Below are 114,600 nucleotides of genomic sequence, written 5' to 3'. Positions count from 1 at the left end.
GACTACGACAACTACGTCGAGCACATGCAAACCAAGCACCCGGACAAACCGATGATGGACTACGAGGCGTTCTTTCGTGAACGCCAGGAGGCCCGTTACGGTGGCAAGGGTGGGCCCAAGTGCTGTTGAGCCGCTGATGGCCAGTGGATGATGTAACCCTTGTGGGAGCGAGCTTGCTCGCGATGGCGGAGTGTCAGTTAACGATGATGTCGACTGATCCAACGCCTTCGCGAGCAAGCTCGCTCCCACAGTTGTTTTGGGTTGGTTTCAACATTTGCGTCCACCACAGAATCCCTGTGGGAGCGAGCTTGCTCGCGATGGCGGAGTGTCGGTTAATGATAAGGTCGACTGACCCGACGCCTTCGCGAGCAGGCTCGCTCCCACAAAACCGCTTTCCTTTTTCAGGCATCAAGGAGATTCAGTTTGTCCTCTCCCATCCCGGTCACCATCCTCAGCGGCTTCCTCGGCGCCGGCAAGACCACGTTGTTGCGCCATCTGCTCAAGGCCGAGCACGGCCTGAAAATCGCCGTGATCGAGAACGAATTCAGCGATGCCGGTATCGACACCCAACTGTTGGGCGATGAGCCAGTGCAAGTCATGACCCTGGCCAACGGCTGCGTGTGCTGCACCATTCACACCGACCTGACCAAAGCCCTGTACCTGTTGCTCGAGCGGCTGGACAGCGGCGAGATCGCCTTCGACCGCCTGGTGATCGAATGCACCGGCCTGGCCGACCCGGCCCCGGTGGCGCAGACTTTCTTCATCGATGAGGACCTGCGCGAGCGCTACATCCTCGACGGGATCCTGACCCTGGTGGACGCGGCCCACGCCGACATCCACCTGACCCAGGCCATCGCCCAGGCCCAGGTCGGGTTTGCCGACCGCCTGCTCCTGAGCAAGACCGACCTGGTGGATGCCGCCCAGGTCCAGGCCCTTGGCGAGCGCCTGACGCGCATCAACCGACGGGCACCGATCAGGGTGGTTGAACATGGCCAGATCGACCTGGCCGAGTTGCTCGACATTCGCGGTTTCAATCTCAATGCGGACCTGGGCGCAGGGTTCAGCCTGCGCCCGGTGGGCAAGGCAACCCCGGGCGATCGCATCAGCAGCCTGGTGCTGCGCACCGACAAGGCCCTGGATATCGACAAGCTCAGCGAGTTCATGAACCAGTTGCTGGAAGATCACGGCAAGCAATTGCTGCGCTACAAAGGCGTTCTGAACATCGCCGGCGAACCTCGCCGGCTGGTGTTTCAGGGTGTGCTCAAACTGTACGGTTTCGATTGGGACACTGAATGGGCGCCCGGCGAAGCCCGGGAAAGCGTGATCGTGTTCATTGCCGACGAACTGCCCGAAGAGAAGATCCGCGCTGGCTTCGAAGCCGCGCTACTTTGACGATCCCGCGCCTGCGACCCGCAGCAGTTTTTGCTCCAGATGGTCCAGGTGCTCGTCCATCAGCCGCGCCGCTTCATTGACGTTGCGGCCTTCCACCGCGTCGACGATCGCCAAGTGTTCCTGCCAGGCGCAATGCCTGCGGGACTTGACCTCGTGGCGTGCCAGGGCCAACGAGGTCAAGGGCACCAGGCTGCCGAGGAATTGCATCAACGGCGCGTTGCCGGCCATGGCGGCCAGGTGCAGGTGAAACTCGCCGGACAGGCGTATCGCCGGGCCACGCTCGCCGCGGTCCAGGCACTGGCGCTCGTGCTCCACCAGATCGCGCAGGTGCTGCAAGTCCTTGGGTTGCGGCGCCTTGCAGGCCAGGCGCACCAGGGTCTCTTCTGCCAGGCGGCGAGCATGGAGGATCTGCCGCGTCTGCTCCAGATCCGGCGCGGCGACTTGTGGCCGGTGGTTGGGCCGCAATATCACCACTTGCTGATGGGACAGGCGCGCCAGGACGCGGCGAATGATGCTGCGGCTGACACCGAACACGTCCCCCAGGCTTTCCTCGGTGAAGCGGCTGGCCGGGGCAATGCGTTGTTCGAGGATGGCGTCGAAGATCCGCGGGTAGATATCGTCCACCGACGGTTTGCCGATCTGGCCGGGCAGGGGCAGGGGCAGGGCGGCGAGTACATTGTGGTTGTGTCGATGGGAAATGAGGGTGTCCATGGCGGTCTCCGCAGGCCCAGGCTCAAGTGCCGAGGTTGTCGTCCGGAATATTCAGTTCGATGCCCATGCGCTGGCCTTCCCGGAGAATGTGCCGACGCATTTCGGCGCTGGCCTGGGCGCTGTTCTTGCCACGAATGGCACGGACCACGGCTTCGTTCTCTTCCAGGCGTTCGGCCAGGTGCTCGGGTGAGTTGCGCAACACATCGGCGCTTTGCTTGAGGGCGTTGCTGGTCTGCTGGACCACGTTCTGGAAGATCGGGTTGGACGTCAGGGCAAACAGTTCTTCATGGAAAGCGATGTAGGCGTTGGCGCAGGCGTCGCTGTCATTGGCTTCCAGGGCTTCGCGCATGTCCATGAGGGTCAGGCGCAACTGGCCGACATCCTTGCTGCTGATGGACTGGGCCACCAGGCCGACGATAAAGGGTTCCAGGGTGTAGCGCAGTTGCAGCAGGTCTTCCAGGCTCGCGCCGGCCATGGCACTGCCTTCACCGACGGCATCGCCGGGATTGGCCTCCAGCACCACGACGCCTTTGCCGGGCATCGAGCGCACCAGGCCCAGGGTCTCCAGGACAATCACCGCCTCACGCAGGCTTGGCCGGCTGATGCCCAGTTGCTCGGCCAACTCGCGCTGGCCGGGCAGCATGTCGCCCGAGCGCCACTGGCCCCGGGCGAGGGCGGCGCGGAGTTTCTCCACCACGGAATTGACGACGGTCGATGAGCTGATCACATATGACTCCTTGGAAATCAATCAGGCGATGCCGGCTCTCGGGCCGGCATCGTCGTCTTTCAGAATTGCTGGTGATGGGCACTGCCCACCGGTTTTCTGGGTTGGAAGGTATAGCCTTGTTGGCCGGACAGCACCTTGTGCGCCCGGGGGACATCGATGTCTTTCTCCCAGCGGGCAATCGCTACGGTCGCCACACAGTTGCCGATCAAGTTGGTCAGGGCCCGGCCAATGCCCATGAACCAGTCCACGGCCAACACCAGCACCAGGCCGACCACTGGGATCGCCGGGATCGCGGTCAGCGTCGCCGCCAGGATCACTAGCGCCGAACCGGGAATGCCGTGGGCGCCCTTGGACGTGATCAGGGATACCAGCAGGATGGTCAACAGATCGCTCAGGGCCAAGGGGGTACCGGTGGCGTTGGCAATAAAGACAATCGCCAGGGTCAGGTAGATGGAAAACCCGTCCAGGTTGAATGAATAACCGGTTGGAATCACCAGGCCCACGGTGGAGCTGCCGATCCCCAGGTGTTCGAGCTTGCGCATGATCTGGGGCAGCACGGCATCGGACGAAGCGGTGCCGAGTACGATCAGCAGCTCTTCGCGCAGGTATTTGAGAAACGGCAGCATCGGCAGGCCCGACGCACGCATTACCAGACCAAGGATCAGCGTGACGAAGGCGATGCAGGTCAGGTAGAACAGGCCGACGAGGCTGCCCAGGTGCTGCAGCGAGTCCAGGCCATATTTGCTGGTGGTGAAGGCAATGGCCCCGAACACACCAATAGGGGCCAGGCGCACGATCATGCCCATGATGCGGAAGATCACATGGCTGAGCTCGTTGATCAGCCGCGAGATGCCGGAAGCGGCGTCACCGACGAGGTTCAACGCACTGCCGAACAGCACGGCGAACAGCAGCACTTGCAGGATGTTGTTTTCCGCGAACGCTCCGATCACCGAATTCGGGATCAGGTTCATCAGGAACTGGGTGGTAGTGACCATGTGCTGGCCGCGTTGGGCGATATCGTTCACGTCCGCGCTGGAGAGCTGCTCCAGATGGATGTTCGCGCCGCTGCCAATACCTGTGCTGAAGGCAAGGACCAGACCGATGACCAGGGCGATGGTGGTGAGGACTTCGAAGTAGATGACCGATTTGAGGCCGATGCGCCCGACTTTCTTGAGATCACCGGCGCCAGAGATGCCGCTGACCACCACGCAGAAAACGATCAGGCCGATGAGCATCTTGATCAGCTTGATGAAGCCGTCGCCAAGGGGTTTGAGCTGTGCGGAGTATTCGGGAAGGGTAAGCCCGCAGACGATGCCGAGCACCAGTCCGAGGACAACTTGTAGGAAGATCGACCGCGAGCACCATTTGAGCATGGGAGGGATTCCTGGTTCGGTGTCCTTTTCGCCAGGCTGGCTGGCGTCGGGACTTCATTATTGTGGTCTTACCGGTTTGTCCAGTGCAGGCGCAGTCTAGGCGCTATTTTTACGGGTGCGCAAGCCCGAGAGGGATAATTTGGCTTTACCGGTCTTACCAGTTGCGGTGAAAGCCCTGAGCTTGAGCCTTTTCTCAGCCAAAAAATATCGTCGGCTACCTAAGCGAGTCAGCTAAGGAGAGGACCCAGGATTGTGGCGAGGGAGCTTGCTCCGCTGGGCTGCGCAGCGGCCCCCTCGCCACAGGGGTATAGATGGGGGGGCCTTGTCTTACATTAAATGTTCTATGGGTATTCTTCTCAGAGGACGCTCAGAATGAACGTCGCCTTTGACTGTTCTTTCGTCTCGGCAAGATAGAGATAAGGCGAGCCCCGTAGTCTTAGTCCGCCCACATGTTTTCTATCGGCTGTCATGAGCGAAATACGGCTGTGACCGGGTTTGATGGTTTCCGGCGTGAGGACATTCTGTTGAAAGTCGATAAGGGTAAAAAGTGTCGGCGTTTTAGTATTGGGATTCTGTGCGCCAAGTACTTCAAGCCAACTTTTACTGAGCAGTTTGTTGTAGTGCTCGCCAGCGTTTTTTAGGGTCAGCAGATAGCCACCCGCCGTGTGCCGGAAATGCAGCCGCAAGGGCTCGCTGCGCGTCTTCGGGTCTTCGGCGCGCATGCCAAGCAGGTGTGAGTGGTCCTGGGTCTGGGGTTTGCCGGTATAAAATCCACCGCTGAAAGAACTGATGGTCGCCATCGCGGGTTTGCCATGCAGCCTTTCCAGTAGGTTGACGTGAGCGCTAAACATATCAAGTGTTGCATGGAAGGAATGTTCACTGTCCATGTGAATATTGACTCCTGTAAGAGTTGATTAAGTTTGAGGTGAGGCGAGCTGGATCTTATTGAGTTATTAGTCGCTTGTGGGGCTGCCTGTATTGCAGGACGTTAAATGCTGGCTGGCGTTAGTTGTCTGGTCGTATGTTTTGCATGCCAATAAAAAAGGCCCGCATCTTTCGATGCGGGCCTTCTTGGCTACGCGTTGGCGAGCTGATTAAGCGCCGTATACCGGCAGCTTCTTGCAGATAGCCTTGACCTTCTCACGCACAGCGTCGATGACCGCTTCGTTGTTCAGGTCCGCCAGGATGTCGCAGATCCAGCCGGCCAGTTCCTTGCACTCGGCTTCCTTGAAGCCGCGAGTGGTCACGGCCGGGGTGCCGAAGCGCAGGCCCGAAGTGACGAACGGGGAACGTGGGTCGTTGGGTACCGAGTTCTTGTTCACGGTGATGAACGCCTTGCCCAGCGCCGCGTCAGCGTCTTTGCCGGAGATGTCCTGCTTGATCAGCGAGAGCAGGAACAGGTGGTTTTCAGTACCGCCGGACACCACGTCGAAGCCGCGCTCGATGAACACGCCGGCCATGGCCTTGGCGTTCTTCACCACTTGTTGCTGGTAAGCCTTGAACTCAGGCTGCAGCGCTTCCTTGAAGCAGATCGCCTTGGCTGCGATCACGTGCTCCAGCGGGCCACCCTGGGCGCCCGGGAAGACGGCGGAGTTCAACTTCTTCTCGATGTCGGCATTGGCGCGAGCCAGGATCAGGCCGCCACGTGGACCGCGCAGGGTCTTGTGGGTGGTGGTGGTGACCACATCGGCGAACGGCACCGGGTTCGGGTAGACGCCCGCGGCGACCAGGCCGGCAACGTGGGCCATGTCGACGAACAGGTAGGCACCGACCTTGTCGGCGATTGCACGGAAACGCGGGAAGTCGAGGATCTGCGAGTAGGCGGAGAAACCGGCCACGATCATTTTCGGCTTGTGCTCGAGGGCCAGGCGCTCGACTTCGTCGTAGTCGATCAGGCCGTTGCCGTCGATGCCGTACTGGATGGCGTTGTACAGCTTGCCGGAGGAGGAAACGCTGGCGCCGTGGGTCAGGTGACCGCCGTGGGCCAGGCTCATGCCCAGGATGGTGTCACCAGCCGACAGCAGCGCCAGGTAAACGGCGGCGTTGGCTTGGGAACCGGCGTGCGGCTGGACGTTGGCGTAATCGGCGCCGAACAGTTCCTTGGCGCGGTCGATGGCCAGTTGCTCGACCACGTCGACATACTCGCAACCACCGTAGTAGCGCTTGCCCGGGTAACCTTCGGCGTACTTGTTGGTCAGTACCGAGCCTTGAGCTTCCATCACCGCGGGGCTGGTGTAGTTTTCCGAAGCGATCAGCTCAATGTGCTCTTCCTGGCGCTGAGCTTCTTGCTCCATGGCGGCAAAGAGATCGGCGTCGTACTTGGCAATAGTCAAATCACGGCTGAACATGGCGGTCCTCAAGGATCGGGGCAGAAAAGGGGGGCATTCTACCTCAACCGGTTTTGGAAGGCATATGAAAGGGCGTCATGTCGCGGACGAATGGGATTCACGCGCCATTCCGCGTCGCCTTGGCGGGCCTCATCGCGAGCAAGCTCGCTCCCACATTTGGGCCTGCGTGGCTGTGGGAGCGAGCTTGCTCGCGATGAGGCCACTACAGGCACCGAAGAACCTCAGTCGAGCATGAACAACGCATCATTGCTGAACTGCGCTTCGAACCGATTGGCCGGCATCGGCCGGCCGAACAGGTAGCCCTGGACTTCGTCGCAGCCGTGCTCGCGCAGGAAATCCAGCTGCTCGTGGGTCTCGACGCCCTCGGCGATCACCGCCAGGTTGAGGCTGTGGGCCATGGCGATGATTGCCCGGGCGATCTGCGCATCCTGCTCGCCGGACGGCAGGCCGTCGACGAAGGTACGGTCGATCTTCAGCACGTCGATGGGGAATTGCTTGAGGTAGTTGAGCGATGAATAACCGGTGCCGAAGTCATCGACGGCGATGCTCAGGCCCAGGTTTTTCAACCCGGCGAGGATCTGCATCGCCTCGCTGACTTCGCGCATCAGGATACTTTCCGTCAATTCCAGCTCCAGGCAGGCCGGTGGCAGACCGGTGCTGCGCAGGATATTGGCGATGCGCGTGCCCAGCTGGCCATCGGAGAACTGTCGGGCCGAAATGTTGACCGAGACCTTCGGTACCCGGACCTTGGCCAGGTGCCAGGTCCTGAGTTGCCGGCAGGCTTCGGTGATGACCCAGTCACCGACGTCCACCACCAGCCCGAGCTCTTCGAGTACCGGGATGAAATCCCCTGGCGGCACCAAACCACGTCGCGGATGGCGCCAGCGCAGCAGGGCCTCGGCGCCGGTCAGACGTTTGCCATCGCCGCTGAACTGCGGCTGGTAATACAGCACGAACTCGTTCTGCTCCAAGGCGTGGCGCAGGTCGCTTTCCAGTTCCAGGCGCTCCAGGGCGCTGGCGTTCATGTCGGCCTGGTAGAACTGGAAGTTGTTCTTGCCACGCTCCTTGGCGTGATACATGGCCGTGTCGGCGTTCTTCATCAACTGGCTCAGTTCGTTGCCGTCCTGGGGGCTCAGGGCGATACCGATACTGGCGGTGACGAAAAACTCGCGGCCTTCGAGCACGAATGGCCGGACCAGGCTGGCGAGGATCTGCTCGGCCACAGTGATGGCCCGGTTCAGCGCCATTTCACGGCTGACGCGGGGTTGCAGCAGCAGGGTGAACTCGTCGCCGCCCATGCGTGCCACGGTGTCGTCGTCGGCGACACAGCCGAGCAGGCGCGTGGCCATCTCCTTGAGCATCCGGTCGCCGGCGGCATGGCCCAGGGAGTCGTTGATCGGCTTGAAGCGGTCGAGGTCGAGGAACATGAGCACGACCCAGGTCTTCTGCCGTTCGGCCGATTGCAGCGCGGTGTGCAGGCGATCCTGGAACAGTGTGCGGTTGGGCAGGTGGGTCAGGGCGTCGTAATAGGCCAGGCGATGGATGCGCTGTTCGCTGGCCTTGCGTTCGCTGATGTCGCTGAAGAAGCACACATAGCTGGCCAAGTCGCCTTCGTCGTCCAGCACCGCGGTGATGCCGACCCAGGCCGGGTAGTGTTCGCCATTGCGGCGCTTGAGCCAGACTTCGCCTTCCCAAGTGCTGTGCTGTTGCAACTGCTTGAGCACGTAGCGCAAGTGGGCTTCCTGTTGCTCGTCCACGGTCAGCATGTTGGGCAACTGGTCCAGCACTTGCGACACGGCATAACCGCTGACACGACTGAAGGCTTCGTTGGCCTGGACAATGTAGCCGGCCGGGTCGGTGATCAGGATCGCCGAGGTCGAGTGCTCGAAGACCGTGGCGGCCATGCGCAGGTCTTTTTCGGCGCGACGCTGCTGGCTGATGTCGCGGCCAACGCCCAGCACGCCTTCGAACGCGCCGTGTTCATCCCACACCAGCACCAGCCGCAGCTCGATGGGGATCTTGCGCCCATCGGCGCGCAGGCAGTCGAACAGGAACAGCTGGGTCTGCATCTGGTTGCGCAGCTCGGCCAGTTGCTCGGGCTTGTCGAGGGCCTTGCTGACGCGGTCCATCAGGCTGTAGATGCCGGTCAGCTGTTGCGGATTGGCGATGATCGATTGCCAGCCGTTCTGGAATATCCAGTCGGCGGCGTAGCCCAGCACCGCTTGCACCGACGGGCTGACATAGTTGAGCGAAAGCTTGTTGTCGGTGGAGAAGATCACGTCGCTGATGCTTTCGGCGAGCATTCGATAGCGTTGCTCGCTGTCGCGCAGCGATTCGCTGGCCTCGATCTGCTCGGTGACGTCCTTGGCCACGCCGATGATCCGGGTCACCTGGTCATGCCGGTCTCGGGCCAGGGCCTGTTCGCGAATGTCGAAACAGCGCCATTTGCCATTGCGATGGCGAAAGCGCAATTGGCATTGCAACAGCTGCGTATACCCGCCCCGCCGTTGTTCCTGGCGCAGGTTGTGGTAGTGATCGGCGTCGTCGCTGTGCAGCAGGATTTCCCAGAAGTATTCGCCCATCTGGTGCAGTTCGGTACGGTCGTAGCCCAGGGTCTGACCCAGGTGATGGTTGCTGAAGATCATCCGCTGGCTGATGACATCCTGCACGTAGAGATGATCCGGAACGGTGCGCACCACGTCGGACCAGAAACCTTCGCGTTCGAGCAGCGAGAGCTCGATCAGCTTGCGGCTGGTGATGTCGCTGATGCTCAGGATGACCGCACTATAGTCGGGCTGTTTTTCCGGCAGGCGCAACACCAGCCACAGGTGCTGGTCGCGGCCATGGGCGTCCTGGAGCTTGATTTCCAGTTCCAGTTGCTTGTGTTGGTCGAGCAGCGCTTCGAGCAGTTTCGAACCGATGGGGTTGTTGTCTGGTGTGCCCTTGCCGACCAGCAACTGCCAAGCCTGAGCACAGGAGTCGACGTTGAGCAGCTTCAACGCCATCTGGTTGACTTCGGTGACGTGAACTTCCTGGCGCAATTGCTCGAGTTGGTGAGCGGTTTGCAGCCAGGCGCGCAATTGATCGCCGTTGTGCAGGCCCGCCCGCTCAAAAAAGGCCTTGAGCCCCGACAGGTCCAGCACGCACAGGGCCACGCCGGTGCCTTCGAAAATATCCTGGTAACGCCGTCGACCTTCGTGCAACTGTCGCTGGCGCCGGCGCATGTTCAAGAGGGCGATGACGGGCAACAACGAAAACGCCAGGCCCAGCAGGCACTTGCCGATGAAGGCCGGCAGCAGTTGCTCGATCACCTGGCGACGGTCGAACAACCCCCGCAGTTGCCAGTCGCTGCTGCTCAGGGGCACGGTCAGTACCGTGTTCTCCAGGTCATCCGGCGACAGATGGGTAGGGCTGCTCGAGGGCAGGCTCTCGTCGCGGCTGACGATCTGCTGGTTGAGGCGGTTTTCCACCAGCCACAGCGGGCGCAGCCCCACATCGGCCTGCTTGGTCAGGGTGGCGAAAAAATTCGGGGTCAGGCGCAGGGCCCAATAGCCACGGCTGCTGCCGCTGGCCTGGTGCAACAATAGATGCACCACGGAGCCGTCTTCGGCATTGCTGAAATAATGGGCCTGGGCCCGGCTGCGCCGCACCAGTTCACTCAGGTAGTCCGCGTCATGGCTGTCGGCGGCGCTGTCACTGAGCACCCGGCCAGAAGGGCTCAGCAGTGCCAGGCTGCGCAGTTCGGGTAACGATTGCTGGAGTTTGCGAACCAGGGCCTGCTGTTCGTCGACACTTTGTGGCTGTTCGACGATCGGTAGCAGGTTGAGGGCGATTTGCGCGTTCAGGGCCATGTTCAGGCTGACTTGGGCGGCGAGATCTGCGGTGTAGTCGATGGTGTATTGGCGCTGTTGCTGTTGGGTTTCACGGAGTTGGTCAAGCAGTTGCCAGAACAGCAAGCCGAGCAACAGCAGCACCAGGGTGGCCAGCGCGCCCTTCAGAGTCCCGCGCAGGGGCGAGCCGGGCACGACAGCGGGTGCGCGAGGGGACAGGGGCGGAGTGACGTTGGACAAGCTGTAATCCTGCGGTTTGCTGGACTGGCGCGACGTGCACTATAAGCCGGACGCCCGAAGGGCGGCTAGCATGCCTTGACTTGTGGCAAAGTGCCAGCCCCTGGCGGCTGGACCTTGACCGACGGTTGAGGTAGCTTTGCCGGTCAAACAAGAGCGTTCCAGCTCCAGATTCCCAGGCTCTATCCGCCCGCAGGCATTGATGACCGTCAAGTGCCGGCGCCGCGCATGGCCTGGCTCGTTCTTTTCACCTGTCACTGACGCTAGGTTCACCATGGCTCAATACGTCTTCACCATGCATCGGCTGAGCAAAGTTGTTCCGCCGAAGCGGGAAATCCTGAAAAACATTTCATTGTCGTTCTTCCCCGGGGCCAAGATCGGCGTACTGGGTCTCAACGGCTCGGGTAAGTCCACGCTGCTGAAAATCATGGCTGGCGTCGATAACGAATTCGACGGTGAAGCCCGTCCGATGCCGGACCTGAACATCGGCTACCTGCCCCAGGAGCCTCAGCTGGACCCGAGCAAGACCGTGCGTGAAGTGGTCGAGGAAGCGGTCAGCGTGATCAAGGACGCCCAGGCGCGCCTCGACGAAGTCTATGCCGCCTACGCCGACCCGGATGCCGACTTCGACAAGCTGGCCGCTGAACAGGCCAAGCTCGAAGCGATCCTGCAGGCCAGCGACGGCCACAATCTGGATCGCCAGCTGGAAGTTGCCGCCGATGCACTGCGCCTGCCGGCCTGGGATGCGAAGGTCGAACACCTGTCCGGTGGTGAAAAGCGCCGCGTGGCCTTGTGCCGCCTGTTGCTGTCGGCCCCGGACATGCTGCTGCTCGACGAGCCGACCAACCACTTGGACGCCGATTCCGTCGCCTGGCTCGAACACTTCCTGCATGATTTCCCGGGCACCGTGGTTGCGATCACGCACGACCGTTACTTCCTGGACAACGTCGCCGGCTGGATCCTGGAACTGGACCGCGGCGCAGGCATTCCGTACGAGGGCAACTATTCGGGCTGGCTGGAAGCCAAATCCGATCGTCTGGCCCAGGAGTCCAAGCAGCAGTCGGCCCATGAAAAAGCCATGAAGGAAGAACTGGAGTGGGTGCGCAAAGGCGCCAAGGCCCGCCAGTCCAAATCCAAGGCACGTCTGCAACGCTTCGAGGAAATGCAGTCCCAGGAATTCCAGAAGCGCAGCGAAACCAACGAGATCTACATCCCGGCCGGTCCGCGCCTGGGCGACAAGGTCATCGAGTTCAAGAACGTCACCAAGGGTTATGGCGACCGCGTGCTGATCGACAACCTGTCGTTCTCCATGCCCAAAGGCGCCATCGTTGGTGTGATCGGCGGTAACGGCGCGGGTAAATCCACGCTGTTCCGCATGCTGATGGGCAAGGAAACCCCGGATTCGGGCAGCATCGAAATCGGTGAAACCGTGCAGTTGGCCTGCGTCGACCAGAGCCGCGAAGACCTGGACGGCAGCAAGACCGTGTTCCAGCAGATCTCCGACGGTTCCGACCAGATCCGCATCGGCAACTATGAAATCCCGTCGCGCACTTATGTCGGTCGCTTCAACTTCAAGGGCGGCGACCAGCAGAAGTTCGTCAAGGACCTGTCCGGCGGTGAGCGCGGTCGCTTGCACCTGGCGTTGACCTTGAAGGAGGGCGGCAACGTCCTGCTGCTCGACGAACCGTCCAACGACCTCGACGTCGAAACCTTGCGTTCCCTGGAAGAAGCCTTGCTCGACTTCCCGGGCGCCGCCATTGTGATCTCCCACGATCGGTGGTTCCTCGACCGCGTGGCGACCCACATCCTGGCGTACGAAGACGATTCCCAAGCGGTATTCTTCGAAGGCAACTACACCGAGTACGAAGCCGATCGCAAGAAACGCCTCGGCGAAGCGGCCGCCCAGCCGCATCGTGTACGGCACAAGAAACTGGCCTGATAGGGTCGGTTGCAGATCTGAATTGTGGGAGCGAGCTCGCTCGCGATGGTGGCGGGTCAGCGACATTGAGGTCGACTGATCCACCGCCATCGCGAGCAAGCTCGCTCCCACAGTTTTAGCCTACGTCTGCAGCGCGAAATCGAGCGAGAGTATGTTGGGGATCGTTGGATCGATCTCGTACAGCAAGGCATAACCTGCGCCCGCAATGCCAGTCAGCAGGCTGACATCGGGAGCCCGATCCTGGTCCAGGTAGGGGCCTTCGAAAAACTGCTGGGCGACCTCGCCAAGGGCCTGCCTGACCCTGCTGATTCCCTCGGGGTTATCGGTGTGCCGATACAGGTCATACAGGCAGATCAGATTGCCGAAATCGCCATGGCACAGGTTATAGCCATCGCTCAAGCCGTGCTGCCAGAGATTGTTCTCGCAGCGCTGGATGTCGTCGAGCACCGTCTGCCGGGTGTTTTCGTCCAAGGCCTCTCCCATCGACTGCATGAGTTGTCGCCTGGCGATGAGGATGCCGCCGTCTCCGTGACACCACTTGGTGGCATGGTCGACAGGGCCCAGATCTCTCAGGTCCAGCCAGAAACCTTCCCGGCTCAAGCGATTTTCACCCTCCAGTACCTGAATGGCCAAGGGCACCAGCGCCACATCGCCGGTCACATCATAGGCTTTGCACAAGGCCAGGATGACGCCGGAGAGACCATGGGACAGGCCCGTTAAAATGACGGAGCGATCATCGCGTCGAAGAAACTGGCCTTCTTCGATCAGTATCTGGTCCTTTATGTAATCAACCATGCGCCGAATGGCTGGTCGCACATCCGCCTGCGCGGATAACCCATGGATATTGGCCAGCAATGTCACCGCACCACAACAGCCGCCCAGGAAATCGAAATCGTAGTGTTCAGGGGGGGCATCAATCAGTTGGGTCAGCAGGCTGGCAATTTTCTCATCGTGTTTCGGATCGCCCGTGATTTGGCGACGATTGAGGAGCAAATAGAGATAAGAGCCCAGGCCATGATAGGCACTGACGGTCAGGTCGGCTTTGAAAAAGCCAAAATGTTGCTCCAGTGAGTCCAGTACCTGATCCATGAGCGACAGCACGTTTGGTTTGCCGCTTACCTTGAACAGGCTCAGATAAAACAACCCAATCCCGGCGATACCAGAGTACAGCCCATGATCCATGGGTGAGGGGTATTTTCCATGAGTCGTTGGGTGCGTATGAAAAGCCAACCAACGGATGTCTGTTGCCGTTCCCTTGATCGCAAGCGCTTCGAGGCGGGAACTGATGCCGAGTACTGCGTCGAGTCGATCCGCTTGGGGCGCTTTTTTTAAGGTGACACGTGATGACGGCTGTCCGTTCGATTCTGGATACAAACACATTTCGAGCAGGGTGAGTTGTAATGCCCTGTCGGCTGCGGAAAGATTGGCTATTTTCTGTAAGCAGCTTTTTATCGGGGGTTGTACGTTCGTCATGTCTATTGTTTCACCTTGTGCGCTCATCAACGCGTTGGAATTGAGCGGCATGGTGAAACACGGAATACTGGATCTTTGCAGATCGGCTATTTCATGGCGGGGGATGCCCTTTGCCCGATAGGGCTCTTTCAAGTCTTTCCACAGGGTTGCAAGCAGAAGCTCCCGGTCCAACATGTTTTTCATGAAGCGAGGATGGCGGCTCAGTCCGATAAAGTCCGCATAACGTTGAGAGTTTTTGAGCAATACACGGGTTGATAATACGTCTGCGGATTGCTCAAGCATCTGCATAATCGTGTGCCGATGCACCATCAGCTCGCCATAAGCATATTCAAAGCCGTGGACAAGTTCGGCTTTATACGTTTCATGCCCCTTGCGTTCACCCTGCAAAAGCGGCAAATGCTTTTGCACCAGAAGGTGTTCGTACTCGACTTTACGTAAATGGTAAAAGCCCTCTTCGAAAACCAGGGCGTGGCGGGTGGAAATGAACAGCGCTTGTCGAGTCAGCCCGCTCTGGTCGTTATCGGATTTTTGTGAAAAGGGAACGAAGCCGCTGGAGCACACCGACTGCTGGATCACTTTGAAGGTGTTGGACAGTGCGCTATCGAGCGGCAGTTCGAGCAGCAGGTCGCTGGTGGACGCAGTGAACAAGCACTCAAGATCGATCATGACCGGGCTGCTGCCACACGCAATGATGTTCTCGTAATGGAAGTCGATGCCGTTGAGTGCATGAATGACGGCGATCTGCGCGCCCATCTTTTCATAGAACAGCGCCACGTCAGTTGCGCTGTCACAAGGCGTGTTGTCGACCTTTTCTATCCAGCTGTGGCGCTCACGGCTGAGGATTTTTGGCGCGTGGATGGCAAAACAATCCGCGCCTGTCCATTCATGTAGTTGTCCAAGCAGTTGATTGAAAAAAAGTGCTTCGCGGCTGGCTCTTGGTTTGTAGACCAATGAAATCGCGCGGACCTTCACTTGGCAGACCGTTTCGCCGCGACCATGGGGGTCGCCCAGGCCGAACTCGATGGCGTCGATTTTCCGAGACGGGATCGAGAATTCCGCCTCCAGCGTTTCAACATCGTCGGCGAAATCGAAAATGACCGCATAAAGGTAATTGAGGGTATCTTCCAGCAAATCCAGCAGCAGTGTCGCCAGCACGGGATAGGATTCGAAAAAAACCAGCAACGGCAATGTGCGCAGGTGCTCGTTGAATCCGTCCAGATCAATGTCATCGCCGTCGGCAATCCGCGTATTCAGATAGTGGACCAGGCTTTGTTCCGATGTACGTCCGACACGGGCCAGGACATAGTGCTCAAGGCTTGCCAGCAGGGCGGGTTCATCAATGTGCTGTGACGCTTTGGCGTAGCGCCCATCCGCCTTGAACGTATCGATGAAATAAAGAAAAAAGCGATAGCCAAACCAATAAAAATTGTCTTTGCCGCTCGCGGCCTTTTCCGTGTCGACGGGAAGGCTGTCAAGGCGAGCAAGCTTTTCCTTCAAGGCCCTCAAGACGGTTTCGCCGTCGTCAGGCTGGCGCCGCGGATTACACGGTGCCTTGGCATACGACGCCAGTTCTTCCCGGTTCAACCCGAAATGATCCAGCAAGGCCTGATCATCAGCATGCAGGCGGGTCAGGTTGTTTACAAAAAGGGCGATGTCGCCGTCGGAAGTGAATCTGTACTGACCTCGCTGATTCAACTTCAACGCGTTAACAAGCATGCCGTCGCTCCTGAAATGGATAGAGCAGGCGTTGCCTGCTCTATGGTTATGGGTGTTGCCTGTTTGGACGATCAGTGGAAGGGCTTAGCACCCGAGTGTCGAGCACTCGAGATTGGTGCATGTGCCAAAGGTGTTGCATTCCATTGTCGTTGCCAGTATCGAGCCCATGTTTTCGGTGGGCGCTTGATAAGCGTCGAAGTCGCTATAGAAGTCACCGGACATGTTCAGGATCTGTTCGCTCATGGTGTTTTCCTCATTCGTATCAAACATCAAGTACAGTCAATGGGGTGCGAGCAAGCGCATCCGAACTGTAGGATGTTGCTGAAGTTGTTTTATATATGGATTAGGGGGTATCAAGGACCTGTGGGGCAGGTCCATGTTGTTGCAAAAGGATCTAGCATAAAAGAGCGGTGCAATGTATGGCGGCAATGGTCGGTGCTACGGGTTCGATACCGAGGTCAGCTACCTGTTGATAGTCTTTTAAGACTCTGTCGAAGTTGCCTGGCATTACCAGTACCTGCTCGCTCATTAGTGCATCTCCTGTGTTGTTGCAGTGCACCGGTTGTGGTGCGGAAAAAACAGTAGCATGGTCCTGGTTTAACGCAAACTTGTTGTTATGACCTCGTGTTGCAGTTACATATGGCTACAGGAAAGTAACAAGTTGTTATCGGGTCTTGGTGCTAGAAGCGTTAATCATGTTTAAAGCGGCCGGAAATATCATGGAGTATCTATCGACACGACCTCGATGGCGAGATCTCCCAGTGGTCGCTTCCATGTCACTTCATCCCCTACCTTTGCCCCTAACAACGCCCGCCCCAGCGGCGAGCCCCAGTTGATCAAGCCACTGGCCGCATCGGCCTGGTCTTCACCCACTAACTGCACTCGTTGCTCATGATCCTGTTCATCGACAAAGGTCACCCAATGCCCGATCCGCACTTGATCGGACGGTGTCGGTGCAACGACCTGGGCGCTTTGCAGGCGCTGCTTGAAATAGCGCAGGTCCCGTTCAAGGTCGGCGATCCGTTGTTTGTCCGCCAATTCCCCTCGGGTCGCCTGCTGGCTGTGCAAGATCTGCAACTCGGCGACCCGGGCCTGGAGCTGGGCAAGCCCGGTGGGCGTGACGTAATTGGGTTGCGCACTGACCTGACGTTCGACTGGCTGGTCGGCCTGGGCAGCGGCGTTGTCTTCGTTGACGAAAGCGCGGCTCATGGTGTTCTCCTCTATTGGAGCTTGGGCCATGGTTGCAGGCTTTTGGTTTCGACGGATGTCTGTACGCGACTCACGGCGAGCGATAAGCCCGGGCGGCGTCCCGGTCCTTCTCTTGTTGCCAGGCACGTTCGTGGTCATCCCAATGACGATCGCGGTAGGCATTGCGCTCCTCGCTTTCGCGCATCGCCTGGCACTGCCGGAAACCATCGCTCCAGCCTTCTGCGTAGCGTGCATCCTTGAGATAGCGCGGTACGTCTTTCCTGAACTGGCCGGTGATTACCCCCGCCGCTTGCCGACCACTGCTGCAACCGTCGTCGTAGCCGTCGGCGAACGCCGGTGGATAACCTCGGGCGATCAAGTCTTCATGAGTGGTTTCACAGCCACCGAGCAACATCAACATACCCAGTACCACTGCCGCGCGCCTCATTTGAGCCTTCCTGCCGTATCCACTTACACGAGAAGTCTAGAGGCGAATTCGTCAGGCCGATGTGAAAGCCCTGTGATTAATCCGTTTGTCTCTGTGCGCGTGCTGAGCGGGTCCGGTCAATAGTGATACCACTTCACCTCGAGCATCACCTCGTTCTCCGGCGAAGCCAGGTGGCTGAACTCCCGCTGGGCACTCAGGCGCAGGCCGAGGTTGCGGGACAATTCCCACTGCTGGTTGAGGCTCAGGCTACGACGCACTTCACCGTTGACGAAATAATCGCCCTTGGCTTCCAGGCTCAAGTTGCCCAGCGGGTTTTTCCACAGCACGCCGCTATTGAAACCGGCGGCTGGAGCGATGAACTGGGCGAAATCGTTGTTGTGTTCCACCCGCACTGTACCCAGGGCAAAGCCCAGCACATCTTCGCCCAGCGCCCAAGTGCCACCGGCACCGCCATTGACGTGGCTGACCAAGGTTTCATCGTCGTGTTTGCCCGGCACCCGCTCCAGACCGCCGGTAACCTGCCAGGACAGCGGTTGCAGCAGCTCGTTGCGTGGGGTCAGGGAGCGAATGGTCGCCAGATCCAGTTGCTGCACTTGCCAGTCATTGCCTTCGTACTGGCGCAGTTTCAATTGCAGGATCTCGATCTGTGCCCCCAGCGGGAAGCTTTCGGCGTTGTCGTTGAGGTCGTGATAGGCCATGCGCAAGCCATATTCACCGAACGCCCGGTCGCCCCGGGTGCCGAGGCCGGCCTGCCAGGTGCGTGACTCGTGGCCATCCTCGGGCAGGCCCGGTTGCGGGATGTCGAGTTCCGGCGCGGGGTTCTGGTTGATCGCCCGCAACAGCTCGAAGCTGCGTTGGGCCCGTTGCGGATCGCGTTCCTGGCCGTTGGCGCGATAGCGTTCCAGGCGATACGCCGCGTCGATGATCAGTGCCTGGCGTTCGCGGGGCAACGCCTTGAATGCCGGTGCTTGCAGTTGCTGCTGATCGGCGCTGACGTTCAGTACCCATTGTTGTTCGTCATCGCTGAGCGGTTCGGCGCGGCTGAGCAGTTCCCGTTCCCGAGACGGCCGATACTGGATGCTTTCCACCAGACCGGCTTCTTTCACCGCCTTCACGGTGTCGGTGGGAATCGCCGTCAGCGGGAATTGTTCGGTCAGGCGCAGGCTGGGGCGGGCCACTTGGAGCAATTCGAGCAGGCGATAGGAGCAGTTTTCGTCGAAGAAGAAATAATCGAACTGGATCTGCTTGAGTTCCCACACATGCTCGACCATGCGTTCGGTTTCCACCTGGCTCAGGTTGAGGCGGTATTCCCACAGGTCACGGTTCTCCAGGCTACGGTACTCGGAGAGTTTTTCCTGATACGGCACCAGGGCGAACAGGCCGGGATAGCCGCCCATCAGGCCTTTCCAGGCATAGAGGATGCTGTTGTCCGAGCCTTCGATGTAGGCGCCAAAGTTGATCGCGTAGCTGAGCAGGGCGGTCTTGTCGCTTTGCACATCGGCCTGGTCGATGCGCAACAGGGTGTGGCCGAACATCGAGGACGGGCTGTTGAGGTAGGCGGCGGGGAAAATCATCACTGCGCTGTGGGGCGACACGTCCTTGAACCACTGGGTGAAGTCGCTGCAATTGACCGCCGGCAGGTCTGACAGGTTGAGCTGCGCCTTCAGCCAGCGGGTGCGCGCCGGGTACACGCACTGGGCATGTTGCTGGCCGGCGCTGGCCGGGCCATACAGGGCTTGCAGCGTGGCGGTCAGTTCACGGTCAGGATGTTCATTGCCATCGGGGGCGAGGAAGAATTTTTTGTCGCTGATATAGCTGCGCCAGCCGCCCAGCTTGGCGGTTTCGTAGTGGCCCAGGGAGATCCAGAAGCGGTCATTGGCCAGTTGCTGCAAACGTTGAGGGTCGACATGAGGCGCGGCGGACAGCGGGGCGCACACACAGAGCGCCAGCCAGGCAAGGCGTTTGAGCATAGTTGGCTACTTGGAAAGTCGAAAAAAAAATAAAGACCGAAGGGGCCCCAAAAAGAAAACCCGCTCCCCGAGAGGAGCGAGTGGTGTCGAGCTTAAGCTTGAGTAGCGTACTTGGCCAGGCGAGGGTCGTTTTTCAGCACGGCCAGGGTGTTGGTATGCACATCTTCCGCCGTCACGTCAGCCTTGCTGAAGATCTGTTGGAAGTGCTCGTGGGTAACGGCGGAGAAGTGTGCGCGATCTTCCGGCGCTACGCCCAGTACCACGGCATAGGTGGTCAGCGCTTCGCCCTGACCCTTGGCCATGTCTTCGGACAGCTCGTTCATCATGCCATTCATGGCCAGCCAGGACTTGCCGCCGTAGGTCAGGGCCGCGTTGGTCGAGCAGCCGTTGGTGCCGGAGGTCATGCCGAAGGTGGCGTTGCCGGAAGTGCCGTTGGTGGTGGATGCCAGGAAGTGAGCCGGGGTGCCACGCTGACCTTCGAACAGCATGTTGCCCCAGCCGCAATCCGGGCCGCCCGGCGCCTGAGCCATGGCGTTGAGGGATACAGCGGTGAAGAGAGTACCGAGAAGAATCCGTTTCATAGCTATGTTCTCTTTATGTGCATACCAATGGACAGGGTCTGGCCCCTACAGCTGCCAGTGGGCCGGTTATTGTTCCAGCCGCGCACTTTGGAGTTTAGGCACGATCCGAGGGTTCCGTGACATTTTGCAAAAACATTACTGGGGATCGCCTGTTTACGGGGCCCAGCCCGGGGTTTTCCCATTGACTATGCTTTGGTCTGAGGCGCTCCTTGCCAGTCAGGTGCAGGCAGCGCCAGAATGCCGCTATCTGCCCCGCCTGATGTAAGGAAGCCCGATGCCTGATCCTGTTGCTGCCAGCTTGCGTCTAGCGCCCGAAGCGCTGACCCGTCCGTTTTCCGCTGAACAGTTCAGCTTCTCTACCACCAATGATCTGGAGCCCTTCCGCGGTGTGCTTGGCCAGGAACGTGCGGTCGAAGCCTTGCAGTTCGGCGTGGCCATGCCGCGCCCCGGTTACAACGTATTCGTCATGGGCGAGCCCGGCACCGGCCGGTTCTCCTTCGTCAAACGCTACCTCAAGGCCGAAGGCAAGCGCCTGCAGACCCCGGCGGACTGGGTCTACGTCAACAATTTCGATGAGCCCCGCGAACCCCGTGCCCTGGAGCTGCCGTCCGGCACGGCCGGTGCGTTCATCGGTGACATCAATGGCTTGATCGACAACCTGCTGGCGACCTTCCCGGCGGTGTTCGAGCACCCGTCCTACCAGCAGAAAAAAAGCGCCATCGACCGCGCTTTCAACCAGCGCTACGACCGGGCCCTGGATGTGATCGAGCGCCTGGCACTGGAGAAGGATGTCGCGCTGTACCGTGACAGCAGCAACATCGCCTTCACGCCGATGAGCGAAGGCAAGGCCCTGGACGAGGCGGAATTCGCCCAGTTGCCGGAGGCCGAGCGCGAGCGTTTCCACGAGGACATCTCCGGCCTGGAAGAGCGCTTGAACGAAGAGCTCGCCAGCCTGCCGCAATGGAAGCGCGAGTCCAGTAACCAGTTGCGCCAGCTCAACGAAGAAACCATCACCCTGGCCCTGCAACCGTTGCTGGCGCCGCTGTCGGAAAAGTACGCGGAGAACGCCGCGGTCTGTGGCTACCTGCAAGCCATGCAGGTCTATCTGCTCAAGACCGTGGTCGAGCAACTGGTGGACGACAGCAAGACCGACGCCATCGCCCGCAAGCTGCTGGAAGAGCAGTACGCGCCAAGCCTGGTGGTCGGGCATCCGTCCAGCGGTGGCGCGCCGGTGGTGTTCGAGCCGCATCCGACCTACGACAACCTGTTCGGCCGGATTGAATACAGCACCGACCAGGGCGCGCTCTACACCACGTACCGACAGTTGCGTCCGGGTGCCTTGCACAGGGCCAATGGCGGTTTCCTGATCCTTGAAGCGGAAAAGATGCTTGGCGAGCCGTTCGTGTGGGATGCGCTCAAGCGCGCCCTGCAATCGCGCAAGCTGAAGATGGAGTCGCCCCTGGGTGAGCTGGGACGCTTGGCCACGGTGACCCTGACGCCGCAGCACATCCCGTTGCAGGTCAAAGTCGTGATCATCGGCGCCCGTCAGCTCTATTACGCCTTGCAGGACCTGGATCCGGACTTCCAGGAAATGTTTCGCGTGCTGGTGGATTTCGACGAAGACATCCCGATGGGCGACGAGAGCCTGGAGCAGTTCGCCCAGTTGCTCAAGACCCGCACTTCGGAAGAAGGCATGGCGCCGCTGACCGCCGATGCGGTGGCGCGCCTGGCGACCTACAGCGCCCGGCTGGCCGAGCACCAGGGACGCTTGTCCGCGCGTATCGGCGACCTGTTCCAACTGGTCAGCGAGGCGGATTTCATTCGCCAGCTGGCCGGTGACGAGATGACCGATGCCGGCCATATCGAACGGGCCCTCAAGGCCAAGGCCACCCGCACCGGACGCGTCTCGGCGCGGATCCTCGACGACATGCTGGCGGGGATCATCCTGATCGACACCGCGGGCGCGGCTGTGGGCAAATGCAACGGGCTGACGGTGCTGGAGGTCGGCGATTCGGCGTTCGGCGTGCCGGCGCGGATTTCCGCCACGGTGTACCCGGGCGGCAGTGGCATCGTCGACATCGAGCGGGAGGTCAACCTTGGCCAACCGATTCACTCCAAAGGCGTGATGATCCTCACCGGTTACCTGGGCAGCCGTTATGCCCAGGAATTCCCGCTGGCGATCTCGGCCAGCATCGCCCTGGAGCAATCCTACGGTTATGTGGACGGCGACAGTGCGTCCCTGGGCGAGGCATGTACGCTGATCTCGGCCCTGTCGAAGACGCCGCTGAAGCAGTGCTTCGCCATCACCGGCTCGATCAACCAGTTCGGTGAAGTGCAGGCGGTGGGTGGGGTCAACGAGAAGATCGAAGGCTTCTTCCGCCTCTGCGAAGCCCGGGGGTTGACCGGTGAGCAGGGGGCGATCATTCCCCAGGCCAACGTCGCGACGCTGATGCTCGACGAGAAAGTGCTGGCTGCCGTGCGCGCCGGGCAGTTCCACGTCTATGCGGTGCGTCAGGCCGACGAAGCCCTGAGCCTGCTGGTGGGCGAGCCTGCCGGTGAGCCGGATGAAAACGGCGAGTTCCCGGAGGGCAGCGTCAACGCCCGGGTGGTGGAGCGGCTACGGGTGATCGCGGAAATGATCAGCGAAGACGACATCAAGGAAGCGGAAAAGGAACTGGCGCAGCAGGCCTTGGCGGAGGCCAAGCCGGCCTGATTGCGGCGTTTCCATGTGGGACACTGTGGGAGCGAGCTTGCTCGCGCTAGCGGAGTTTCAGTCACTCATCAGGCGACTGTCACACCGCTATCGCGAGCAAGCTCGCTTCTACAATTTTTTGGGCTGTTTCAAACAAAAACGCCGCCACTTTGGCGTCAATATTCACACTATGACCGCTCGGCGTATTCCGGTCTCGAAATCCCGTGGGACCGGAACTTTTCTTCTATCCTCAGCTCAAGGATAACGAGAGTCATCATTGGATCGAAACAGCCTCTTCCCGAGACTGAATACCGGATCTACCGAGGGGCGCCGCCATGTCGCGCAACCTTTGCCTCACTCGTCAATGCCTGGGCCTTGTCACCCGTATCGAATGCGCCATCCGCCCCCTGGCGGGAGATACCGGTATGTGGACCTTGCTCTTCGCCGCCGGAATGGCTGGCGAACAACCCTCCGCCATCAAGGCCCAGGGGCCATTTCCCGGCCCGACTGCCGCCGAATCCATCCTCGATACCATCGTGCAGAGCCTGACCTTGCACGGCTATGAGCTGGCAGACGACCCGCAGATCTGGTCCTTGCACATGCAGGCCCAACTGCGTGAAATCAATGGAGGCCGTTGTCGCAATGTCGGCGGCTTCGAGTTTCGTCCGCTGCATTGAAGGCCATCGCCGCACGGGTACTCGCAGAAAAATTTTGACACAAGAGCAGGGGCCAGGGATGGCCCCGGCATTTGTGGGGCAGGTCGTGGCTGATATACTCGCCGCGATTTTTCAGCCCAGGTGTGAGACTCAATGGAACGCTTTATCGAAAATGCAATGTACGCCTCCCGCTGGCTGCTGGCGCCGATCTATTTCGGGCTGTCCCTGGGCTTGCTGGCCTTGGCGCTGAAATTCTTCCAGGAAGTGTTTCACATCATCCCCAATGTGTTCGCCATGGCCGAGTCCGAGCTGATCCTGGTGCTGCTGTCGCTGATCGACATGGCGCTGGTGGGCGGCCTGCTGGTGATGGTGATGATTTCCGGCTACGAGAACTTCGTTTCGCAACTGGACATCGACTCCGACAAGGAAAAGCTCAACTGGCTGGGCACCATGGACTCTTCATCGCTGAAGATGAAGGTCGCCGCCTCGATCGTCGCCATTTCCTCCATCCACCTGCTGCGCATTTTCATGGACGCCAAGAACGTCGATCCCGAGCACCTGATGTGGTACGTGATCATCCACATGACCTTCGTGGTCTCGGCCTTCGCCATGGGCTACCTGGACAAACTGACCAAGCACTGAGGCCCGTTCATCGCGCTGGCGCAACGCCCGCCTGGCGAACTGCAGGCGGGCGTTGTCGTTTCTGGCGGTTGCTTTGACGGGGGCTCGTCACCCGCCGTGGCATCTGTGCTAGTCTGCTCGCCCTTTTGGTTCCGGGCGCTCCGGGAGGCGCTGTGTCACGCACGGCAACTCTCGAGCCGTCCGCACAGCGGAGCAGCATCATGTCCGAAGTTAACCTGTCCACCGACGAAACCCGCGTCAGCTACGGCATTGGCCGTCAGCTGGGCGACCAACTGCGCGACAACCCGCCACCGGGTGTCAGCCTGGACGCGATCCTGGCCGGCCTGACCGACGCGTTCGCCGGCAAGCCAAGCCGCGTGGGCCAGGACGAGATGTCCGCCAGCTTCAAGGTCATTCGTGAAATCATGCAAGCCGAAGCAGCCGCCAAGGCTGAAGCCGCTGCAGGTGAAGGCCGTGCGTTCCTGGCGGAAAACGCCAAGCGTGAAGGCATCACCACCCTCGCTTCCGGCCTGCAGTTCGAAGTGCTGACCCAGGGTGAAGGCGCCAAGCCGACTCGTGAGGACCAGGTACGTACCCACTACCACGGCACCCTGATCGACGGCACTGTGTTCGACAGCTCCTACGATCGTGGCCAGCCAGCCGAATTCCCGGTAGGCGGCGTGATCCCGGGCTGGACCGAAGCGCTGCAACTGATGAATGCCGGCAGCAAATGGCGCCTGTACGTGCCGAGCGAACTGGCTTACGGCGCTCAAGGCGTTGGCAGCATCCCACCGCACAGCGTGCTGGTGTTCGACGTCGAGCTGTTGGACGTGCTGTAAGGCATTAATGCTTGAACAAGCTCTTGTGGGAGCGAGCTTGCTCGCGAAAGCGGAGGGTCAGGCGACGTCTTGTCAGCTGATACGCCGCCATCGCGAGCAAGCTCGCTCCCACAGGGTTTGCCTGCTTCATCCGTGAAACCTGCCGCTGAAATCACCCGTCGGGCGCAACGCCCGGGCATAGCAGAACAGGAACAGATTGCGCACCAGCTCCTTGAGCACCAGCGGCTCACTGGAATTGAGGCTGTTGAGGTCCAGGTCTCCTTGGTCCTGCAGCTCGTTCAAGGCTTCTTCTTCAAGCACCGCGCAGACTTCCCCGGTTTCCCGATGCAGGATCCTGAGGTAGGGATGTGGGCGGTCCAGCCAGGCATCGATCAAATAAGTCATGGTTCTCATCTCCTTGATGGGTTCGATGAGAATAATTCTTATTCGCTAAATAGCAAGTCTCTATTGGCGTTGCGATTGTTTTTCTGACGATGGGTTGTGCTAGCTCAAGGCGGCTGGCACCTGGCGAACGCTCGAGAAATGGGGTTGAAGCGGGGGAGGTGAAGCTCCATCCCACACGCAGGGCATGGGATGGAATGCAGCCGAATCAGACTTTTCTGACGAACTCGGATTTGAGTTTCATCGGGCCGATGCCGTCGATCTTGCAATCGATATCGTGGTCGCCATCGCACAGGCGGATGTTCTTGACCTTGGTGCCGACCTTGACCACCAGCGAGGTGCCCTTGACCTTGAGGTCCTTGATCACGGTGATGGTGTCGCCGTCCTGCAAGACATTGCCGACCGAATCTTTCTTCACGGTGTCGTCGGACGCCGCTTCAGCTTCGCCGCTGGCGGACCATTCGTGGGCACACTCCGGGCAGACCAGCTGGGTGCCGTCTTCGTAGGTGTATTCGGAATTGCATTTCGGGCAGGGAGGCAACGTGCTCACTAAGGTTCCTTGGGTATCAGGAGGGCAAAAGGGCGCACATTATATAGGGTTTTAGGCTGCGGAGGGCAGGGCGGCGAAAAACCCTTGTGGGAGCGAGCTTGCTCGCGATAGCGCTGGATCAGCAACATTGGCGCTGATTGACACACCGCTATCGCGAGCAAGCTCGCTCTCACAGGTTTCCCACAGGTTTTCATGCAATCAGTGGGTACGCGCCACCGCAAATTCGCTCAATTCCACCAGCGCATCGCGGTATTCGCTAGGCGGCAGGGCGTCGAGGCATTTGATTGCGCGAGCGACGTAATCCCGGGCCAGTTTCGCGGTGTACTCCAGCGAGCCGGAAGCTTCGACCGCGATACGGATGCTTTCCAGGTCTTCGATCCCGCCTTTCTGGATCGCCTGGCGTACCAGTGCCGCCTGTTCTGGCGTGCCTTCGCGCATGGTGTAGATCAGCGGCAGGGTCGGCTTACCTTCAGCCAGGTCGTCACCGACGTTCTTGCCCAGGGTCTCGGCATCGCCCTTGTAGTCCAGCAGGTCGTCCACCAACTGGAAGGCCACGCCCAGGTGGTCGCCGAACGTGCGCAGCGCTTCGCTCTGCTCGGCGCTGGCGCCGGCCAGTGCAGCGGCGCTGTGGGTCGAGGCTTCGAAGAGCATCGCGGTCTTGCCGCGGATGACTTCCATGTAGGTCTCTTCCGTGGTGCTGGCATCGCGTACCTTGGACAACTGCAGCACTTCGCCTTCGGCGATGATGCGTGTGGCCTGGGACAGAATCTTCATCACCGGCATCGAGCCCAACTCGACCATCATTTCGAACGAGCGCGAATACAGAAAGTCACCCACCAGTACGCTCGGGGCATTGCCCCACATGGCGTTGGCGGTCGAACGGCCACGGCGCATGCCGGACATGTCGACCACGTCGTCGTGCAACAGGGTCGCGGTGTGCAGGAATTCGATGGTAGCGGCCAGCAGGCGCATGTCGTCGCCTTCGCGACCCAGGGCCTTGCCGCACAGCAGCACCAATAAAGGACGCAGGCGTTTACCGCCCGCCGACGTGATGTAGTCGCCGATTTTCGATACCAGAGGCACGCGGGAAGTCAGCTGCTTCTTGATGATGCCGTCGACGGCGCTAAAATCGTCCGCCACCGCGCGGTAGAAAGCTTGGGGTTGCATCAGCGACAGGTGCTCCAGAAGGGTTGCGCGGCATGCTAGGACCCACGTCCGCAGGTGTCAAGGCGCGATAGACGGCTACTTGCAAGGCTCTCGCGGCTTGCGTACAATCGCGCACCCTGAACTTCCTGGGCAGCACCTGCCTTACGCAATTGCATCCGGGCCTTCCAGCCCATGCAGCCATGCCAGCCAATACCTCTTCTTATAAAGCGCTGGGTGAGCAGGATTATCGGAGAAATACCATGTCGTACGCAGTAATTGTTACTGGTGGCAAGCAATACAAGGTCGCCCCAGGTGAATACCTGAAGATCGAAAAACTGGAAATCGCTACCGGCGAATCCGTGACTTTTGATCGCGTTCTGTTGGTCGCCAATGGCGATGACGTGAATATCGGCGCTCCAGTCGTTGCTGGCGCTACCGTTGTGGCTGAAGTGATCTCCCAAGGTCGTCACGATAAAGTCCGCATCATCAAGTTCCGTCGTCGTAAGCACCACATGAAGCGCATGGGCCACCGCCAGTGGTACACCGAGATCAAAATCACCGGTATTCAGGCTTAATTTCAGCCTAATTCCTCACTAGGAGAATTGAACTCATGGCACACAAAAAAGCTGGTGGTAGTACCCGTAACGGTCGCGACTCAGAAGCCAAACGCCTTGGCGTGAAGATGTATGGCGGCCAGGCTATCAAAGCAGGCAACATCATCGTGCGTCAGCGCGGCACCCAATTCCACGCTGGCTACGGCGTGGGCATGGGTAAAGATCACACCCTCTTCGCTAAAGTCGAAGGCGTGATCAAGTTCGAAGTAAAAGGCGCCTTCGGTCGTCGTTACGTAAGCGTTATCGCAGCTTAATTGCGAGACCGCTGGAAAAGCCCTGTCTTGCGACGGGGCTTTTTCGTTTGTGGGGTGAGTCTCTTGCAAAACTGTTTGTATGGGCTGTCGGCGCTGCGGTTGGGGCGTGTCATCAGGTCGCTGCGCTCATTTTTGCAAGAGTCTTATGTCTTGTTTTTTTGGCTCGTCCGTATGGCGAGAGGCGTGTGTCATGAAGTTTGTTGATGAAGTATCGATTCGAGTGAAGGCCGGCGACGGCGGCAATGGTTGCATGAGTTTCCGTCGGGAAAAATTCATTGAAAACGGTGGCCCTAACGGCGGTGATGGGGGTGACGGCGGCTCGATCTACATGCTCGCCGACGAAAACCTCAACACCCTGGTGGACTACCGTTACACCCGGCACTTCGATGCCGAGCGTGGCTCCAACGGCGGCAGCACCGACTGCACCGGCAAGAAGGGCGAAGACCTGATCCTGCGCGTGCCAGTCGGCACCACGGTGATCGATTCGGCCACCCAGGAAGTGATTGGCGACCTGACCAAGGCTGGCCAGCGTCTGCTGGTCGCCCATGGCGGCTGGCACGGCCTGGGCAACACCCGTTTCAAGTCCAGCACCAACCGTGCTCCGCGCCAGACCACGCCAGGCAAGCCCGGCGAGCAGCGTGACCTGAAGCTGGAAATGAAAGTGTTGGCCGACGTGGGCCTGCTGGGCCTGCCGAACGCCGGTAAAAGTACCTTTATTCGCTCGGTGTCGGCGGCCAAGCCGAAAGTGGCCGATTACCCGTTCACCACCCTGGTGCCGAACCTGGGTGTGGTCAGCGTCGACCGCTGGAAGAGTTTCGTGATCGCCGACATTCCAGGGTTGATCGAAGGGGCTTCCGAGGGCGCGGGCCTGGGGATTCGTTTCCTCAAGCACTTGTCCCGTACCCGCCTGTTGCTGCACCTAGTCGACATGGCGCCGCTGGATGAAACCGACGCCGCCGATGCCGCCGAAGTCATCGTCAACGAGCTGACCAAGTTCAGCCCGGCCCTGGCCGAGCGTGATCGTTGGCTGGTGTTGAACAAGTGCGACCAGATCCTCGAAGAGGAACATGAGGAGCGGGTCAAGGAAATCGTCGATCGTCTAGAGTGGGAAGGTCCGGTCTATGTGATCTCGGCCATCGCCAAAGAAGGCACCGAGCGCCTGTGCCACGACATCATGCGTTACCTGGAAGATCGCGCCGACCGCCTGGCCAACGATCCGGCCTACAAGGAAGAACTGGCCGAGCTCGACCAGCGCATCGAAGACGAGGCCCGTGCCCAACTGCAGGCGCTGGACGACCAGCGTGCCCTGCGTCGCAGTGGCGTCAAGTCGGTCCATGACATCGGTGACGACGATTGGGATGAGGAAGATGTGGATGACGAAGACGGTCCGGAAATCATCTACGTTCGCGACTGATCTTGTGCTGGCGTGAAGCCAGGATCTGTGGGAGCGAGCTTGCTCGCGAAAGCGGTCTGTCAGTTGACATAGTCGTTAGCTGACACGCCGCTATCGCGAGCAAGCTCGCTCCCACAGGTTCAAGTGTTTCAGCGCAGTGTTATCATCGCCGGCAAGCCGGTTCCCAAGGCGCCGCTCATTCGAGCGGCGTTTTGGTATCTGTAAAACGCAAATACGAATAATCCCATGGGTGGCGCTGGGTCGCGCCGTTCGCTGGCAAAGGTTGAAGATGATGCGGAGCAAGGTGACGGGGGCGCGGCGCTGGGTCGTGAAGATCGGTAGCGCACTGCTGACGGCGGATGGCAAGGGTCTGGATCGCCAGGCAATGGCGGTGTGGGTCGAGCAGATGGTGGCCTTGCATGAGGCCGGCGTCGAGCTGGTATTGGTCTCTTCAGGGGCTGTGGCGGCCGGTATGAGTCGTTTGGGCTGGACGTCGCGACCCAGCGCGATGCACGAGCTGCAGGCCGCTGCCGCCATCGGTCAGATGGGTCTGGTGCAGGCTTGGGAATCAAGCTTTGCCGAGCATGGTCGCCATACGGCGCAGATTCTGCTGACCCACGACGACCTGTCCGACCGCAAGCGCTACCTCAATGCCCGCAGTACCTTGCGAGCGCTGGTCGAGCTGAAGGTCATCCCGGTGATCAACGAGAACGACACGGTGGTTACCGACGAGATCCGTTTCGGCGATAACGACACCCTGGCCGCGCTTGTGGCAAACCTGGTGGAGGCGGACCTGTTGGTGATCCTCACGGATCGCGACGGCATGTTCGACGCCGATCCGCGCAATAACCCCGATGCCAAGCTGATCTACGAAGCCCGTGCCGACGACCCTGCGCTGGACGCGGTGGCGGGCGGCACGGGCGGTGCGCTGGGGCGCGGCGGCATGCAGACCAAGCTGCGTGCGGCACGTCTGGCTGCGCGCTCCGGGGCTCACACTATCATTGTCGGCGGTCGGTTGGAGCGGGTGCTGGATCGTCTGAAGGCGGGCGAGCGCATCGGCACTTTGCTGTCCCCTGAGCGCGGCATGCTGGCGGCGCGCAAGCAATGGCTGGCCGGGCACCTGCAAACCCGTGGCACGCTGGTGCTGGATGCGGGCGCCGTGGCGGCGTTGTCCCAGGGCAACAAAAGCCTGCTGCCGGTGGGTGTGAAGCTGGTCCAGGGCAGTTTCCGTCGCGGCGAAATGGTCGTATGCGTGGCGCCGGACGGTCGCGAGATCGCCCGTGGCCTGGCCAACTACAGCGCCCTGGAAGCACAGAAAATTATCGGTCAGTCGTCTGATGCGATTGTCGGTCTGTTGGGTTACATGGCGGAGCCTGAACTGGTCCACCGGGACAACCTGATCCTCGTCTAAGGAAAAATCATGGGTTTGGCAAAAGGATTGATCGGTTTGCTGCTGGCAGTACCGCTGCTGGCGTCGGCCGAGGAAATTGGCCAGGTGTCGACGGTGTTCAAGTTTGTCGGGCCGAACGACCGGATCGTGGTCGAGGCATTCGATGATCCCAAGGTCGATGGCGTGACCTGCTACCTGTCGCGGGCCAAGACGGGTGGCGTGAAGGGCGGCCTGGGCCTGGCCGAGGATCGCGCCGAGGCGTCCATCGCCTGTCGCCAGGTGGGGCCCATCAGCTTCAAGGGTGAGCTCAAGGATGGCGAGGAGGTGTTCCGCGAGCGCACTTCGCTGGTGTTCAAGACCATGCAGGTGGTGCGTTTCCTCGACAAGAAGCGCAACACACTGGTGTACCTGGTCTACAGCGACCGTGTGATCGAGGGCAGCCCGCAGAATGCGGTGACGGCGATTCCGATCTTGCCGTGGGCTCGTACTCAATAATCGACACATAGCCCTGTGGGAGCGAGCTTGCTCGCGATGGCGGTGCGTCAGTAACAACGATTTGTCTGATGCTCCGCCATCGCGAGCAAGCTCGCTCTCACAATGTTCTGAATGAAGAGTTGCAGGCAATAAAAAACCGACCCTGAGGTCGGTTTTTTAATGAGCGCGTCGCTTAGGCAGCAGCGGCAACGTTCAGGGCCTTTACGTGGCCATTCAGGCGGCTCTTATGGCGAGCAGCCTTGTTCTTGTGGATGATGCCTTTATCGGCCATGCGGTCGATAACTGGCACAGCCAGAACGTAAGCAGCTTGGGCTTTTTCAGCGTCTTTTGCGTCGATGGCCTTAACTACGTTCTTGATGTAGGTACGGACCATGGAACGCAGGCTGGCGTTGTGGCTGCGACGCTTCTCAGCCTGTTTTGCACGTTTTTTGGCGGAAGGTGTGTTGGCCACCGTCGAGCTCCTCGAAAGACTTTTTAGGAAATAGCAAACAAAATAGGCCGCGAATCATGCCGATGAGTTGACGTGTTGTCAAGGGCGGGTGACGCGTTCCGCTGAATGGCAGGTGCAGCGCACCGAAGGATTTCTTTCCGGCGTGCGACCTGTAAACTCGCGGGCTTTGGCTCTGTGCTGTTTAGCGGCGCGGAGTATCGCATAAGTGGGCGCGTTGTTCGCCTGCTGTTTATCGACAGGCAAAAACTCTTTTCATGAATCTGCTCAAATCGTTGGCCGCCGTCAGCTCTATCACGATGCTTTCCCGGATCCTGGGGTTCGTTCGCGATACGCTGATCGCACGGATATTCGGTGCCGGGATGGCGACGGACGCCTTCTTCATCGCCTTCAAGCTGCCTAACCTGTTGCGGCGGATCTTCGCCGAGGGGGCGTTCTCCCAGGCCTTCGTGCCGATCCTGGCGGAATATAAAAGCCAGAAAGGCGATGAGGCAACCCGCACATTCATTGCTTATGTCACCGGTCTGCTGACCTTGGTGCTGGCGCTGGTCACGGCCGCCGGCATGCTCGCCGCGCCCTGGGTGATCTGGGCCACGGCGCCGGGCTTCACCGACACCCCGGAAAAATTCCAGCTCACCGCGGACCTGTTGCGGGTGACCTTTCCTTATATATTGCTGATCTCCCTGTCGTCCCTGGCCGGGGCGATCCTCAATACCTGGAATCGCTTTTCCGTGCCGGCCTTTGTGCCGACCTTGCTCAACGTCAGCATGATCGTCTTCGCCGTGTTCCTGACACCGTATTTCGACCCACCGGTGATGGCCCTGGGCTGGGCGGTGCTGGTGGGTGGCCTGGCGCAACTGCTCTATCAACTGCCGCATCTGAAAAAGATCGGCATGCTGGTCCTGCCGCGGCTGAACCTGCGCGACAGCGGCGTGTGGCGGGTGATGAAGCAGATGCTGCCGGCGATCCTGGGGGTGTCGGTGAGCCAGATTTCCCTGATTATCAACACTATTTTCGCCTCGTTCCTGGTGGCCGGCTCGGTGTCGTGGATGTACTACGCCGACCGTCTGATGGAGTTGCCGTCCGGCGTATTGGGCGTGGCCTTGGGCACGATCCTGTTGCCGACCCTGGCCAAGACCTACGCCAGCCAGGACCGCCACGAATACTCGCGAATTCTCGATTGGGGCCTGCGCCTGTGCTTTGTGCTAGTGCTGCCGTGCTCCCTGGCGCTGGGGATCCTGGCCGAGCCGTTGACCGTCTCGTTGTTCCAGTACGGCCAGTTCAATGCGTTCGACGCCTTGATGACCCAGCGTGCGCTGATCGCTTACTCGGTGGGCTTGCTCGGGATCATCGTGATCAAGGTGCTGGCGCCAGGGTTCTACGCCCAGCAGAACATTCGCACGCCGGTGAAGATCGCCATCTTCACCCTGGTGATGACCCAGTTGTTCAACCTATTGCTGATCGGTCCGTTGGCTCATGCCGGCCTGGCCCTGGCGATCAGTGCCGGTGCGTGCCTCAACGCCGGGTTGCTGTTTTATCAGTTGCGCAAGCAGAAGATGTATCAACCGCAGCCGGGCTGGGGCAAGTTCGGCCTCAAGCTGCTGGTGGCCGTGGTCGTGATGTCGGCGGTCCTGCTGGGGGCGATGCATTTCATGCCGGCCTGGGGCGAAGGGCAGATGCTCGCGCGCTTCCTGCGCCTGGGTGTGCTGGTGGTTGCCGGTGTGGTGGCGTATTTCGGCATGTTGCTGCTGATGGGGTTCCGTCTGCGCGACTTCAATCGCAAGGCCTTGAGCTGAGGGCGAGCCCTCGATAATCCCGGGCCGGGCAGTGGTTTTGTCGGTTCGATCACTTTGGGGTGCGGTGTTGCCTGTCGTCGGCCGCCGGGTGTGGTTATAATCGGCCACTTTATGAGCAAGAAGCGCGTTATGCAGCTGGTTCGAGGCCTCCACAACCTGCGCCCCCAGCATCGGGGCTGTGTCGCCACTATTGGCAACTTTGACGGTGTTCACCGTGGCCACCAGGCTATCCTGGCGCGACTGCGCGAGCGTGCGCTGGAGTTGGGCGTGCCCAGCTGCGTGGTGATTTTCGAGCCGCAGCCACGGGAGTTTTTCGCCCCGGATACCGCCCCGGCCCGTCTGGCCCGGTTGCGGGACAAACTGCAACTGCTGGCCGCCGAAGGTGTCGACCGGGTCCTGTGCCTGGCCTTCAACCAGCGCCTGAGCAAGCTCAGCGCGGCTGAATTCGTCGATACCATCCTGGTGGACGGTCTCGATGTGAAGCATCTGGAAGTCGGCGATGATTTTCGTTTCGGCTGTGATCGGTCCGGGGATTTCGATTACCTGCAACAGGCCGGTATCGCCCAGGGTTTCACCGTTGAAGCAGCGCAGACCGTCGAGATGGATGGCCTGCGCGTCAGCAGCACCCAGGTCCGCAATGCCCTGGCGGCGGCGGACTTCGAATTGGCCGAGCGCTTGCTCGGCCGGCCGTACCGGATTGCCGGGCGGATCCTGCACGGGCAGAAGTTGGCGCGCCAATTGGGCACGCCGACGGCCAACGTGCAACTCAAGCGTCGTCGTGTGCCGCTGACCGGGGTGTTCCTGGTGAGCGTGGAGATCGACGGCAAGACCTGGCCCGGCGTCGCCAACATCGGCGTGCGCCCCACGGTCCAGGGCGATGGCAAGGCCCACCTTGAAGTACATGTTCTGGATTTTGCCGGCGATCTGTATGACCGGCGTTTGACGGTGGTTTTCCACCATAAGCTGCGTGAAGAGCAGCGTTTTGCCTCTCTGGAGGCGCTCAAGACGGCGATCCATGCAGATATCGCCGCCGCCCGTGCCCTTGTCGCAACCAGCGCCAATCGCTAATGAAGAGCCTTAAATGACCGACTATAAAGCCACGCTAAACCTTCCGGACACCGCCTTCCCAATGAAGGCCGGCCTGCCTCAGCGCGAACCACAGATTCTGCAGCGTTGGGACAGCATTGGCCTGTACGGAAAGTTGCGCGAAATTGGCAAGGATCGTCCGAAGTTCGTCCTGCACGACGGCCCTCCGTATGCCAACGGCACCATCCATATCGGTCACGCGCTGAACAAGATTCTCAAGGACATGATCGTCCGCTCCAAGACTTTGTCGGGCTTTGATGCGCCGTATGTCCCGGGCTGGGACTGCCATGGCCTGCCGATCGAGCACAAGGTCGAAGTGACCCACGGCAAGAACCTGGGCGCGGACAAGACCCGCGAGCTGTGTCGTGCCTACGCCACCGAGCAGATCGAAGGGCAGAAGTCCGAATTCATTCGTCTCGGCGTGCTGGGTGACTTTGCCAACCCGTACAAGACCATGGACTTCAAGAACGAAGCCGGCGAAATCCGTGCCTTGGCGAAAATCGTCGAGGGCGGTTTCGTGTTCAAGGGCCTCAAGCCGGTGAACTGGTGCTTCGATTGCGGTTCGGCCCTGGCCGAGGCGGAAGTCGAGTACGAGAACAAGAAGTCCTCGACCATCGACGTCGCGTTCCCGATCGCCGATGAAGACAAGCTCGCCGCCGCGTTCGGCCTGGGCAAGCTGGGCAAGCCGGCGTCGATCGTGATCTGGACCACCACGCCGTGGACCATCCCGGCCAACCAGGCGCTGAACGTCCACCCGGAATTCACCTACGCCCTGGTCGACGTCGGCGACAAGCTGCTGGTGCTGGCCGAAGAGTTGGTCGAGTCCTGTCTGGCCCGCTACAACCTCGAAGGTTCGGTGGTCGCCACCGCCCCGGGTTCAGCGCTGGAACTGATCAATTTCCGTCATCCGTTCTATGACCGCCTGTCGCCGGTGTACCTGGCCGACTACGTGGAACTGGGCGCAGGCACCGGCGTGGTTCACTCCGCGCCGGCCTATGGCGTCGACGACTTCGTGACCTGCAAGAAATACGGCATGGTCAACGACGACATCCTCAACCCGGTGCAGAGCAATGGCGTGTACGCGCCGTCGCTGGAGTTCTTCGGCGGCCAGTTCATCTGGAAAGCCAACCCGGCCATCGTCGACAAGCTGACCGAAGTCGGCGCGCTGCTGCATACCACCGTCATCGAACACAGCTACATGCACTGCTGGCGCCACAAGACCCCGCTGATCTACCGCGCCACCGCGCAGTGGTTCATCGGCATGGACAAGCAGCCCACCAGCGGCGACACCCTGCGCCAGCGTTCGCTCAAGGCCATCGAAGAGACCCAGTTCGTACCGGCCTGGGGCCAGGCGCGTCTGCACTCGATGATCGCCAATCGTCCGGACTGGTGCATCTCCCGCCAGCGTAACTGGGGCGTGCCAATCCCGTTCTTCCTGAACAAGGAAAGCGGTGAGTTGCACCCGCGCACCGTCGAACTGATGGAAGTCGTGGCCAAGCGCGTCGAAGCCGAAGGCATCGAAGCCTGGTTCAAGCTCGATGCGGCTGAGCTGCTGGGCGACGAAGCACCGCTGTACGACAAGATCAGCGACACCCTGGACGTCTGGTTCGACTCCGGCACCACCCACTGGCACGTGCTGCGCGGTTCGCACCCAATGGGCCACGAGAGCGGCCCGCGCGCCGACCTGTACCTGGAAGGTTCGGACCAGCACCGTGGCTGGTTCCACTCGTCGTTGCTGACCGGTTGCGCCATCGACAACCACGCGCCGTACCGCGAGTTGCTGACCCACGGCTTCACTGTCGACGAGTCCGGCCGCAAGATGTCCAAGTCCCTGGGCAACGTGATCGCGCCGCAGAAGGTCAACGACACCCTGGGCGCCGACATCATGCGCCTGTGGGTGGCCTCCACCGACTACTCCGGCGAGATGGCCGTTTCCGAGCAGATCCTGCAGCGCAGTGCGGACGCCTACCGGCGGATCCGTAACACCGCGCGCTTCCTGCTCTCGAACCTGACCGGCTTCAACCCGGCCACCGACCTGCTGCCGGCCGAAGAAATGCTTGCGCTGGACCGTTGGGCCGTGGACCGTACCCTGTTGCTGCAGCGCGAATTGCAGGAGCACTACGGCGAATACCGCTTCTGGAACGTCTACTCCAAGATCCACAACTTCTGCGTGCAGGAACTCGGTGGTTTCTACCTCGACATCATCAAGGACCGCCAGTACACCACCGGCGCCAACAGCAAGGCGCGCCGTTCGTGCCAGACCGCGCTGTTCCACATCAGCGAGGCCCTGGTGCGCTGGATCGCGCCGATCCTGGCATTCACCGCCGATGAGCTGTGGCAATACCTGCCGGGCGAGCGCAACGAGTCGGTGATGCTCAACACCTGGTACGAAGGCCTGACCGAACTGCCGCAAGGCTTCGAACTGGACCGTGCGTATTGGGATCGCGTCATGGCCGTCAAGGCCGCGGTCAACAAGGAAATGGAGATCCAGCGGGCGGCCAAGGCCGTCGGCGGCAACCTGCAGGCCGAAGTCACCCTTTACGCCGAAGAGGCTCTGGGCGCAGACCTGGCCAAGCTCGGCAACGAGCTGCGCTTCGTGCTGATCACCTCCACTGCCAGCGTTGCACCTTTCGTGCAGGCTCCGGCCGATGCCGTGACCACCGAAGTCAGCGGCTTGAAGCTGAAGATCGTCAAGTCGAACCACACCAAGTGCGCCCGCTGCTGGCACTGCCGCGAAGACGTCGGCGTGAATCCGGAGCATCCGGAAATCTGTGGTCGTTGCGTCGACAACATCAGCGGTGCTGGCGAGGTTCGCCACTATGCCTAACGCAGCGGGCCGTTTCGGACGGCTGGGCTGGCTCTGGTTGAGCGTGCTGGTACTGGTCATCGACCAGGCCAGCAAGTTCTACTTTGAAAGCTCGTTGACCCTGTACCAGCAGATCGTGATCATCCCTGATTACTTCAGCTGGACCCTGGCCTACAACACCGGGGCGGCGTTCAGTTTCCTGGCCGACAGTTCCGGCTGGCAGCGCTGGCTGTTCGCCCTGATTGCCGTCGTGGTCAGTGCCGTGCTGGTGGTCTGGCTCAAGCGCCTGGGACGCAACGAGACCTGGCTGGCCGTGGCCTTGGCCTTGGTGCTTGGTGGTGCGTTGGGCAATCTCTATGACCGTATCGCCCTGGGCCACGTCATCGATTTCATCCTGGTGCATTGGCAGAACCGCTGGTATTTCCCGGCGTTCAACTTTGCCGACAGTGCCATCAGCGTGGGCGCCGTGATGCTCGCCCTGGACATGTTCAAGAGCAAGAAAACCGGAGAAGCCGTCCATGACTGAGCAGCGTATCGCTCAAAACACCGAAGTGAAGCTCCACTTCGCCCTGCATCTGGAAAACGGCGACACCGTCGACAGCACCTTCGACAAGGCCCCGGCGGTGTTCAAGGTCGGTGATGGCAACCTGTTGCCAGGCTTCGAAGCGGCGATCCTCGGTTTCAAGGCCGGCGACAAGCGCACCGTGGTCGTGCCACCGGAAAATGCCTTTGGTCAGCCCAACCCGCAAAACGTGCAGACCATGCCACGCTCCCAGTTCCAGGACATGGAGCTGTCCGAGGGCCTGCTGGTAATCTTCAACGACGCGGCCAATACCGAACTGCCGGGTGTGGTGAAGACGTTCGATGACGCCCAGGTGACCGTGGACTTCAATCATCCGCTGGCGGGCAAGACCTTGAACTTCGAAGTGGAAATCCTTGAGGTCAAGGCGGTTTGAGATTTAACCGGCAGTTCCTGCTGCCACCCGATTCACTGCGGGAGCGAGCTTGCTCGCGATGACACAGTCACTTTCAATACAGGGGTGACAGACTCACCGCCATCGCGAGCAAGCTCGCTCCCACATGGGATCTCCTTGTTTCGGGCCTTTCGCTCGATTAACAGGCAAGCATTCAATTTCTTGCGCGCAAGACACGAGGCACAGCATGCAAATCAAACTCGCCAACCCCCGTGGCTTCTGCGCCGGTGTGGACCGGGCGATCGAAATCGTCAACCGCGCCCTGGAAGTCTTCGGGCCGCCGATCTACGTGCGCCACGAGGTGGTCCACAACAAATTCGTCGTCGAGGACCTGCGCAGCCGCGGGGCCATTTTCGTCGAGGAACTGGACCAGGTGCCGGACGACGTCATCGTGATCTTCAGTGCCCACGGGGTTTCTCAGGCCGTGCGCAGCGAAGCCGCCGGCCGAGGCCTGAAGGTGTTCGACGCGACGTGCCCGTTGGTGACCAAGGTGCACATCGAAGTGGCGCGCTACAGCCGTGACGGTCGCGAGTGCATCCTGATCGGCCATGAAGGCCACCCGGAAGTCGAAGGCACCATGGGCCAATACGATGCCAGCAACGGCGGTGCGATCTACCTGGTCGAAGACGAGGCTGACGTTGCGGCCTTGCAAGTACGCAACCCCGATAGCCTGGCTTTCGTGACCCAGACGACCCTGTCCATGGACGACACCAGCCGTGTGATCGACGCCCTGCGCGCGCGCTTTCCGGCCATCGGCGGTCCGCGCAAGGATGACATCTGCTATGCCACCCAGAACCGTCAGGATGCGGTCAAGCAACTGGCCAACGAATGCGATGTGGTGCTCGTGGTCGGCAGCCCGAACAGTTCCAACTCCAACCGCCTGCGCGAGCTGGCCGAGCGCATGTCCACGCCCGCTTACCTGATCGACGGTGCCGAGGACATGCAACGCAGCTGGTTCGAGGGCATCGAGCGTATCGGCATCACCGCCGGTGCTTCCGCGCCGGAAGTCCTGGTGCGTGGCGTGATCCAGCAATTGCAGGCTTGGGGCGCCACCGGTGCCGATGAACTGGCCGGTCGCGAGGAGAACATCACGTTCTCGATGCCGAAAGAGCTGCGCGTGCGCTCCTTGCTTTAAGTCCTTTTTCGCACAGCGCCTGGTTGGCGTCGACGCTTTCCAGGCGCACGCGGCCGGAAGGCGCCAGTATCACTTGATGATGGCTGACCGGCCCGCGTCTGGCGCAGACATGCAGCGTGCCTGCCTGGAATGCGCCACTGGGGTGCAGGGCCTCCCCTTGGCTGCTGAACCTCACCCGGCGTTTCACCGGCTGGTTGCCGACCACCCGGGCGCTGACGCTGCGCTCCATCAGCACGGTCTTGTCCTTATCGTCCAGGGTGATGCGCCAGCCCCGCCCCCAATCGTTGCCTATCCCCCTGAGCACGACCGTCCGGTTGCGCATGATGGCCTCGCTGCGCGCGCTGCGTAACCCGCTGATGAGCAACTGCGCGGTGTCCTTGCGTTCGATGGAATCGATCAGTTCTTTGTAGCCCGCGTTGGCCCACGGCAGAACAATTGCGGCAATTGCCAGTCCCATGAGCAGTTCGATCAGGCTGAAGCCCTGTTGGTGCATGACATCTCCTCCCTGGAGAATGTGAAGCGGTGCGATAGTGCAAGAACTCAGTGTGGTAGCCAGCATGTTGTGGCGAGGGAGCTTGCTCCCGCTGGGCTGCGCAGCAGCCCCAAAATAGCGGCCGCTACGCGCCCGAGCGGGAGCAAGCTCCCTCGCCACAGGCGGTGGTTTGTTCTAGCGTGTAGAGGCAGGTATAGCCGACGGCAACGGAGGGCACCGATGGATCTTCGTACAAAAGGTTTCACGCTGATCGAGGTGCTGGTGGCCCTTGGCGTGCTGCTGATCCTGATTACCATGGCGGTGCCGTCATTCACCGGCTCGCTGCAGAGCACCAAGGCCGACACCGAGGTTGACGACTTGCGCCGGGCGCTGAACTTTGCCCGGCTGGAGGCGATCGACCGTGGTATCACCACGCGCATCCGCCCCACGGCCGAGGGCAGCGTCTGGAGCGGCGAACTGACGGTGTATGACAGTACTGGCACGCCGGCCAATGTATTGCGGGTTGTTCCAGCGATGAGCAGTGGCGCGACTCTGACGCTAACCTCAGAGGTGAACAACATCGATTTCAACAACCTCGGTGGGTTATCGGCGCCGGCCACGCCGGTGAGCTTCAATTACGTACGAGGGGCGCAGAGCAGGACGCTGAGTGTTTGCCTCAATGGAAGAATCGTATTGGGCGGAAGTTGCGGATGAAGGATTGCAGTAAAAGGGCACAGGAGGGCATGACGCTGATCGAGGTGCTGGTGGCGGTGCTGATTCTCGGCGTCGGCTTGCTGGGGGCGGCGATGATCCAGCTCAATGCGCTCAAGTACACCGACAGTTCGCGCATGACCAGCCAGGCCAGCTTCATCGCCTACGACCTGCTGGACCGCATACGCGCCAACTCCGGCGCCGACTACACCGTCACTCCGCCCAGCTCGCCGAACCTCAACGTGGCCCGGGACCAGGACCTCTACGATTTCAAGACCAACATTATTGCCTTCGGCGGCGCCACGGCCACCGGCACCATTGCCCTGAACCAGCGGGTCTACACCATCACCATTTCCTGGGACGACGCCCGGGCCGCCAACACCACCGACGCGGCCGAGGCGCGGCGCAGTTTCGTACTGACCAGCCGCGTCGCCGTCGATCCGCCGGGGACGCCGCCATGAACAGGCGCTGCCGGGGATTCGGCCTGATTGAATTGATGATTGCCCTGGTGCTCAGCCTGATCGTCATCCTGGGTGTCGTGCAGGTTTTCATCGCCGCCAAGAACACCTACATCAGCCAAAACGCGGCGGCGGTGATGCAGGAGGACGCCCGGTTCGTCCTGAGCAAAATGGTCCAGGAGATTCGCATGGTGGGCATGTTCGGCTGTCTGGGGAACATTACCGATGCTTCCACCGCCAATGACTTCAATGCCAGCCAGATCACCCCGATCCGCTGGGATAACGCCAACCGCCGATTGACCCTGGTGACCGCCGACGTAGGGAGTGGCGGTAGCGCTCCGACCTGGACCGTCGTCTCCGATTGCCGCACCTCGGCGACGGCCTATACCAACGCGCGGCTACCGGCGGCGGGGCAGTTGGCCTTCCCGATCCGCCGACTGGTCTACAGCTTCAACAATAACCAATTGCTGCTGGGCAGCGGCGCCGGCAACCCGACCTTGTCGGTGCTGGTGGACAACGTGCGGGCGTTCGACGTGACGTTTGGCGTGGCCGGCAGCGCGACGGACATCGCGGCGTCGAGCTATACGAGCAATCCGCCTGACCCGGCGCTGATCCGCAGCGTGCGCCTGACCCTGACGCTTTTTGATCCGAGGAACGCAGTGCGCGAGCAGACCTTCAATGTGGTTGCCGCCTTGCGCAACCGATTGCTATGAAGGAGATGACTTCGATGGGGCAGGTGCACCGCCAGCGGGGCATGGCATTGCTGGTCAGCCTGGTTTTCCTGTTGCTGCTGACGCTGATCGGTCTGTCATCGATGCAGAGCGCCACCCTCCAGGAAAAAATGACCAGCAGCGTCATGCAGCGCAACCAGTCGTTCCAGGTGGCCGAGGCGGCGCTAAGGGTGGGGGAAAGCGCGGTGCAGGTCGAAACCTACTCATTGCCGGTGTGTACCACCACGACCCAGTGCGCTCCGCCGGCCGAGTCGGCGACGCTGACGGGGGCTGGGCGCAATTCGTCGTCGGGGGTGCTCTGGGTTGCCGCCGCCGGTGGGTTTTATGGCGTGCAGAACATCGGCACGACGCTCACGGCCGTCAACGTGCCGCTCAATACGTCGGCGACGTTGTACCGGATCACAGCGGTGGCGGTGGTGGGGAATAACCAGCGCAGCGTGGTGGAGAGCATTTATGCGAAGTACTGAGGTGCGCGGTGGTTGGAGGCAGGTGCTGTGGGGGGCGTTGCTCAGCCTTTACCTGGCGGCGCCGGCCTATGCGTTCACGCCTTCGGATTCGCCCTTGCTGAGTGCGGCCGCCGTCACGCCGAATGTGATGCTGCTGATCGATGATTCGGGGAGCATGAACAACATTATCTGGGCGGCGGGGTTTGATCCGGCGGCGACGCAAACACGCACATTTGCATGCAGTTCCAGCAGCAATTGCAATGACAGGTATGAGCTGGACCAGGACGACTCGAATATCCTGTTGTTGAGTCTGTTGCGTGGCGGCTGCTCGTCTGGTTGGTACGGCTTCTATCGAACCAGCATCGGGCGGATCTGTCTGCGGTTGCCGGACCCGGTAGGGAACGGGGATACCCGTTACACCGCTAAATACCTGGCATACCTGGTGACCTTGGCCAACGGCTCGAGTCGGGACTTCACCACCGGCACCATCCCCAATGACTATCGCATCAACGTCGCACGGGACGTCTCTAACGACCTGGTCGCCAATAACCGCGCTCTGCGTATCGGCCTCGCCACGTTCAATCCACCTAATTTCAGCAACTCCGGCCCCGGGGGCTACATCGCCCGCGCCATCAGCGATCTGTCACCGGTCAGCGGCAGCGTGACCCAGACCCAAGCCAACAGCAACTACAGCGCGCTGATCAGCGCCATCAACGGCCTGGGTGCGGTCGCCAATACCCCCTTGGCCGAGAGCTACTACGAGGTCACCCGTTATTTCAGGGGGATGGCGCCTTACTACAATGGAACGCCCGCCACCTACACCAGCCCGATCCAGTACCGTTGCCAGAAAAACTTCGGCGTGGTGATCACCGACGGCTTGCCCACCTATGACCGGACGTTCCCCACCAACGACCCGCAGGGTACCCCAACGGGCGGCGCCCGGCTGCCCAACTGGGATGGCATCAGTAGCAATGATGGCGACAACGCCAGTGGTGACAGTGAGGGCGACACGCTTTACCTGGATGACATCGCCAAGTTCGCCTTCGACATCGACATGCGCTCCACCGGCACTGACGCCACCGGCAAGAGCTGGAACACCACGGATTTTCCCCGGCAGTATCTCAATACCTACACCGTGGGTTTTGCCGTCACCAACCAGATGTTGTCCGATGCTGCCCGTTACGGGGCGGGCAAGTATTATCCGGCGAGCGATAGCGAAGGCTTGAACTCGGCCCTGTCGTCAGCCTTGAGCGACATCACTTCCAAGGCTGGCTCCGGGGGCGGCGGCACCACCAATGCCGCCACATTGTCGAGCACCTCCAGTTATTACCAGACCACGTATGATCCCAAGGACTGGCGCGGCACCATCCGGGCGTTCGGCTTTACCTCGGCGGGCACGGTCAACACGGCAGCGGTGCAGTGGACCACCGATACCGCCATCGTGCCCGGCGCCACGGCACCGATCTATCAGTCCTGGAACACCGCGACCAACGTGCCGGTGACCCTGGCCTACGGCAACTTTTCGCCGGCCCAGCAAACCAGCCTCAGCCAGAGCCTGCCCACGGGGATCACCGGCAATGACCTGGTGGAGTGGAGCAAGGGCGTCAACAAGACCGGCCTGAAGGTGCGCAGCGCGTTGCTGGGGGACATTATCAATTCGCCGCTGGTGCTGGCATCGCCCAATGACCAGACCGCTGCGGACCTGCTCAACGACACCAGCTATAGCACCTACCTGGCGACCAAGGCGACGAACATGAGCGCTAGCCTGGTGGTGAACGGCAACGATGGTTTTTTCAGTGTCATCAACAGTGCAAACGGCACGCGGCGTTACGCCTACATGCCTTCGAACGTGCTGCCCTCGTTGCAGGACATCGCCGACACCAACTACATCAACGGCGTGAGCCACAAATTCCTGGTGGATGGACAGGTCGGTGTATTCGACGTGCAGTCGGGGAGCGCCTGGAAGACCGTGGCCCTGGGCGGCACGGGGGCCGGCGGCAAGACGTTCTTCGCGGTGCAACTGTTCGATGCGGCGGCGGGCAATGCGTTTCGGGCGCTGTGGGAAATCAGCGCGCCAACCGTTGCCAGCACCGCCAACGCCTTCAATGACCTGGGCTATGCCTACGCCCGCCCCGAGGTCGCACGCCTGGCGGACGGTCGCTGGGCGGCGTTCATCGCCAACGGCTATGGCAGCAACAGCGGCGTGGCGGCGTTGTACGTCGTGGATATCCGTGACGGTTCGCTGATCCGCAAAATCGTCATCAACAGCAGTGAGACCGATAACGGCCTGTCGTCGGTCAAGTTGCGGGTCAACTCCCAGAATGTGGTGCAGGCCGCGTACGGTGGCGACTTGAAGGGGCGGATGTGGAAATTCGACCTCAGCGGCACCTCACCCACCGCGTGGGGCCTGGCGTTCGCGGGCCAGCCGTTGTTCACCGCCCCTGGCGGCGCGACCCAACCGATCACCGTTCAACCGTTGCTGGCCGATAATCCCCAGGGTGGCACCCAGGTGTTTTTCGGCACCGGTAAGTTCAACGAGACGGCGGACAAACTCAACAAGGACCTGCAAGGGTTCTACTCGATCTGGGACGCCATCGGCGGTGCGGGGCAAATCACGGTGTCGAGCCTGCAGGCGCAGTCGATCACCGGGGTGTTCTCAGGCACCACGGGGCAGTTCGTGACCACCAGTCAAACCGACGTGGCTTATCCTTCGAAAAAGGGCTGGTACCTGCCCCTGGTGTACAACAACGTGTTGACCGGGGAGCGGGTGATCAACCCGGCCAATCTGGTGAGCGGGCGCGTGGTCTTTACCACGGCCGCCGTGGACACCACCGACCCATGCGCCAGCTTCGGTACCGGAAAACTGATCGAAGTGGATGCGTTCAACGGTAAGATGCTCAACTACGCGGTGCTCGATACCAACGGTGACGGTGCGCTCAATACCCTCGACACGATTTCCAGCGGGGTGGTCTTCACCGGCGGTATCCCGACCTTGAGTGCCGTCGTCAGCGCCAGCGGGGCCACCAACATGATCGTCAACGACTCCAGCGGCAACATCACCGAGTTGCTGGAAAAAACCGTGGGCGGCAGCCGTCGCATCATGTGGCGACAAATTCAGTGAGAGGTAAGGTATGCACAGATCCAACCGGGGTTTCACCTTGATCGAAATCATGATCGTGATCGCGATCATCGGTATTGTGATCACCGTCGGCTATCCGAGCCTGACCGAATACATGAAGAAGGGCCGACGCACTGAAATTGCCGGGCTCTTATCCGAGCAGGCGCAAATTCTCGAGCGCTACTATTCGAAGAACAACGTCTACACCAATGCAACCGGGCTGAGCAGCGGCAACGATTTCTACACCATTACCCAGACGTTGGCAGACCAGAGTTTCACCCTGACCGCCGTACGCAAGAGCGGCTCGTCCATGGCGACGGACAAGTGCGGTGATTTCACCCTCAACAACACCGGTGCACGGGGCATGCTCAACGCCACTGCGGGGCTGACCACCAAGGATTGTTGGGGTCGCTGAGTTTCTTTTATCCGGGCGCGTGTTGGCGCCCTTTGTTTTAGTGAGTCGAATCAGAACATGACCAGGCAACAGCAAGTGGTGATCGTCGGTGGCGGAGTCATCGGCCTGCTGACGGCGTTCAATCTGGCGTCCGAAGGGCAACGTGTGGTGCTGCTGGACCGTTCCAATGTCGGCCAGGAGTCGTCCTGGGCCGGCGGCGGTATCGTTTCGCCGTTGTACCCGTGGCGCTACAGCCCGGCGGTCACGGCGCTGGCCCATTGGTCGCAGGATTTTTATCCACAGTTGGGTGAGCGTTTGTTCGCGGCCACCGGGATCGATCCACAAGTGCACGTGACCGGGCTGTATTGGCTGGACCTGGACGACCAGGACGAAGCGCTGGCCTGGGCCGAGCGGGAAGGGCGCCCGCTGCGGGCCGTGGATATCTCGACGGTCCACGACGCCGTGCCGGTGCTGGGTGCGGGTTTTTCCCGGGCGATCTACATGGCTGGCGTGGCCAACGTGCGTAACCCTCGGCTGGTGAAATCCCTCAAGGCGGCGTTGCAGGCGTTGCCCAATGTCACGCTTCATGAACATTGCGAGGTCAGCGGGTTCATCCGCGATGGCGGGCGTGTCGTGGGGGTGGACAGTTCGGCGGGACCGATGCGTGGCGATCAGGTGGTGCTGGCGGCGGGGGCCTGGAGTGGTGAACTGCTCAAGACGCTGGGGCTGAAGTTGCCGGTCGAGCCGGTCAAGGGCCAGATGATTCTGTACAAATGCGCGTCGGACTTCTTGTCGAGTATGGTTCTGGCCAAGGGGCGTTATGCGATCCCCCGTCGTGATGGGCACATCCTGGTTGGCAGTACGCTGGAGCGCGAAGGTTTCGACAAGACCCCGACCGAGGTTGCGTTGGAGAGCCTGAAGGCGTCTGCACAGCAACTGATTCCGGCGCTGGCGGGTGCCGAGGTGGTGGGGCATTGGGCCGGGTTGCGGCCTGGCTCGCCTGAAGGTGTTCCCTACATCGGCGAGGTGCCGGGGGTTGCTGGGTTGTGGTTGAACTGCGGGCATTATCGTAATGGGCTGGTGTTGGCGCCGGCGTCGTGTCAGTTGTTTACGGATCTGATGTTGGGGCGCGAGCCGGTGATCGATCCTGTGCCGTATGCGCCGGCTGGGCGCTTGTAAGGTTCGGCTTTGATGCTGCACCTGTACCCAGATCCAATTGTGGGAGCGAGCTTGCTCGCGATGGCGGCCTGATAGCCGGTCGGGATTTTGTTGACCGAGTACATATCCATTGCTGCGGTAACGGCCGCTTAAGGTTCCGCCCTGACGGCGGGTCACTTTCGAAAAGCGCGAAAGTAACCAAAGCGCTTTTGCCCCACCACTCGGCACCTCGCCTAGGCTCGGTGTGCCCTCACTCCGGCATTGCTCCGTGGGCCGCCGCGAAGGGCCATCCATGGCCCAGCGCGGCTATCCCGGCATCCATGCCGGGATGCCCACTCCACAATGCCTGCGTTCGGCCAGCGTGGTTAACGGGGCGCCCCAGATCAAGATCAAAAGCGAGGCGGCCTGACAGCCGGCCTGGCTCTCCCGCTCGTACACCTGTCAGATCTGTGGGAGCAAAGCTTGCTCGCGAGGCGGCCTTATAGCCGACCTGGCTCTTCCGGTCCTAGTGCGATCCCATTGTGGGAGCGAGCTTGCTCGCGAAGACGGCGGTACATCCAACGCTGATGCAAGCTGATCCACCGCCATCGCGAGCAAGCTTTGCTCCCAGAGGGATTTGCAGTGGCCGAAAATCTGTAGATCGTCACCGACCCAATGTGTGCGAGCTTGCTCGCGAAGGCGATGGCACAGTCGATGAATATGTTGAATGCTCCGGCCTCTTCGCGAGCAAGCCCGCTCCCACAGGAGAAACGCGATCACCCAGAACCAGGTCGGCTATCAGGCCGCCTCGCGGTGGACGTTGATCTCGGAGCCCCGTTAACCACGATGGCCGAACGCAGGTATTGCGTAGTGGGCATCCCGGCATGGATGCCGGGATAGCCGCGCTGGGCCATGGATGGCCCTTCGCGGCGGGCCCACGGAGCAATGCCGGAGTGAGGGCACACCGAGCCAAAGCGAGGTGCCAAGTGGTGGGGCAGAAGCGTTTTGCTTACTTTTGCGCTTCTCAAAAGTGAGCCGCCGTCAGGGCGGAACCGCCAGCGGCCGCAACCGCAGAAACGGATATACACACCACCCTCACAGTCAACCAGGCTTTTGTGGGAATGGTCGGACAAAAATTTGATTCAAAAAGAATTTTCCGACGAGTTCTGGCGGTTGCCGGGTGGGAAGAACTCTGGCTAACCTTTCCCGGTCGCTGCCAATTCAGCGTCCGGGCGTCGCGGCCCGAAAAACTTGGTAATCCATTCCCTCTTTGGAGTACCGCAATGAGTGACAAACCCCTACCACCTTCAGAAACCAATAACGCTTCTCCTGACTCCAGCCTAAACCCAAAAGGGCTTGATGAAGCCGCCAAACGCGCCCTCGACTATTACCTCGGCCCAAAGCCCGAAGCCAAAAAGAAACCCGCCTCAAACCAGCTATTCACCGTCGTGGACGGTATCGACACCGAATGTCTCCTCACCAACCTCAGCGAAACCCTGGCCTCCGCCAACGCCACGATCAGCGACCTAGCCTTCGAACTTGAAGGCTCGCGACGGCATATTGCCTTGGGGGTACAGCAGTTGATTGAGCTGAGCGAACTATTGGCCAATCGTGTGCTGGACGAGCGGGTACCCGTGCCGGAGGGCTAGAGAGCTGTGGCGAGGGAGCTTGCTCCCGCTGGGCTGCGAAGCGGCCCCGAACCTGACACCCTGGTGTATCAAGTTGATCGAGGCGCTGCTTTTGGGGCTGCTGCGCAGCCCTGCGGGAGCAAGCTCCCTCGCCACAGGTTAAGTAGGGGCTTGAGGACCGCGCTTTAATCCAGCCCCAACTTCTTCAACCGATACCGCATCGACCGAAACGACAACTTCAGCCGTTGCGCCGCGGCCGTGCGGTTCCAGCGGGTTTCCTCCAGGGCTTGGAGGATGAGTTTACGTTCGACGTCTTCGAGGTAGTCTTCCAAGTTGTCGACCTGCATCAAGTCGGGGTTGCCCGCCTCAGAGCTGGCATTGCCCTCGGCCAGGCGCAGGTCGTCGGCTTCGATCAGCTGTTGTTCGCACAGGGTGTAGGCCCGTTCGAGCATGTTCTCCAGTTCCCGCACATTGCCCGGGAAACGGTAGTTTTGCAGGGCTTGCAGAGCTTGTGGATGTAGCTTGGCCGCAGGGCTGGCGGTGTTGCTGGCCAGTCGCTGAAGCATGTGATTGGCCAGTGGTTCGATGTCTTCGCGGCGTTCGCGCAAGGGCGGGACACGCAATTCGATGACATTCAGCCGGTAATACAGATCCTGGCGAAAGCGCCCGGCGGCCACTTCGCCGTCCAGGTCCTTGTGGGTGGCGCAGAGGATTCGCACATCCACCACTTCCTCTTGCTGGCCGCCCACGGCGCGTACGGCCTTTTCCTGGATGGCTCGCAACAGCTTGACCTGCATTGCCAGGGGCAGGTCGGCCACTTCATCGAGGAACAAGGTGCCGCCATGAGCCGCCTGGAACAGTCCGGGCTTGTCTTCGATGGCGCCGCTGAAGCTGCCTTTGCGGTGGCCGAAGAACTCGCTTTCCATCAATTCAGTGGGAATCGCCCCACAGTTGACCGGCACAAAGCTCTGGTTGGCACGGGGGCCTTGTTCGTGGATCAGCCGGGCGACCAGTTCCTTGCCGCAGCCTGATTCCCCACTGATGTACACCGGTGCCTGGCTGCGGGCGAGCTTTTCGATCTGTTTGCGCACGTTGCGCATTGGCGGCGAGTCGCCCAGCAGGCAGCGCTCGATGGTACTGGGTGGTGTGGCGACCGGAGGCAGGCGCAGGGCGCTGGTGACCAGTTCCCGCAGCCGACCCAGGTCGACCGGCTTGGTCAGGAAATCGAAGGCGCCGGCCTTGAGGGCGTCGATGGCGGTTTCCAGGCTGCCATAGGCGGTGATCATCGCCACGGGCAGCTGTGGATAACGCTGCTGGATGTGCTGCACCAGCTCCAGGCCGGTGCCATCGGGCAGGCGCATGTCGGTCAGGCACAGGTCGAAGGCATCCCCCGTCAGCAGGGCTTGGGCCTCGGCAAGGTTCTTGGCGCTGCGGGTGTCGAGTTTCATCCGACCCAGGGTGATGTCCAGGAGTTCGCGGATGTCCGGTTCGTCATCGACGATCAGGATTCGTTGCCGTGAGCGATTATTCAAAGCTGTTTCCGTCCGTGAGCAAAGGTGATGCGAAAGCAACCGCCGCCTTGGCGTGGTTTGAAGTCTAGGCGGGCTTGATTGCTTTCGCACAGCTCCCGGGACAGATAGAGCCCAAGGCCGGTGCCCTGGCTACTGGTGGTAAAGAAGGGTTCGAACAAATGCGCCTGCTGATCGGGTGTTACACCGGGGCCGTTGTCGATGATGTCCAGTGTCGATAGCTGGCTGTGGGGGTCGATGAACAGTTTCAACCAGGCCTCGGCCTGTTCATGGGCCATTGCGCTGTGGCGCCAGGCGTTGCGCAGCAGGTTGTCGAGTACCTGGGTGAGCTGGTCGGGGTCCATCAGCGTGGTGTAGTCCCCCGGGTCGATGCTCAAGTGCAATCGCTGGTGTTCGGCCATGCTTTCGCGGGCCTGCCGGACGAATTGGTCGAGCCAGGTGCGCAGGTCGAGGCGCTGGGGTGTGGTTTGTTGGCGGCGAGACAGCTGCAGAACGTTTTCAATGACGCGATTCATTCGTTGGGAGTGATCTTGAACGATCTGCGTCAGACGCCGATCCGCGTCGTTCAGTTCCTCGGATTCGCGCAGCAATTGCGCCGCGTGACTGATGGCGCCCAAGGGGTTGCGGATTTCATGGGCGATACCGGCAGTGAGGCGCCCGAGGGAAGCGAGTTTCAACTGCTGGGCCTGCTGGGCAACCTGGGCCAGGTCTTCAAGGAACACCAGGATCTGCTGCTGATCGTGATGCCCCAGGGCGATGAAGCTCGGTTGCAGGGTCAGGCCCGTGCCGGTAACGGTCAGGCTGGACGGGCGCAGGCTGGGGTTGTTTCGCCACAATTGCAGGCGTTCGACCAGGGCAGTGGAGTAATCGTCGAGCTGCTGGCCGACCAGATCGTGCATGCCCAGCAGGTTCAGCGCGCTTTCGTTGGCCAATTGCACCCGGCGCTCACGGTCAAGCACCAGGATACCGGTGCGCATGCGTTGCAGGATCAAGGCGTTGAGCGCCTCCAGGCCGATCACTTCGCTGGCTCGTTGTTCAGCCAGGGTTTCGCTGGCTTCCAGGCGTCGGGTCAGGCCTTGCACCAGCAGCGCGGCGGCAAAGCACAGTGCCCCGAGGGTGCCGGCCTGCAAATAACTGCTGGGACGGTTCGAGTCGCTCAAGCCAAGAAAGAAGCTCGATCCGACGATGCCGAGGGTGGCAACGGCCGCGATCAACAGGCCGATCCGGCCTCGCAGCAGCGTGTTGCCGATGGCCACCGAGACAATGAGCAGGTTGCCGATGGCACTGGGCACACCGCCGGCTGCGAAAAACAGCCACGAAAGCAACAGCACGTCGGTGAGGGCCAGGCCGAACAGCCGGGCAGGGCGACGCGTGTTCTCAAGGAACACCACCAGCAGAATGTTCAGCACCAGGTACAACCAGCTGCCGCTGCGCAGCAGGTCGTCGTCGGCGAACTCCAGCAGGCGGTTGTCCATGTTGCTGGAGATCAGCAGCACCAGGGTGATGCCGATACTCAGGCGGTACAGGTGATAGAGGCGCAGCAGGCGCTGCGTCTGTTTGACGCGTGGGCTTGAGGCCTCAGCGCTCACGATTGCCCGGGCCTTGCTCGAGATGAGCCTGGCTGCAATACCATTGTTGTTCGAGGGCCAGCGCCCGGTCACGGGGCAGGTGTACGCCGCATTGGGCGCAGCGCACCATGGGCGGTGCGTCCTGCTCCTGAGTGGAGCGCGATGCCCGAGGGCCGCTTTTCACCCCGCGAAAGATCCATATGGCGGCGGCAACGACAGCGAACAAGATCAATAAACGAAGCATGATAGGCGGCTTTCTGGCGAGTGATCAGGCAGTTTAGCCAAGGACTGGAACGGCGCACAGCGCAATAAAAGCCAGGCACAAAAAAGGGAGACCGCTGGGTCTCCCTGTTTACTGATGCCTTGGCCTCAGTCGAACATGCCGAAGGTCATGTAGCTGAACCAGGAACGGTCGGTGGACTCGTTCTCGGGCTCTTCTTCTTCGATCACGTCGCCATTTTCATCTTTGGGCTTGAGTTCGTTCGGGATGGCTTCCTTGGCATCCTGGAATTGACGTTGTACGTCCTGGTTGGCGCGGGTTTCGCCCGGCGGCAGCGGTGGACGGGATTCGATCAGGCCCAGGGTCGCCTTGCTCAGCCACGAACGGTTGTCCGCTTCGTCGACCCGTGGGGTGAACTGGCCATCGACCAACGACGGGTGATCCGGGTAGTTCAGCTTGAGGGTTTCCAGGCTGGTGGCCGCCAGGTCGTCCAGGTGCAGGCGCTGGTAGGCTTCGGTCATCACCGCCAGGCCATCACCCACCGAAGGGGTTTCCTGGAAGTTTTCCACCACGTAGCGGCCACGGTTGGCGGCGGCGACATAGGCCTGACGGGTCAGGTAGTAGTCGGCCACGTGGATTTCGTAGGAGGCCAGCAGGTTGCGCAGGTAGATCATGCGCTGCTTGGCGTCCGGCGAGTAGCGGCTGTTGGGGAAGCGGCTGGTCAGCTGGGCGAACTCGTTGTAGGAGTCGCGTGCGGCGCCCGGGTCACGCTTGGTCATGTCCAGCGGCAGGAAGCGCGCCAGCAGGCCGACGTCCTGGTCGAAGGAGGTCAGGCCCTTGAGGTAATAGGCGTAATCGACGTTCGGGTGCTGCGGGTGCAGACGAATGAAACGCTCGGCGGCGGACTTGGCGGCTTCCGGCTCGGCGTTCTTGTAGTTGGCGTAGATCAGCTCCAATTGGGCCTGATCGGCGTAGCGACCGAACGGATACCGCGACTCCAGCGCCTTCAGCTTGGCGGTGGCGCTGGTATAGCTGTTGTTATCCAGGTCGTTCTGCGCCTGTTGGTACAGTTCGACTTCGCTCAGGTTTTCGTCTACGACTTCCTTCGACGAGCAAGCAGCAGTCAATGCGAGGATGGCGATCAGCAGCAGGTGTTTCACTTGCATGGCGGCTTGCGTCCCTATGACGGCCGCTGTCTTGGGCGGGGCCGTCCTGTTATGATGAGCGCCCCGTTGAAAGCCTCGGGGCAAAAGACGCCGTATTTAACCACAAGCGCGCAGCCGAAACCAAAGGCTGTGCCGACGCCCAGTCCGAGCATGTCCGATAAAATAGAACTTCGCGCAGAGGTGCCGTCCGAATTGGGCGGCCAACGCCTCGATCAAGTCGCCGCACAACTCTTTGCCGAGCACTCTCGCTCGCGCCTTTCCGCCTGGATCAAGGACGGCCGCCTGACTGTGGATGGGGCGGTGATTCGTCCGCGCGACATCGTCCATGGCGGCGCCATCCTCGAACTGACTGCCGAGCAGGAGGCCCAGGGAGAATGGGTCGCCCAGGACATTGCCCTGGACATCGTCTATGAGGACGATGACATCCTGGTGATCAACAAGCCTGCGGGCCTGGTGGTGCACCCGGCGGCCGGTCATGCCGACGGCACGCTGCTCAACGCCTTGCTGCACCACGTACCGGACATCGTCAATGTGCCCCGTGCCGGCATCGTGCATCGCCTGGACAAGGACACCACCGGCCTGATGGTGGTGGCCAAGACCATCCAGGCGCAGACACAGCTGGTCACACAGCTGCAAAGCCGCAGTGTCAGCCGCATCTATGAATGCATTGTGATCGGGGTCGTCACCGCCGGTGGCAAGATCAACGCCCCGATCGGTCGTCACGGCCAGCAGCGCCAGCGCATGGCGGTGATGGAAGGTGGCAAGCAGGCGGTCAGCCACTATCGTGTGCTGGAGCGTTTCCGTTCCCACACCCACGTGCGGGTCAAGCTGGAAACGGGTCGTACCCACCAGATCCGTGTGCACATGGCCCACATCAACTTCCCGTTGGTGGGCGACCCGGCCTATGGCGGTCGTTTCCGCATTCCGCCAGCCGCCAGCCAGACCATGGTCGAATCGCTGAAGAATTTTCCGCGCCAGGCGCTGCACGCGCGTTTCCTGGAACTTGATCATCCGACGACCGGCAAACGCATGAGCTGGGAATCGCCGTTGCCGGATGATTTCGTCTGGCTGCTGACGTTGCTCAAGCAGGACCGCGAGGCGTTCGTCGGATGAGTGTCTGGCTGACACCCGACTGGCCCGCGCCGGCCCGGGTCAAGGCCTGCGTCACCACCCGCGAGGGCGGCGTCAGCCTGGCGCCGTTCGACAGCCTCAACCTGGGCGACCATGTGGGCGACGACCCCTCCGCCGTCGCCGAAAACCGCCGTCGTCTCATTGATCAATTCGTCATCACCCCGGCCTGGCTGCAGCAGGTCCACGGCATTGCCGTGGCCGAGGCTGACCCGACCCGGGTGGCGACCGCCGATGCCAGTTGGACCGCCACGCCGGGTATTGCTTGCACCGCAATGACCGCCGATTGCCTGCCGGTGCTGTTCTGCAACCTTGCCGGCACCCGCGTCGCGGCGGCCCATGCCGGTTGGCGTGGGCTGGCGAACGGTGTGCTGGAAGCCACCCTCGACAGCCTTGCCGTGCCGGCGAATGAAATCTTGGCCTGGCTCGGCCCGGCCATCGGGCCGCAAGCGTTCGAAGTCGGGCCGGAAGTGCGTGAAGCCTTCACCGCGCAACTGCCTGAAGCGGTAAAAGCCTTTGCCGCGAGCCCCAATACTGGCAAGTTCCTCGCCGACATCTATCAGTTGGCCCGCTTGCGGCTGGCGGCGCGCGGTGTCACTGCGGTGTACGGTGGCGGCCTCTGCACCGTGAACGACCCACGTTTCTTTTCCTACCGGCGCAACCCGCGCACCGGCCGCTTTGCCTCGTTGATCTGGATCGAACGCTAGACTTCCCTGACCTGCATCAAGGCTGCGCTGCTTGAAACTTCCAGAATCGACCACATCTATAAGGGTATCTGGCAGGTTTCTTCATTCAGGATGTGTTTAGGTCCGGCCTGCTCAAAAGGAAGGTGACCCATGCGTATTGATCGTTTAACCAGCAAATTACAATTGGCCCTGTCCGATGCCCAGTCCCTGGCCGTCGGCCTGGACCATCCCGGTATCGAACCGGCGCATTTGATGCAGGCCATGCTCGAACAGCAGGGCGGCTCCATCAAACCCCTGTTGATGCAGGTCGGCTTTGACGTCAACAGCCTGCGCAAAGAACTGGCCAAGGAGCTCGACCAGTTACCCAAGATCCAGAATCCGACCGGTGATGTGAACATGTCCCAGGATCTGGCGCGACTGCTCAACCAGGCCGACCGCCTGGCCCAGCAGAAGGGTGACCAGTTCATTTCCAGCGAATTGGTGCTGCTCGCCGCCATGGACGAGAACAGCAAGCTCGGCAAGTTGCTGCTCGGCCAGGGCGTGAGCAAGAAGGCCCTGGAAAATGCCATCAACAACCTGCGTGGCGGCGAAGCGGTCAACGACGCCAACCACGAGGAATCCCGGCAGGCGCTGGACAAATACACCGTCGACCTGACCAAGCGCGCCGAGGAAGGCAAGCTCGACCCGGTGATCGGTCGCGACGATGAAATCCGCCGCACAATCCAGGTGCTGCAGCGCCGCACCAAGAACAACCCGGTGCTGATCGGTGAGCCAGGCGTGGGTAAAACCGCCATCGCCGAGGGCCTGGCCCAGCGCATCATCAACGGCGAAGTGCCGGACGGCCTCAAGGGCAAGCGCCTGTTGTCCCTGGACATGGGGGCCTTGATCGCCGGTGCCAAGTACCGTGGCGAGTTCGAAGAACGGCTCAAGGCCTTGCTCAATGAACTGTCCAAGCAGGAAGGGCAGATTATCCTGTTCATCGACGAACTGCACACCATGGTCGGTGCGGGCAAGGGCGAGGGCTCGATGGACGCCGGCAACATGCTCAAGCCTGCATTGGCCCGGGGCGAGTTGCACTGCGTCGGCGCGACCACGCTCAACGAGTACCGCCAATATATAGAGAAGGATGCGGCGTTGGAGCGGCGCTTCCAGAAAGTGCTGGTGGAGGAGCCGAGCGAAGAAGACACCATCGCCATCCTGCGCGGCCTTAAAGAACGCTACGAAGTTCACCACAAGGTGGCGATCACCGATGGTGCGATCATCGCCGCGGCCAAGCTCAGCCACCGCTACATCACCGACCGTCAATTGCCGGACAAGGCCATCGACCTGATCGACGAGGCGGCCAGCCGCATCCGCATGGAAATCGACTCCAAGCCCGAAGTGCTGGATCGGTTGGAGCGGCGCCTGATCCAGCTCAAGGTCGAATCCCAGGCACTGAAGAAAGAAAGCGACGAAGCGGCGAAGAAACGTCTGGAAAGGTTGCAGGAAGAAATCGTTCGTCATGAGCGTGAGTATTCCGACCTCGAGGAAATCTGGAACTCGGAGAAAGCCGAAGTCCAGGGCTCGGCGCAGATCCAGCAAAAGATCGAACAGTCCCGCCAGGAACTGGAAGCGGCTCGCCGCAAAGGCGACCTCAACCGCATGGCCGAGCTGCAGTACGGGGTGATTCCGGACCTGGAGCGCAGCCTGCAAATGGTCGATCAGCACGGCAAGAGCGAAAACCAGTTGCTGCGCAGCAAGGTCACCGAGGAAGAAATCGCCGAAGTGGTGTCCAAGTGGACCGGCATTCCGGTCTCGAAAATGCTCGAGGGCGAGCGCGACAAGCTGCTGAAGATGGAAAGCCTGCTACACCAGCGCGTGATTGGCCAGGAAGAAGCGGTAGTGGCGGTCTCCAACGCTGTGCGCCGGTCCCGCGCCGGGTTGTCGGACCCTAATCGTCCGAGCGGTTCGTTCATGTTCCTCGGCCCGACCGGCGTCGGTAAAACCGAGCTGTGCAAGGCGCTGGCCGAGTTCCTCTTCGACACGGAAGAGGCCATGGTGCGCATCGACATGTCCGAGTTCATGGAGAAACATTCCGTGGCACGGCTGATCGGTGCTCCACCGGGTTATGTCGGCTATGAAGAGGGCGGTTACCTGACCGAGGCTGTGCGTCGCAAGCCGTACTCGGTGATCCTGCTCGATGAGGTCGAGAAGGCGCACCCGGATGTGTTCAATATCCTGCTGCAAGTGCTGGAGGATGGGCGCCTGACCGACAGCCACGGGCGCACGGTGGACTTCCGCAACACGGTGATCGTGATGACCTCCAACCTGGGCTCGACACAGATCCAGGAGTTGGTGGGCGACCGTGAGGCGCAGCGCGCGGCGGTGATGGACGCGATCTCTACCCACTTCCGCCCGGAATTCATCAACCGGGTCGACGAAGTGGTGATCTTCGAGCCGCTGGCCCGGGATCAGATTGCCGGCATTACCGAGATCCAGTTGGGTCGTCTGCGCAGCCGCCTCACCGAGCGCGAGCTGAAGCTGCAGTTGAGCGACGAGGCGTTGGACAAGTTGATTGCGGTGGGTTACGACCCGGTCTATGGCGCGCGGCCGCTCAAACGAGCGATCCAGCGCTGGATCGAAAACCCGCTGGCGCAGCTGATTCTGTCCGGGCGCTTCATGCCGGGCGAAACCGTGACTGGTACGGTGGAGAACGACGAAATCGTCTTCAACTGAAGGTCGGCTCTGCCGACGCTGGAAATGGCCTTGCCTTGCAAGGCCATTTTTTTCATCAGGCCGTTGAACTCAAAGGAAAAGGCTTGTAAAGTGCGCCCCGCAGTACGTCACCCCAAGGGCGACTTCTCACTGAGAAGGAATCCAAAATAAGTTGCAAATCATTGTCTTGAAAGCAATTTAAGGGGTTGACAGAGGTTTTGAAGATTGTAGAATAGCGCGCCTCAGACACACGAACGCAGCGATGCGTAAGGGTAGAAGAGGTTGAAGCTAGCTTCAATGTTGTAGCTTGAAATATCAGTTCCGTGATAGCTCAGTCGGTAGAGCAAATGACTGTTAATCATTGGGTCCCAGGTTCGAGTCCTGGTCACGGAGCCATTTCAATCGGGGTATAGCGCAGTCCGGTAGCGCGCCTGCTTTGGGAGCAGGATGTCAGGAGTTCGAATCCCCTTACCCCGACCATATTTGGGTCGTTAGCTCAGTTGGTAGAGCAGTTGGCTTTTAACCAATTGGTCGTAGGTTCGAATCCCACACGACCCACCATTTTTGAAACCAGTTCGCTGGAATCGAATCTTAAGATCAGAGGCCAAAAGCGCTGATCGAGAAGGCGACTTGCGAAGGTCGCCTTTTTTTTACCGGGGTATAGCGCAGTCCGGTAGCGCGCCTGCTTTGGGAGCAGGATGTCAGGAGTTCGAATCCCCTTACCCCGACCATATTGAAAATCCTCGTATCGAAAGATACGGGGATTTTTTTTGCCTGCAATAAAGTGGACTGACTTAAGTCATCGTACGACCTGCCGATAACCCAGCGACAGGGGCGTGGCCCCACCTCAGGCCAACAATAAAAAAGGCAGCCTTTATGGTTCTTCGTCAGTTGAATATCGCCCCGCGTGCCGCGTTGGGTTTTGCCTTGATCGCCGTGCTGGTGGCGTTGCTCGGGGTGTTTGCGTTGGGGCAGATGTCGAGCATCCGTGACAGTGAAGTCGCCGTGGAAACCCAATGGCTGCCCAGCATCCGCGGTGGTGATGAAATTCGCGAGTGGATGTTGCGTATCCGCACGATTTCCCTGCGCATGGCCCTGGACCAGGACCCGAAGAATATCCCGGTGTACCGCGGACAAATGGATACCCGCGACAAAGAACTGAGCGAAAAAATCGCGGCTTACGAAAAGCTCGTCGTCACGCCTGAAGGCAAGGCGCTCTATGACCAGTTCAAGCAAACCTTCGCCGCTTACCGCACGGGCATCGCCCAATCCTTCACCCTGGCAGAGCAGGGCCGTCGGGACGAGTTGATCAAGCTGCTGCTGGTGGACATGAAGACCGTGGTGGATGGATCCGGCAAGCAGCTCAACGATTTGGCGGAGTTGTTCTCCAAGCAAGTGTCCATCGAGAGCCAGAAATCTCAGGAGCACTACGCCAATTCCCGGATGATCGTCAGCCTGTTCGTGGTACTCGCGGCCCTGGCCACGGTCGTGCTGGCCATGCTGCTCACCCGCAGTATCGTCAAACCCTTGGGCGAGGCGCTGAATGCCGCTGAGAACGTGGCCCGAGGCGACCTGACCCGACCGATCGAGACCCATGGCAACGACGAAGTGAGCCGCTTGCTCAAGGCGCTGGCGACTATGCAGCAGAACCTGCGGGAGACCCTGCAGGGCATCAGCGGCTCGGCTGCACAGCTGGCCACCGCCGCTGATGAGCTGAATGCCGTCACGCTCGACAGCACCCACAGCCTGCAACAACAGAATAACGAAATTGAACAAGCGGCCACGGCGGTCAATGAAATGACCACGGCCGTGGAAGAGGTCGCACGCAATGCGGTTTCCACCTCCGATGCCACGCGTCAGTCCAGTGAATCGGCGTCCCTGGGGCAGCAGCGGGTCAGCGACACGGTTGATGCCATCGGTGCCCTTGCCAGCGATGTGCAGGTGACGGGTGGCCTGGTGCAATCGTTGGCCAACCAATCGCAGGATATCGGCAAGGTGCTGGACGTGATCCGCGCTATCGCCGAGCAGACCAACCTGCTGGCCCTGAACGCGGCCATCGAGGCGGCCCGGGCCGGCGAAAGCGGACGTGGGTTTGCGGTGGTGGCGGACGAAGTCCGGGCGCTGGCTTATCGCACGCAGCAATCGACCCAGGAAATCGAACAAATGGTCCAGGGCATGCGCAGCGGTGCCACCCAGGCACTCGATTCCATGCAGGCCAGTTCCTCTCGCGCCGCCAGCACCCTGGCCATGGCGGAGCGGGCGGGGGAGGCGCTGCAGACCATCACGGCCTCGGTCAATGAAATCCACGAACGCAACCTGGTCATTGCCAGCGCCGCCGAAGAACAGGCGCAAGTGGCCCGCGAGGTGGATCGCAACCTGGTGAACATTCGTGATTTGTCAGTGCGCTCGGCTTCCGGCGCGGGCCAGACCAGTGCCTCCAGCCATGAGTTGTCGCAACTGGCCAATTCGCTGCGCACGATGGTGCAACGGTTTCAGGTTTGATTGATGGATAGCTCGGACAGAGATCCTGCCCGAGCTTAAGTATTGATTGTGCCGCCGTCATCGCGAGCAAGCTCGCTCCCACAGTTGATCGCGGTCATCCTGTGGGAGCGAGCTTGCTCGCGATTGCGGTAGATCACTCAGTGTCAATGTTGCTGATACACCGCAGTCGTCAGCGGTTCATCCTCAGTGCAACTTCAGCCGTGGCTCGGTCCCGCGTCCGATCTTGCTGCCCAGCATCAGCATGGCCGTGCGGAACAGGCCGTACAGCGCCATCTGGTGCATGCGGTACAGCGAGACGTAGAACATCCGCGCCAGCCAGCCTTCGAGCATTACGCTGCCGGTCAGATTGCCCATCAGGTTGCCCACCGCCGAGAACCGCGACAGCGAAATCAACGAGCCGTAGTCGGTGTACTTGTATTCGGGCAGGGCCTTGCCTTCGATTCGCAGCTTCAGGGATTTGGCCAGCAACGAGGCCTGCTGATGCGCGGCCTGGGCACGGGGCGGAACATTGCGATCGCTGCCGGGTTGCGGGCAGGCGGCGCAATCGCCGAAGGCGAAGATATTCTCGTCGCGGGTGGTCTGTAGCGTCGGCAGCACTTGCAGCTGGTTGATCCGGTTGGTCTCCAGTCCGTCGATGTCCTTGAGGAAGTCCGGGGCGCGAATCCCGGCGGCCCAGACTTTCAGGCTCGCGTCGATCACCTGGCCGTCCGCGGTAATCAGGCTGTCGGCGGTCACCTGGCTGACGGAAGCGTTGGTCATGACGTTGACCCCGAGTTTCTCCAGAGTCTTGTGCACCGGTCCGCCGATACGCTCCGGCAGCGCTGGCAAGACCCGTGGACCCGCCTCGATCAGGGTGATGTGCATGTTCTCCGGTTTGATCCGGTCCAGGCCATAGGCGTGCAGTTCGTGAGCGGCATTGTGCAGCTCTGCCGCCAGTTCGACACCGGTCGCACCGGCGCCGACGATGGCGACGCTGATGCGTTCGACAATATCGGTCTGTCCGGCGTGGGCACGCAGATAGTGGTGGAGCAATTGCTGATGGAAGCGCTCGGCCTGCTTGCGGGTGTCGAGGAACAGGCAGTGCTGCGCCGCACCTTCGGTACCGAAGTCATTGGTGGTGCTGCCGACGGCAATCACCAGGCTGTCGTAACCCAATTCCCGAGCCGGCAACAGCTCGACGCCCGCTTCGTCATAGGTGGCGGCCAGCTGGATTCTCTTGCGCTCCCGGTCCAGGCCGCTCATGCGCCCAAGCTGGAACTCGAAATGGTTCCATTTTGCCTGGGCGACGTAGTTGAGTTCATCTTCGGAAGAGTTCAGGGAACCGGCAGCCACTTCATGCAGCAGGGGTTTCCAGATGTGGGTCAGGTTCGCGTCGACCAGCATCACACTGGCCGTGCCACGCTTGCCCAGCGTCTTACCCAGACGGGTAGCCAACTCCAGGCCGCCGGCGCCGCCGCCAACGATGACAATACGATGAGTCATGGGGATATCTCGCAAGGCTAAAGGAATTCGGTGCCGTTACCCGAGCGAGCGCCAAGCGGCTCATAGCGTCAGGTAACTGATCAGTCGGCTCAACAGGCCCAGGCCGATGGTCACGGCCAGTACCACCACCAGGAGCATCCACGGCCGGAAAGGCCGGCGCTCGACTCGGTGCTGGGACAGTTGCAGGTACTCTTCGACATGCTTCTGGTCATCTGGGTTCAGGCGGCTGGTCATAAAGGCCTCGTCAGGTAGACGTTGCGGAAGGTGAAGACGTTACAGCGTCCGGCTAGCCGGCATTGAACGCTGCGTAGCCGCTCGCCGGCACAGGTTCGACGCTCAGGCTGTCGTCCAGGCGAATGATTCCACTTTTTAACACCCGGGCGGTGATTCCGCCATGGCCGCGTACGGCCTGGAACGTACCTTCGCCGAGGTTTCGCTCCAATCGGGCACAGGGCTGGCACCAGCCGGTGGTTTCAAAGATGGCTTGGCCGATGCGAAAGCGCCGGCCCTTGAGGCTGAACAGATTGATGCCGCTGACCACAATATTGCGTCGCAACTCCTGTGGCAGCACCGGCTGGTCCTCGGGGCGGCCCATCAGCGAACCGATCACGGCCAGGTGCTCCCATTGGATCAGCGTCACTTGTCGTGCATTGCGCACACCGGGACGGGCATGATCGCCGGTCAGTCCGGCTTCCAGGCGGGCCTCCACGGCGTCCAGCTCGATCATCGGCGCGTGACCTTGGGGGCGCACGCCAATCCAGCGTACGCGACCCTGCTGCGGCACGGCGGCGATCAGTTCCTGCAATGGGCTCACAGGCTGATCCCGACATCGAACACGATGCTGCGCCCCAGATTGCCTCGCAAAAAGTCCGGCGCGTCGGGATGGGCGAACAGCACCCGGGCAAACGTCGGCCCCACCAGCGACAGCGAGCGCCAGCCCTGGCGCAGGTATTCGGTCGGCGGTGGGAAGTGACTGTTGAGGTCCAACACTTCGCGCTTGAGGCTGGCGAAGGCGATGATGTCCAGGTCGCCCAGGTCCATGCCGCGTTCGGTGTAGTTGTGGGCTTTCTTGCGCAGGGTCGGGGCCAGGCGCATCAGGAATTCATTGGCCGGGATCCGCCGGGGCTTGGCCTCGCGACGCACCAGTTGGCTCAGGGAAAAGGCGCTGCGGCGACGTTGCAGTTCATCGCGCCATTCGTCATTGAGGCGGCGACCCTCGTCGAGCACGAAAAACACCTCGAAATTGGCATCCCGAAACAACACGTCCGGCGGCTCTCCGGCGGGGGCGAATTCGTCGGCGCGGTAGGGCACGTTCAGCCCTTGTAGCAGACGCTGGCAGACCCAACGCTCACGCTCCCATTTGCGGGCATTGGAGAGAAAGGCGTTGGCTTGCTCGGCCGCGATGGTCAGCAGGCGTAAATAATCGGAATCATCCATGAGCCCAAGCTTAGCGTTCAATTGCGACAAGCTGAAAGCGTTGCGTGGATTAATGGGCGTTATGGGGGAGGTGTAGACTGCTGGTTTGAAGTAATCCCTGTTTGAGACAAGGGCAAGTGAAAGGAGTAGTCCATGATCGGTGCTGAACTGCTATCACCGCACACCCTGGCGGTCGGTTGGCTGGTTTATGTGCCGGTGTTGGCTTGGGCCGTGGCGCGGGCACCGTGGGTCGAGTTGTTCACGGATAGCCGTCGCCAGCATCTGCTGTTCGGCACGGTGCTGGCGTTGTTCGTGCTGTGGCTGGTGCGACGGGATTTCGACACGGGTGTCTCGTATCATTTCATCGGCATGACCGCCGTGACGTTGCTGCTGGACTGGCCGCTGGCAATCCTGGGTGGTTTCTGTGCCCAGCTCGCGCTGGTGCTGCTGGGGCGTCAGGACATGGAGGCTGTCGGGGTCAACGGTGTGCTGCTGATTCTGCTGCCGGTAATGATCACCGAATGTTGCGCGATCCTGGTGGAACGCGCACAGCCGCGCAATCTGTTCGTGTACATCTTCTGTTCGGGGTTTCTCGCCGCTGCGTTTTCGGCGTTGGCGTGCCTGCTTTTGGGGCTTGGCCTGCTGTGGTACGACGGTATATTCGCCATGCCTTACTGGCTGGAGGATTTCATCGGTTACCTCTGGCTGATCATTTTTCCCGAAGCTTTCATCAACGGCATGGTGATCAGTGCGTTGGTGGTGTTCAGCCCTGAATGGCTGGAAACCTTCAACCGCACGCGCTACCTGTCGGCACCGTGGAACGATGATGACAAGCCTTGATTCACGTCAAGGCTGCCCCACCGCACGCGCTGCATGCTCTGGAAAACTTCCAGGAGTACAACCATGAGTGTTTATGAGTGGGCCAGACAAGAGATCAGGCGTAGCCACGATGCCGCAATGGAGATCGGTTTCGACCCGGGCTTGAGCCTGCGTGCCTTGCTCAGCGCGATCGTGCAGCAGAGCAAGACAGTGCGCAGCGCTGAAGACCTGGCCGACGAGTTGAGTTTCCTGGCGGAAAACCTCGACGACGAACAGGACTACGGTTTCATGCGGCCTTAGTGATGCGAGCGAGGCTCGAAATCTTCGCTGAACAGCTCATCCTCGGCGTCGGGGCTGACCGGGATCTTGTGTTCTTCCGACGCCCAGGCGCCGAGGTCGATCAGTTTGCAGCGATCAGAACAGAACGGCCGGAATGTGCTCTGCGGGCTCCATTCCACAGGGGCGCCACAGGTTGGGCAATCAACGGTTGGGGTTTGGCTCATGAGTGGCCTCCACGCAAAGTAAGGTAAAAGTGATGCAGGCGCTCGACCTCGCTGTGCAACCAGGCGAGGTCGCGATCATTGACCACCACGTCGTCGGCATGGCTCAGGCGATCCTGGCGGCTGGACTGGGCCTTGAGAATCGCCTGGACCTGCTGTTCGCTGGTCTGGTCGCGCTGCAACGTTCGTTCGATCTGCAGTTGTTCCGGCGCATCGATCACCAGGATCCGCTGGGTCATGGCGTACTGCCCTGACTCGATCAGCAGCGGCGACACGAGGATCGCGTAGGACGATTGTGCCTGAGCCAGGTGATGGGCGATTTCCTCGGCGATCAGCGGATGCAGCAGTGCTTCGAGCCAGCGGCGTTCATCGGCATGCTCGAAAATCAGCTTGCGCAGCGCCGCACGGTCCAGGGCACCGTCGGCCTGCAATACGCCAGGGCCGAAGTGCTCGGCGATTTTCGCCAGCGCCGGGCGCCCGGGTTTGACCACCCAGCGTGCCGCATGATCGGCGTCGATGACGTGCACACCCAGATCGATGAAATGCTGGGCCGCCGCGCTCTTGCCGCTGCCGATGCCACCGGTCAGGCCGAGAATCCAGGGTTTTTCCAGAGGGGTATTCATTAGAAACCGACAGACTGCCAATAGAAGTCGGTTATTTGACCACCCCAGAGCAAGGCAATCCAGCCGGCAATGGCCAGATAAGGTCCGAAGGGGATCTGCGTCGACCCGGGCGCATCACGCAAGCGCAGCACAATGACCCCGATAACGGCGCCCACCAGCGACGACAACAGCAGCGTCAGCGGCAGGACCTGCCAGCCCCCCCAGGCGCCCAGCATCGCCAGCAGCTTGAAATCCCCGTAGCCCATGCCTTCCTTGCCGGTGATCAGCTTGAACACCCAGAACACCGACCACAGCGCCAGGTAGCCGGCCACCGCGCCCCACATCGCCTGGTCCAGGGAAACGAACAGCCCGAAGCTGTTGACGATCAAGCCCAGCCACAACAACGGCAACACCAGGGTATCGGGCAGCAGTTGATGCTCGGCATCGATCAGGCTCATGCCCAGCAGGCCCCAGGTCAACACCATCACCATCGCGGCGTGCCAGCCAAAGCCGAAATGCCAGGCGACGAACGCCGACAATGCGCCGCAGGCCACTTCGGTCAGGGGGTAACGCCTGCCAATGGGCGCGGCGCAGCTCGAACAGCGGCCCCGCAGCATCAGGTAGCTCAACAGCGGAATGTTCTCCCAGGCGCGGATGCGATGGCCGCAGTGCGGGCATTGGGAATGGGGCAGCATGAGGTTGTAGACCGGGCCCGGGGTCTCGGCCGGCAGGCCCAGCAGATCGTGGGCTTGCAGGCGCCATTCGCGGTTGAGCATCTTCGGCAGGCGCCACACCAGCACGTTGAGGAAGCTGCCGATGATCAGGCCGAGCAATGCCGCCACAAGCACGAAAGCCACGGGGTACAGCACGAAAAATTCGCTCAGGGGCATGTCAGATCGCAGAGCCGAGTTGAAAGATGGGCAGGTACATGGCAACCACCAGGCCACCCACGACGACCCCCAGGACCACCATGATGAAGGGTTCCATCAGGCTGGTGAGGTTGTCCACCAGATTGTCCACTTCGGCCTCATAAAAACTCGCCACTTTGTCGAGCATGTCGTCCAGCGCGCCGGATTCCTCGCCGATGGCGGTCATCTGGATGGCCAGGTTCGGGAAGATCCCTGACGCGCGCATGGAAAAATTCAACTGCATGCCGGTGGAAACGTCCTGGCGGATGCGCTGCACGGCGCGCTTGAATACCACGTTGCCGGTGGCACCCGATACTGAATCCAGGGCTTCGACCAGCGGCACGCCGGCGGCGAATGTCGTCGAGAGCGTGCGGGCGTAGCGGGCCACAGCGGACTTGTACATCAAGGAGCCTATCAGCGGTAGTTTGAGTAGCCATTTATCGCGCCAGTCACGAAAGCGCTCGGAACGCCTGAGGGCGTATTTCACGCCAAAAAATGTCCCCACAAACCCGCCAAGCACCACCCACCACCACTCCTGCAAGAATTCCGACAGGCCGATGACCATCACCGTGAAGGCCGGTAGCTGTGCGCCGAACCCAGAAAAGACCGATTCGAATTGCGGTACTACCTTGACCAGCAGGATGCCAGTGACGACCGCCGCGACGAGTATCACCGCCGTCGGGTAGGTCATGGCTTTCTTGATCTTGGCCTTGAGCGCTTCGCTCTTTTCCTTGTAGGTCGCGACCCGATCCAGCAGTGTGTCCAGGGCACCGGCCTGTTCGCCGGCATCCACCAGGTTGCAGTACAAATCGTCGAAATACTGCGGGCATTTGCGCAGCGAGGCGGCGAAGCTGTTACCGGCGGCGACTTCCTGCTTCACCTGGTCCACCAGCTTGCGCATGTTGGCGTTGTCGAAGCCTTCGCCGATGATGTCGAACGCCTGCAACAGCGGCACGCCAGCCTTGAGCATCGTCGCCATCTGGCGGGTGAAGAGGGCGATATCCAGCGGCTTGATGCGCTTGCCCTTGCTGAATATCGAGGTGGATTTCTTGCGCACCTTCTCCGGGTTGATACCTTGTTTGCGCAGCTGTGCCTTGACCAGGGCCGGGCTCTGTCCCGTCAGCTCGCCGGTCATTTTCGCGCCTTTACGGTCTTTGCCTTCCCACGTATAGACGTCGGTTTTTACTGCCTTGACCGCCATGCTCAATCCTTGGTGACCCGGTTGATTTCCTCGAGGCTGGTGACGCCCTGCATCACTTTGAGCAGCCCCGATGTGCGCAGGTCATTGAAGCCGTCCTTGCGCATTTGCAGATCGATTTCCAGCGAGTTGCCCTCGGCCATGATCAACCGTTGCAGCTCGGGCGTGTTCTTGACCACTTCGTAAACCCCCACGCGCCCTTTGTAACCGTGATTGCACTGTTGGCAACCGACCGGCTCATAGATCGTGAATGTGCCGATGCGTTCCCCGGGGAAACCTTCCTTGAGCAGGGTTTCCTCGGGAATCTCGATGGCTTTCTTGCAGTGGGTGCAGAGCTTGCGCGCCAGCCGCTGGGCGATGATCAGGTGCACGGCGGTGGCGATGTTGAACCCCGGAATGCCCATGTTCTGCAAGCGGATCAGGGTCTCGGCGGCGCTGTTGGTGTGCAATGTGGAGAGCACCAGGTGACCGGTCTGGGCAGCCTTGATGGCGATTTCGGCGGTTTCCAGGTCGCGGATCTCGCCGACCATGATCACGTCCGGGTCCTGGCGCAGGAACGAGCGCAGGGCCTGGGCGAAGTCCAACCCCTGGCGCGGGTTCACGTTGACCTGATTGATGCCTTCCATGTTGATCTCCACCGGGTCTTCGGCGGTGGAAATATTGATGTCCACGGTGTTGAGGATATTCAGCCCGGTGTACAGCGACACGGTCTTGCCCGAGCCGGTCGGGCCGGTGACCAGGATCAGCCCTTGCGGTTGCTTGAGGGCGGCCATGTACAGGTCTTTCTGATCCGGCTCGTAGCCCAGGGCATCGATGCCCATCTGCGCACTGGAGGGGTCGAGGATCCGGATCACCACTTTTTCGCCCCAGAGCGTCGGCAGGGTGTTGACCCGGAAGTCGATGGACTTGGTTTTCGACAGGCGCATTTTCAGCCGGCCGTCCTGGGGTTTGCGCCGTTCGGAAATATCGAGGCTGGCCATGACTTTCAGGCGGGCGGCGATACGGGTCGCCAGTTGGATCGGCGGCCGGGCCACTTCCCGCAGCATGCCGTCGGTGCGCACCCGCACCCGGTAGATTTTTTCGTAAGGCTCGAAGTGCAGGTCGGAAGAGCCGCCCTTGATCGCGTCCAGCAGCATCTTGTTGACGAAACGCACCACGGGCGCGTCGTCGGTGTCCTGGCCGCTGATGGAGTCCTGCTTGGAATCGTCGATCGATTCGATGTCCAGACCGTCCAGGTCGACATCGCCCATGCCTTCCAGGCCCGTGCTACTGGATTCGAAAAACTTTTCGATGGCGTCGCTGAGCTTGTCGTCCTCCACCAGGATGGCTTCGGTGGTCAGGCCGGTACTGAATTGAATGTCATTGATGGCTTGGTGATTGGTGGGGTCGGAGATGCCTACGAACAACTTGTTGCCGCGCCGCCACAGCGGCAGGACGTGATGTTGGCGCACCAGTTTTTCGCTGACCAGGCCCGTGGGCTGGGTGTCCTTGTCCAGGCTGTTGAGGTCCAGCAGGGCGACGCCGAAATGCTCCGAGGCGATCTCCGCGACCTGGCGGCTCTGGACCAGTTTGTTCTGCACCAGGTAGCTGACCAGGGGGATACGACTGCGCTGGGCCTGTTGATACGCCTGTTGCGCGCTTTGCTCGGTGAGCAGTTCAGCCAGTACCAATTGCTTGGTCAGGCCGCTGAGGGCGATGTCATTCATGGGGATTCCGGCGGCGGACAGTTCATGACTTATAGCCTAGTCAAGCATCGACGCCAAACCAGCGAGCCTGCGTGACAAAAAACGTCAGATAGTGCGGTTGTTGAGGTAGGACGTCGCCGTTGTGCGAGTTCAACCCCTTTATTGATGGCGCTTCAGGGTTGGCATGTGCCCTGCAGTGGCCATTTCAGGTCATGAGATTTCGACTCATGCATGGGAGATGTCTATGAATAAGCAAAAGGGCTTTACGCTGATCGAGCTGCTGATCGTCGTGGCGATCATTGGCATTCTGGCGACCTTTGCGTTGCCGCAATATTCCAGGTACCAAGCGCGAGCCAAGGCCACGGCCGGGTTGGCCGAAATCACTGCCTTCAAGGTGCCGTACGAGGACAATATGAATCGAGGGGTTGACCCTACGATCGCCAACATGGGCATCACCTCACCTACCAGTAACTGCACAATCACCATTACAGGCACGGCGGCGGCCGGAGCCGGCACGATTGCATGTGCTCTCCTGAATTCGCCAGCTCTCGTCCAGGGGAGGACGATTACACTCTCGCGTTCGGCTGCAGGTGTCTGGACCTGTGCTTCTACTGCTGCCCAGGAGTTCTTGCCGACTGGCTGTACCGGTGCTGCGAATCCATAACCCATCCCGGTTGACTCGGCCCCGCTTAAACACCGGGGCTTTTTTTATGCGCGTTGGAAATGTTCGGCAATTCAGGTGCTTAGCAGCTGAGCGAAACCCGCAACTTGCATGTAGAAAGTCACGGGGTCATGCATTTTGCATGATTTCAAAAATTACCGCTTCGCTTAATCTATTGATTTATAAGCGGTTTATAAATGTTTCAAAACTGGCACAGCCTTCGCACTACTCCTGTTAACCCTGCCGGGATGCACCTCCGGCAGTTTCTGAGAAAAACAGGAGTTACTCGTATGAAGAAGTTCGCTATCACTGCCGCCGCTGCTACCGCACTGACCCTGACCATGGCTAGCGCATTCGCCGAGACCACTCAAGCAACTCAGGCTCCTATGATGCTGGCCGCAGGCGAGGTGACAGAGGCCAAGGAAGCCACCTCCGATACCTGGATCACCACCAAAGTCAAAGCTGACCTGGTCACCGAAAAAGGCATTCCAGGCACCGACATCAAAGTCGAAACCAACAAAGGCGTTGTGTCCCTGTCGTCCACTGTTGCCGTGACTGACGCTCAGAAAAACACCGCTGTGGCAATCGCCAAGAAAATCAAAGGCGTCAAGGCTGTATCGGCTGACGGCCTGAAAGCCGAGTAAGGCTAAGACTTCTCGCCTGGACTGGGAGAGGGCGCGGCAAGCGGGCTGAGTCATACGCTTGCCGTTGCTTTGGAGTTCATGCGAAGGCCACAGGGACGTGGCCATTACAGGCCCCCGGCATTCGTGCCGGGGGCCTGTTCTATTCTGGGGAGAAAAAATGTGCGGTCCGGCCGGGGAAACCGAGTTGGCCTTATCGCGAGCAAGCTCGCTCCCACAGGGATCGAGCTCCTTCAGAAAAAGTGATCAAGTCTGTTCCCACAGGGATCGAGTTCTTTCTGAAGAGAGTGATCAAGCCTGTTCCCACAGGGGTGCGAGTTCTGCCAGAAGGAATGCGGTCAAATGTGGGAGCGAGCTTGCTCGCGATGGCGGCGGCACATTCACTGCCCTCGCTTGCTGGTGATCTGCACCAGCCGATTCCCCTCGAAACGCAGGTACTGATACATGCCGCTGTTGGGCCCGTAGGTCCATTCTTCCACCGGGTATTCTTCCCGGCGATTGGCACTGCGTTTATAGCCCAGGTCATCCCGCGCCACAGGCTGCCCGCACTTTTGCAGCACTTCGCTGGAGCGGTCACCGACGCTGATCAACTGGCTGCCACAGCGCAGCGTATCGGCCGCCGACGCTTGGCCGGCGGCGAGCAATAGACCCAGGCTGAGCCCGTACACACACTTCATGTCATTCAGCATCCAGGTGCAGAGGAGTGATTACGCGACCGTCGCTTTCGGCCTGGCCGAGGCTGGCGTCGATGAAATACACGCGGTCGTCGGCCAATTGGCCTCTGTCCACCAGGAAGTCCTTGATACTGCTGGCCCGTTCCTGCCCCAGTTGACGCAATAGCACGTCGCTGCCGCTCCAGAACTTGATCACGCTTTCGCGTAGTTTCTCAATGCGCGTCTTTTTATCCAGTTGCGTCCATTCGGCAGGCGGCTGAGTCTTGAGGCGCGTGCGGTAGATGCCTTCGAGCAGTGGTGCCTTTTCATCCTCGGGCACCTGTATCAGCGACGCCTGGGCCGGTACTTTGTCGCCCCGACGTTGCAGCATCTTGTAGTAGTTGTACTGGTATTCGCGTTCCAGGCGCTGGGCGGCGAGCAATGGACCGTCGCTGCTTTCGGCGGCGGTGCCTTCGATCTCCAGGCGCAGCTCCGGCCGTTTGCCCAGGGCTTCGGAGAGTTTGAGCAGCGTGCTTTCGTTGTCCTTGCTCAGGTCGCTGGAGCCCGGCGCAAACGCCACGCTGCCCAGGTCTTCCGAGCCGCCCCCGGCCACCAGCCCGCCGATGAGCTTGAAGGGCGCCTGGGCCGCGCGGACCACCAGGTTACGCAGGGTCTGCCAGACGATCGGCATGACACTGAACTGCGGGTCGTTGAGGTTGCCGCTGACCGGCAGTTCGATGGAAATCTTGCCTTCGGAGTCCTTGAGCAACGCGATGGCCAGCTTCAGCGGCAGGCTCACGGCGTCCGGGCTGTCGACTTTTTCCCCCAACTGCAATTGTTCGACCACCACCTTGTTCTCCGCTTGGAGCTGGCCCTTGGTGATTCGGTAATGCAGGTCGAGATTGAGCCGGCCCTTGCGGATGCGATAGCCGGCGAACTTGCCGGAGTAGGGCGTCAGGGTCGTCAGCTCGACCCGTTTGAAACTGGTGGCGATGTCGAGGCTGGCCATCGGATCGAAGGGGTTGACCGCGCCCTTGATGGTAACCGGCGCGTAACGGTCGACCTTGCCCTTGACGTCTACGCTGGCCGGTTGGGCCTGGCGGCTGTCGATGGTGCCGATTTCGCCGTTGAGCTGCTGCACAGCCGTGGCGAAATTGGGCGTCAGGCTGAAGTCGGCGAAGTTGGCCGAACCGTCGTTGATGGCGATACCGCCGATGTGGATGCCCAGCGGTTTTTCCTGGGCCTTCGGTTTTGCCGCGGTGCTCTTTGTACCGCCGTCGGCCGGTTGCGGGATCAGCAGGTCATCGACGTTGGTGGTGCGGTCGTCGTTGATCATGAAGCGCGCGTAAGGCTGGAACAGGTTGACCTTGTCGATGGACAGGCTGTTGCCGTGCTGATAGTTCAGGCCCTCAAGGGTCAGTTTCTGCCATTTCAGGAAATCACGGGTCTTGAGGGTGTCGAGGGTGTGCAACTGATCGACCTGGGCACGGCCGGTGACGGCGAATGCCAGTGGCTCGGTGCTCTTGAGGTCGACCGCCAGGTCACTGCCGAGCATCCCGGAGCGCAGCTCCAGGCGAATGAACGGGTTGATGTAGGACTGGGCGACGCGCAGGTCGATGTCCTGGGTCTTGACCTTGAGCCTGGCGCTGATCGGGTTCAGGTTGACCTCGCCGTCGGCCAGGATCTTGCCCTGTTTGCCCAGCCCGGTGTCCAGCTTGAGGGTAAAGGGCGAGCCGTTGAGGGTGTCGTAGTTCTGCAGGTCGAGGTTCAGCGGGCCGACCTCCAGGGCCACGGCCGGCTGTGCCTGGCGGTCGGCCAGGTGCACCTGGTAGTTGCGCAGTTGCACGTCCTTCAACAGCACTTGCCACGGTTTGCTGGGCGGTGCCGGTTCAGGTTTTGGCGAGTCGGCCGCCGCCGGGGCGGATGCCGGTTCCGCCTTGACCTGCGGTTTTGCTGGCTGGCTGGCGAAGAGCTTCTGCCAGTCCAGTTGCCCGTCCGCCTCGCGAGCGGCCCAGGTTTCCAGCTTCTGGCTGCGGATCTTGCCAACCACCACTTGCTGCTTGGCCAGGTCCACCGTGGTTTCGCTCACGTCCAGGCGTTCGAGTTTCACCAGTGGGCGGCCATCGGGGGCCTTGATGGCCAAGGGCGCGACGCTGACCGCGACGTTGTTGAGCAGCAGTTCGGTGCCCTTGGCCAGGTTGAGCTTGTAGTCGGTGCTGAGGTTCAGGACACCGTTCTCCAGCACTAGCGGTACGGCGTCGCGCACATAGGGCCACCAGGCTTTCATCTGGCCGCCAGTGACTTTGAGCGTGCCTTGGGAGGCAATCGGTGTGAGGCTGAAATTACCGGTCCAGTCGATCTGTCCGCCTTCGGGGCCGGCGGCCACCAAGGTCATGTCGGCATTGTCGTCAGGCAGGGTGCTGAGATTCTTCAGCTCGAAATCGAGGGTGTCGTAGAGAAACTCGATAGGCTCGCTAGGACGCAGGTCCTGGAAATGCACGTAGCCGCCGGCCAACTTGATTCGATCGACCCGCAGGGGAAACGGCTTGGCCTCGGGATCGGCGGGCGTCGGTTCGCTGGCCGGCAGCTTGAACAGGCCCAGCAGGTTCAACTGACCGTCCTTGGCGAACACCACTTCGGTCTTGGGCTTGTCCATCTCGATGTCGACCAGGTGCAGGGCGCCGGACCACAAACTGTCGAGTTGCAAATTGGCGTACAGCCGTTCGAAGCCGACCTGCTCCTTGCCTGGCTCGCCGATATTCAGGCCCCAGAGGGTGACTTCAAGGCTGAACGGATTGAGTTCCATACGCTGGATCTGCGCCGGCACTGTCGCATGGGCGGCCAATTGCTGGTTGGCGATACGCAAGGCGATGCCTGGCAAAATCAGAAAACCCAACAGGCTGTAGAGGGCCAGTGCGGTCAACAGGGCGCCGAAAGCGCGAATCAATCCTTTGGGCATGTGCGGCTTCATCTAGTGTGAATTCGGAGTGCCTTGGAGTATGGCATGCGTTTACGGTTCCGAAGCCACTGTGATTTAAGAGATTTGTCCGTTTTTTGCGTGAGAATTATGAGCCTGGCTTAGAGCTGGAGGACCAGGGTCTTGAGTGGCGGTTGCTGGTCCAGGGAGGGGAAATCGCTGCCGGGCGTCAGTACGCTCCACTCGCGCACCGGGCGACCGGCTTTTTCCGCGCAACGCAACACCTGATCGCGCCAGTCGTCCATGGACACTTTTGCCAGGTTGTTGCAGCAGATCAGCACGCCATTGTCGGCGGTGGTGAGCAATGCCGGCTTCAGGAGGCTTTGGTAGTCGCGCAACAGGTCGACGGTGCCGAACGCACTTTTGGCCCAGGCCGGTGGATCGAGCAGCACCAGGTCGTACTGGCGTTGTTCCAGGCGCACGTAGCCGGGCAGTTTTTGCCCGCGACGCTGGCTGATGGGCAGGCCGGCCAGTTGACGAATCGCTGGGAAGTAATCCGACTGCACGAACGCCATCGGCGGCAAATCGGGGTTGAGCAGGCCGTTTTCACGCCCCACCGCCAGGTTGCCTTCGGCGAAGTCCAGGTTGCACACCTCCCGCGCGCCACCGGCCGCTGCGCTCAGGCCGACACCGCAGGTGTAGGCGAACAGGTTCAACACGCTTTTGCCGCGGCTGTGGGCCTTGACCCAGCCCCGGGCGTTGCGCAGGTCGAGAAACAGCAGTGGATCCTGCCCTGCATGGCGGCCGCGAACGCGATAATTCAAGCCCCATTCATGCCCGACCAAGTCTTGCAGGGCGGCTTCGTCAGCCTGGTAGACCGTGTCCTGGCGGTCGACGCGCGAATTGCCCCGGGCGCGGTCGTTGTAGACCAACAGGGTTTCCAGGCCCAGCCGTTCGTTGACGATGCCGTGCAGTTGCAGCAGGTCGTCCCGTTCCAGCGACTGGTGAAAGCTTTGCACCAGCAGTTGCGGGCCGTAGCGGTCGACAGTCAGGCCGGGGGCGCCTTCCTGGCTGCCGTGGAACAGGCGATAGCAGTCGGTGCCTTGCTGGTGCAGTTGGCCGAGCAGTTCCTGACGCTGGTCGAGGGCGGCGCGCAGCGCCTGATTCAAGGAAGACATGCCGGGCGCGCCTTAGAGAAATGAGGCGCGGGAGTTTAGCAGTTATGGCTGGCGTGGTCCCTGTGGGAGCGAGCTTGCTCGCGATGGTGGTCTTGCAGTCAACGTCAATGCAGACTGACAGGGCCCCATCGCGAGCAAGCTCGCTCCCACAGGAAACATCAGCGGTTCAGGCGCTTGTCGATCAGCCCCTCCACCACGCTCGGATCGGCCAGGGTCGAGGTGTCGCCGAGGCTGTCGAGTTCGTTGCAGGCGATCTTGCGCAGGATGCGCCGCATGATCTTGCCCGAACGGGTCTTGGGCAGCGCTGGCGCCCATTGGATCAGTTCCGGCTTGGCGAAGCTGCCGATTTCCTTGCTGACGTGGGCCAGCAATTCCTTCTTCAGATCGTCATTGGCCTCCACACCGTTCATCGGTGTGACAAAGGCATAGATGCCCTGGCCCTTGAGGTCATGGGGATAGCCGACAACGGCCGCTTCGGCGATGTTGTCGTGCAGCACCAGGGCGCTTTCCACCTCGGCGGTGCCGATGCGATGCCCGGAGACGTTGATCACGTCGTCGATGCGCCCGGTGATCCAGTAATCGCCATCTTCGTCGCGGCGCGCGCCATCGCCGGTGAAGTAATAGCCGGGGTAGGGCTTGAAGTACGTGTCCACCATGCGTTGGTGGTCGCCATAGACACTGCGAATTTGCCCTGGCCAGCTGGATTTGATCGCCAGTACACCGCTGCCGGCGCCGCTGATTTCCTTGCCCACCTCATCCAGCAGGACCGGCTGCACACCGAACATCGGTCGGGTGGCGCAGCCCGGTTTGAGCCGTGGGGCGCTGACCAACGGGCTGAGCATGATGCCGCCGGTTTCGGTCTGCCACCAGGTATCGACAATCGGGCAGCGCTGTTCGCCTACCACGTTGAAATACCATTCCCACGCCTCCGGGTTGATCGGCTCACCAACGCTGCCGAGCAATCGCAGGCTTTTGCGGGACGTTTCCTGCAACGGTCCGGTCCCTTCGCGCATCAACGCGCGCAGGGCGGTCGGTGCGGTGTAGAAGATGTTGACCTGATGCTTGTCGATCACCTGCCAGAAGCGCGAACTGCTGGGGTGGCTCGGCACGCCCTCGAAGATCAGCGTGGTGGCGCCGTTGGCCAGCGGGCCGTAGACGATGTAGCTATGGCCGGTGACCCAACCGACATCGGCGGTACACCAGAACACTTCGTTGTCGCGGTAGTCCAGCACGTACTTGAACGTCATCGCCGCTTGCAGCAGGTAACCGCCCGTGGTGTGCAGCACGCCCTTGGGTTTGCCGGTGCTGCCGGAGGTGTAGAGGATGAACAGCGGGTCTTCGGCGTCCATCGGTTCGGGTGGACAGTCGTCGCTCATGTCGTGCATGGCTTGGTGATACCAGAGGTCACGACCTTCGACCCAGCCCACCTCGCCCTGGGTGCGCTCGACCACCAGCACGGTGCTGACGTTCGGGCAGCTTTCCAGGGCCTTGTCGACGTTGCGCTTGAGCGGTACGAAGCGCCCGCCACGCACGCCCTCGTCAGCCGTGATCACGGTGCGGCAATCGGCATCGAGAATCCGGTCGCGCAGGGAGTCCGGCGAGAAACCGCCGAACACCACCGAATGCACCGCGCCGATGCGGGTACAGGCGAGCATGGCGTAGGCGGCCTCGGGAATCATCGGCATGTAGATGCAGACCCGGTCGCCTTTCTTCACGCCGCGGCTTTTCAGCACGTTGGCCAGGCGGCACACATGGTTGTGCAGTTTCTTGTAGGTGATTTGCGCCGATTCGGCGGGGTTGTCGCCTTCCCAGATGATCGCGACCTGTTCGCCACGAGTGTCCAGGTGACGGTCGATGCAATTGGCGCTGACGTTCAGCTTGCCGCCGGCGAACCAGGTCGCGTCGCCGTTCTTGAGGTCATAGCGCTGGACGGTCTGCCAGGGCGTCATCCAGTCGAGAAAGCGTGTGGCTTGCTCGGCCCAGAAGGCGCTGGGGTGTTCGATGGATTCTTTGTAGAGCCGCTTGTACTCGTCCTGACTCAGTTGCGCAGCCCGGCGGACGGCATCGGCGTGGGGGTACTGGCTGATATCGAACATGACGGTTCCTTATTCTTGTTTTGCGACAAGTCATAAAGATGCGCCGAGTAGCGGGAGGGTTCAAGTCATGCACAAACAACTGTGGGAGCGAGCTTGCTCGCGATGGCGGTGTGTCAGTCAACATGAGTGTCAACTGATCCACCGCTATCGCGAGCAAGCTCGCTCCCACAAAGGTCAGTACTTGGAGTGCGACCTACGATCAGCCGCGGTGACGCCCGCGGAAGTAGTTGATCAAGCCTTGGGTCGAGGCATCTTCGGCCGGGTTTTCTTCGCTGCCCACCAGTCGGTTGTAGACGCCCTTGCCCAGTTCCTTGCCCAGTTCCACGCCCCATTGGTCGAAGGCGTTGATGCCCCAGACCACGCTTTGCACGAACACTTTGTGTTCATACAACGCCACCAGTGCGCCGAGGCGCCGTGGGCTGATGCGTTCGACCACCAGGGTGTTGCTCGGACGGTTGCCCGGAATCACCTTGTGGGAGGCCAGTTTCTGCACCTCTTCTTCGCTGGCGCCCTTGTCCCGAAGCTCGGCTTCGGCCTCGGCGCGGGTCTTGCCGAGCATCAACGCCTGGCTCTGGGACAGGCAGTTGGCGTACAGCCACTGATGATGGTCGGAAACAGGGTTGAAGCTGACGATCGGCACGATGAAGTCGGCCGGGATCAACTGGGTGCCCTGGTGCAGCAACTGGTGATAGGCGTGCTGGCCGTTGCAGCCGACGCCGCCCCAGATCACCGGGCCCGTGTCGGTCGACACCGGGGTCCCGTCCTGGCGCACGCTCTTGCCGTTGGATTCCATGTCCAATTGCTGCAAATGCTTGGTGATGTTACGCAGGTAATGGTCGTACGGCAGGATGGCATGGCTCTGCGCACCCCAGAAATTGCCGTACCACACGCCCAGCAGCGCCAGCAGCACCGGCATGTTCTGTTCGAACGGGGCGCTCTGGAAATGCTGGTCCATGGAATAGGCGCCGGAGAGCAATTCCTTGAAGTTCGACATGCCGATGGCCAGGGCGATCGGCAGGCCGATGGCCGACCACAGCGAGTAACGCCCGCCGACCCAGTCCCACATCGGGAAGATGTTCTCTTCACGGATGCCGAAGGCCACGGCGGCGGCATTGTTGCTCGACACGGCGATGAAGTGGCGATACAGCTCGGCTTCGGAACCACCCTGGGCCAGGTACCAGGCGCGGGCGGCCTGGGCGTTCTTCAGGGTTTCGAGGGTGTTGAAGGATTTCGACGAGACGATGAACAGCGTGGTCTCGGCGCGCAGCTTCATGGTCAGTTCGTGGAACTCGCTGCCGTCGATGTTCGCCAGGTAGTGGCAGCGAACGCCTTTTTGCGCGTAGGACAACAGCGCTTCGGAGACCAGTTCCGGGCCGAGGAAAGACCCACCGATGCCGATATTCACCACGTCGGTGATCGGCTTCTCGGTGTAGCCGCGCCACAGGCCGTCGTGAATGCGGCCGACCAGGTCAGTGATCTGGTTCAGCACCTTATGCACGTCCGGCATCACGTTGACGCCGTTGACCAGCAATTTGTCGCCCACCGGCCGACGCAGGGCGGTGTGCAGGGCCGGGCGGTTTTCCGAGGCGTTGACGATTTCGCCCTCGAACAGCGACTTGATCGCCCCCTTGAGGTCGACTTCGTTGGCCAGGCCCACCAACAGGTCGCGGGTCTGGGCGTTGATCAGGTTTTTCGAGTAGTCGAGAAACAGGCCGCAGCTCGACAGGGTGAATTGAGTGAAACGCTGCGGATCGGCATTGAACGCTTCGCGCATGCTGAAATCCTGCATGGCTTTGCGGTGGTCATTCAGCGCTTGCCAGGCTGGCAGAGCGGTCACGTCATGAGGGGTTCGGTAATACGCCATCGCTGCGGGTTTCCTTTTTACTTGAACGACCTTTTGTACACTAAAAATTCCGGCGCGGCTCGAGGTGGGCATCCGGACACTGCATCGACATGATCGCCAGACGCAGGGCGACTACAGTAAACCTCGCGTTGCAATCTGTCTTGACTTTGTCTGACCGGCTCCCGGTACTTTTTTATACAACGGGGGCGGGAAAGGTCCGACAGACGGAACGCAGATGACTCTCTGTGGGAGCGAGCTTGCTCGCGATGGCGTCAGGTCAGCCGATATCGATGTCGACTGATGCGTCGCTATCGCGAGCAAGCTCGCTCCCACAGGGGTTTTGTGATGTTCAGGCGGGGGTGTCGAGGTCCAGATGCAGGTTGTCGATCAGGCGTGTGGTACCGAGGAAGGCGGCCACCAGGATCACCAGGTCGCGGTCCTCGCTCGACGCCGGGCGCAGGGTCTTGGCGTGACGGATTTCCAGGTAATCGGGACGCAGGCCGGCAGCTTCCAGTTGCTTGAGCTGTTCGCCGATCAGCGCCGGGAAATCCCGCTGGCCCTGCTTGATTGACTCGGCGATCTGGCTCAGGACGCGATAGACCACGGGCGCGACGGCACGTTGATCCGGACTGAGGAAGCCATTGCGTGACGACAACGCCAGGCCATCCTCGGCGCGGACGGTCGGCTCGCCGATGATCTGGATCGGCATGTTCAAGTCATGGACCAGGGCGCGGATCACCGCCAGTTGCTGGAAGTCTTTCTGGCCAAACACCGCCAGGTCAGGCTGGACCATGTTGAACAGCTTGCTGACCACCGTCGCCACGCCCTCGAAATGCCCCGGACGGCTGGCGCCGCACAAGCCTTCGGACAATTGCGGGACGCTGACCCGGGTCTGTCCGGCCATGCCGTCGGGGTACATCTCTTCGACGCTGGGGGCAAATAGCAGATGGCAGCCGGCCTGGAGCAGTTTTTCCTGGTCGGCCGCCAGGGTGCGGGGGTATTTGTCCAGGTCTTCGCCGGCGCCGAATTGCAGCGGGTTGACGAAAATGCTCGCCACCACGAAGTCGGCCCGTTGTGCGGCCTTGGTGACCAGCGCCACATGACCGCTGTGCAGGTTGCCCATGGTCGGCACGAAGGCGATGCGTTTACCTTCGCTGCGGGCACGGGCCACGGCAGCGCGCAGTTCGCGTACGGTTTTGACGGTGTTCATGCGGAAAATCCGTGTTCGGCGCCCGGGAAAGTCGCGGCCTTGACTTCAGCGACGTAGGTACTCAAGGCGCCCTGGATGGAGGTTTGCCCGGCCATGAAGTTCTTCACGAACTTGGGCACGCGACCGGTGATCGACAGCCCGAGCATGTCGTGCAGCACCAGCACCTGGCCATCGGTGGCGTTGCCGGCGCCGATCCCGATCACCGGGATCTTCACCGCCTGGGTGATTTCTTCAGCCAGTTCGCTGGGTACGCATTCGAGCAGCAGCATCGCCGCGCCCGCCTGCTCCAGCGCAATCGCATCGGCGCGCATCTGCCGCGCCTGGTTCTCATTGCGGCCCTGGACCTTGTAGCCGCCGAGAATATTCACCGCTTGAGGGGTCAGGCCCAGGTGCGCGCACACCGGAATGCCCCGCTCGGCCAGCAGCCGAATCGAATCGGCCAGCCACAACGCGCCTTCGACCTTGACCATGTGGGCGCCGGCCTGCATCAGCATGGCGCTGTTGGTCATGGTTTGTTCGAGGGTGGCGTAGGCCATGAACGGCAGGTCGGCGAGGATCAGCGCATCGGTGTTACCGCGTTTGACGGCGGCCACATGGTAGGCCATCTCGGCGGTGGTCACCGGCAGCGTGCTGTCGTGACCTTGCAGCACCATGCCGAGGGAATCGCCCACCAGCAGCACTTCGACACCGGCCTCGTTGCAGGCATGGGCGAACGTTGCGTCATAGCAGGTCAGCATGGTGATTTTTTCACCTTTTTGCTTGAGACCTTGCAGCGTGGTCAGGGTAATAGCTGGCATGAAAAAGTCCTCATTAGGCGCTCGTGAATGACTGCGAGTAACGCGCATGATTCGTTATCTATACAGGCGCACCTTCTATGCGTGGTGCTTGTAAGGCCTGGATTGCGCCCTTTAGTGCCGCGTTGGCGGCAGCGGGACGCCTATAGTCGTGAGGAGCAATCGGGAAGTCAATTGGATGTGTTACCGCCGGGTGTTACCGAGGTGACTGATGCGTTTCAGCTTGGGGGAGCGCCCCGGATGTGACTGTCCGGTACCGGAACCTGTGGGAGCGAGCTTGCTCGCGATGGCGATGTGTCAGTCACCCTAGATGCTGGATATGCCGACGCTATCGCGAGCAAGCTCGCTCCCACAGGGGATGTCTTCGTCAGTGGGAGGGCAGGCGTTCCAGGCCGACAAATGGGCACGCGGCAAGCAGGTCCTTGAGCAAGCGTCCATCGGCCAGGCGCAGATCGGCGGGGGCCAGTTCGGCCAGTGGGTACAGGACAAAGGCCCGGGCCTGCATGTGGTAATGGGGAACCTTGAGGCGGGGCTCGTCGATCAGGCGATCACCGAACAGCAGGATGTCCAGATCCAGGGTGCGTGGCCCCCAGCGTTCGAGGCGTTCGCGACCCTGTCCGGTTTCGATGGCCTGCAGCGCATCGAGCAGGTCCAGCGGTGCCAGGTGGCTGTCCAGCGCCGCCACCGCATTGGTGTAGCGCGGCTGGCCGGGTAGCAGGGAATCGCTTTGATAAAACGCCGAGACTCCCACCAGTCGGGTATCGGGCAATTGCGCCAGCGCCTGGACGGCACTGCGCAATTGTTCGGCGGGTTCGGCCAGGTTGCTGCCCATGCCGATGTAGATGCGTTCCATCGATTACTCGCCCGATGCGCTCGGTACACCGGCACGCTTGCGCTTGGCACCGCTGCTGCGGCGGCGCTTGCGTGGGCCGCTGGCGCCGTCATCCTTGCCGCTGAGCTCACGAATCATATCGCGGCGCTCGCTGTCGTTGGCGTCCTGGTAATCGGTCCACCATTCGCCCAGGCCATCAGTCTGCTCACCCGCGCTTTCACGCAGCAGCAGGAAGTCGTAGCCGGCGCGGAAACGCGGGTTGTCCAGCAACAGGTCGGCACGTTTGCCGCTGCGCCGTGGCAGGCGCTCCTGCATGTCCCAGATCTCGCGGATCGGCATCGTGAAGCGTTTTGGAATGGCGATGCGCTGGCACTGTTCGGCGATCAGCTCGTGGGCGGCTTCCTGCATCGCCGGGATCGGCGGCATGCCACGGTCTTGCAGGCGCAGTACCCGGGCCGGCAGGGCAGGCCAGAGTAAGGCGGCGAACAGGAACGCCGGTGTCACCGGCTTGTTCTGCTTGATGCGCAGGTCGGTGTTGATCAGTGCTTCGCTGATCAAGGTGTGGGTGTAGGTCGGGTTGTGCTCCAGGGCCTCGGCGCTGGCGGGGAACAGCGGATCGAACAGCTGCAGGTCCACCAGCATCTCGAAGGTGTCTGCGGCGTTGCCTGACAGGAACAGTTTGAGCACTTCCTCGAACAGGCGCGCCGAGGGGATTTCCCGCAGCATGGGCGCCAGTTCGCGAATCGGCATGGCGCTGTGTTTTTCGATGCCGAAATCCAGCTTGGCGGCGAAACGCACGGCCCGCAGCATCCGCACCGGGTCTTCCTGGTAGCGCTGCTTCGGATCGCCGATCAGGCGGATCAGACGATTGCGAATGTCGTGTACGCCGTTGGCGTAATCGAGGATGCGTTCACTGACCGGATCGTAATACAGGGCGTTGATGGTGAAGTCGCGGCGTTGCGCGTCTTCTTCCAACGTGCCGTAGACGTTATCGCGCAGAATACGTCCGCTCTCGTTGCGGGAAGACTGGTTGCTGTCTTCCTCTTCATCGTTTTGCGGATGATTGGCGCGGAAGGTTGCCACTTCGATGATCTCGCGGCCGAAGTGGATATGGACCAGCTTGAAGCGCCGGCCAATGATCCGCGCATTGCGAAACTCGGCCCGTATCTGTTCCGGCGTGGCGCTGGTGGCGACGTCGAAATCCTTGGGGGTGATGTTGAGCAGCATGTCGCGCACGCAGCCACCGACCAGGTAAGCCTGGTAGCCGGCGTTCTGCAAACGTTCGACGATGTTCACCGCATAACGGCTGAACTGGGCCTTTTGCAGCGAATGCTGGCCGCTGTTGAGCACTTCAGGCGTGCTGCGAATGTGTTGCGTACGACGCAAGGGAGAACGGAATGACTGGAACAGCTTCTTCAGCATGGGATGCACTGTTTGAAGGAATATTCGGCCAAAAACGAAGAATGACCGCATGATGGGCGGGGATTCTAGCATTTAGTCGAGGGATGGTGTAGGACGCAGCAGTTTTGAGCTGCAAGCTGCAAGCGACAAGCTTTGTAGGCTTCAAGGAAGGGAAATGACAGAAACCACAAGGGGAGCCGAAGCTCCCCCAGAATTAGTTGCGTGCTCTGTTTTTATTATTGGTTTCGGGCTTCTTGTTTTTGTTGAGTGCCCGCGCCACGAGGTTTTCCCTTCGTGACCCTCCCAATCGGGAGCCAAGAGCAAACGGATTGCTTTGGTCGCTGTGTTGCAGTGATCAATCGATCCAACCAGTTCAGGCACCTGTCTTGAGACAGTTTTTATTGTTCTCGGCCTGGTTGTGGGGCAAGCCCCAAATACAACGCCTCTCCAAAAGAATCAGTTAGCTGCGCCTCTCGCCGTCTTGTTTTTATTGTGCGTGAGTCGATTCGTCTTATTTTTATTGTCTTGTGCATTGCTTGTTATTGTTCTTGTACCAAAGCTATAGCAGGGTGCGTGCCAACTTTTGCGAAACCCAGAGAAACCGGGGGTTCTATGGTTATAGCCATTTTTCAGAGGCAAAAAAAAGCCGGGGTTTCGTTACCGTAAACCCCGGCTTCTGTTACGTGAAAAAGACTGGGGTAACAGTTTTTTCACATCCTCTGTGTACGCAGCGGGTTTCCCTTGTGGGAGCGGGCTTGCTCGCGAATGCGGTGTGTCAGTCGAATTTACGCTACCTGACACGCCGCATTCGCGAGCAAGCCCGCTCCCACACTTCCTCAGCTTTCGCTGGTCGCCCCGGTCTTGCGCCGTGGAATGCCCAGGCGCTGGCGCCGTTCCCACAGGCACTTGCGGCTGACGCCCAGCTTGCGCGCCAGTTCGGTCTCGGTCATGTGGTCCTGGTGCTCGAGGACGAAATGCTGGAAGTAGTCCTCCAGGGACAGGTCTTCGGTGGGTTCGTGGCTGGTGTTGTTGGCAGCGCCGCCCTGTTGCGGGGCCAGGCCGATGAATTCTTCGTCGTCCAGGTCACTCAGTTCGATGTCGATGCCCAGCAGGTCGGCAGAGATTTCCGGGCTCTCGCACAGGATTACCGCCCGCTCGACCGCGTTTTCCAGCTCCCGGACGTTACCCGGCCAGGCGTAATGACGAATGGCCTGTTCGGCGTCCGGGGCGAACTTGAGGTCGGTGCGATTGACCCGCGCGCTCTGGCGGGCCAAAAACGCCTGGGCGATTTCATTGACGTCCGCGCCACGCTCGCGCAGGGCAGGGAGCTTCAAGGCGATCACGTGCAAGCGGTAATACAAGTCTTCGCGAAACTGGCCGATTTTCGCCAGGCTCTTGAGATCACGGTGGGTGGCCGCGATCAGGCGGACATCGACCTTCTGCGACTGCACCGAGCCGACCCGGCGGATTTCGCCTTCCTGAAGCACCCGCAGCAACCGCGCCTGGGCTTCCAGGGGCAGCTCGCCGATTTCATCGAGGAACAACGTGCCGCCGTCCGCCGCTTCCACCAGCCCGGCACGCCCGGCGCTGGCGCCAGTGAACGCACCTTTCTCGTGACCGAACAGTTCGGACTCGATCAGGCTCTCCGGAATTGCCGCGCAGTTCACCGAGATCATCGGTGCCTTGGCTCGGCGCGACAGGTTGTGCAGGGCGCGGGCCACCAGCTCCTTGCCGGTGCCGGACTCGCCCTGGACCAGGACATTGGAGTCGGTCGGCGCCACTTTGCGGATCTTGCTGTACAGGTCCTGCATGGGCGGGCAGGAGCCGATGATGCCGATTTCGCCATTATGGTTGCTGGTGCCGGCTTTCGCCGCGGCGCTGGCCTTGCCGACAGGTTCCGCCGGGTTGCTGGTCGCCGCCTGCCGGTCGCGCAGGATGCGGGCCACGGCCTGGAGCATCTCGTCGTGGTCGAACGGTTTGGCGATGTAGTCCACCGCGCCCATTTTCATGGAGTCGACCGCCGAGCGCAGGCTGGCGTAGCTGGTCATGATCAGCACCGGCGTGCCCTGGCCGAGCTTGATCAGCTCGGTACCCGGGGCGCCAGGCAGGCGCAGGTCGCTGACAATCAGGTCAAACGTGGGGATGCTGAAACGTTCTTGTGCTTCCTGCACTGAACCGGCTTCGCTGACCTGGTACTGGTTGCGTTCCAGCAGGCGGCGCAAGGCGGAGCGGATAATTGTTTCGTCTTCGACGATCAAAATGTGCGGCATTGATTCGATTCTCTCGACGGTCTCAGTTCACAGCGGACGTCGCTTCGACATGACGCGGCAAGGTCACCCGAATACGGGTGCCGCGTTGGCTCTGAACATCGGCCGGGCTGTCGATGGTGATTTGTCCATAATGCTCTTCAACGATGGAATAGACCAGTGCGAGGCCCAGACCGGTGCCTTCGCCAGGATCCTTGGTGGTGAAGAAAGGTTCGAACAATCGGTCCATGATGTTCTGTGGGATACCGCTGCCTTCGTCTTCGACGATCAGGTCGATCGTGTGTTCGAAGGCTTCGCTCTTGACCCGCACTGCGCTGCCGGCCGGTGAGGCGTCTCGCGCGTTGGAGAGCAGGTTGATCAACACCTGGGCGAGCCGCTGGGGGTCGCCATCGACCCAATGGTCCGGGTCGCACAGGTTGAAGAATTGCACCTCGAAATTGCGCCGGTTGAGGGCCAGCAGACCAATGGCATCCTGGGCCACTTCGGCCAGACAGACGGGCTCGTCATTGTGCTGGTGACCGCCGGCATGGGCGAAGCTCATCAGCGACTGGACGATGCGCGACACGCGCTTGGTCTGTTCGAGGATCTGGCCGCTGATTTCCGTCAACTCGCCGTCGTCCTCGCGCTCTTCGCGCAGGTTCTGCGCCAGGCAGGCGATGCCGGTGATCGGGTTGCCGATTTCATGGGCCACCCCGGCGGCCAGCCGGCCAATGCTTGCCAGTCGTTCGGAGTGGACCAGCTTGTCTTCGAGCATCTGGGTGTCGGTCAGGTCTTCCACCAGCAGCACCAGGCCGCTGTTGCCCGGTGCCAACGGCTCGTCGATCGCCGCCTTGTGCAGGTTCAGCCAACGGGTCTGGCCGTCGAGGGCCAGGTGCTGTTTGTGCAGGTGCTCGTCAGGCAGGTCGATGAAGCCTTGCAGCAAGCCTTTCCATGGCTCGCCCAGGGTGCTCAGGCGTGAACCGACCACGCGCTGGGCGGCGATCCCGGTCAGTTCTTCCATGGCCTTGTTCCACATCAGGATCTCCTGGTCCTTGGCCAGGGAACACACGCCCATCGGCAGCTCCTGCAGGGTCTGGCGGTGGTAACGGCGCAAGGCGTCCAGTTCGGCAGCCAGGCCGGTGAGGCGCGAGTGGTAATCCTCGAGGCGGCTTTCGATGAAGTGGATGTCTTCGGTGACATAGTTCTCGCCGCCGGCCTTGTAGGGCAGGAACGTCTCGACCATGTCCTGGGCCACGCTGGGGCCCATCAGGCCGGACAGGTTGGCCTCGATCCGGTCCCGCAGGCGACGCAAGGCATACGGGCGGCGTTCATCGAAGGGCAGGTAAAGGTCGCGCAGGGCCTGTTCGACTTCCTTTTGCGCGGCTTTGGCGCCCAGGGGCTTGGCCAGTTGCGTGGCGAACTCCTGGGGCGAGGCGGCGTGCAGCTCGCGGCGTTGCGGACGACGAACATTGTCTACCGCACAGGCTTCGGCGGCGCTGGCCTCTTCGCTGCTGGCGTTGGTGAACAGCGAGATCAGGGTGAACATCAGCACGTTCGCTGCCAGGGAAGCGATGGCCGCCATATGCCAACTGGTGTCGTCGAGCACGTAGATCATGTTCAGCAGCGGAATATAGAAACCCTGCAAGTTACCCATCAGCGGCAGCAGCATCGCCACCAGCCATACCAGGATCCCCGCCAGCAGGCCGGCGATGAAGCCGCGGCGGTTGGCGGTCGGCCAATACAGCACCGACAACACGCCGGGCAGGAACTGCAAGGTGGCGACAAAGGCGACGATGCCCAGGTTGGCCAGGTCCTGCCCGTCGCCTAGCATCAGGTAGAAACCGTAGCCGGCCATGATGATCGCGACGATCAGCGCCCGTCGGGTCCATTTCAGCCAGCGGTAGATGTTGCCTTCGGCCGGTGGCTGGTAGAGCGGCAGCACCAGGTGGTTGAGGGCCATCCCCGACAAGGCCAGCGTGGTGACGATGATCAAGCCGCTGGCCGCCGACAGACCGCCGACGTAGGCCAGCAAGGCCAGGGCCTTGCTGTTGGCGGCGATGCCAATGCCCAGGGTGAAATATTCCGGGTTGGTGCTGGCGCCCAGCTTCAAGCCGGCCCAGAGAATCAGCGGCACCGCCAGGCTCATCAGCAGCAGGAACAGCGGCAGGCCCCAACTGGCGCTCACCAGCGAGCGCGGGTTGAGGTTTTCGGTAAAGGTCATGTGGTACATGTGCGGCATCACGATGGCCGACGCGAAGAACACCAGCAACAGCGTGCGCCACGGGCCTTCCTGCAAGGGCGTGTGCAAGGCGGCGAGGGCCGTCTGGTTCTGCAGCAGCCACACTTCCAGCTGTTGCGGGCCGTCGAACACGCCGTAGAGGGCATAAAGACCGACGCCGCCGATGGCGATCAGCTTGATCACCGACTCGAAGGCGATCGCGAATACCAGACCTTCGTGTTTCTCCCGCGTGGCGATGTGCCGGGAACCGAAGAAAATCGTGAACAGGATGATCAGCACGCAGAAACTCAACGCTACTCGGTGCTGGACCGGCTCGCGGGTCAGGATGCTGATGGAGTCGGCCACGGCCTGCATTTGCAGGGCCAGCAACGGTAACACCCCGACCAGCATGAAGATCGTGGTCAGGGCGCCGGCCCAGGTGCTGCGAAAGCGAAAGGCGAACAGGTCGGCCAGGGAGGACAGTTGATAAGTGCGGGTGATTTTCAGGATCGGGTAGAGCAACACCGGCGCCAGCAGGAACGCGCCCGATACACCGAGGTAACTGGAGAGGAAACCATAGCCGTACTGATAGGCCAGCCCGACCGTGCCGTAGAACGCCCACGCGCTGGCATAGACACCCAGCGACAGGGTGTAGGTCAGCGGGTGGCGGATGATCGCCCGGGGAATCATGCCCCGTTCGCTGATCCAGGCCACGCCGAACAGCACCGCCAGGTAGGCGGCGCTGATCAGGATCATCTGGGTCAGGCTAAAGCTCATCGGCATCTTTTTGGCTCTGCAGGATGAAGGTCACGACAATCAGGATCAGCCAGAGCAGATACGGCCGATACCAGGCACCCGTGGCATCGATCCACCAATCCATGATGGCCGGGGAGAACAAGTAAATCCCCACTACCAGGAGCAGGACCAAGCGATAGATATACATCCCGGCCTCTCTAATTTATGCGCGTGCCCGAAAACGTGCGGCGATGGTAACGGATGGGCGCCAAGCTGCAAGGGCCGTCAACGTATTTGCGCTTCGGGCTGGCTCAGTGTGCGCGGGATCTTGCCCGCGTCCCAGTGGCGAATGCCCCAGGCCAGCAGTTCCCGTGGGCTGGCGTCGACCAGTTCGAGGCCCGGTTGCTGGCCCAGCGCGCGCAACGCCCGTAGCAGCAGTGGCGTGGCCTGGTCGGCCGCCAGTGGCGGTGAACGGTAGGATTTGCCGAGTTTGTGCCCGTCGGGTTGGGTGATCAACGGCACGTGCAGGTAACGCGGTTGTGGCAACCCGAGCAGTTCTTGCAGGTAGAGCTGGCGCGGCGTGGAATCCAGCAGGTCGGCGCCGCGCACGATATCGGTCACCCCTTGCCAGGCGTCGTCCAGGACCACGGCCAATTGATAGGCGTAGAGTCCGTCGCGGCGGCGGATCACGAAGTCACCGACTTCACGGCCCAGGTGCTGGCGGAATTCGCCCTGGACCCGGTCGGTGAAGTGGTACTCAAGCTCGGGGACGCGCAGGCGGATGGCGGCCTCCTTGGCGTCGTGCCCGGCATTGCGGCACAGGCCCGGATAAATGCCCCGGTACGCCTCCAGTTGCTTGCGCGAACAGGTGCAGGCATAGGCCAGGCCCTGGCTGAACAGCCGGTTGATGACTTGGTCGTAGGCGTCATGGCGCTCGCTTTGGCGAACCATTTCGCCGTCCCATTCAAACCCGTAGCTTTCCAGCGCCTTGAGAATCGCCGCTTGCGCGCCCGGTTCTTCCCGGGGCGGGTCGAGGTCTTCCATGCGCAGCAACCAGCGCCCGTCCACGGCTCGGGCATCCAGGTACGATGCCAGGGCGGCGACCAGCGAACCGAAATGCAGGTGGCCGCTGGGGGTGGGGGCGAAGCGTCCGATGTAGGCAGTCATAAGGCGAAGGTTACTGGGTCCGGGCGGTAGGCATACAATCTCGACAACAAAGCATATCCCCTTGTGGGAGCGAGCTTGCTCGCGATAGCGATCTGTCAGTCACATCACTGTTGGCTGACCCACCGCTATCGCGAGCAAGCTCGCTCCCACAGGGGGCATCGAAGCTTGGGAAAATATCGGAAACAAAAAACGGAGCGTATGAACGCTCCGTTTCGATAACAGCCCCGGCGATTACTTGCCGACCTGTTTTTCCTTGATTTCCGCCAGGGTCTTGCAGTCGATGCACAGGTCGGCGGTCGGTCGGGCTTCCAGGCGGCGAATGCCGATCTCGATGCCGCAGGACTCGCACCAACCGTATTCTTCGTCTTCGATCAGTTGCAGGGTCTTGTCGATTTTCTTGATGAGCTTGCGCTCACGGTCACGGGCGCGCAGTTCGAGGCTGAACTCCTCTTCCTGACTGGCACGGTCGGCCGGGTCGGGGAAGTTGGCCGCTTCGTCTTTCATGTGATCCACGGTGCGGTCGACTTCCTGCATCAAGTCCTGTTTCCACTTGTTCAGGATCTTGGTGAAGTGCGCGCGCATGGGGGCGCCCATATACTCTTCGCCAGCTTGCGGGACGTAAGGCTCAAACCCGCTGAGCGACTGATTTTGATTTTGCTTTGCTTGGGTGGGCATGAATGGACCGCCTCTACTCTTGTAATCCACTACGCAGGATTGCTCCATCACCGACACCTGCCGGCCCTGCGGCTGCAAGCGGGCGAACTTACCAGATCAAATCGGGCCGCGCTACTCCCGGTTGTCGAGCCTGCGGCGGCCGGGGTCTGTAAAACGTGGCCGGGTTCGCTTCGGTGGGGATGTAAACCTGCTCAATGCTTGATTCTAGTCAAGCCTGGGCCAATCGCGGGAGTCATTTCCGGCAATTCGAGGGCTCAGACCGCTTTGGCCTCGCGCGCGTTCCCGCAGTTGTTCCCGAGTTGGGTAGAATCGGTTCTTTTTCCCCTGAAGGAAGGCCAATGGCTCAGCCCTACAGTGCGCGCAGCCGCGCCATCGAACCTTTCCATGTGATGGCGCTGTTGGCTCGCGCCAACGAACTGCAAGCCGCCGGGCATGACGTCATCCACCTGGAGATCGGCGAGCCGGACTTCACCACCGCCGAACCGATCATCCAGGCCGGCCAGGCCGCGCTGGCGGCGGGCAAGACCCGTTACACCGCGGCCCGTGGCATTCCCGAGTTGCGCGAGGCTATCTCGGGTTTCTATGGGCAGCGCTACGGGGTGGACATCGACCCTCGACGCATCATGATCACGCCAGGCGGCTCCGGCGCGTTGCTGCTGACCAGCGCCTTGCTGGTGGACCCGGGCAAGCATTGGCTGTTGGCCGACCCCGGCTATCCGTGCAACCGTCATTTCCTGCGCCTGGTGGAAGGCGCGGCGCAGTTGGTGCCCGTGGGGCCGGATGTGCGCTACCAATTGACGCCGGACCTGGTGAACCGTCATTGGGACCAGGACAGCGTCGGTGCGTTGGTGGCCTCGCCAGCCAACCCGACCGGGACGATTCTCACCCGGGACGAGCTGGCAGGCTTGTCCAAGGCCATCAAGGGCCACAACGGCCATCTGGTGGTGGACGAGATCTATCACGGCCTGACCTATGGCACCGACGCCGCCAGTGTGCTGGAAGTCGACGACGACGCCTTTGTCCTTAATAGTTTTTCCAAGTATTTCGGCATGACCGGCTGGCGGCTGGGCTGGTTGGTGGCCCCTTCGGCGGCCATCGGCGAGCTGGAAAAACTTGCGCAGAACCTCTACATCAGTGCGCCAAGCATGGCCCAGTACGCCGCCCTGGCCTGTTTCGAGCCCGCCACCATCGAAATCTTCGAGCAGCGGCGGGCCGAGTTCGCGCTGCGCCGCGATTTTCTGCTGCCGGCCTTGCGGGAATTGGGCTTCGGTATCGCGGTGGAACCGCAAGGGGCGTTTTACCTCTATGCCGATATCAGCACCTTCGGCGGTGATGCCTTTGCGTTCTGCCAGCACTTCCTGGAAACCGAACATGTGGCCTTCACCCCGGGTCTGGATTTCGGCCGTCATCAGGCCAGCCACCATGTGCGGTTCGCCTACACACAGAGCCTGCCGCGGCTACAGGAAGCGGTGGCGCGAATCGAACGTGGACTGCGGAGCTGGCAAGGCTGATGCGTTTTTCCCCTGCGTTGGAAGAAGGTCGTCTGATTCGACGTTACAAGCGTTTTCTCGCTGATATCGAGACCGTTCACGGCGAACTCCTCACTATTCACTGCCCCAACACCGGCTCGATGCTCAATTGCATGGCTGAAGGCGCGCGCGTCTGGTTCAGTCGCTCCAGCGATCCCAAGCGCAAGTTGCCCGGCACCTGGGAAATCGGCGAAACCCCTCAAGGGCGGCTGGCCTGCATCAATACCGCGCGGGCCAACGCCTTGGTCGAAGAAGCCTTGCGCGCCGGGGTCATCAGTGAACTGAACGGGTTCACCGGGCTCAAGCGTGAAGTGGCTTATGGCGTGGAAAACAGCCGCATCGATTTTCGCCTGGACTACCCTCAAGGCTCGGCCTGGGTCGAAGTCAAAAGTGTCACGTTGGGTTTCGAGGACACCCAGGTGGCGGCGTTTCCCGATGCGGTGACGCTGCGCGGAGCCAAGCACCTGAGGGAACTCGCCTGCCTGGCCCGGGAAGGCGTGCGGGCGGTGCAGCTGTATTGCGTGAACCTGAGTGGCATCGAGGCCGTGCGCCCGGCACACGAGATCGACCCGGTGTACGCCGCAGCCCTGCGTGATGCGGTGGCGGCGGGGGTGGAAGTGTTGGCCTACGGAGTTACGTTGACGCCCGAGCAGATGTGGGTGGACCGTGCGTTGCCTGTGTTGCTCGAACCGCTACTGTTCGACCCAGATGCCTTGCTCGTCCTCCCGGCTGTCTAGCGCGGCCAGGAACTGACCGGCGCAGGGGCCGGCCACGCATTCACCGCTCTCGATCAGGAACAGCGCGCCGTGAGTGGCGCACTGGATCAGGCTGGCGCTGGGGTCGAGGAATTGGTCGGGTTGCCATTCCAGCGGCACGCCCCGGTGCGGGCAGCGGTTGAGATAGGCATACACCTGGCCGGCGCGTCGCACGGCCAGTACCTTGCGCCCATCGAGGTCGAAACCACGACTGCCGTTGTCGGGCAGTTCGGCGGCGGTACAAAGAAACTTCATGTGTGTCTCTATATGTCTGTCGCAGTGAGCCTCTGTGGGAGCGAGCTTGCTCGCGATGACGGCGGCACATTCAACCTCTCAGTGACTGATAGGCCGCTATCGCGAGCAAGCTCGCTCCCACAGGTTTCGTGTGGCAAAAGATCCACCCTTGACGGTCAAATGAAAACAATTATCAAATGGCGCCTCCTTCGCAGGTGGTTGAGGATACTTGGCCCGGCCCGGTCCTGCGAAAAACTTCTTTGAGGAAGCTGCCCGATGCGCCTGAATACTCGCGTTGTTGCGCTCTGTGTCGCACTGTTGGTCAACCAGGGGGCCAGCGCGGCTGAATCGCCGCAGCGTTGGGTCAGCGCCGGCGGCGCCTTGTCAGAGTGGGTCAGCGTGCTGGGGGGGGAGTCGAAACTGGTGGGCGTGGACACCACCAGCCAACATCCTGAATCCTTGCGGGCTTTGCCCAGCATTGGCTATCAGCGACAACTGTCCGCAGAGGGCATATTGAGCCTGCGTCCGCAGATCCTGGTGGGCACCGAGGAAATGGGGCCACCACCTGTGCTGGCGCAAATCCGCAGCGCCGGCGTAAAGGTCGAATTGTTCTCGGCCACGCCAGACCTGCCGACCCTGCAGGGCAACTTGCAGCACCTGGGGCAATTGTTGGGGGCGCAGGCCGAGGCGACACGGTTGTTCGACCGTTATCAGGAACAGCTCACCCAGCAGCATGCCCGGGTGACCGAGGCCCAGCGCAAGCAAAAGGCGCCCGGCGTATTGCTGTTGGTCGGCAGTTCCGGTGGCAAGCCGCTGGTCGCTGGCAAGGGCACGGCTGCCGATTGGCTGTTGCAGCAGGCCGGCGGTCACAACCTGGCGACCCACAGCGGTTACAAGTCTTTTTCTGTGGAAACCCTGGCCGGCCTGAATCCTGAAGTGCTGGTCTTCGCCGACCGTGCCTTGAGTGGTGAAGAGGCCCGTGCGGCGCTGTTCAGGGAAAATCCGATCCTTTCCTCGACCCGGGCCGCCAGGGACGGGCGCGTCATGGAGCTTGACCCGACGCTGTTGGTGGGTGGATTGGGCCCGCGGTTGCCGCAAAGCCTGGTGAAACTGACGGCAGGCTTCTATCCGGCTGAGTCGGCCACGGCGCCATGACTTCGTCGGTCAAGCCACGCACCTTATTTATCGGCCTGGGCCTGCTGTGTTTGCTGGCGACTTGGCTGTCCCTGGCCCTGGGGCCGGTGAGCCTGCCGCTGCTGGACACCTTGCGCGCCGCTTTGCGCCTGTTGGGCTTGCCGGTGGCCGCCGATGGCCTGGAGCAGGCCGAACTGATCCTCGGCCAGATCCGTTTGCCGCGCACCCTGCTGGGCTTGGCGGTGGGCGGGGTGTTGGCGTTGTCCGGTGTGGCGATGCAGGGGCTGTTCCGTAACCCGCTGGCAGACCCGGGATTGGTGGGCGTGTCCAGCGGTGCGGCGTTGGGTGCAGCCTTCGCCATTGTCGGTGGCTCGGCGCTGGGTGGGTTGCCCGAAGCCTTCGGCCCTTACGTGTTGTCGTTGTGTGCGTTTCTTGGCGGGCTCGGCGTTACGGCGCTGGTCTATCGTCTCGGTCGCCGCAATGGCCAGACCCATGTCGCGACCATGCTCCTGGCGGGCATTGCCCTGACCGCACTGTCCGGTTCCGCCGTCGGCCTGTTCACCTACCTGGCGGACGACGCGACCTTGCGCACCCTGACGTTCTGGAACCTGGGCAGTCTCAACGGCGCCAGTTACGCGAGGTTATGGCCGCTGTTGCTGGTCAGCGCCGGCGTGGTGCTCTGGCTGCCACGCCGGGCCCGGGCGCTCAATGCACTGTTGCTGGGCGAGTCCGAGGCAGCCCATTTGGGCGTCAACGTCGAAGCCCTCAAGCGTGAACTGGTTTTTTGCACGGCCCTGGGGGTTGGCGCGGCGGTGGCGGCGGCGGGGATGATCGGTTTCGTCGGGCTGGTGGTGCCGCATCTGGTGCGCCTGGTGGCCGGCCCCGACCACCGTGTGTTACTGCCCGCTTCAGTGCTGGCGGGGGCAAGCCTGTTGCTGCTCGCCGACCTGGTGGCACGCTTGGCGCTGGCCCCTGCGGAATTGCCGATCGGCATCGTCACGGCCTTCATCGGCGCGCCGTTTTTCCTCTATCTATTGGTACGAGGGCGCGCCTGATGTTGCGAGCACAAGACCTGCACATTCAGCGTGGCCGCAAAACCGTGCTGGCGGACATCGATCTGCTGCTCAACCCCGGCGAAGTGCTCGGCGTACTCGGGCCCAACGGTGCGGGCAAAAGTACCTTGCTGGCGGGCCTGTGTGGCCAATTGCGGCCGAGCCAGGGGCAGGTCTGGCTCCAAGACCGTCCACTGGCCCAATGGCAGGGTGCCGAGCGCGCCCGTCGCCTGGCGGTCTTGCCGCAGTCCTCGACCCTGGATTTTGCCTTTCGCGTCGAGGAAGTCGTCGGCATGGGGCGCCTGCCGCATCAGAGTGGTCGGCTGCGCGACGAGCAAATCGTCGCCGCGGCGCTGCAAGCGGCAGACGCCGCGCATCTGCACGGTCGCAGTTACCTGGCGTTGTCCGGCGGCGAACGCCAGCGGGTGCATCTGGCACGGGTGTTGGCGCAGTTGTGGCCGGGGAAAGCGGGGCAGACCCTGCTGCTGGACGAGCCGACCTCGATGCTCGATCCGTTGCATCAGCACACCATTCTCCAGGCGGTGCGTGAATTCGCCGGTCGCGGCGCTGCCGTGCTGGTGATCCTGCATGACCTGAACCTGGCGGCGCGTTACTGTGATCGCCTGTTGCTGCTCGCGTCCGGTCGGCCGGTGGCCCTGGACACGCCCCGGCACGTACTGCGCCCGGAACCGCTCAAGGCGGTGTTTGGCCTGGATGTGCTGGTGCAAGACCATCCGGAGCGCGGGCATCCATTGATCATTGCCCGCTGAGGGCGTCCTGGAGGATACGGACGTGCGCCTGTTCCTGATTCTGGCATTGAGTGTCCTGACCGCGTGCCAGAGCATTGCCCCGCCTCCGCTCGGCGGCCGAATCCGTGACTTGCACAACGGCCAGGCCGTGACGCCCCAGGCGCTGGTCGAACGCCTGGCAAAGGCGCCACGGGTGGTGGTGGGGGAGCGGCACGACAATCCTGACCACCACGCACTGCAGCTATGGCTGCTCCAGGCCTTGGCCGGGCAGCGGGTCCAGGGCAGCCTGTTGCTGGAAATGCTTACCCCCTCCCAACAGCCACGCGTTGATTCGGTCCGCCAACTGCCCGCCTTGCCCAAAGAGTTGCCCGCCGCGTTGGCCTGGTCCCCCGGCTGGGATTGGAGCCTGTATGGGCCCGTCGTCGAGTTTGCCCTGGCGCAACGCTATCCATTGCTGGCCGCCAATCTGGACGCCGCCGAGATCCAGCGTTTCTATCGACAAGCGCCCAGCGTGATGGGCGTTCGCGCCAACGCCGCCACGGTGAAGGATGCGTTGTTGGAACAGATCCGTGAATCCCACTGTGGTTTGCTGCCGGAGTCGCAAATGTCGCCAATGCTGGCCGTGCAGCAACAGCGTGACCGGCGCATGGCCGAGCGCCTGCTGCAAGCGCCGACGCCGGCATTGTTGTTCGCTGGCGCCTGGCATGGGCGAAAAGATGTCGGCGTGCCGCTGCACGCGTTGGACCTTGGCGCCAGCGAGGCACCGATCGTCCTGATGTTGGCCGAGGAGGGCAGCGACGTGACGTCGGCCATGGCGGACTACGTGTGGTACACCCCGGCCATGCCGCCCCAGGATTATTGTGCACAGATGCGCGAACACATCGGTCAGTGATATCGCAGGCAAAAAAAAGACCCGGCAAGAGCCGGGTCAAATAACCGTGATTAGCCTGATGAGGAGATATCTGAGAGTCCGAACCAAGGGCTGTTCAAATATCGACCAGTCTCGCGACTGGATGTGGTAATCATAGCGATTCTCATTACCATGTCAAACATTGTTTTTGCGATTCCTCGAAATAATCTCACCAGGGTTCTTACTGGAAACGAAAGGGCATCAGGCTTTGTGACGCGTCGAAATGGCGTCCAGCTGTTTGTTCAGGGCTTCCTTGCGTTCAGCGGGGATGTCATTCCAATGCACATCCATCAACGCGCCCTCGATGGCGTACAACAACACCTTGGACGCCCGGAAGCCGCGCGTGCGCACGGCGCGATAGGCGTCCACCGCTCCAAGCCGGCGTAGATCCGAAGCGCTGTGGATACCCACGGCGTGCAGCCACTGGGCCGATGTCTTGCCCAGATTCTTCAGGTGTTGCAGTTCATCATTCATCGAGCCTCCTTGCGACGGCCGACTGGTGCGGTGGGCAAGCTTCTGAGCAGTGTAGCGGTCAGTAGGAAAAGCGTGATTCTTTGGTGGGATTCAATGCAAAAGCTTCTAATGCATTACGCACGATGAGAAGGGAAAAGACTGCGTTCTCCAGCGCAAGCGGGGGCGCTGGAGGTCCGTTCGGTCGTTGCAGGTCCGCGTGTTGTTCGATGCGGTTCAGACACTGTCAGCGGGTGCGGTAGCGCAGCCGGGTGCCGAAGTTCATCGACATCAAGATTTCGTCCGCAGACAGTTCGGGCGGAAAGTACGCGCCGGATATCTGTGCATGGGCCAGGCTCGCGCCTTCCAGTGACGACTTGCGAAAATCGATGCCGCGCAAATCGGCGGAGCGGAAGTAGGCGTCGCTGAAGTCAACGTCGTCTGCGTTCAGCTCCCGCAGATCAAGGCCTCGAAAGTCCCCGCCGCGCATGTCGACCGGACCTTGTGGACGTTCGCTGTTGAATCCGGCGATATCATCTTTGCGCAGCAAGGCATAAAGCGGGGTAGTGAGAAGTTTGGGAAGGCTCATTTCATATCACCTGTTGGTTTTATGACGCCAGTATAGTGCCACTATTTGGCGGCCGTGAAGCCGGGCATCGCTTCACGGCCGAAATAGTTGATCTACAGGCCTGGCAGGCGCTGGCGGATCTGCGCGACCACGACGTCGAGCGTACCGCTTTCGTTGGTTTGGACCCGTTTGCTGCAGAGAATTTCCGCCGGGGTCAGGGCTTCACGGCTGGACTGTTGTGCTGCGATGACTGCCAGATTCGCATCGGAGGGGTCTTGTTGGTCGGCTTGGCGCTGTGCCAGCCGGCTTTCGATGACCGCTTGCGGCGCGTCGCAGTCGAGGATCAGGAATGGAGCGCCGGTGGCCTCGGCAACTTTTGCCGCGGCGTCGCGCTGATCGTGTTTGAGGTAGGTGGCATCGATCACTACTGGGAATCCGGCGCGCAGGATCGCCGCGGCGACTTCATGCAGGCGGGCGTAGGTGGCGCTGCTGGCGTCGCTGCCATAGATGCCGGCTTGTGGATCGTTGGGCACCTGTTGCTGGCCGAACAGGCGTTTGCGCTCCACGTCCGAACGCAGGCGAATGGCGCCCAGTGCCTCTACCAGGCGCATCGCGACATGGCTTTTGCCAACGGCCGAAACACCGTGGGTGATGGCCAGGAAAGGCGAAGGAATGGTGCTATAGCTTTCGGCCAGGTTGGCGTAGTTGCGGTACTGGCGCAGGGTGGTAGCGCGCTGCACCGGATCGGCTTCGGCCGGCATGCTGAACAGCGCGACTTTTGCCCGGACGAGGGCGCGGTAGGCTTTATAGAAGTTCAGCAGCTCCAGGCCCTGGTAGTCGCCGGTCAGTTCCAGGTACTGGCTGACGAAGCGCCGCGCCAGGGACTTGAGACCACGGTCCTCGAGGTCCATCGCCAGGAAGCCGGTGTCGGCGTAGACGTCGGTGAAACGGAACGGTTCGTTGAATTCGATGCAGTCGAAAATCACCACCTTGCCGTCGATCAAGGTGGCGTTGCCCAGGTGGATATCACCGTGGCATTCGCGGATGAAGCCTTCGGCCTTGCGCTGGGCGAGCAGCGGCTTGAGGCGTTCGAAACTGCTTTCGGCCCAGGCTTGCAACGCTTCGAGTTGCAGCAGGTCGGCCTTGTCGCTGAGGAACGGACGGATCTGCTCGAAGTTCTGCAGCACCGGCGCCATCACGCTTTGCGGAGTGCCAGCGGCGTTTTCGGCTGGCACTTTGGGCGTGGAGAGGTGGAACTGGGCGATCTGGGCGGCCATCTCGTCGATGTGCGCGGTGGTCAGTTCGCCGTTGGCTTGCAAAGTGCTGAGCAATTGGCTTTGTGGGAACTGACGCATCTTCAGGGCGTATTCGATGGCCGGACCGTCGCCACCCAGTTGTGGCGCTTCGACGCTACCGGTAATCGGCAGGACGTCCAGGTACAGGTCTTGGGTCAGGCGCTGGTTCAGGCGCAACTCTTCGCCGCAGAAATGCTGGCGCGCCTCAAGGCTCGTGAAGTCGAGGAAACCGAAGTTGACCGGCTTTTTTGAATTTGTAGGCGTATGGCCCGGTGAGCAATACCCAGGAAATGTGGGTTTCGATGACCTGGAACGCTTCGACGGGATGCGGGTAGAGGGCCGGGTTTTGCAGGGCGGCGATCAGGGATTGGCTCACGGGCGGTCCTTCAGAGTCTGGGAAAATTCAAGGCCGTCATTATGGCGGCAAGCCGCGCTAACGCAAACCGCGTGGCGGGCTCATGTTGAACCGCGGCAAAGTGCGTATAATCCGCCGCCATGACTCGTACCCGATCCCCCCGTACCCCCAAGAAACCACCCGCCAGCCGCCTGCGGCCCTGGCTGGGCTGGGCCCTTAAACTCAGCCTCGTGGGCCTCGTCGTGCTCGCCGGTTTTGCGGTCTATCTCGATGCCGTGGTCCAGGAGAAATTCTCCGGCAAGCGCTGGACCATCCCGGCCAAGGTCTATGCCCGGCCGTTGGAGCTGTTCGTCGGACAAAAGCTGAGCAAGGACGACTTCCTGACCGAACTCGATGCCTTGGGTTATCGCCGTGAAAGCGTGGCCAATGGTCCGGGTGCGGCCTCGGTCAATGGCAATACCATCGACCTCAACACCCGTGGTTTCCAGTTCTATGAAGGCATGGAACAGGCGCAGCCGGTGCGGGTGCGTTTTTCCGGTGACTATGTGGCCGCGCTGACCGGCGCCAACAATGCCAGCTTGTCGGTAGTGCGTCTTGAGCCGCTGCTCATTGGTGGCCTGTATCCCAAGAACCTTGAGGACCGGATCCTGATCAAGATCGATCAGGTGCCGCCGTTCCTGCTTGATACGCTGATCGCCGTCGAAGACCGCGACTTCTATCATCACTTTGGCGTCTCGCCCAAGTCGATTGCCCGGGCTGTCTGGGTCAACACGTCCTCGGGTCATATGCGCCAGGGCGGCAGTACCCTGACCCAACAGTTGGTCAAGAACTTCTACCTGACCAACGAGCGCAGCCTGACTCGCAAGCTCACCGAAGCCATGATGGCGCTGTTGCTGGAGCTGCACTACGACAAGCAGGAGATTCTGGAGGCGTACCTCAACGAAGTCTTCGTCGGCCAGGACGGCCAGCGGGCGGTGCACGGTTTCGGCCTTGCCAGCCAGTTCTTCTTCAGCCAGCCGCTGTCCGAGCTCAAGCTGCATCAGGTGGCGTTGCTGGTGGGCATGGTCAAGGGACCGTCTTCCTACAACCCGCGTCGTAATCCGGAACGTGCCCTCGAGCGGCGTAACCTGGTGCTCGACCTGCTGCAACAACAAGGTGTGGCGACGGCCGAGCAAGTTGAAGCCGCGAAAAAGATGCCGTTGGGCGTGACCAAGCGTGGCAGCCTGGCGGACAGTTCGTTCCCCGGCTTCATGGACCTGGTCAAGCGTCAGCTACGGGAAGACTACCGTGACGAAGACTTGACCGAAGAAGGCCTGCGCATCTTTACCAGTTTCGATCCGATCCTGCAGATGAAGGCCGAAGCCTCGGTCGAGGACACCTTCAAACGGCTGGGCGGACGCAAGGGCGCCGACGAAGTCGAAGCGGCCATGGTGGTGACCAACCCGGAAACCGGCGAGGTCCAAGCCATGATCGGCAGCCGCCAGGCCAGTTTCGCCGGCTTCAACCGAGCCCTGGATGCGGTGCGTCCGATTGGCTCGCTGATCAAGCCTGCGGTGTACCTCACTGCCTTGGAGAAACCGAGCCAGTACACGCTGACCAGTTGGCTGTCGGACGAGACGTTCTCGGTCAAGGGCGCGGATGGCCAGGTCTGGAAACCGCAGAACTATGATCGTCGTTCCCACGGCACGGTGTTCCTGTATCAGGGGTTGGCGCATTCCTACAACCTGTCGACGGCTCGCCTCGGGCTGGAAGTCGGCGTGCCGAATGTCCTCAAGACCCTGGCACGGCTGGGGGTGAGTCGCGAGTTCCCGGCCTTCCCATCGATGTTGCTGGGGGCTGGCGGCCTGACGCCGATCGAGGTGGCCGCCATGTACCAGACGCTGGCCAACGGCGGCTTCAATACGCCGATGCGCGGAATCCGCAGCGTGCTGACGGCTGATGGCGAGCCGCTCAAGCGTTATCCGTTCCAGATCCAGCAGCGCTTCGACCCGGCCTCCATTTATCTGATCCAGAGCGCGATGCAACGGGTCATGCGTGAAGGTACCGGCAGTTCGGTTTATAACGTGTTGCCCAGGACCCTGACCCTGGCGGGCAAGACCGGTACCAGTAACGACTCGCGCGACAGCTGGTTCGCCGGCTTCAGCCAGGACTTGTTGGCAGTGGTCTGGCTCGGACGCGATGACAACGGCAAGACCCCGTTCACCGGCGCCACTGGCGCGTTGCAGGTCTGGACCAGTTTCATGCGCAAGGCCGACCCCCTGCCGTTGGACATGCCGCAACCGGACAATATCGTCCAGGCCTGGGTCGATTCGCGTACTGGCCAAGGTTCCGACGCCAATTGCCCGGGCGCCGTACAGATGCCGTATATTCGCGGCAGCGAACCGCCACCCGGTGCAGCCTGTGGCGGCACGAATCCCGCCGAATCGGTGATGGATTGGGTCAAGGACTGGATGAATTAAGCAAAGAGGGTTTCAAGTGAACAAGTGGTTGATTCCAGCGGTAACGGCCGTGGCTTTGCTCAGTGGTTGCTCTACCGTACAACGCGGTTCGATTCCGGTCGTTGACTCCGGCACGGCTGTGTCCAACAGCGAGCGGGTTTCGGCCAACGGCGGTTTCCGTCAAACGACGGTGAAGCGGCCGGCGCAGGTCCAGGCCATCCCGCAGGGTGACACCGGTGTCGTCGTGATGGTGCCCGGCGGTGGTGCGACAACCTCGGCGCCGATCAGCAGCACGCCGATCACGCCGGGCCCGATCACGCCAGGACCTATCGAAACTTCGCCGATCGATCAGGGCAGCTACAGCATGCCTTCGGCGCCGAGCAGCGTCCCGTCGGCAAGCTCCGGTGGTTTGTCCGCCGATGAACAACTGGACGGCCCGGTGCTGGCCCTGCTGACCACGGCGCAACAGCAACAGGCCGGCGGTGACCTCAACGGTGCGTCCTCCAGCCTGGAGCGCGCCCAGCGTGTAGCGCCGCGCGAACCCCAGGTGCTTTATCGCCTGGCCCAGGTGCGCATGGCCCAGGGCGATGCGCCGCAAGCCGAGCAACTGGCCCGCCGTGGCCTGACATTCTCCAATGGTCGCCCTGCGCTTCAGGCCAGCCTGTGGGAATTGATCGCCCAGGCCCGTGAGAAACAAGGCGACTCCGCTGGCGCGGCGTTGGCCCGTCAAAAGGCCAAGGTTTCGCTCTGATGGATAAGCGTTTTCCCCAAATCGCCGACCAGTTGCTGCTGATCGAGCGGGAACTGCGGGTCCAGGGCTGGTGGAGCGAGGTATCGCCTTCGGCCGAGGCGCTGGCCAGTGTAGAGCCGTTCGCGGTCGACACCCTGGATTTCGAGCAGTGGCTGCAATGGATTTTCCTGCCCAGGATGAAAGCCATCCTGGAAAACGACCTGCCGCTGCCCAACGCCTCGGGCATCCTGGCCATGGCCGAGATGGTCTATGCCCAGCGCCCCGGGCAGGGCGTGGAATTGCAGCGGCTGTTGGCGCAGTTCGATCAGATGATCAGCAACGTCGGCTGACCGACGTTACTGGCAGTGCTCATCGATCTGCTTGCGGGTTTCCTCGATGCGCTGGCGCCGCTCTTCGTCATTGAGGCGGCGCATTTCCCCTTCCACGTCTTCACGCACCCGCGGGTTGTTCCGCAACTGCGCCAGGTTGGTCCTGGCCTGCTCGCAAAATGCCTTGAGCTGGGCTTCCTGCTCGGCAATCTGTTTCTTGACCTCTTTATCGATCGCCTTCTGGTCGCCAATGACGCTGCCGGAAGGAGGTGCGGGCGGTTTGGCGACGGGTGGCGAGGACTTGATCACGGTCGTGGCCTCTGCGTCCTGGGGCGGCTGGGATCCGAAGTGGGTGACACCTTGGGCATCCACCCATTTGTAGACCTGAGCGGCCATGCATATCGGGCTCAGGCCAACCAGCAGGCTGGCCGTCAAGAAGATCATTCGCATGCTGTTTCCTTGTCTTGGGTTGCGCAATTGAAGCTAACACAGTTGCCGTTTAAGGGTTTTTTCTTGCGTTCTCATGCGCTTACTTCGAATAAAGCACATAGACGACTTGACTTGAAGGAGGCGAAACAGAAGAATCCAAAGTCCGCTGTAGAGGGACTGCCAGAAGCAGACCCACTCGGCAGATCATGAGGCGCACATCCGCGCCGACCTGTTACACCCGCAACGCGTTACCTCGCGCTGGGTGGGAAAGGCCCGCAACACTTGGGACGATCCCAATACTTGCTCAGTCAGTGCTGACGTAGTCGGCGACCACCGTCGCTCATGCTCTGCCGAGAAGTAAACCTATTAAGACCCGTCCCCTTTTCGTGGGTCGGTATTCTGGCGTTTTAGAGGTGAACAACGTGGAGCTTTTATCTGGCGGTGAGATGCTCGTCCGCTTTTTGCGTGACGAAGGCGTCAAATATATCTACGGGTACCCCGGTGGTGCTCTTCTTCATGTCTACGATGCCCTGTTCAAAGAACCGGAAGTGACCCACATCCTGGTTCGTCACGAGCAGGCGGCCACCCATATGGCTGATGGTTATGCCCGTGCTACCGGCAAGGCCGGCGTGGTCCTGGTGACTTCCGGTCCTGGCGCCACGAACGCCATCACCGGTATCGCCACCGCGTACATGGACTCCATCCCGATGGTGATCATCTCCGGCCAGGTGCCCAGCACCATGGTGGGCACCGATGCGTTCCAGGAAACCGACATGATCGGTATCTCCCGGCCGATCGTGAAGCACAGCTTCATGATCAAGCATGCGTCGGAAATCCCGGAAGTCATGAAGAAGGCTTTCTACCTGGCTGAATCCGGTCGTCCGGGCCCGGTCGTGGTCGATGTCCCGAAAGACATGACCAACCCGGCCGAGAAGTTCGAATACATCTTCCCGAAAAAAGCCAAGCTGCGTTCCTACAGCCCGGCGGTCCGTGGTCACTCCGGGCAGATCCGCAAGGCAGCCGAAATGTTGCTGGCGGCCAAGCGCCCTGTGTTGTACTCCGGTGGCGGGGTGATCCTCGGCGGTGGCTCGGCGCCGCTGACCGAACTGGCAAAAATGCTCAACCTGCCAGTCACCAATACGCTGATGGGCCTGGGTGCGTTCCCAGGCACCGACCGTCAGTTCATCGGCATGCTCGGCATGCACGGCAGCTACACCGCCAACCTGGCGATGCACCACGCCGATGTGATCCTGGCGGTCGGCGCGCGTTTCGACGACCGTGTGATCAACGGCCCGGCGAAGTTCTGCCCGAACGCCAAGATCATCCATATCGACATCGACCCGGCGTCCATCTCCAAGACCATCAAGGCAGACGTGCCGATTGTCGGTCCTGTCGAGAGCGTGCTGACCGAAATGGTCGCCATCCTCAAGGAAATCGGCGAGGTTCCGAACAAGGAGTCCGTGGCCAGCTGGTGGAAGCAGGTCGATGAATGGCGCGGCGATCGCGGTCTGTTCCCTTATGACAAGGGCGACGGCAGTGTGATCAAGCCGCAGACCGTGATCGAAACCCTGTGCGAAGTGACCAAGGGCGATGCCTTTGTGACCTCCGACGTGGGGCAGCACCAGATGTTCGCGGCGCAGTACTACAAGTTCGACAAACCCAACCGCTGGATCAACTCCGGTGGCCTGGGCACCATGGGCTTCGGTTTCCCGGCGGCCATGGGTATCAAGTTGAGCTTCCCGGATGCCGACGTCGCCTGCGTCACCGGCGAGGGCAGCATCCAGATGAACATTCAGGAACTGTCCACCTGCCTGCAGTACGGTTTGCCGGTGAAGATCGTGATCCTGAACAACGGTGTGTTGGGGATGGTTCGCCAGTGGCAGGACATGAGCTACGGCAGCCGTCACTCGCACTCGTACATGGAATCGCTGCCTGATTTCGTCAAGCTGGCGGAGGCCTACGGTCACGTTGGCGTGCGCATCACCGAATCGAAGGATTTGAAGTCGAAGATGGAGGAGGCGTTCGCCATGAAGGATCGCCTGGTGGTGATCGATATTGCGGTCGACACCAGCGAGCACGTCTACCCGATGCAGATCAAAGACGGCTCCATGCGCGATATGTGGCTGAGCAAGACGGAGCGTACCTAATCATGCGACACATTATTTCCTTGCTTCTGGAAAACGAACCGGGTGCGCTGTCTCGTGTTGTAGGCCTGTTCTCGCAGCGCAACTACAACATTGAAAGCCTGACCGTGGCGCCAACCGAAGACCCGACCCTGTCGCGTCTGACGCTGACCACCGTGGGGCACGATGAAATCATCGAGCAGATCACCAAGAACCTGAACAAGCTGATCGAGGTGGTCAAGCTGGTGGACCTGTCGGAAAGCGCTCACATCGAGCGTGAACTGATGCTGGTCAAGGTCAAGGCCACCGGTGCCCAGCGCGCCGAGATCAAACGTACTACCGATATTTATCGTGGGCAGATCGTCGATGTCAGCGCCAGCGTCTATACCGTTCAGTTGACCGGTACCAGCGACAAGCTCGACAGCTTCATCCAATCGATCGGCACTGCCTCGATTCTGGAAACCGTACGCAGTGGCGTCACCGGCATTGCCCGTGGCGACAAAGTACTGAGCATCTAAACCAAATTAGCGAATGGCCTGAATGGCCGGATATAGGGGAAATTCATGAAAGTTTTCTACGATAAAGACTGCGACCTGTCGATCATCCAGGGCAAGAAAGTCGCCATCATCGGCTACGGCTCCCAAGGTCACGCCCAGGCGTGCAACCTGAAAGATTCTGGCGTTGACGTGACTGTCGGCCTGCGTAAAGGCTCGGCCACCGTTGCCAAGGCCGAGGCCCACGGCCTGAAAGTGACCGACGTGGCTTCCGCCGTTGCCGCAGCCGACCTGGTCATGATCCTGACTCCGGACGAGTTCCAATCGGCGCTGTACAAGAACGAAATCGAGCCGAACATCAAGAAAGGCGCCACCCTGGCCTTCTCCCACGGCTTCGCGATTCACTACAACCAGGTTGTGCCACGCGCCGACCTCGACGTGATCATGATCGCCCCGAAGGCCCCGGGTCACACCGTGCGTTCCGAGTTCGTGAAGGGCGGCGGTATCCCTGACCTGATCGCGATCTACCAGGATGCGTCCGGCAACGCCAAGAACGTGGCCCTGTCCTACGCTGCTGGTGTGGGTGGCGGTCGTACCGGCATCATCGAAACCACCTTCAAGGACGAGACCGAAACCGACCTGTTCGGCGAGCAAGCCGTTCTGTGTGGCGGTACCGTCGAACTGGTCAAGGCCGGTTTCGAAACCCTGGTTGAAGCCGGCTACGCGCCAGAAATGGCCTACTTCGAGTGCCTGCACGAACTGAAGCTGATCGTTGACCTCATGTACGAAGGCGGTATCGCCAACATGAACTACTCGATCTCCAACAACGCCGAATACGGCGAGTACGTGACCGGTCCGGAAGTCATCAACGCCGAGTCCCGCCAGGCCATGCGCAACGCCCTGAAACGTATTCAGGACGGCGAGTACGCCAAGATGTTCATCAGCGAAGGCGCCACCGGCTATCCTTCGATGACCGCCAAGCGTCGCAACAACGCCGCCCACGGTATCGAAATCATCGGCGAGCAACTGCGTTCGATGATGCCGTGGATCGGTGCCAACAAGATCGTCGACAAAGCCAAGAACTAAGTCGCGAACTTGAGTCGAAAAACGCGGCCTTGGCCGCGTTTTTTCGTTTGGGCGATGGCTTCTGGTATAAAGCTGCATCGTTTGCGGCCGAACCGTCGTCCCAGACACCTGTCGAATTTTTTCACACCGTTGCAAGGTATTGCCCATGAACGAACGTCCCGACGAGCCAAACCAGGCTCCTGACGCCGAAAGCCTGTTGCCCATCGATGAGCACGTCGAAGAAGGCCATGACGCTGAAGGCCGTAAGGTCCGGCATCGTGGCATCTATCTGCTGCCGAATCTGTTCACCACCGCGAACCTGTTCGCCGGTTTCTATTCCATCATCAACTCCATGAGTGCCCAGGCTGCCTTGAGCGCCGGTGATAGCGCAGGGGCGAGCCGTTACTTCGCCTTCGCCGCCATTGCCATCTTCGTCGCCATGGTGCTCGATGGCCTGGACGGGCGCGTCGCCCGCATGACCAATACCCAGAGCGCGTTCGGCGCCGAGTACGATTCACTGTCCGACATGGTCGCTTTTGGCGTGGCTCCCGCCTTGCTGGCGTTCGGTTGGGCGCTGGGGGACATGGGCAAGGTCGGCTGGATGGTTGCCTTCATTTATGTGGCGGGTGCGGCGTTGCGCCTGGCTCGTTTCAATACCCAGGTCGGCAAGGCTGACAAGCGCTACTTCATCGGCCTGGCCAGTCCGGCCGCAGCGGGTGTCGTGGCCGGTGTGGTCTGGGCATTCAGCGACTACGGCATCCAGGGTTCAAAAATGTCGTTCCTGGTGGCGCTGCTGGTTGCCGCGGCCGGGATGCTGATGGTCAGCAACATCAAGTACAACAGCTTCAAGGAGCTGGATCTGAAGGGCCGTGTGCCATTCGTGGCGATTCTGGCGGTGGTGCTGGTATTCGCGGTGGTGTTCAGTGATCCGCCGCGTATCCTGCTGCTGGTGTTCCTCGCCTATGCCGCTTCCGGCCCGGTGCAATATTTGTTGCGTCTTCGCCGACGCTAAACGTTGCCTTAATGTAATTTCCCCCATACTCCGCAGTCTATTGGTGCATCTGCCCTCCAATACTGCGGAGTTGTCATGCTGATCAAGATCCCCAAGTCGTCCGACTGCCGTGAATCGGACGTCACGCCCGAATCCCTCTATCTATCCCGTCGTCAGATGCTCGGTGCAACCATGGCGGGTCTCGCCGTGAGCAGCTTGCCGCGCTGGGCCAGCGCTGCCGAAGCGGCGCGTTATGCCGAGGTCGAGCCGGGCAAGGCGCCGTCGTGGTTCGCCGAGAAATTGCCCTCCGTCCAGTGGGAGGCGGTCACGGTCAAGAACGAGCCCATCACACCGTTCAAGGACGCGACCCATTACAACAACTTCTATGAGTTCGGGACCGACAAAGGGGACCCGGCAGCCAATGCCGGCTCCTTGAAGACCGAACCCTGGAGCGTGGTCGTGGACGGGGAGGTGGGTAAGCCGGGGCGCTATGGGTTGGAAGACTTCATGAAGCCTTATCAACTGGAAGAGCGGATTTATCGACTGCGCTGCGTAGAGGCCTGGTCGATGGTCATTCCGTGGATCGGTTTTCCCATCTCGGCATTGCTCAAGCAGGTCGAGCCGACCTCCAAGGCCAAGTACATCCGCTTCGAAACCTTGCAGGACCCCAAGGTCATGCCGGGGCAGCGTTCCGGTTTCGCCTTGATCGACTGGCCGTATGTGGAAGGCTTGCGATTGGACGAGGCGATGAACCCGTTGGCCATCCTCGCGGTTGGGATGTACGGGCGGGAGTTGCCGAATCAGAACGGCGCGCCGCTGCGCTTGGTGGTCCCGTGGAAGTACGGTTTCAAAAGTGTGAAGTCCATCGTGCGCATCAGCTTGGTGAGCGAGCAGCCAAAGACCACCTGGCAGAGCATTGCGTCTGACGAGTACGGCTTTTATGCCAACGTCAATCCAACGGTCGATCATCCGCGCTGGACCCAGGCACGTGAACGTCGTTTGCCGAGCGGGCTGTTCAGTCCCAATGTACGGGATACGCTGATGTTCAACGGCTATCAGGATGAAGTCGCTTCTTTATATGCAGGGATGGACCTGAGGAAGGACTACTGATGCGTTTTCCAGTCTGGCGAATGAGCGTCTTCATCGCCGCGGCAGTCTGGCCGTTGCTCTGGCTTTACGAGGCCTTGATGAATGCGTTGGGCCCTGACCCGGGCAAAGTGCTGGTGGATCGGCTCGGGTTGGGGACGCTGATTTTGCTGTTGATCACCTTGAGCATGACGCCGTTGCAAAAAATGACGGGGTGGGCGGGGTGGATTGCGGTCAGGCGCCAGTTGGGGTTGTGGTGCTTTGCTTATGTGGTGCTGCATTTAAGCGGGTATGCGGCGTTCATACTGGGGTTCGACTGGTCGCAGTTGGGCGTCGAGTTGAGCAAGCGGCCTTACATTATTGTTGGGGCGCTTGGGTTTCTCGGCCTGCTGGCGCTGGCTGTCACGTCCAATCGCTACAGCCAGCGGCGGCTTGGCGTGCGCTGGAAGAAATTGCATCGCCTGGTGTATCTGATTCTGGGGCTTGGGCTGCTGCATATGCTGTGGATCGTGCGGGCTGATTTGAAGGAGTGGTCGATATACGCCTTTATCGGGGTTGTACTGTTGGTGCTGAGAGTCCCGCTGGTTATGCGTCGAATCCCGCGTTTGCTGGGTAGGAAAGTCCCTTCTGCAACAAAAGCGTAATTAAGGGTTGACGGCAGATTCTGGAAGTCTATAATTCGCCCCACTTCCGGCGCAGTCGAAACGGAAAATTCCTTGAGATTCAATGAGTTAAGTAGGTTTCGAAGGTGCAGGGCTTCAGCTCATCGAAGTCCGGAAGGAGCAGGTAGAGCGGTGTGGTTTGGCTCTATCGGCGGTTCGATCTTCTCGGTCGAAAGCGGTGAAAAAGAGGTGTTGACAGCAGCGAGTAACGCTGTAGAATTCGCCTCCCGCTAACGAGAGATCGGAAGCGCAAGTGGTTGAAGTTGTTGAGGTTTCCGAAGCGAAACTTTGAAGATTTCTGAAAATAACCGCTTGACAGATACACGGGGCGCTGTAGAATGCGCGCCTCGGTTGAGACGAAAGGCTCAGCCAACCGCTCTTTAACAACTGAATCAAGCAATTCGTGTGGGTGCTTGTGGAGTCAGACTGCTAGTCAACAGATTATCAGCATCACAAGTTACTCCGCGAGAAATCAAAGATGTAACCAACGATTGCTGAGCCAAGTTTAGGGTTTTCTCAAAACCCAAAGATGTTTGAACTGAAGAGTTTGATCATGGCTCAGATTGAACGCTGGCGGCAGGCCTAACACATGCAAGTCGAGCGGTAGAGAGAAGCTTGCTTCTCTTGAGAGCGGCGGACGGGTGAGTAATGCCTAGGAATCTGCCTGGTAGTGGGGGATAACGCTCGGAAACGGACGCTAATACCGCATACGTCCTACGGGAGAAAGCAGGGGACCTTCGGGCCTTGCGCTATCAGATGAGCCTAGGTCGGATTAGCTAGTTGGTGAGGTAATGGCTCACCAAGGCGACGATCCGTAACTGGTCTGAGAGGATGATCAGTCACACTGGAACTGAGACACGGTCCAGACTCCTACGGGAGGCAGCAGTGGGGAATATTGGACAATGGGCGAAAGCCTGATCCAGCCATGCCGCGTGTGTGAAGAAGGTCTTCGGATTGTAAAGCACTTTAAGTTGGGAGGAAGGGCATTAACCTAATACGTTAGTGTTTTGACGTTACCGACAGAATAAGCACCGGCTAACTCTGTGCCAGCAGCCGCGGTAATACAGAGGGTGCAAGCGTTAATCGGAATTACTGGGCGTAAAGCGCGCGTAGGTGGTTCGTTAAGTTGGATGTGAAATCCCCGGGCTCAACCTGGGAACTGCATTCAAAACTGTCGAGCTAGAGTATGGTAGAGGGTGGTGGAATTTCCTGTGTAGCGGTGAAATGCGTAGATATAGGAAGGAACACCAGTGGCGAAGGCGACCACCTGGACTGATACTGACACTGAGGTGCGAAAGCGTGGGGAGCAAACAGGATTAGATACCCTGGTAGTCCACGCCGTAAACGATGTCAACTAGCCGTTGGGAGCCTTGAGCTCTTAGTGGCGCAGCTAACGCATTAAGTTGACCGCCTGGGGAGTACGGCCGCAAGGTTAAAACTCAAATGAATTGACGGGGGCCCGCACAAGCGGTGGAGCATGTGGTTTAATTCGAAGCAACGCGAAGAACCTTACCAGGCCTTGACATCCAATGAACTTTCCAGAGATGGATTGGTGCCTTCGGGAACATTGAGACAGGTGCTGCATGGCTGTCGTCAGCTCGTGTCGTGAGATGTTGGGTTAAGTCCCGTAACGAGCGCAACCCTTGTCCTTAGTTACCAGCACGTTATGGTGGGCACTCTAAGGAGACTGCCGGTGACAAACCGGAGGAAGGTGGGGATGACGTCAAGTCATCATGGCCCTTACGGCCTGGGCTACACACGTGCTACAATGGTCGGTACAGAGGGTTGCCAAGCCGCGAGGTGGAGCTAATCCCACAAAACCGATCGTAGTCCGGATCGCAGTCTGCAACTCGACTGCGTGAAGTCGGAATCGCTAGTAATCGCGAATCAGAATGTCGCGGTGAATACGTTCCCGGGCCTTGTACACACCGCCCGTCACACCATGGGAGTGGGTTGCACCAGAAGTAGCTAGTCTAACCTTCGGGGGGACGGTTACCACGGTGTGATTCATGACTGGGGTGAAGTCGTAACAAGGTAGCCGTAGGGGAACCTGCGGCTGGATCACCTCCTTAATCGACGACCGCAGCTGCTTCATGAGCTCCCACACGAATTGCTTGATTCATTGAAGAAGACGATAGAAGCAGCTTTAAGCTCCAAGCTGATAGCTCACAGCTAACAGTTACAAGCTCGAAATTGGGTCTGTAGCTCAGTTGGTTAGAGCGCACCCCTGATAAGGGTGAGGTCGGCAGTTCGAATCTGCCCAGACCCACCAATTTTGTTATGGGGCCATAGCTCAGCTGGGAGAGCGCCTGCCTTGCACGCAGGAGGTCAGCGGTTCGATCCCGCTTGGCTCCACCATAAACTGCTTCTGAAAGCTTAGAAATGAGCATTCCATCAAGGTGATGGTGAATGTTGATTTCTAGTCTTTTGATTAGATCGTTCTTTAAAAATTTGGGTATGTGATAGAAAGATAGACTGAACGTTACTTTCACTGGTAACGGATCAGGCTAAGGTAAAATTTGTGAGTTGCTCTTTGAGCAAGATCGAATTTTCGGCGAATGTCGTCTTCACAGTATAACCAGATTGCTTGGGGTTATATGGTCAAGTGAAGAAGCGCATACGGTGGATGCCTTGGCAGTCAGAGGCGATGAAAGACGTGGTAGCCTGCGAAAAGCTTCGGGGAGTCGGCAAACAGACTGTGATCCGGAGATGTCTGAATGGGGGAACCCAGCCATCATAAGATGGTTATCTTGTACTGAATACATAGGTGCAAGAGGCGAACCAGGGGAACTGAAACATCTAAGTACCCTGAGGAAAAGAAATCAACCGAGATTCCCTTAGTAGTGGCGAGCGAACGGGGACTAGCCCTTAAGCTTCTTTGATTTTAGCGGAACGCTCTGGAAAGTGCGGCCATAGTGGGTGATAGCCCTGTACGCGAAAGGATCTTAGAAGTGAAATCGAGTAGGACGGAGCACGAGAAACTTTGTCTGAATATGGGGGGACCATCCTCCAAGGCTAAATACTACTGACTGACCGATAGTGAACTAGTACCGTGAGGGAAAGGCGAAAAGAACCCCGGAGAGGGGAGTGAAATAGATCCTGAAACCGTATGCGTACAAGCAGTGGGAGCCCACTTTGTTGGGTGACTGCGTACCTTTTGTATAATGGGTCAGCGACTTATTTTCAGTGGCGAGCTTAACCGAATAGGGGAGGCGTAGCGAAAGCGAGTCTTAATAGGGCGTCTAGTCGCTGGGAATAGACCCGAAACCGGGCGATCTATCCATGGGCAGGTTGAAGGTTAGGTAACACTGACTGGAGGACCGAACCGACTACCGTTGAAAAGTTAGCGGATGACCTGTGGATCGGAGTGAAAGGCTAATCAAGCTCGGAGATAGCTGGTTCTCCTCGAAAGCTATTTAGGTAGCGCCTCATGTATCACTGTAGGGGGTAGAGCACTGTTTCGGCTAGGGGGTCATCCCGACTTACCAAACCGATGCAAACTCCGAATACCTACAAGTGCCGAGCATGGGAGACACACGGCGGGTGCTAACGTCCGTCGTGAAAAGGGAAACAACCCAGACCGTCAGCTAAGGTCCCAAAGTTATGGTTAAGTGGGAAACGATGTGGGAAGGCTTAGACAGCTAGGAGGTTGGCTTAGAAGCAGCCACCCTTTAAAGAAAGCGTAATAGCTCACTAGTCGAGTCGGCCTGCGCGGAAGATGTAACGGGGCTCAAACCATACACCGAAGCTACGGGTATCACGTAAGTGATGCGGTAGAGGAGCGTTCTGTAAGCCTGTGAAGGTGAGTTGAGAAGCTTGCTGGAGGTATCAGAAGTGCGAATGCTGACATGAGTAACGACAATGGGTGTGAAAAACACCCACGCCGAAAGACCAAGGTTTCCTGCGCAACGTTAATCGACGCAGGGTTAGTCGGTCCCTAAGGCGAGGCTGAAAAGCGTAGTCGATGGAAAACAGGTTAATATTCCTGTACTTCTGGTTATTGCGATGGAGGGACGGAGAAGGCTAGGCCAGCTTGGCGTTGGTTGTCCAAGTTTAAGGTGGTAGGCTGGAATCTTAGGTAAATCCGGGATTCTAAGGCCGAGAGCTGATGACGAGTTACCCTTTGGGTGACGAAGTGGTTGATGCCATGCTTCCAAGAAAAGCTTCTAAGCTTCAGGTAACCAGGAACCGTACCCCAAACCGACACAGGTGGTTGGGTAGAGAATACCAAGGCGCTTGAGAGAACTCGGGTGAAGGAACTAGGCAAAATGGCACCGTAACTTCGGGAGAAGGTGCGCCGGTGAGGGTGAAGCACTTGCTGCGTAAGCCCACGCCGGTCGAAGATACCAGGCCGCTGCGACTGTTTATTAAAAACACAGCACTCTGCAAACACGAAAGTGGACGTATAGGGTGTGACGCCTGCCCGGTGCCGGAAGGTTAATTGATGGGGTTAGCTAACGCGAAGCTCTTGATCGAAGCCCCGGTAAACGGCGGCCGTAACTATAACGGTCCTAAGGTAGCGAAATTCCTTGTCGGGTAAGTTCCGACCTGCACGAATGGCGTAACGATGGCGGCGCTGTCTCCACCCGAGACTCAGTGAAATTGAAATCGCTGTGAAGATGCAGTGTATCCGCGGCTAGACGGAAAGACCCCGTGAACCTTTACTATAGCTTTGCACTGGACTTTGAATTTGCTTGTGTAGGATAGGTGGGAGGCTTTGAAGCGTGGACGCCAGTTCGCGTGGAGCCATCCTTGAAATACCACCCTGGCAACTTTGAGGTTCTAACTCAGGTCCGTTATCCGGATCGAGGACAGTGTATGGTGGGTAGTTTGACTGGGGCGGTCTCCTCCTAAAGAGTAACGGAGGAGTACGAAGGTGCGCTCAGACCGGTCGGAAATCGGTCGTAGAGTATAAAGGCAAAAGCGCGCTTGACTGCGAGACAGACACGTCGAGCAGGTACGAAAGTAGGTCTTAGTGATCCGGTGGTTCTGTATGGAAGGGCCATCGCTCAACGGATAAAAGGTACTCCGGGGATAACAGGCTGATACCGCCCAAGAGTTCATATCGACGGCGGTGTTTGGCACCTCGATGTCGGCTCATCACATCCTGGGGCTGAAGCCGGTCCCAAGGGTATGGCTGTTCGCCATTTAAAGTGGTACGCGAGCTGGGTTTAGAACGTCGTGAGACAGTTCGGTCCCTATCTGCCGTGGACGTTTGAGATTTGAGAGGGGCTGCTCCTAGTACGAGAGGACCGGAGTGGACGAACCTCTGGTGTTCCGGTTGTCACGCCAGTGGCATTGCCGGGTAGCTATGTTCGGAAAAGATAACCGCTGAAAGCATCTAAGCGGGAAACTTGCCTCAAGATGAGATCTCACTGGGACCTTGAGTCCCCTGAAGGGCCGTCGAAGACTACGACGTTGATAGGCAGGGTGTGTAAGCGCTGTGAGGCGTTGAGCTAACCTGTACTAATTGCCCGTGAGGCTTGACCATATAACACCCAAGCAATTTGAATGCTCCAAGCCCCAAGGCGAACGAGACCAAATTGCG

General features: G+C 60.6%; 97 protein-coding genes, 6 tRNA genes, 2 rRNA genes and 2 pseudogenes (1 of these 107 only partly in view). 58 read left to right on the top strand and 49 right to left on the bottom strand.

The window, feature by feature from the left end:
- Both AB7M32_RS00535 and yjiA read left to right on the top strand, forming a co-directional pair.
- Positions 1–129, top strand: the 3' portion of a protein-coding gene (locus tag AB7M32_RS00535; protein ID WP_003182142.1) for a YbdD/YjiX family protein. 69 nt of this gene lie to the left of the window's left edge; 129 of the gene's 198 nt are visible here — the last part of the coding sequence; the start codon falls outside the window, past its left edge; its stop codon occupies positions 127–129.
- Between the two features lie 294 nt (positions 130–423).
- Positions 424–1,392 carry a GTPase gene (gene yjiA / locus AB7M32_RS00530; RefSeq protein WP_454248811.1) on the top strand — a complete coding sequence of 323 codons (969 nt, stop codon included), beginning with the start codon at positions 424–426 and terminating at the stop codon, positions 1,390–1,392.
- Here yjiA and AB7M32_RS00525 read toward each other — a convergent pair.
- The 6 genes from AB7M32_RS00525 to AB7M32_RS00500 form a co-directional block, all read right to left on the bottom strand.
- Positions 1,384–2,103, bottom strand: a complete 720-nt coding sequence (locus AB7M32_RS00525) for a GntR family transcriptional regulator (RefSeq protein WP_454248810.1) — start codon at positions 2,101–2,103, stop codon at positions 1,384–1,386. The genes yjiA and AB7M32_RS00525 overlap by 9 nt on opposite strands.
- Positions 2,104–2,125: 22 nt before the next feature.
- On the bottom strand, positions 2,126–2,830 hold the full coding sequence (locus tag AB7M32_RS00520; protein ID WP_454248809.1) for a FadR/GntR family transcriptional regulator: 705 nt from the start codon (positions 2,828–2,830) through the stop codon (positions 2,126–2,128).
- Between the two features lie 59 nt (positions 2,831–2,889).
- The gene (locus AB7M32_RS00515; protein WP_454248808.1) at positions 2,890–4,203 is read right to left on the bottom strand and encodes a C4-dicarboxylate transporter DctA; all 1,314 of its coding nucleotides are present in this window, start codon (positions 4,201–4,203) and stop codon (positions 2,890–2,892) included.
- Between the two features lie 356 nt (positions 4,204–4,559).
- Entirely contained in the window at positions 4,560–5,090 is a 531-nt protein-coding gene (locus tag AB7M32_RS00510) for a hypothetical protein (protein ID WP_454248807.1), read from the bottom strand.
- A 207-nt stretch (positions 5,091–5,297) separates the two neighbouring features.
- Entirely contained in the window at positions 5,298–6,551 is a 1,254-nt protein-coding gene (glyA, locus tag AB7M32_RS00505; protein WP_060740543.1) for a serine hydroxymethyltransferase, read from the bottom strand.
- A 221-nt stretch (positions 6,552–6,772) separates the two neighbouring features.
- Positions 6,773–10,621: a sensor domain-containing protein gene (locus tag AB7M32_RS00500; protein WP_454248806.1), complete on the bottom strand. Its 3,849-nt coding sequence runs from the start codon at positions 10,619–10,621 to the stop codon at positions 6,773–6,775.
- A 271-nt stretch (positions 10,622–10,892) separates the two neighbouring features.
- On the opposite strand from AB7M32_RS00500, the gene ettA reads away from it, so the two are divergent.
- The gene (gene ettA, locus AB7M32_RS00495; RefSeq protein ID WP_018601028.1) at positions 10,893–12,557 is read left to right on the top strand and encodes an energy-dependent translational throttle protein EttA; all 1,665 of its coding nucleotides are present in this window, start codon (positions 10,893–10,895) and stop codon (positions 12,555–12,557) included.
- 120 nt (positions 12,558–12,677) lie between these two features.
- Here the strand turns inward: ettA and lanM are convergent, their stop codons facing one another.
- From lanM to AB7M32_RS00465, 6 genes are all read right to left on the bottom strand, one after another.
- Positions 12,678–15,746, bottom strand: coding sequence for a type 2 lanthipeptide synthetase LanM (gene lanM / locus AB7M32_RS00490; RefSeq protein WP_454248805.1), 3,069 nt, complete (start codon positions 15,744–15,746; stop codon positions 12,678–12,680).
- Between the two features lie 84 nt (positions 15,747–15,830).
- Positions 15,831–15,989 (bottom strand): hypothetical protein, encoded by a 159-nt coding sequence (locus AB7M32_RS00485; RefSeq protein ID WP_454248804.1) that lies wholly within the window; start codon positions 15,987–15,989, stop codon positions 15,831–15,833.
- A gap of 474 nt (positions 15,990–16,463) precedes the next feature.
- Positions 16,464–16,955: a GreA/GreB family elongation factor gene (locus AB7M32_RS00480; protein ID WP_454248803.1), complete on the bottom strand. Its 492-nt coding sequence runs from the start codon at positions 16,953–16,955 to the stop codon at positions 16,464–16,466.
- Between the two features lie 70 nt (positions 16,956–17,025).
- On the bottom strand, positions 17,026–17,382 hold the full coding sequence (locus AB7M32_RS00475) for a hypothetical protein (protein WP_072411877.1): 357 nt from the start codon (positions 17,380–17,382) through the stop codon (positions 17,026–17,028).
- A gap of 116 nt (positions 17,383–17,498) precedes the next feature.
- On the bottom strand, positions 17,499–19,352 hold the full coding sequence (locus tag AB7M32_RS00470; protein WP_454248802.1) for an Lnb N-terminal periplasmic domain-containing protein: 1,854 nt from the start codon (positions 19,350–19,352) through the stop codon (positions 17,499–17,501).
- Positions 19,353–19,444: 92 nt separating this feature from the next.
- Entirely contained in the window at positions 19,445–19,933 is a 489-nt protein-coding gene (locus AB7M32_RS00465; protein ID WP_024780764.1) for a DUF3015 domain-containing protein, read from the bottom strand.
- Between the two features lie 274 nt (positions 19,934–20,207).
- Between AB7M32_RS00465 and AB7M32_RS00460 the strand changes: the two genes are divergently transcribed.
- From AB7M32_RS00460 to AB7M32_RS00445, 4 genes are all read left to right on the top strand, one after another.
- Positions 20,208–22,646 carry a Lon protease family protein gene (locus AB7M32_RS00460; protein ID WP_060740549.1) on the top strand — a complete coding sequence of 813 codons (2,439 nt, stop codon included), beginning with the start codon at positions 20,208–20,210 and terminating at the stop codon, positions 22,644–22,646.
- Between the two features lie 314 nt (positions 22,647–22,960).
- Positions 22,961–23,302, top strand: a complete 342-nt coding sequence (locus AB7M32_RS00455; RefSeq protein WP_013694243.1) for a PA4575 family protein — start codon at positions 22,961–22,963, stop codon at positions 23,300–23,302.
- A gap of 132 nt (positions 23,303–23,434) precedes the next feature.
- Positions 23,435–23,923 (top strand): TIGR00645 family protein, encoded by a 489-nt coding sequence (locus AB7M32_RS00450; protein WP_047230159.1) that lies wholly within the window; start codon positions 23,435–23,437, stop codon positions 23,921–23,923.
- A gap of 200 nt (positions 23,924–24,123) precedes the next feature.
- Entirely contained in the window at positions 24,124–24,741 is a 618-nt protein-coding gene (locus AB7M32_RS00445) for an FKBP-type peptidyl-prolyl cis-trans isomerase (protein ID WP_003205746.1), read from the top strand.
- Between the two features lie 126 nt (positions 24,742–24,867).
- Here the strand turns inward: AB7M32_RS00445 and AB7M32_RS00440 are convergent, their stop codons facing one another.
- From AB7M32_RS00440 to AB7M32_RS00430, 3 genes are all read right to left on the bottom strand, one after another.
- Entirely contained in the window at positions 24,868–25,125 is a 258-nt protein-coding gene (locus AB7M32_RS00440; protein WP_003205743.1) for a PA4570 family protein, read from the bottom strand.
- 205 nt (positions 25,126–25,330) lie between these two features.
- Entirely contained in the window at positions 25,331–25,672 is a 342-nt protein-coding gene (locus AB7M32_RS00435) for a zinc ribbon domain-containing protein YjdM (RefSeq protein ID WP_053123983.1), read from the bottom strand.
- Between the two features lie 198 nt (positions 25,673–25,870).
- On the bottom strand, positions 25,871–26,839 hold the full coding sequence (locus AB7M32_RS00430) for a polyprenyl synthetase family protein (protein ID WP_072411888.1): 969 nt from the start codon (positions 26,837–26,839) through the stop codon (positions 25,871–25,873).
- A 239-nt stretch (positions 26,840–27,078) separates the two neighbouring features.
- Here AB7M32_RS00430 and rplU point away from each other — a divergent pair, with 239 nt between their 5' ends.
- From rplU to AB7M32_RS00405, 5 genes are all read left to right on the top strand, one after another.
- A complete protein-coding gene (gene rplU / locus AB7M32_RS00425; RefSeq protein ID WP_003176051.1) occupies positions 27,079–27,393 on the top strand; it encodes a 50S ribosomal protein L21 in 315 nt (104 codons plus the stop codon).
- 35 nt (positions 27,394–27,428) lie between these two features.
- Entirely contained in the window at positions 27,429–27,686 is a 258-nt protein-coding gene (gene rpmA / locus AB7M32_RS00420; RefSeq protein WP_003205738.1) for a 50S ribosomal protein L27, read from the top strand.
- 190 nt (positions 27,687–27,876) lie between these two features.
- A complete protein-coding gene (cgtA, locus tag AB7M32_RS00415) occupies positions 27,877–29,100 on the top strand; it encodes an Obg family GTPase CgtA (protein WP_060740551.1) in 1,224 nt (407 codons plus the stop codon).
- 271 nt (positions 29,101–29,371) lie between these two features.
- On the top strand, positions 29,372–30,490 hold the full coding sequence (proB, locus tag AB7M32_RS00410) for a glutamate 5-kinase (protein ID WP_092333957.1): 1,119 nt from the start codon (positions 29,372–29,374) through the stop codon (positions 30,488–30,490).
- A 9-nt stretch (positions 30,491–30,499) separates the two neighbouring features.
- A complete protein-coding gene (locus AB7M32_RS00405; RefSeq protein WP_420231107.1) occupies positions 30,500–30,964 on the top strand; it encodes a CreA family protein in 465 nt (154 codons plus the stop codon).
- A 172-nt stretch (positions 30,965–31,136) separates the two neighbouring features.
- Here AB7M32_RS00405 and rpsT read toward each other — a convergent pair whose 3' ends face one another.
- Positions 31,137–31,415 carry a 30S ribosomal protein S20 gene (gene rpsT, locus AB7M32_RS00400; protein ID WP_003185593.1) on the bottom strand — a complete coding sequence of 93 codons (279 nt, stop codon included), beginning with the start codon at positions 31,413–31,415 and terminating at the stop codon, positions 31,137–31,139.
- A gap of 254 nt (positions 31,416–31,669) precedes the next feature.
- Here rpsT and murJ point away from each other — a divergent pair, with 254 nt between their 5' ends.
- The 6 genes from murJ (at position 31,670) to ispH (ending at position 39,209) form a co-directional block, all read left to right on the top strand.
- Positions 31,670–33,208: a murein biosynthesis integral membrane protein MurJ gene (murJ, locus tag AB7M32_RS00395; protein WP_454248801.1), complete on the top strand. Its 1,539-nt coding sequence runs from the start codon at positions 31,670–31,672 to the stop codon at positions 33,206–33,208.
- A 129-nt stretch (positions 33,209–33,337) separates the two neighbouring features.
- A complete protein-coding gene (gene ribF, locus AB7M32_RS00390; RefSeq protein WP_053125376.1) occupies positions 33,338–34,276 on the top strand; it encodes a bifunctional riboflavin kinase/FAD synthetase in 939 nt (312 codons plus the stop codon).
- A 13-nt stretch (positions 34,277–34,289) separates the two neighbouring features.
- A complete protein-coding gene (gene ileS / locus AB7M32_RS00385; RefSeq protein ID WP_454248800.1) occupies positions 34,290–37,121 on the top strand; it encodes an isoleucine--tRNA ligase in 2,832 nt (943 codons plus the stop codon).
- On the top strand, positions 37,114–37,626 hold the full coding sequence (gene lspA, locus AB7M32_RS00380; RefSeq protein ID WP_092257339.1) for a signal peptidase II: 513 nt from the start codon (positions 37,114–37,116) through the stop codon (positions 37,624–37,626). The genes ileS and lspA overlap by 8 nt, the downstream gene beginning before the upstream one ends.
- Positions 37,619–38,056 carry an FKBP-type peptidyl-prolyl cis-trans isomerase gene (gene fkpB, locus AB7M32_RS00375; RefSeq protein ID WP_454248799.1) on the top strand — a complete coding sequence of 146 codons (438 nt, stop codon included), beginning with the start codon at positions 37,619–37,621 and terminating at the stop codon, positions 38,054–38,056. Before lspA ends, fkpB begins: the two co-directional genes overlap by 8 nt.
- A 205-nt stretch (positions 38,057–38,261) precedes the next feature.
- Positions 38,262–39,209 (top strand): 4-hydroxy-3-methylbut-2-enyl diphosphate reductase, encoded by a 948-nt coding sequence (gene ispH / locus AB7M32_RS00370; protein ID WP_072411904.1) that lies wholly within the window; start codon positions 38,262–38,264, stop codon positions 39,207–39,209.
- Here ispH and AB7M32_RS00365 read toward each other — a convergent pair.
- Positions 39,163–39,702 carry a GspH/FimT family pseudopilin gene (locus tag AB7M32_RS00365; protein WP_454248798.1) on the bottom strand — a complete coding sequence of 180 codons (540 nt, stop codon included), beginning with the start codon at positions 39,700–39,702 and terminating at the stop codon, positions 39,163–39,165. The two genes, ispH and AB7M32_RS00365, sit on opposite strands and share 47 nt — an antisense overlap.
- A gap of 219 nt (positions 39,703–39,921) precedes the next feature.
- Here AB7M32_RS00365 and AB7M32_RS00360 point away from each other — a divergent pair, with 219 nt between their 5' ends.
- From AB7M32_RS00360 to AB7M32_RS00325, 8 genes are all read left to right on the top strand, one after another.
- Positions 39,922–40,395, top strand: coding sequence for a GspH/FimT family pseudopilin (locus AB7M32_RS00360; protein WP_072411907.1), 474 nt, complete (start codon positions 39,922–39,924; stop codon positions 40,393–40,395).
- On the top strand, positions 40,392–40,853 hold the full coding sequence (pilV, locus tag AB7M32_RS00355) for a type IV pilus modification protein PilV (RefSeq protein WP_072411909.1): 462 nt from the start codon (positions 40,392–40,394) through the stop codon (positions 40,851–40,853). Before AB7M32_RS00360 ends, pilV begins: the two co-directional genes overlap by 4 nt.
- Positions 40,850–41,563, top strand: a complete 714-nt coding sequence (locus AB7M32_RS00350; protein ID WP_454248797.1) for a PilW family protein — start codon at positions 40,850–40,852, stop codon at positions 41,561–41,563. Before pilV ends, AB7M32_RS00350 begins: the two co-directional genes overlap by 4 nt.
- 5 nt (positions 41,564–41,568) lie before the next feature.
- Positions 41,569–42,048 (top strand): pilus assembly PilX family protein, encoded by a 480-nt coding sequence (locus tag AB7M32_RS00345; RefSeq protein WP_454252083.1) that lies wholly within the window; start codon positions 41,569–41,571, stop codon positions 42,046–42,048.
- Positions 42,035–45,148 (top strand): pilus assembly protein, encoded by a 3,114-nt coding sequence (locus AB7M32_RS00340; RefSeq protein ID WP_454248796.1) that lies wholly within the window; start codon positions 42,035–42,037, stop codon positions 45,146–45,148. The genes AB7M32_RS00345 and AB7M32_RS00340 overlap by 14 nt, the downstream gene beginning before the upstream one ends.
- A gap of 10 nt (positions 45,149–45,158) precedes the next feature.
- Positions 45,159–45,560, top strand: coding sequence for a type IV pilin protein (locus AB7M32_RS00335; RefSeq protein WP_454248795.1), 402 nt, complete (start codon positions 45,159–45,161; stop codon positions 45,558–45,560).
- 57 nt (positions 45,561–45,617) lie between these two features.
- On the top strand, positions 45,618–46,718 hold the full coding sequence (gene thiO, locus AB7M32_RS00330) for a glycine oxidase ThiO (protein WP_072411916.1): 1,101 nt from the start codon (positions 45,618–45,620) through the stop codon (positions 46,716–46,718).
- 1,241 nt (positions 46,719–47,959) lie between these two features.
- Positions 47,960–48,325, top strand: a complete 366-nt coding sequence (locus AB7M32_RS00325; protein WP_454248794.1) for a DUF6124 family protein — start codon at positions 47,960–47,962, stop codon at positions 48,323–48,325.
- Between the two features lie 164 nt (positions 48,326–48,489).
- Here AB7M32_RS00325 and AB7M32_RS00320 read toward each other — a convergent pair whose 3' ends face one another.
- From AB7M32_RS00320 to AB7M32_RS00305, 4 genes are all read right to left on the bottom strand, one after another.
- On the bottom strand, positions 48,490–49,836 hold the full coding sequence (locus tag AB7M32_RS00320; protein WP_454248793.1) for a sigma-54-dependent transcriptional regulator: 1,347 nt from the start codon (positions 49,834–49,836) through the stop codon (positions 48,490–48,492).
- Positions 49,833–51,422 (bottom strand): two-component system sensor histidine kinase NtrB, encoded by a 1,590-nt coding sequence (locus AB7M32_RS00315; protein WP_454248792.1) that lies wholly within the window; start codon positions 51,420–51,422, stop codon positions 49,833–49,835. Before AB7M32_RS00315 ends, AB7M32_RS00320 begins: the two co-directional genes overlap by 4 nt.
- Entirely contained in the window at positions 51,412–51,645 is a 234-nt protein-coding gene (locus tag AB7M32_RS00310) for a PP0621 family protein (RefSeq protein ID WP_407806548.1), read from the bottom strand. Before AB7M32_RS00310 ends, AB7M32_RS00315 begins: the two co-directional genes overlap by 11 nt.
- Positions 51,646–51,770: 125 nt before the next feature.
- A complete protein-coding gene (locus AB7M32_RS00305; RefSeq protein ID WP_072412413.1) occupies positions 51,771–52,787 on the bottom strand; it encodes an outer membrane protein assembly factor BamD in 1,017 nt (338 codons plus the stop codon).
- Positions 52,788–52,937: 150 nt separating this feature from the next.
- Between AB7M32_RS00305 and rluD the strand changes: the two genes are divergently transcribed.
- The 9 genes and pseudogenes from rluD to AB7M32_RS00260 all read left to right on the top strand — a co-directional run bounded on the left by rluD (position 52,938) and on the right by AB7M32_RS00260 (position 59,797).
- Positions 52,938–53,900 (top strand): 23S rRNA pseudouridine(1911/1915/1917) synthase RluD, encoded by a 963-nt coding sequence (rluD, locus tag AB7M32_RS00300; protein WP_060740571.1) that lies wholly within the window; start codon positions 52,938–52,940, stop codon positions 53,898–53,900.
- Positions 53,897–54,622: a peptidoglycan editing factor PgeF gene (gene pgeF / locus AB7M32_RS00295; protein ID WP_454248791.1), complete on the top strand. Its 726-nt coding sequence runs from the start codon at positions 53,897–53,899 to the stop codon at positions 54,620–54,622. The genes rluD and pgeF overlap by 4 nt, the downstream gene beginning before the upstream one ends.
- A gap of 129 nt (positions 54,623–54,751) precedes the next feature.
- Complete coding sequence (clpB, locus tag AB7M32_RS00290; RefSeq protein ID WP_053125348.1) at positions 54,752–57,316, top strand: ATP-dependent chaperone ClpB; 2,565 nt, start codon at positions 54,752–54,754, stop codon at positions 57,314–57,316.
- A 299-nt stretch (positions 57,317–57,615) separates the two neighbouring features.
- A tRNA-Asn gene (locus AB7M32_RS00285) sits at positions 57,616–57,691 on the top strand.
- Positions 57,692–57,698: 7 nt separating this feature from the next.
- Positions 57,699–57,775, top strand: a tRNA-Pro gene (locus AB7M32_RS00280).
- A 5-nt stretch (positions 57,776–57,780) separates the two neighbouring features.
- Positions 57,781–57,856, top strand: a tRNA-Lys gene (locus AB7M32_RS00275).
- A gap of 93 nt (positions 57,857–57,949) precedes the next feature.
- A tRNA-Pro gene (locus AB7M32_RS00270) sits at positions 57,950–58,026 on the top strand.
- A 145-nt stretch (positions 58,027–58,171) separates the two neighbouring features.
- A pseudogene (locus AB7M32_RS00265) lies at positions 58,172–58,942 on the top strand (MCP four helix bundle domain-containing protein); the annotation flags it as partial.
- A complete protein-coding gene (locus tag AB7M32_RS00260) occupies positions 58,934–59,797 on the top strand; it encodes a methyl-accepting chemotaxis protein (RefSeq protein ID WP_454252082.1) in 864 nt (287 codons plus the stop codon). The pseudogene AB7M32_RS00265 and the gene AB7M32_RS00260, both read left to right, overlap by 9 nt.
- 183 nt (positions 59,798–59,980) lie before the next feature.
- Here the strand turns inward: AB7M32_RS00260 and AB7M32_RS00255 are convergent, their stop codons facing one another.
- Genes AB7M32_RS00255 through AB7M32_RS00240 form a run of 4 tightly spaced genes read right to left on the bottom strand, consistent with a single transcriptional unit; the run spans position 59,981 to position 62,716 of the window.
- On the bottom strand, positions 59,981–61,279 hold the full coding sequence (locus AB7M32_RS00255; protein ID WP_123344871.1) for an NAD(P)/FAD-dependent oxidoreductase: 1,299 nt from the start codon (positions 61,277–61,279) through the stop codon (positions 59,981–59,983).
- A gap of 60 nt (positions 61,280–61,339) precedes the next feature.
- Positions 61,340–61,513: a DUF3094 domain-containing protein gene (locus tag AB7M32_RS00250; RefSeq protein ID WP_003185543.1), complete on the bottom strand. Its 174-nt coding sequence runs from the start codon at positions 61,511–61,513 to the stop codon at positions 61,340–61,342.
- A gap of 52 nt (positions 61,514–61,565) precedes the next feature.
- Positions 61,566–62,093, bottom strand: coding sequence for an MOSC domain-containing protein (locus AB7M32_RS00245; protein WP_060740575.1), 528 nt, complete (start codon positions 62,091–62,093; stop codon positions 61,566–61,568).
- Entirely contained in the window at positions 62,090–62,716 is a 627-nt protein-coding gene (locus AB7M32_RS00240; RefSeq protein WP_025215531.1) for a DUF1780 domain-containing protein, read from the bottom strand. The genes AB7M32_RS00245 and AB7M32_RS00240 overlap by 4 nt, the downstream gene beginning before the upstream one ends.
- Before the next feature lie 132 nt (positions 62,717–62,848).
- Here AB7M32_RS00240 and AB7M32_RS00235 point away from each other — a divergent pair, with 132 nt between their 5' ends.
- Positions 62,849–63,535: an energy-coupling factor ABC transporter permease gene (locus AB7M32_RS00235; RefSeq protein ID WP_454248790.1), complete on the top strand. Its 687-nt coding sequence runs from the start codon at positions 62,849–62,851 to the stop codon at positions 63,533–63,535.
- A gap of 63 nt (positions 63,536–63,598) precedes the next feature.
- On the top strand, positions 63,599–63,814 hold the full coding sequence (locus AB7M32_RS00230; RefSeq protein WP_053125334.1) for a hypothetical protein: 216 nt from the start codon (positions 63,599–63,601) through the stop codon (positions 63,812–63,814).
- Here AB7M32_RS00230 and yacG read toward each other — a convergent pair.
- From yacG to pilB, 5 genes are read right to left on the bottom strand one after another with little or no spacing between them, the layout of a single operon-like run.
- Positions 63,811–64,017, bottom strand: coding sequence for a DNA gyrase inhibitor YacG (gene yacG / locus AB7M32_RS00225; RefSeq protein WP_057450865.1), 207 nt, complete (start codon positions 64,015–64,017; stop codon positions 63,811–63,813). The genes AB7M32_RS00230 and yacG overlap by 4 nt on opposite strands.
- Positions 64,014–64,637, bottom strand: coding sequence for a dephospho-CoA kinase (coaE, locus tag AB7M32_RS00220; RefSeq protein WP_454248789.1), 624 nt, complete (start codon positions 64,635–64,637; stop codon positions 64,014–64,016). Before coaE ends, yacG begins: the two co-directional genes overlap by 4 nt.
- Positions 64,637–65,506: a prepilin peptidase gene (locus AB7M32_RS00215; RefSeq protein WP_454248788.1), complete on the bottom strand. Its 870-nt coding sequence runs from the start codon at positions 65,504–65,506 to the stop codon at positions 64,637–64,639. The genes coaE and AB7M32_RS00215 overlap by 1 nt, the downstream gene beginning before the upstream one ends.
- A gap of 1 nt (position 65,507) precedes the next feature.
- Positions 65,508–66,725 carry a type II secretion system F family protein gene (locus tag AB7M32_RS00210; RefSeq protein WP_072411769.1) on the bottom strand — a complete coding sequence of 406 codons (1,218 nt, stop codon included), beginning with the start codon at positions 66,723–66,725 and terminating at the stop codon, positions 65,508–65,510.
- A gap of 2 nt (positions 66,726–66,727) precedes the next feature.
- Positions 66,728–68,428 carry a type IV-A pilus assembly ATPase PilB gene (gene pilB, locus AB7M32_RS00205; RefSeq protein WP_454248787.1) on the bottom strand — a complete coding sequence of 567 codons (1,701 nt, stop codon included), beginning with the start codon at positions 68,426–68,428 and terminating at the stop codon, positions 66,728–66,730.
- 223 nt (positions 68,429–68,651) lie between these two features.
- On the opposite strand from pilB, the gene AB7M32_RS00200 reads away from it, so the two are divergent.
- Both AB7M32_RS00200 and AB7M32_RS00195 read left to right on the top strand, forming a co-directional pair.
- Positions 68,652–69,071, top strand: coding sequence for a pilin (locus tag AB7M32_RS00200; protein WP_092333746.1), 420 nt, complete (start codon positions 68,652–68,654; stop codon positions 69,069–69,071).
- 287 nt (positions 69,072–69,358) lie between these two features.
- Positions 69,359–69,712, top strand: coding sequence for a BON domain-containing protein (locus tag AB7M32_RS00195; RefSeq protein WP_454248786.1), 354 nt, complete (start codon positions 69,359–69,361; stop codon positions 69,710–69,712).
- A 377-nt stretch (positions 69,713–70,089) separates the two neighbouring features.
- Here AB7M32_RS00195 and AB7M32_RS00190 read toward each other — a convergent pair whose 3' ends face one another.
- The 14 genes from AB7M32_RS00190 to dksA form a co-directional block, all read right to left on the bottom strand.
- Positions 70,090–70,386, bottom strand: coding sequence for a DUF2845 domain-containing protein (locus tag AB7M32_RS00190; protein ID WP_454248785.1), 297 nt, complete (start codon positions 70,384–70,386; stop codon positions 70,090–70,092).
- 1 nt (position 70,387) lies between these two features.
- Positions 70,388–73,321 carry a DUF748 domain-containing protein gene (locus AB7M32_RS00185; protein ID WP_454248784.1) on the bottom strand — a complete coding sequence of 978 codons (2,934 nt, stop codon included), beginning with the start codon at positions 73,319–73,321 and terminating at the stop codon, positions 70,388–70,390.
- Positions 73,322–73,440: 119 nt separating this feature from the next.
- Positions 73,441–74,457 (bottom strand): class I SAM-dependent rRNA methyltransferase, encoded by a 1,017-nt coding sequence (locus tag AB7M32_RS00180; protein WP_454248783.1) that lies wholly within the window; start codon positions 74,455–74,457, stop codon positions 73,441–73,443.
- Positions 74,458–74,615: 158 nt separating this feature from the next.
- On the bottom strand, positions 74,616–76,553 hold the full coding sequence (gene acs, locus AB7M32_RS00175; RefSeq protein WP_454248782.1) for an acetate--CoA ligase: 1,938 nt from the start codon (positions 76,551–76,553) through the stop codon (positions 74,616–74,618).
- A 199-nt stretch (positions 76,554–76,752) separates the two neighbouring features.
- Complete coding sequence (pgi, locus tag AB7M32_RS00170; RefSeq protein ID WP_060740585.1) at positions 76,753–78,417, bottom strand: glucose-6-phosphate isomerase; 1,665 nt, start codon at positions 78,415–78,417, stop codon at positions 76,753–76,755.
- A 328-nt stretch (positions 78,418–78,745) separates the two neighbouring features.
- A complete protein-coding gene (gene panC, locus AB7M32_RS00165) occupies positions 78,746–79,606 on the bottom strand; it encodes a pantoate--beta-alanine ligase (protein ID WP_454248781.1) in 861 nt (286 codons plus the stop codon).
- The gene (gene panB, locus AB7M32_RS00160) at positions 79,603–80,403 is read right to left on the bottom strand and encodes a 3-methyl-2-oxobutanoate hydroxymethyltransferase (protein ID WP_072411753.1); all 801 of its coding nucleotides are present in this window, start codon (positions 80,401–80,403) and stop codon (positions 79,603–79,605) included. Before panB ends, panC begins: the two co-directional genes overlap by 4 nt.
- A gap of 364 nt (positions 80,404–80,767) precedes the next feature.
- Positions 80,768–81,253: a 2-amino-4-hydroxy-6-hydroxymethyldihydropteridine diphosphokinase gene (gene folK, locus AB7M32_RS00155; protein ID WP_454248780.1), complete on the bottom strand. Its 486-nt coding sequence runs from the start codon at positions 81,251–81,253 to the stop codon at positions 80,768–80,770.
- Between the two features lie 3 nt (positions 81,254–81,256).
- Entirely contained in the window at positions 81,257–82,654 is a 1,398-nt protein-coding gene (locus AB7M32_RS00150; RefSeq protein ID WP_060740589.1) for a polynucleotide adenylyltransferase PcnB, read from the bottom strand.
- A gap of 815 nt (positions 82,655–83,469) precedes the next feature.
- A complete protein-coding gene (locus AB7M32_RS00145; RefSeq protein WP_072411747.1) occupies positions 83,470–84,903 on the bottom strand; it encodes a sigma-54-dependent transcriptional regulator in 1,434 nt (477 codons plus the stop codon).
- Positions 84,904–84,925: 22 nt separating this feature from the next.
- Positions 84,926–87,880 (bottom strand): sensor histidine kinase, encoded by a 2,955-nt coding sequence (locus tag AB7M32_RS00140; protein ID WP_170866875.1) that lies wholly within the window; start codon positions 87,878–87,880, stop codon positions 84,926–84,928.
- Positions 87,864–88,040: a hypothetical protein gene (locus AB7M32_RS00135; protein ID WP_003176118.1), complete on the bottom strand. Its 177-nt coding sequence runs from the start codon at positions 88,038–88,040 to the stop codon at positions 87,864–87,866. The genes AB7M32_RS00140 and AB7M32_RS00135 overlap by 17 nt, the downstream gene beginning before the upstream one ends.
- Before the next feature lie 77 nt (positions 88,041–88,117).
- Positions 88,118–88,999 (bottom strand): tRNA glutamyl-Q(34) synthetase GluQRS, encoded by an 882-nt coding sequence (gene gluQRS / locus AB7M32_RS00130; RefSeq protein ID WP_454248779.1) that lies wholly within the window; start codon positions 88,997–88,999, stop codon positions 88,118–88,120.
- A 231-nt stretch (positions 89,000–89,230) separates the two neighbouring features.
- The gene (gene dksA / locus AB7M32_RS00125; protein WP_003205639.1) at positions 89,231–89,674 is read right to left on the bottom strand and encodes an RNA polymerase-binding protein DksA; all 444 of its coding nucleotides are present in this window, start codon (positions 89,672–89,674) and stop codon (positions 89,231–89,233) included.
- A gap of 338 nt (positions 89,675–90,012) precedes the next feature.
- Between dksA and AB7M32_RS00120 the strand changes: the two genes are divergently transcribed.
- Entirely contained in the window at positions 90,013–91,185 is a 1,173-nt protein-coding gene (locus AB7M32_RS00120; RefSeq protein WP_192263725.1) for a pyridoxal phosphate-dependent aminotransferase, read from the top strand.
- A complete protein-coding gene (gene sfsA / locus AB7M32_RS00115; protein WP_454248778.1) occupies positions 91,185–91,940 on the top strand; it encodes a DNA/RNA nuclease SfsA in 756 nt (251 codons plus the stop codon). The genes AB7M32_RS00120 and sfsA overlap by 1 nt, the downstream gene beginning before the upstream one ends.
- Here the strand turns inward: sfsA and AB7M32_RS00110 are convergent.
- Positions 91,896–92,213, bottom strand: a complete 318-nt coding sequence (locus AB7M32_RS00110; RefSeq protein ID WP_454248777.1) for a Rieske (2Fe-2S) protein — start codon at positions 92,211–92,213, stop codon at positions 91,896–91,898. The two genes, sfsA and AB7M32_RS00110, sit on opposite strands and share 45 nt — an antisense overlap.
- 255 nt (positions 92,214–92,468) lie before the next feature.
- Here AB7M32_RS00110 and AB7M32_RS00105 point away from each other — a divergent pair, with 255 nt between their 5' ends.
- The 4 genes from AB7M32_RS00105 to AB7M32_RS00090 are packed head-to-tail and all read left to right on the top strand — an operon-like array spanning position 92,469 to position 96,019.
- Complete coding sequence (locus AB7M32_RS00105) at positions 92,469–93,347, top strand: heme/hemin ABC transporter substrate-binding protein (protein ID WP_454248776.1); 879 nt, start codon at positions 92,469–92,471, stop codon at positions 93,345–93,347.
- Positions 93,348–93,397: 50 nt separating this feature from the next.
- Positions 93,398–94,381, top strand: coding sequence for a FecCD family ABC transporter permease (locus AB7M32_RS00100; protein ID WP_454252081.1), 984 nt, complete (start codon positions 93,398–93,400; stop codon positions 94,379–94,381).
- Entirely contained in the window at positions 94,381–95,148 is a 768-nt protein-coding gene (locus AB7M32_RS00095) for a heme ABC transporter ATP-binding protein (protein WP_454248775.1), read from the top strand. Before AB7M32_RS00100 ends, AB7M32_RS00095 begins: the two co-directional genes overlap by 1 nt.
- A 22-nt stretch (positions 95,149–95,170) precedes the next feature.
- Positions 95,171–96,019 (top strand): ChaN family lipoprotein, encoded by an 849-nt coding sequence (locus tag AB7M32_RS00090; protein WP_454248774.1) that lies wholly within the window; start codon positions 95,171–95,173, stop codon positions 96,017–96,019.
- 219 nt (positions 96,020–96,238) lie between these two features.
- Here the strand turns inward: AB7M32_RS00090 and AB7M32_RS00085 are convergent, their stop codons facing one another.
- The 3 genes and pseudogenes from AB7M32_RS00085 to AB7M32_RS00075 all read right to left on the bottom strand — a co-directional run bounded on the left by AB7M32_RS00085 (position 96,239) and on the right by AB7M32_RS00075 (position 98,726).
- Positions 96,239–96,511 (bottom strand): TfoX/Sxy family protein, encoded by a 273-nt coding sequence (locus AB7M32_RS00085; protein ID WP_003205623.1) that lies wholly within the window; start codon positions 96,509–96,511, stop codon positions 96,239–96,241.
- A gap of 223 nt (positions 96,512–96,734) precedes the next feature.
- On the bottom strand, positions 96,735–97,076 hold the full coding sequence (locus tag AB7M32_RS00080; RefSeq protein ID WP_072411725.1) for a pentapeptide repeat-containing protein: 342 nt from the start codon (positions 97,074–97,076) through the stop codon (positions 96,735–96,737).
- Between the two features lie 92 nt (positions 97,077–97,168).
- Positions 97,169–98,726 (bottom strand): annotated as a pseudogene (locus tag AB7M32_RS00075) (bifunctional aminoglycoside phosphotransferase/ATP-binding protein).
- A gap of 119 nt (positions 98,727–98,845) precedes the next feature.
- Between AB7M32_RS00075 and mrcB the strand changes: the two are divergent.
- From mrcB to AB7M32_RS00060, 3 genes are read left to right on the top strand one after another with little or no spacing between them, the layout of a single operon-like run.
- Entirely contained in the window at positions 98,846–101,164 is a 2,319-nt protein-coding gene (mrcB, locus tag AB7M32_RS00070; RefSeq protein WP_072411710.1) for a penicillin-binding protein 1B, read from the top strand.
- Between the two features lie 16 nt (positions 101,165–101,180).
- The gene (locus AB7M32_RS00065) at positions 101,181–101,894 is read left to right on the top strand and encodes a tetratricopeptide repeat protein (RefSeq protein ID WP_454248773.1); all 714 of its coding nucleotides are present in this window, start codon (positions 101,181–101,183) and stop codon (positions 101,892–101,894) included.
- Positions 101,894–102,223 carry a YqcC family protein gene (locus AB7M32_RS00060; RefSeq protein ID WP_454248772.1) on the top strand — a complete coding sequence of 110 codons (330 nt, stop codon included), beginning with the start codon at positions 101,894–101,896 and terminating at the stop codon, positions 102,221–102,223. The genes AB7M32_RS00065 and AB7M32_RS00060 overlap by 1 nt, the downstream gene beginning before the upstream one ends.
- 6 nt (positions 102,224–102,229) lie before the next feature.
- Here AB7M32_RS00060 and AB7M32_RS00055 read toward each other — a convergent pair whose 3' ends face one another.
- On the bottom strand, positions 102,230–102,652 hold the full coding sequence (locus AB7M32_RS00055) for a DUF4124 domain-containing protein (RefSeq protein ID WP_454248771.1): 423 nt from the start codon (positions 102,650–102,652) through the stop codon (positions 102,230–102,232).
- 401 nt (positions 102,653–103,053) lie between these two features.
- Here AB7M32_RS00055 and AB7M32_RS00050 point away from each other — a divergent pair, with 401 nt between their 5' ends.
- The 10 genes from AB7M32_RS00050 to AB7M32_RS00005 all read left to right on the top strand — a co-directional run bounded on the left by AB7M32_RS00050 (position 103,054) and on the right by AB7M32_RS00005 (position 114,543).
- Positions 103,054–104,778 carry an acetolactate synthase 3 large subunit gene (locus AB7M32_RS00050; RefSeq protein WP_060743130.1) on the top strand — a complete coding sequence of 575 codons (1,725 nt, stop codon included), beginning with the start codon at positions 103,054–103,056 and terminating at the stop codon, positions 104,776–104,778.
- A 2-nt stretch (positions 104,779–104,780) separates the two neighbouring features.
- A complete protein-coding gene (ilvN, locus tag AB7M32_RS00045) occupies positions 104,781–105,272 on the top strand; it encodes an acetolactate synthase small subunit (RefSeq protein WP_003205610.1) in 492 nt (163 codons plus the stop codon).
- A 45-nt stretch (positions 105,273–105,317) separates the two neighbouring features.
- Positions 105,318–106,334: a ketol-acid reductoisomerase gene (gene ilvC, locus AB7M32_RS00040; RefSeq protein WP_003185459.1), complete on the top strand. Its 1,017-nt coding sequence runs from the start codon at positions 105,318–105,320 to the stop codon at positions 106,332–106,334.
- A gap of 145 nt (positions 106,335–106,479) precedes the next feature.
- Complete coding sequence (gene pssA, locus AB7M32_RS00035; protein ID WP_072411704.1) at positions 106,480–107,325, top strand: CDP-diacylglycerol--serine O-phosphatidyltransferase; 846 nt, start codon at positions 106,480–106,482, stop codon at positions 107,323–107,325.
- A gap of 75 nt (positions 107,326–107,400) precedes the next feature.
- Positions 107,401–108,414 (top strand): protein-methionine-sulfoxide reductase catalytic subunit MsrP, encoded by a 1,014-nt coding sequence (msrP, locus tag AB7M32_RS00030; RefSeq protein WP_092333698.1) that lies wholly within the window; start codon positions 107,401–107,403, stop codon positions 108,412–108,414.
- A complete protein-coding gene (gene msrQ / locus AB7M32_RS00025; protein WP_454248770.1) occupies positions 108,414–109,034 on the top strand; it encodes a protein-methionine-sulfoxide reductase heme-binding subunit MsrQ in 621 nt (206 codons plus the stop codon). The genes msrP and msrQ overlap by 1 nt, the downstream gene beginning before the upstream one ends.
- 553 nt (positions 109,035–109,587) lie before the next feature.
- A 16S ribosomal RNA gene (locus tag AB7M32_RS00020) occupies positions 109,588–111,124 on the top strand.
- Positions 111,125–111,247: 123 nt separating this feature from the next.
- Positions 111,248–111,324 (top strand) — tRNA-Ile (locus tag AB7M32_RS00015).
- Between the two features lie 10 nt (positions 111,325–111,334).
- A tRNA-Ala gene (locus AB7M32_RS00010) sits at positions 111,335–111,410 on the top strand.
- 241 nt (positions 111,411–111,651) lie between these two features.
- A 23S ribosomal RNA gene (locus AB7M32_RS00005) occupies positions 111,652–114,543 on the top strand.
- The 16S and 23S rRNA genes sit together here with 2 tRNA genes alongside, the layout of an rRNA operon.
- Positions 114,544–114,600: the final 57 nt, after the last annotated feature.

The sequence above is a fragment of the Pseudomonas sp. R151218B TE3479 genome (assembly GCF_053629195.1).
This window is presented reverse-complemented; position numbering and strand designations above follow the sequence as displayed.

Bases quoted from the DNA above. Each gene is read 5' to 3' on its own strand.
- AB7M32_RS00525 (WP_454248810.1), bottom strand. From the start codon at position 2,103: ATGGACACCCTCATTTCCCATCGACACAACCACAATGTACTCGCCGCC.
- AB7M32_RS00515 (WP_454248808.1), bottom strand. From the start codon at position 4,203: ATGCTCAAATGGTGCTCGCGGTCGATCTTCCTACAAGTTGTCCTCGGA.
- AB7M32_RS00510 (WP_454248807.1), bottom strand. From the start codon at position 5,090: ATGGACAGTGAACATTCCTTCCATGCAACACTTGATATGTTTAGCGCT.
- glyA (WP_060740543.1), bottom strand. From the start codon at position 6,551: ATGTTCAGCCGTGATTTGACTATTGCCAAGTACGACGCCGATCTCTTT.
- ettA (WP_018601028.1), top strand. From the start codon at position 10,893: ATGGCTCAATACGTCTTCACCATGCATCGGCTGAGCAAAGTTGTTCCG.
- lanM (WP_454248805.1), bottom strand. From the start codon at position 15,746: ATGCTTGTTAACGCGTTGAAGTTGAATCAGCGAGGTCAGTACAGATTC.
- AB7M32_RS00485 (WP_454248804.1), bottom strand. From the start codon at position 15,989: ATGAGCGAACAGATCCTGAACATGTCCGGTGACTTCTATAGCGACTTC.
- AB7M32_RS00480 (WP_454248803.1), bottom strand. From the start codon at position 16,955: ATGAGCCGCGCTTTCGTCAACGAAGACAACGCCGCTGCCCAGGCCGAC.
- AB7M32_RS00475 (WP_072411877.1), bottom strand. From the start codon at position 17,382: ATGAGGCGCGCGGCAGTGGTACTGGGTATGTTGATGTTGCTCGGTGGC.
- AB7M32_RS00470 (WP_454248802.1), bottom strand. From the start codon at position 19,352: ATGCTCAAACGCCTTGCCTGGCTGGCGCTCTGTGTGTGCGCCCCGCTG.
- AB7M32_RS00465 (WP_024780764.1), bottom strand. From the start codon at position 19,933: ATGAAACGGATTCTTCTCGGTACTCTCTTCACCGCTGTATCCCTCAAC.
- AB7M32_RS00460 (WP_060740549.1), top strand. From the start codon at position 20,208: ATGCCTGATCCTGTTGCTGCCAGCTTGCGTCTAGCGCCCGAAGCGCTG.
- AB7M32_RS00455 (WP_013694243.1), top strand. From the start codon at position 22,961: ATGTCGCGCAACCTTTGCCTCACTCGTCAATGCCTGGGCCTTGTCACC.
- AB7M32_RS00450 (WP_047230159.1), top strand. From the start codon at position 23,435: ATGGAACGCTTTATCGAAAATGCAATGTACGCCTCCCGCTGGCTGCTG.
- AB7M32_RS00445 (WP_003205746.1), top strand. From the start codon at position 24,124: ATGTCCGAAGTTAACCTGTCCACCGACGAAACCCGCGTCAGCTACGGC.
- AB7M32_RS00440 (WP_003205743.1), bottom strand. From the start codon at position 25,125: ATGACTTATTTGATCGATGCCTGGCTGGACCGCCCACATCCCTACCTC.
- AB7M32_RS00430 (WP_072411888.1), bottom strand. From the start codon at position 26,839: ATGCAACCCCAAGCTTTCTACCGCGCGGTGGCGGACGATTTTAGCGCC.
- rplU (WP_003176051.1), top strand. From the start codon at position 27,079: ATGTCGTACGCAGTAATTGTTACTGGTGGCAAGCAATACAAGGTCGCC.
- rpmA (WP_003205738.1), top strand. From the start codon at position 27,429: ATGGCACACAAAAAAGCTGGTGGTAGTACCCGTAACGGTCGCGACTCA.
- cgtA (WP_060740551.1), top strand. From the start codon at position 27,877: ATGAAGTTTGTTGATGAAGTATCGATTCGAGTGAAGGCCGGCGACGGC.
- proB (WP_092333957.1), top strand. From the start codon at position 29,372: ATGCGGAGCAAGGTGACGGGGGCGCGGCGCTGGGTCGTGAAGATCGGT.
- AB7M32_RS00405 (WP_420231107.1), top strand. From the start codon at position 30,500: ATGGGTTTGGCAAAAGGATTGATCGGTTTGCTGCTGGCAGTACCGCTG.
- murJ (WP_454248801.1), top strand. From the start codon at position 31,670: ATGAATCTGCTCAAATCGTTGGCCGCCGTCAGCTCTATCACGATGCTT.
- ribF (WP_053125376.1), top strand. From the start codon at position 33,338: ATGCAGCTGGTTCGAGGCCTCCACAACCTGCGCCCCCAGCATCGGGGC.
- ileS (WP_454248800.1), top strand. From the start codon at position 34,290: ATGACCGACTATAAAGCCACGCTAAACCTTCCGGACACCGCCTTCCCA.
- lspA (WP_092257339.1), top strand. From the start codon at position 37,114: ATGCCTAACGCAGCGGGCCGTTTCGGACGGCTGGGCTGGCTCTGGTTG.
- fkpB (WP_454248799.1), top strand. From the start codon at position 37,619: ATGACTGAGCAGCGTATCGCTCAAAACACCGAAGTGAAGCTCCACTTC.
- ispH (WP_072411904.1), top strand. From the start codon at position 38,262: ATGCAAATCAAACTCGCCAACCCCCGTGGCTTCTGCGCCGGTGTGGAC.
- AB7M32_RS00365 (WP_454248798.1), bottom strand. From the start codon at position 39,702: ATGCACCAACAGGGCTTCAGCCTGATCGAACTGCTCATGGGACTGGCA.
- AB7M32_RS00360 (WP_072411907.1), top strand. From the start codon at position 39,922: ATGGATCTTCGTACAAAAGGTTTCACGCTGATCGAGGTGCTGGTGGCC.
- pilV (WP_072411909.1), top strand. From the start codon at position 40,392: ATGAAGGATTGCAGTAAAAGGGCACAGGAGGGCATGACGCTGATCGAG.
- AB7M32_RS00350 (WP_454248797.1), top strand. From the start codon at position 40,850: ATGAACAGGCGCTGCCGGGGATTCGGCCTGATTGAATTGATGATTGCC.
- AB7M32_RS00345 (WP_454252083.1), top strand. From the start codon at position 41,569: ATGACTTCGATGGGGCAGGTGCACCGCCAGCGGGGCATGGCATTGCTG.
- AB7M32_RS00340 (WP_454248796.1), top strand. From the start codon at position 42,035: ATGCGAAGTACTGAGGTGCGCGGTGGTTGGAGGCAGGTGCTGTGGGGG.
- AB7M32_RS00335 (WP_454248795.1), top strand. From the start codon at position 45,159: ATGCACAGATCCAACCGGGGTTTCACCTTGATCGAAATCATGATCGTG.
- thiO (WP_072411916.1), top strand. From the start codon at position 45,618: ATGACCAGGCAACAGCAAGTGGTGATCGTCGGTGGCGGAGTCATCGGC.
- AB7M32_RS00325 (WP_454248794.1), top strand. From the start codon at position 47,960: ATGAGTGACAAACCCCTACCACCTTCAGAAACCAATAACGCTTCTCCT.
- AB7M32_RS00310 (WP_407806548.1), bottom strand. From the start codon at position 51,645: ATGCTTCGTTTATTGATCTTGTTCGCTGTCGTTGCCGCCGCCATATGG.
- AB7M32_RS00305 (WP_072412413.1), bottom strand. From the start codon at position 52,787: ATGCAAGTGAAACACCTGCTGCTGATCGCCATCCTCGCATTGACTGCT.
- rluD (WP_060740571.1), top strand. From the start codon at position 52,938: ATGTCCGATAAAATAGAACTTCGCGCAGAGGTGCCGTCCGAATTGGGC.
- pgeF (WP_454248791.1), top strand. From the start codon at position 53,897: ATGAGTGTCTGGCTGACACCCGACTGGCCCGCGCCGGCCCGGGTCAAG.
- clpB (WP_053125348.1), top strand. From the start codon at position 54,752: ATGCGTATTGATCGTTTAACCAGCAAATTACAATTGGCCCTGTCCGAT.
- AB7M32_RS00260 (WP_454252082.1), top strand. From the start codon at position 58,934: ATGCAGCAGAACCTGCGGGAGACCCTGCAGGGCATCAGCGGCTCGGCT.
- AB7M32_RS00255 (WP_123344871.1), bottom strand. From the start codon at position 61,279: ATGACTCATCGTATTGTCATCGTTGGCGGCGGCGCCGGCGGCCTGGAG.
- AB7M32_RS00250 (WP_003185543.1), bottom strand. From the start codon at position 61,513: ATGACCAGCCGCCTGAACCCAGATGACCAGAAGCATGTCGAAGAGTAC.
- AB7M32_RS00240 (WP_025215531.1), bottom strand. From the start codon at position 62,716: ATGGATGATTCCGATTATTTACGCCTGCTGACCATCGCGGCCGAGCAA.
- AB7M32_RS00235 (WP_454248790.1), top strand. From the start codon at position 62,849: ATGATCGGTGCTGAACTGCTATCACCGCACACCCTGGCGGTCGGTTGG.
- AB7M32_RS00230 (WP_053125334.1), top strand. From the start codon at position 63,599: ATGAGTGTTTATGAGTGGGCCAGACAAGAGATCAGGCGTAGCCACGAT.
- yacG (WP_057450865.1), bottom strand. From the start codon at position 64,017: ATGAGCCAAACCCCAACCGTTGATTGCCCAACCTGTGGCGCCCCTGTG.
- coaE (WP_454248789.1), bottom strand. From the start codon at position 64,637: ATGAATACCCCTCTGGAAAAACCCTGGATTCTCGGCCTGACCGGTGGC.
- AB7M32_RS00215 (WP_454248788.1), bottom strand. From the start codon at position 65,506: ATGCCCCTGAGCGAATTTTTCGTGCTGTACCCCGTGGCTTTCGTGCTT.
- AB7M32_RS00210 (WP_072411769.1), bottom strand. From the start codon at position 66,725: ATGGCGGTCAAGGCAGTAAAAACCGACGTCTATACGTGGGAAGGCAAA.
- pilB (WP_454248787.1), bottom strand. From the start codon at position 68,428: ATGAATGACATCGCCCTCAGCGGCCTGACCAAGCAATTGGTACTGGCT.
- AB7M32_RS00200 (WP_092333746.1), top strand. From the start codon at position 68,652: ATGAATAAGCAAAAGGGCTTTACGCTGATCGAGCTGCTGATCGTCGTG.
- AB7M32_RS00195 (WP_454248786.1), top strand. From the start codon at position 69,359: ATGAAGAAGTTCGCTATCACTGCCGCCGCTGCTACCGCACTGACCCTG.
- AB7M32_RS00190 (WP_454248785.1), bottom strand. From the start codon at position 70,386: ATGAAGTGTGTGTACGGGCTCAGCCTGGGTCTATTGCTCGCCGCCGGC.
- AB7M32_RS00185 (WP_454248784.1), bottom strand. From the start codon at position 73,321: ATGCCCAAAGGATTGATTCGCGCTTTCGGCGCCCTGTTGACCGCACTG.
- AB7M32_RS00180 (WP_454248783.1), bottom strand. From the start codon at position 74,457: ATGTCTTCCTTGAATCAGGCGCTGCGCGCCGCCCTCGACCAGCGTCAG.
- acs (WP_454248782.1), bottom strand. From the start codon at position 76,553: ATGTTCGATATCAGCCAGTACCCCCACGCCGATGCCGTCCGCCGGGCT.
- pgi (WP_060740585.1), bottom strand. From the start codon at position 78,417: ATGGCGTATTACCGAACCCCTCATGACGTGACCGCTCTGCCAGCCTGG.
- panC (WP_454248781.1), bottom strand. From the start codon at position 79,606: ATGAACACCGTCAAAACCGTACGCGAACTGCGCGCTGCCGTGGCCCGT.
- panB (WP_072411753.1), bottom strand. From the start codon at position 80,403: ATGCCAGCTATTACCCTGACCACGCTGCAAGGTCTCAAGCAAAAAGGT.
- folK (WP_454248780.1), bottom strand. From the start codon at position 81,253: ATGGAACGCATCTACATCGGCATGGGCAGCAACCTGGCCGAACCCGCC.
- AB7M32_RS00150 (WP_060740589.1), bottom strand. From the start codon at position 82,654: ATGCTGAAGAAGCTGTTCCAGTCATTCCGTTCTCCCTTGCGTCGTACG.
- AB7M32_RS00145 (WP_072411747.1), bottom strand. From the start codon at position 84,903: ATGCCGCACATTTTGATCGTCGAAGACGAAACAATTATCCGCTCCGCC.
- AB7M32_RS00140 (WP_170866875.1), bottom strand. From the start codon at position 87,880: ATGCCGATGAGCTTTAGCCTGACCCAGATGATCCTGATCAGCGCCGCC.
- AB7M32_RS00135 (WP_003176118.1), bottom strand. From the start codon at position 88,040: ATGTATATCTATCGCTTGGTCCTGCTCCTGGTAGTGGGGATTTACTTG.
- gluQRS (WP_454248779.1), bottom strand. From the start codon at position 88,999: ATGACTGCCTACATCGGACGCTTCGCCCCCACCCCCAGCGGCCACCTG.
- dksA (WP_003205639.1), bottom strand. From the start codon at position 89,674: ATGCCCACCCAAGCAAAGCAAAATCAAAATCAGTCGCTCAGCGGGTTT.
- AB7M32_RS00120 (WP_192263725.1), top strand. From the start codon at position 90,013: ATGGCTCAGCCCTACAGTGCGCGCAGCCGCGCCATCGAACCTTTCCAT.
- sfsA (WP_454248778.1), top strand. From the start codon at position 91,185: ATGCGTTTTTCCCCTGCGTTGGAAGAAGGTCGTCTGATTCGACGTTAC.
- AB7M32_RS00110 (WP_454248777.1), bottom strand. From the start codon at position 92,213: ATGAAGTTTCTTTGTACCGCCGCCGAACTGCCCGACAACGGCAGTCGT.
- AB7M32_RS00105 (WP_454248776.1), top strand. From the start codon at position 92,469: ATGCGCCTGAATACTCGCGTTGTTGCGCTCTGTGTCGCACTGTTGGTC.
- AB7M32_RS00095 (WP_454248775.1), top strand. From the start codon at position 94,381: ATGTTGCGAGCACAAGACCTGCACATTCAGCGTGGCCGCAAAACCGTG.
- AB7M32_RS00085 (WP_003205623.1), bottom strand. From the start codon at position 96,511: ATGAATGATGAACTGCAACACCTGAAGAATCTGGGCAAGACATCGGCC.
- AB7M32_RS00080 (WP_072411725.1), bottom strand. From the start codon at position 97,076: ATGAGCCTTCCCAAACTTCTCACTACCCCGCTTTATGCCTTGCTGCGC.
- mrcB (WP_072411710.1), top strand. From the start codon at position 98,846: ATGACTCGTACCCGATCCCCCCGTACCCCCAAGAAACCACCCGCCAGC.
- AB7M32_RS00060 (WP_454248772.1), top strand. From the start codon at position 101,894: ATGGATAAGCGTTTTCCCCAAATCGCCGACCAGTTGCTGCTGATCGAG.
- AB7M32_RS00055 (WP_454248771.1), bottom strand. From the start codon at position 102,652: ATGCGAATGATCTTCTTGACGGCCAGCCTGCTGGTTGGCCTGAGCCCG.
- ilvN (WP_003205610.1), top strand. From the start codon at position 104,781: ATGCGACACATTATTTCCTTGCTTCTGGAAAACGAACCGGGTGCGCTG.
- ilvC (WP_003185459.1), top strand. From the start codon at position 105,318: ATGAAAGTTTTCTACGATAAAGACTGCGACCTGTCGATCATCCAGGGC.
- pssA (WP_072411704.1), top strand. From the start codon at position 106,480: ATGAACGAACGTCCCGACGAGCCAAACCAGGCTCCTGACGCCGAAAGC.
- msrP (WP_092333698.1), top strand. From the start codon at position 107,401: ATGCTGATCAAGATCCCCAAGTCGTCCGACTGCCGTGAATCGGACGTC.
- msrQ (WP_454248770.1), top strand. From the start codon at position 108,414: ATGCGTTTTCCAGTCTGGCGAATGAGCGTCTTCATCGCCGCGGCAGTC.